Source organism: Streptomyces sp. NPDC059679 (genome assembly GCF_042734105.1).
In the GTDB taxonomy this organism is placed as follows: domain Bacteria; phylum Actinomycetota; class Actinomycetes; order Streptomycetales; family Streptomycetaceae; genus Streptomyces.
In genome coordinates, this window is sequence record NZ_JBHWES010000043.1 from 1 (window position 1) to 103,419 (window position 103,419).

At 71.4% G+C, this 103,419-nt stretch carries 97 protein-coding genes, 5 tRNA genes and 1 riboswitch; of the genes, 26 read left to right on the forward strand and 76 right to left on the reverse strand.

Annotation, left to right across the window (positions count from 1 at the left end; all coding sequences use genetic code 11):
- Positions 1-324 precede the first annotated feature (324 nt).
- The 3 genes from ACFV2X_RS34515 (at position 325) to ACFV2X_RS34525 (ending at position 3,560) form a co-directional block, all read left to right on the forward strand.
- Complete coding sequence (locus ACFV2X_RS34515; RefSeq protein ID WP_385624292.1) at positions 325-1,053, forward strand: ABC transporter ATP-binding protein; 729 nt, start codon at positions 325-327, stop codon at positions 1,051-1,053.
- Positions 1,035-2,303, forward strand: a complete 1,269-nt coding sequence (locus ACFV2X_RS34520; RefSeq protein ID WP_385624294.1) for a hypothetical protein — start codon at positions 1,035-1,037, stop codon at positions 2,301-2,303. Before ACFV2X_RS34515 ends, ACFV2X_RS34520 begins: the two co-directional genes overlap by 19 nt.
- A gap of 78 nt (positions 2,304-2,381) precedes the next feature.
- Complete coding sequence (locus tag ACFV2X_RS34525; protein WP_385624297.1) at positions 2,382-3,560, forward strand: LOG family protein; 1,179 nt, start codon at positions 2,382-2,384, stop codon at positions 3,558-3,560.
- Here the strand turns inward: ACFV2X_RS34525 and ACFV2X_RS34530 are convergent.
- The gene (locus tag ACFV2X_RS34530) at positions 3,493-4,680 is read right to left on the reverse strand and encodes a glycosyltransferase family 4 protein (protein WP_385624449.1); all 1,188 of its coding nucleotides are present in this window, start codon (positions 4,678-4,680) and stop codon (positions 3,493-3,495) included. The two genes, ACFV2X_RS34525 and ACFV2X_RS34530, sit on opposite strands and share 68 nt — an antisense overlap.
- Positions 4,681-4,792: 112 nt before the next feature.
- Between ACFV2X_RS34530 and ACFV2X_RS34535 the strand changes: the two genes are divergently transcribed.
- Complete coding sequence (locus ACFV2X_RS34535) at positions 4,793-5,083, forward strand: hypothetical protein (RefSeq protein ID WP_385624299.1); 291 nt, start codon at positions 4,793-4,795, stop codon at positions 5,081-5,083.
- A 134-nt stretch (positions 5,084-5,217) separates the two neighbouring features.
- Here the strand turns inward: ACFV2X_RS34535 and ACFV2X_RS34540 are convergent, their stop codons facing one another.
- From ACFV2X_RS34540 to rpsB, 9 genes are all read right to left on the reverse strand, one after another.
- On the reverse strand, positions 5,218-6,249 hold the full coding sequence (locus ACFV2X_RS34540) for an ABC transporter ATP-binding protein (RefSeq protein ID WP_385624302.1): 1,032 nt from the start codon (positions 6,247-6,249) through the stop codon (positions 5,218-5,220).
- Positions 6,249-8,042 (reverse strand): ABC transporter permease, encoded by a 1,794-nt coding sequence (locus ACFV2X_RS34545; protein ID WP_385624452.1) that lies wholly within the window; start codon positions 8,040-8,042, stop codon positions 6,249-6,251. The genes ACFV2X_RS34540 and ACFV2X_RS34545 overlap by 1 nt, the downstream gene beginning before the upstream one ends.
- 98 nt (positions 8,043-8,140) lie before the next feature.
- The gene (locus ACFV2X_RS34550; RefSeq protein ID WP_385624304.1) at positions 8,141-9,220 is read right to left on the reverse strand and encodes a thiamine ABC transporter substrate binding subunit; all 1,080 of its coding nucleotides are present in this window, start codon (positions 9,218-9,220) and stop codon (positions 8,141-8,143) included.
- Positions 9,215-9,319: riboswitch (TPP riboswitch) on the reverse strand. Its footprint overlaps the gene before it by 6 nt.
- Positions 9,320-9,381: 62 nt before the next feature.
- Positions 9,382-10,488 (reverse strand): 23S rRNA (adenine(2503)-C(2))-methyltransferase RlmN, encoded by a 1,107-nt coding sequence (gene rlmN, locus ACFV2X_RS34555; protein WP_385624307.1) that lies wholly within the window; start codon positions 10,486-10,488, stop codon positions 9,382-9,384.
- Positions 10,489-10,569: 81 nt separating this feature from the next.
- Positions 10,570-11,784, reverse strand: a complete 1,215-nt coding sequence (locus tag ACFV2X_RS34560) for a phosphatidate cytidylyltransferase (RefSeq protein WP_385624309.1) — start codon at positions 11,782-11,784, stop codon at positions 10,570-10,572.
- On the reverse strand, positions 11,784-12,341 hold the full coding sequence (gene frr / locus ACFV2X_RS34565) for a ribosome recycling factor (RefSeq protein WP_089510938.1): 558 nt from the start codon (positions 12,339-12,341) through the stop codon (positions 11,784-11,786). The genes ACFV2X_RS34560 and frr overlap by 1 nt, the downstream gene beginning before the upstream one ends.
- Before the next feature lie 104 nt (positions 12,342-12,445).
- Positions 12,446-13,228: a UMP kinase gene (gene pyrH / locus ACFV2X_RS34570; RefSeq protein ID WP_014176047.1), complete on the reverse strand. Its 783-nt coding sequence runs from the start codon at positions 13,226-13,228 to the stop codon at positions 12,446-12,448.
- Between the two features lie 183 nt (positions 13,229-13,411).
- Complete coding sequence (gene tsf / locus ACFV2X_RS34575) at positions 13,412-14,248, reverse strand: translation elongation factor Ts (RefSeq protein WP_014176048.1); 837 nt, start codon at positions 14,246-14,248, stop codon at positions 13,412-13,414.
- 98 nt (positions 14,249-14,346) lie between these two features.
- Positions 14,347-15,225 carry a 30S ribosomal protein S2 gene (gene rpsB, locus ACFV2X_RS34580; RefSeq protein ID WP_385624312.1) on the reverse strand — a complete coding sequence of 293 codons (879 nt, stop codon included), beginning with the start codon at positions 15,223-15,225 and terminating at the stop codon, positions 14,347-14,349.
- A gap of 342 nt (positions 15,226-15,567) precedes the next feature.
- Here rpsB and ACFV2X_RS34585 point away from each other — a divergent pair, with 342 nt between their 5' ends.
- The gene (locus ACFV2X_RS34585; RefSeq protein ID WP_385624313.1) at positions 15,568-16,572 is read left to right on the forward strand and encodes a murein hydrolase activator EnvC family protein; all 1,005 of its coding nucleotides are present in this window, start codon (positions 15,568-15,570) and stop codon (positions 16,570-16,572) included.
- Here ACFV2X_RS34585 and ACFV2X_RS34590 read toward each other — a convergent pair.
- From ACFV2X_RS34590 to proS, 18 genes are all read right to left on the reverse strand, one after another.
- A complete protein-coding gene (locus ACFV2X_RS34590; protein ID WP_385624455.1) occupies positions 16,541-17,095 on the reverse strand; it encodes a TetR/AcrR family transcriptional regulator in 555 nt (184 codons plus the stop codon). The two genes, ACFV2X_RS34585 and ACFV2X_RS34590, sit on opposite strands and share 32 nt — an antisense overlap.
- Before the next feature lie 75 nt (positions 17,096-17,170).
- Complete coding sequence (whiG, locus tag ACFV2X_RS34595) at positions 17,171-18,004, reverse strand: RNA polymerase sigma factor WhiG (protein ID WP_089510932.1); 834 nt, start codon at positions 18,002-18,004, stop codon at positions 17,171-17,173.
- Between the two features lie 129 nt (positions 18,005-18,133).
- Positions 18,134-19,372, reverse strand: coding sequence for a DNA-processing protein DprA (gene dprA, locus ACFV2X_RS34600; RefSeq protein WP_385624317.1), 1,239 nt, complete (start codon positions 19,370-19,372; stop codon positions 18,134-18,136).
- 56 nt (positions 19,373-19,428) lie between these two features.
- Positions 19,429-21,054: a YifB family Mg chelatase-like AAA ATPase gene (locus tag ACFV2X_RS34605; RefSeq protein WP_385624320.1), complete on the reverse strand. Its 1,626-nt coding sequence runs from the start codon at positions 21,052-21,054 to the stop codon at positions 19,429-19,431.
- Entirely contained in the window at positions 21,054-21,413 is a 360-nt protein-coding gene (locus ACFV2X_RS34610) for a YraN family protein (RefSeq protein WP_385624322.1), read from the reverse strand. Before ACFV2X_RS34610 ends, ACFV2X_RS34605 begins: the two co-directional genes overlap by 1 nt.
- A gap of 83 nt (positions 21,414-21,496) precedes the next feature.
- The gene (locus ACFV2X_RS34615; protein WP_004944840.1) at positions 21,497-21,805 is read right to left on the reverse strand and encodes a DUF2469 domain-containing protein; all 309 of its coding nucleotides are present in this window, start codon (positions 21,803-21,805) and stop codon (positions 21,497-21,499) included.
- A gap of 39 nt (positions 21,806-21,844) precedes the next feature.
- Positions 21,845-22,360 carry an NUDIX hydrolase gene (locus ACFV2X_RS34620; RefSeq protein ID WP_385624324.1) on the reverse strand — a complete coding sequence of 172 codons (516 nt, stop codon included), beginning with the start codon at positions 22,358-22,360 and terminating at the stop codon, positions 21,845-21,847.
- On the reverse strand, positions 22,353-23,120 hold the full coding sequence (gene lepB / locus ACFV2X_RS34625) for a signal peptidase I (RefSeq protein ID WP_385624326.1): 768 nt from the start codon (positions 23,118-23,120) through the stop codon (positions 22,353-22,355). The genes ACFV2X_RS34620 and lepB (ACFV2X_RS34625) overlap by 8 nt, the downstream gene beginning before the upstream one ends.
- Before the next feature lie 81 nt (positions 23,121-23,201).
- Positions 23,202-23,951: a signal peptidase I gene (gene lepB, locus ACFV2X_RS34630; RefSeq protein WP_358643773.1), complete on the reverse strand. Its 750-nt coding sequence runs from the start codon at positions 23,949-23,951 to the stop codon at positions 23,202-23,204.
- A gap of 217 nt (positions 23,952-24,168) precedes the next feature.
- Positions 24,169-25,428 carry a signal peptidase I gene (lepB, locus tag ACFV2X_RS34635; RefSeq protein WP_385624328.1) on the reverse strand — a complete coding sequence of 420 codons (1,260 nt, stop codon included), beginning with the start codon at positions 25,426-25,428 and terminating at the stop codon, positions 24,169-24,171.
- Positions 25,421-26,206: a signal peptidase I gene (lepB, locus tag ACFV2X_RS34640; protein ID WP_385624330.1), complete on the reverse strand. Its 786-nt coding sequence runs from the start codon at positions 26,204-26,206 to the stop codon at positions 25,421-25,423. Before lepB (ACFV2X_RS34640) ends, lepB (ACFV2X_RS34635) begins: the two co-directional genes overlap by 8 nt.
- 62 nt (positions 26,207-26,268) lie before the next feature.
- Positions 26,269-26,619, reverse strand: a complete 351-nt coding sequence (gene rplS, locus ACFV2X_RS34645; protein ID WP_014176061.1) for a 50S ribosomal protein L19 — start codon at positions 26,617-26,619, stop codon at positions 26,269-26,271.
- A gap of 129 nt (positions 26,620-26,748) precedes the next feature.
- Complete coding sequence (trmD, locus tag ACFV2X_RS34650; protein WP_385624458.1) at positions 26,749-27,627, reverse strand: tRNA (guanosine(37)-N1)-methyltransferase TrmD; 879 nt, start codon at positions 27,625-27,627, stop codon at positions 26,749-26,751.
- Positions 27,627-28,187, reverse strand: a complete 561-nt coding sequence (gene rimM / locus ACFV2X_RS34655) for a ribosome maturation factor RimM (protein ID WP_385624332.1) — start codon at positions 28,185-28,187, stop codon at positions 27,627-27,629. The genes trmD and rimM overlap by 1 nt, the downstream gene beginning before the upstream one ends.
- Before the next feature lie 83 nt (positions 28,188-28,270).
- Positions 28,271-28,510 carry an RNA-binding protein gene (locus ACFV2X_RS34660; RefSeq protein ID WP_014176063.1) on the reverse strand — a complete coding sequence of 80 codons (240 nt, stop codon included), beginning with the start codon at positions 28,508-28,510 and terminating at the stop codon, positions 28,271-28,273.
- Between the two features lie 2 nt (positions 28,511-28,512).
- A complete protein-coding gene (gene rpsP, locus ACFV2X_RS34665) occupies positions 28,513-28,953 on the reverse strand; it encodes a 30S ribosomal protein S16 (RefSeq protein WP_385624337.1) in 441 nt (146 codons plus the stop codon).
- Between the two features lie 155 nt (positions 28,954-29,108).
- Entirely contained in the window at positions 29,109-29,702 is a 594-nt protein-coding gene (locus ACFV2X_RS34670) for a hypothetical protein (protein WP_014176065.1), read from the reverse strand.
- A 237-nt stretch (positions 29,703-29,939) separates the two neighbouring features.
- Entirely contained in the window at positions 29,940-31,355 is a 1,416-nt protein-coding gene (proS, locus tag ACFV2X_RS34675; protein WP_385624340.1) for a proline--tRNA ligase, read from the reverse strand.
- Positions 31,356-31,626: 271 nt separating this feature from the next.
- Between proS and ACFV2X_RS34680 the strand changes: the two genes are divergently transcribed.
- Positions 31,627-32,571, forward strand: a complete 945-nt coding sequence (locus tag ACFV2X_RS34680) for an SAM-dependent methyltransferase (RefSeq protein WP_385624342.1) — start codon at positions 31,627-31,629, stop codon at positions 32,569-32,571.
- Positions 32,572-32,665: 94 nt separating this feature from the next.
- On the opposite strand, the gene ffh is transcribed toward ACFV2X_RS34680, so the two are convergent.
- The 5 genes from ffh to ACFV2X_RS34705 form a co-directional block, all read right to left on the reverse strand.
- Positions 32,666-34,216: a signal recognition particle protein gene (gene ffh, locus ACFV2X_RS34685; protein ID WP_385624345.1), complete on the reverse strand. Its 1,551-nt coding sequence runs from the start codon at positions 34,214-34,216 to the stop codon at positions 32,666-32,668.
- A 122-nt stretch (positions 34,217-34,338) separates the two neighbouring features.
- Positions 34,339-37,017: a [protein-PII] uridylyltransferase gene (locus tag ACFV2X_RS34690; RefSeq protein WP_385624347.1), complete on the reverse strand. Its 2,679-nt coding sequence runs from the start codon at positions 37,015-37,017 to the stop codon at positions 34,339-34,341.
- Between the two features lie 65 nt (positions 37,018-37,082).
- Positions 37,083-37,421 (reverse strand): P-II family nitrogen regulator, encoded by a 339-nt coding sequence (locus ACFV2X_RS34695; RefSeq protein ID WP_089510916.1) that lies wholly within the window; start codon positions 37,419-37,421, stop codon positions 37,083-37,085.
- Positions 37,418-38,710, reverse strand: a complete 1,293-nt coding sequence (locus ACFV2X_RS34700; RefSeq protein ID WP_385624349.1) for an ammonium transporter — start codon at positions 38,708-38,710, stop codon at positions 37,418-37,420. The genes ACFV2X_RS34695 and ACFV2X_RS34700 overlap by 4 nt, the downstream gene beginning before the upstream one ends.
- Before the next feature lie 205 nt (positions 38,711-38,915).
- Complete coding sequence (locus ACFV2X_RS34705; protein WP_385624459.1) at positions 38,916-40,415, reverse strand: hypothetical protein; 1,500 nt, start codon at positions 40,413-40,415, stop codon at positions 38,916-38,918.
- Between the two features lie 428 nt (positions 40,416-40,843).
- Here ACFV2X_RS34705 and ACFV2X_RS34710 point away from each other — a divergent pair, with 428 nt between their 5' ends.
- A complete protein-coding gene (locus ACFV2X_RS34710) occupies positions 40,844-41,515 on the forward strand; it encodes a bifunctional DNA primase/polymerase (RefSeq protein WP_385624352.1) in 672 nt (223 codons plus the stop codon).
- Between the two features lie 128 nt (positions 41,516-41,643).
- On the opposite strand, the gene ftsY is transcribed toward ACFV2X_RS34710, so the two are convergent.
- From ftsY to ACFV2X_RS34730, 4 genes are all read right to left on the reverse strand, one after another.
- The gene (ftsY, locus tag ACFV2X_RS34715; protein ID WP_089510913.1) at positions 41,644-42,861 is read right to left on the reverse strand and encodes a signal recognition particle-docking protein FtsY; all 1,218 of its coding nucleotides are present in this window, start codon (positions 42,859-42,861) and stop codon (positions 41,644-41,646) included.
- Between the two features lie 35 nt (positions 42,862-42,896).
- Complete coding sequence (locus ACFV2X_RS34720) at positions 42,897-43,565, reverse strand: response regulator (protein WP_385624355.1); 669 nt, start codon at positions 43,563-43,565, stop codon at positions 42,897-42,899.
- The gene (locus ACFV2X_RS34725) at positions 43,562-45,703 is read right to left on the reverse strand and encodes a histidine kinase (protein ID WP_385624358.1); all 2,142 of its coding nucleotides are present in this window, start codon (positions 45,701-45,703) and stop codon (positions 43,562-43,564) included. The genes ACFV2X_RS34720 and ACFV2X_RS34725 overlap by 4 nt, the downstream gene beginning before the upstream one ends.
- 552 nt (positions 45,704-46,255) lie before the next feature.
- Positions 46,256-46,654, reverse strand: a complete 399-nt coding sequence (locus tag ACFV2X_RS34730) for a hypothetical protein (protein WP_385624361.1) — start codon at positions 46,652-46,654, stop codon at positions 46,256-46,258.
- A 290-nt stretch (positions 46,655-46,944) separates the two neighbouring features.
- Between ACFV2X_RS34730 and ACFV2X_RS34735 the strand changes: the two genes are divergently transcribed.
- Entirely contained in the window at positions 46,945-47,934 is a 990-nt protein-coding gene (locus tag ACFV2X_RS34735; RefSeq protein WP_385624363.1) for an LLM class flavin-dependent oxidoreductase, read from the forward strand.
- 45 nt (positions 47,935-47,979) lie between these two features.
- On the opposite strand, the gene ACFV2X_RS34740 is transcribed toward ACFV2X_RS34735, so the two are convergent.
- From ACFV2X_RS34740 to ACFV2X_RS34755, 4 genes are all read right to left on the reverse strand, one after another.
- Positions 47,980-49,398: a sugar porter family MFS transporter gene (locus tag ACFV2X_RS34740; protein WP_385624365.1), complete on the reverse strand. Its 1,419-nt coding sequence runs from the start codon at positions 49,396-49,398 to the stop codon at positions 47,980-47,982.
- Positions 49,399-49,616: 218 nt separating this feature from the next.
- Positions 49,617-53,483, reverse strand: a complete 3,867-nt coding sequence (locus tag ACFV2X_RS34745) for an AAA family ATPase (protein ID WP_385624367.1) — start codon at positions 53,481-53,483, stop codon at positions 49,617-49,619.
- A 293-nt stretch (positions 53,484-53,776) separates the two neighbouring features.
- A complete protein-coding gene (locus ACFV2X_RS34750; RefSeq protein WP_014176082.1) occupies positions 53,777-53,983 on the reverse strand; it encodes a hypothetical protein in 207 nt (68 codons plus the stop codon).
- Positions 53,984-54,360: 377 nt separating this feature from the next.
- On the reverse strand, positions 54,361-54,642 hold the full coding sequence (locus ACFV2X_RS34755; RefSeq protein WP_089510905.1) for an acylphosphatase: 282 nt from the start codon (positions 54,640-54,642) through the stop codon (positions 54,361-54,363).
- 246 nt (positions 54,643-54,888) lie between these two features.
- On the opposite strand from ACFV2X_RS34755, the gene ACFV2X_RS34760 reads away from it, so the two are divergent.
- Positions 54,889-55,740, forward strand: a complete 852-nt coding sequence (locus tag ACFV2X_RS34760) for a CAP domain-containing protein (protein ID WP_385624370.1) — start codon at positions 54,889-54,891, stop codon at positions 55,738-55,740.
- 96 nt (positions 55,741-55,836) lie between these two features.
- Here the strand turns inward: ACFV2X_RS34760 and ACFV2X_RS34765 are convergent, their stop codons facing one another.
- A complete protein-coding gene (locus ACFV2X_RS34765; RefSeq protein WP_385624373.1) occupies positions 55,837-56,427 on the reverse strand; it encodes a flavodoxin family protein in 591 nt (196 codons plus the stop codon).
- Positions 56,428-56,562: 135 nt separating this feature from the next.
- Here ACFV2X_RS34765 and ACFV2X_RS34770 point away from each other — a divergent pair, with 135 nt between their 5' ends.
- Complete coding sequence (locus tag ACFV2X_RS34770) at positions 56,563-57,030, forward strand: winged helix-turn-helix transcriptional regulator (RefSeq protein ID WP_385624375.1); 468 nt, start codon at positions 56,563-56,565, stop codon at positions 57,028-57,030.
- Here ACFV2X_RS34770 and mutM read toward each other — a convergent pair.
- The 9 genes from mutM to ACFV2X_RS34815 form a co-directional block, all read right to left on the reverse strand.
- Positions 56,952-57,872, reverse strand: a complete 921-nt coding sequence (gene mutM, locus ACFV2X_RS34775; RefSeq protein ID WP_385624378.1) for a bifunctional DNA-formamidopyrimidine glycosylase/DNA-(apurinic or apyrimidinic site) lyase — start codon at positions 57,870-57,872, stop codon at positions 56,952-56,954. The genes ACFV2X_RS34770 and mutM overlap by 79 nt on opposite strands.
- A gap of 75 nt (positions 57,873-57,947) precedes the next feature.
- On the reverse strand, positions 57,948-58,787 hold the full coding sequence (gene rnc / locus ACFV2X_RS34780; RefSeq protein ID WP_385624381.1) for a ribonuclease III: 840 nt from the start codon (positions 58,785-58,787) through the stop codon (positions 57,948-57,950).
- 19 nt (positions 58,788-58,806) lie between these two features.
- On the reverse strand, positions 58,807-58,980 hold the full coding sequence (gene rpmF / locus ACFV2X_RS34785) for a 50S ribosomal protein L32 (protein ID WP_065965136.1): 174 nt from the start codon (positions 58,978-58,980) through the stop codon (positions 58,807-58,809).
- 2 nt (positions 58,981-58,982) lie between these two features.
- The gene (locus ACFV2X_RS34790; RefSeq protein WP_385624383.1) at positions 58,983-59,573 is read right to left on the reverse strand and encodes a YceD family protein; all 591 of its coding nucleotides are present in this window, start codon (positions 59,571-59,573) and stop codon (positions 58,983-58,985) included.
- A gap of 193 nt (positions 59,574-59,766) precedes the next feature.
- The gene (locus tag ACFV2X_RS34795) at positions 59,767-60,879 is read right to left on the reverse strand and encodes a cell division initiation protein (RefSeq protein ID WP_385624385.1); all 1,113 of its coding nucleotides are present in this window, start codon (positions 60,877-60,879) and stop codon (positions 59,767-59,769) included.
- A 144-nt stretch (positions 60,880-61,023) separates the two neighbouring features.
- A complete protein-coding gene (gene coaD, locus ACFV2X_RS34800; RefSeq protein ID WP_385624388.1) occupies positions 61,024-61,533 on the reverse strand; it encodes a pantetheine-phosphate adenylyltransferase in 510 nt (169 codons plus the stop codon).
- Entirely contained in the window at positions 61,530-62,117 is a 588-nt protein-coding gene (gene rsmD, locus ACFV2X_RS34805; protein WP_385624392.1) for a 16S rRNA (guanine(966)-N(2))-methyltransferase RsmD, read from the reverse strand. The genes coaD and rsmD overlap by 4 nt, the downstream gene beginning before the upstream one ends.
- Positions 62,118-62,244: 127 nt before the next feature.
- The gene (gene recG / locus ACFV2X_RS34810; RefSeq protein ID WP_385624394.1) at positions 62,245-64,509 is read right to left on the reverse strand and encodes an ATP-dependent DNA helicase RecG; all 2,265 of its coding nucleotides are present in this window, start codon (positions 64,507-64,509) and stop codon (positions 62,245-62,247) included.
- Between the two features lie 108 nt (positions 64,510-64,617).
- On the reverse strand, positions 64,618-66,405 hold the full coding sequence (locus ACFV2X_RS34815) for a DAK2 domain-containing protein (protein WP_385624396.1): 1,788 nt from the start codon (positions 66,403-66,405) through the stop codon (positions 64,618-64,620).
- Between the two features lie 248 nt (positions 66,406-66,653).
- Between ACFV2X_RS34815 and rpmB the strand changes: the two genes are divergently transcribed.
- Positions 66,654-66,839, forward strand: coding sequence for a 50S ribosomal protein L28 (gene rpmB, locus ACFV2X_RS34820; RefSeq protein ID WP_009714771.1), 186 nt, complete (start codon positions 66,654-66,656; stop codon positions 66,837-66,839).
- A 113-nt stretch (positions 66,840-66,952) separates the two neighbouring features.
- On the opposite strand, the gene thiD is transcribed toward rpmB, so the two are convergent.
- Positions 66,953-67,774: a bifunctional hydroxymethylpyrimidine kinase/phosphomethylpyrimidine kinase gene (gene thiD / locus ACFV2X_RS34825; RefSeq protein WP_385624400.1), complete on the reverse strand. Its 822-nt coding sequence runs from the start codon at positions 67,772-67,774 to the stop codon at positions 66,953-66,955.
- Between the two features lie 84 nt (positions 67,775-67,858).
- Positions 67,859-68,827 (reverse strand): thiamine-phosphate kinase, encoded by a 969-nt coding sequence (locus ACFV2X_RS34830; protein WP_014176095.1) that lies wholly within the window; start codon positions 68,825-68,827, stop codon positions 67,859-67,861.
- 137 nt (positions 68,828-68,964) lie between these two features.
- Between ACFV2X_RS34830 and ACFV2X_RS34835 the strand changes: the two genes are divergently transcribed.
- Positions 68,965-69,198: an Lrp/AsnC family transcriptional regulator gene (locus ACFV2X_RS34835; RefSeq protein ID WP_014176096.1), complete on the forward strand. Its 234-nt coding sequence runs from the start codon at positions 68,965-68,967 to the stop codon at positions 69,196-69,198.
- 19 nt (positions 69,199-69,217) lie between these two features.
- Positions 69,218-69,736: a DUF3515 domain-containing protein gene (locus tag ACFV2X_RS34840; RefSeq protein ID WP_385624404.1), complete on the forward strand. Its 519-nt coding sequence runs from the start codon at positions 69,218-69,220 to the stop codon at positions 69,734-69,736.
- A 51-nt stretch (positions 69,737-69,787) separates the two neighbouring features.
- On the opposite strand, the gene ACFV2X_RS34845 is transcribed toward ACFV2X_RS34840, so the two are convergent.
- From ACFV2X_RS34845 to ACFV2X_RS34855, 3 genes are read right to left on the reverse strand one after another with little or no spacing between them, the layout of a single operon-like run.
- Complete coding sequence (locus ACFV2X_RS34845; RefSeq protein WP_089510892.1) at positions 69,788-70,960, reverse strand: D-alanine--D-alanine ligase family protein; 1,173 nt, start codon at positions 70,958-70,960, stop codon at positions 69,788-69,790.
- Between the two features lie 34 nt (positions 70,961-70,994).
- Complete coding sequence (locus ACFV2X_RS34850) at positions 70,995-71,996, reverse strand: NAD(P)H-dependent glycerol-3-phosphate dehydrogenase (protein WP_385624407.1); 1,002 nt, start codon at positions 71,994-71,996, stop codon at positions 70,995-70,997.
- Positions 71,993-72,745, reverse strand: coding sequence for a lysophospholipid acyltransferase family protein (locus ACFV2X_RS34855; protein WP_385624408.1), 753 nt, complete (start codon positions 72,743-72,745; stop codon positions 71,993-71,995). Before ACFV2X_RS34855 ends, ACFV2X_RS34850 begins: the two co-directional genes overlap by 4 nt.
- Positions 72,746-72,916: 171 nt before the next feature.
- Between ACFV2X_RS34855 and cofC the strand changes: the two genes are divergently transcribed.
- Positions 72,917-73,573 carry a 2-phospho-L-lactate guanylyltransferase gene (gene cofC, locus ACFV2X_RS34860; protein ID WP_385624411.1) on the forward strand — a complete coding sequence of 219 codons (657 nt, stop codon included), beginning with the start codon at positions 72,917-72,919 and terminating at the stop codon, positions 73,571-73,573.
- 30 nt (positions 73,574-73,603) lie between these two features.
- The gene (locus tag ACFV2X_RS34865) at positions 73,604-73,816 is read left to right on the forward strand and encodes a hypothetical protein (protein WP_014176102.1); all 213 of its coding nucleotides are present in this window, start codon (positions 73,604-73,606) and stop codon (positions 73,814-73,816) included.
- Between the two features lie 92 nt (positions 73,817-73,908).
- Here ACFV2X_RS34865 and ACFV2X_RS34870 read toward each other — a convergent pair whose 3' ends face one another.
- From ACFV2X_RS34870 to leuC, 4 genes are all read right to left on the reverse strand, one after another.
- The gene (locus ACFV2X_RS34870) at positions 73,909-74,475 is read right to left on the reverse strand and encodes an HU family DNA-binding protein (RefSeq protein WP_385624413.1); all 567 of its coding nucleotides are present in this window, start codon (positions 74,473-74,475) and stop codon (positions 73,909-73,911) included.
- A gap of 125 nt (positions 74,476-74,600) precedes the next feature.
- Positions 74,601-74,846, reverse strand: coding sequence for a hypothetical protein (locus tag ACFV2X_RS34875; RefSeq protein ID WP_014176104.1), 246 nt, complete (start codon positions 74,844-74,846; stop codon positions 74,601-74,603).
- Between the two features lie 126 nt (positions 74,847-74,972).
- Positions 74,973-75,566 (reverse strand): 3-isopropylmalate dehydratase small subunit, encoded by a 594-nt coding sequence (gene leuD / locus ACFV2X_RS34880; RefSeq protein ID WP_385624416.1) that lies wholly within the window; start codon positions 75,564-75,566, stop codon positions 74,973-74,975.
- A 6-nt stretch (positions 75,567-75,572) separates the two neighbouring features.
- On the reverse strand, positions 75,573-77,003 hold the full coding sequence (gene leuC, locus ACFV2X_RS34885; protein WP_385624419.1) for a 3-isopropylmalate dehydratase large subunit: 1,431 nt from the start codon (positions 77,001-77,003) through the stop codon (positions 75,573-75,575).
- A gap of 141 nt (positions 77,004-77,144) precedes the next feature.
- On the opposite strand from leuC, the gene ndgR reads away from it, so the two are divergent.
- A complete protein-coding gene (ndgR, locus tag ACFV2X_RS34890; protein WP_089510951.1) occupies positions 77,145-77,861 on the forward strand; it encodes an IclR family transcriptional regulator NdgR in 717 nt (238 codons plus the stop codon).
- Positions 77,862-77,931: 70 nt separating this feature from the next.
- Here the strand turns inward: ndgR and ACFV2X_RS34895 are convergent, their stop codons facing one another.
- Positions 77,932-78,423, reverse strand: coding sequence for a DUF4188 domain-containing protein (locus tag ACFV2X_RS34895; protein ID WP_385624461.1), 492 nt, complete (start codon positions 78,421-78,423; stop codon positions 77,932-77,934).
- Positions 78,424-78,517: 94 nt separating this feature from the next.
- Here ACFV2X_RS34895 and ACFV2X_RS34900 point away from each other — a divergent pair, with 94 nt between their 5' ends.
- A complete protein-coding gene (locus ACFV2X_RS34900; protein ID WP_089510949.1) occupies positions 78,518-79,162 on the forward strand; it encodes a MerR family transcriptional regulator in 645 nt (214 codons plus the stop codon).
- Between the two features lie 52 nt (positions 79,163-79,214).
- On the opposite strand, the gene ACFV2X_RS34905 is transcribed toward ACFV2X_RS34900, so the two are convergent.
- The 8 genes from ACFV2X_RS34905 to ACFV2X_RS34940 all read right to left on the reverse strand — a co-directional run bounded on the left by ACFV2X_RS34905 (position 79,215) and on the right by ACFV2X_RS34940 (position 82,480).
- Positions 79,215-79,287: transfer RNA gene (locus tag ACFV2X_RS34905), tRNA-Glu, on the reverse strand.
- Positions 79,288-79,299: 12 nt separating this feature from the next.
- Positions 79,300-79,371: transfer RNA gene (locus ACFV2X_RS34910), tRNA-Gln, on the reverse strand.
- A 13-nt stretch (positions 79,372-79,384) separates the two neighbouring features.
- Positions 79,385-79,457, reverse strand: a tRNA-Glu gene (locus ACFV2X_RS34915).
- A 39-nt stretch (positions 79,458-79,496) separates the two neighbouring features.
- Positions 79,497-79,569 (reverse strand) — tRNA-Glu (locus ACFV2X_RS34920).
- Between the two features lie 49 nt (positions 79,570-79,618).
- Positions 79,619-79,690: transfer RNA gene (locus tag ACFV2X_RS34925), tRNA-Gln, on the reverse strand.
- Between the two features lie 199 nt (positions 79,691-79,889).
- Positions 79,890-81,377: a glutamate--tRNA ligase gene (gltX, locus tag ACFV2X_RS34930; RefSeq protein WP_385624421.1), complete on the reverse strand. Its 1,488-nt coding sequence runs from the start codon at positions 81,375-81,377 to the stop codon at positions 79,890-79,892.
- Positions 81,370-82,164, reverse strand: a complete 795-nt coding sequence (locus tag ACFV2X_RS34935; protein ID WP_089510948.1) for a fumarylacetoacetate hydrolase family protein — start codon at positions 82,162-82,164, stop codon at positions 81,370-81,372. Before ACFV2X_RS34935 ends, gltX begins: the two co-directional genes overlap by 8 nt.
- A gap of 136 nt (positions 82,165-82,300) precedes the next feature.
- Positions 82,301-82,480, reverse strand: coding sequence for a hypothetical protein (locus ACFV2X_RS34940; RefSeq protein ID WP_385624464.1), 180 nt, complete (start codon positions 82,478-82,480; stop codon positions 82,301-82,303).
- A 571-nt stretch (positions 82,481-83,051) separates the two neighbouring features.
- Here ACFV2X_RS34940 and ACFV2X_RS34945 point away from each other — a divergent pair.
- From ACFV2X_RS34945 to ACFV2X_RS34980, 8 genes are all read left to right on the forward strand, one after another.
- Positions 83,052-87,038, forward strand: coding sequence for a nitrate- and nitrite sensing domain-containing protein (locus ACFV2X_RS34945; RefSeq protein WP_385624423.1), 3,987 nt, complete (start codon positions 83,052-83,054; stop codon positions 87,036-87,038).
- Between the two features lie 9 nt (positions 87,039-87,047).
- The gene (locus ACFV2X_RS34950) at positions 87,048-87,461 is read left to right on the forward strand and encodes a roadblock/LC7 domain-containing protein (protein WP_305257046.1); all 414 of its coding nucleotides are present in this window, start codon (positions 87,048-87,050) and stop codon (positions 87,459-87,461) included.
- A 102-nt stretch (positions 87,462-87,563) separates the two neighbouring features.
- A complete protein-coding gene (locus ACFV2X_RS34955) occupies positions 87,564-87,974 on the forward strand; it encodes a DUF742 domain-containing protein (RefSeq protein WP_043486671.1) in 411 nt (136 codons plus the stop codon).
- Complete coding sequence (locus ACFV2X_RS34960; protein WP_358643641.1) at positions 87,955-88,542, forward strand: ATP/GTP-binding protein; 588 nt, start codon at positions 87,955-87,957, stop codon at positions 88,540-88,542. The genes ACFV2X_RS34955 and ACFV2X_RS34960 overlap by 20 nt, the downstream gene beginning before the upstream one ends.
- A 349-nt stretch (positions 88,543-88,891) precedes the next feature.
- The gene (locus ACFV2X_RS34965) at positions 88,892-91,972 is read left to right on the forward strand and encodes a nitrate- and nitrite sensing domain-containing protein (RefSeq protein WP_385624427.1); all 3,081 of its coding nucleotides are present in this window, start codon (positions 88,892-88,894) and stop codon (positions 91,970-91,972) included.
- A 10-nt stretch (positions 91,973-91,982) separates the two neighbouring features.
- Positions 91,983-92,396 (forward strand): roadblock/LC7 domain-containing protein, encoded by a 414-nt coding sequence (locus ACFV2X_RS34970; RefSeq protein ID WP_179285426.1) that lies wholly within the window; start codon positions 91,983-91,985, stop codon positions 92,394-92,396.
- 83 nt (positions 92,397-92,479) lie between these two features.
- A complete protein-coding gene (locus tag ACFV2X_RS34975) occupies positions 92,480-93,166 on the forward strand; it encodes a DUF742 domain-containing protein (RefSeq protein WP_385624429.1) in 687 nt (228 codons plus the stop codon).
- Complete coding sequence (locus ACFV2X_RS34980) at positions 93,147-93,725, forward strand: ATP/GTP-binding protein (protein ID WP_078610434.1); 579 nt, start codon at positions 93,147-93,149, stop codon at positions 93,723-93,725. The genes ACFV2X_RS34975 and ACFV2X_RS34980 overlap by 20 nt, the downstream gene beginning before the upstream one ends.
- Before the next feature lie 128 nt (positions 93,726-93,853).
- Here the strand turns inward: ACFV2X_RS34980 and ACFV2X_RS34985 are convergent, their stop codons facing one another.
- From ACFV2X_RS34985 to ACFV2X_RS35010, 6 genes are all read right to left on the reverse strand, one after another.
- Positions 93,854-94,108 carry an acyl-CoA carboxylase subunit epsilon gene (locus ACFV2X_RS34985; RefSeq protein WP_385624431.1) on the reverse strand — a complete coding sequence of 85 codons (255 nt, stop codon included), beginning with the start codon at positions 94,106-94,108 and terminating at the stop codon, positions 93,854-93,856.
- Between the two features lie 37 nt (positions 94,109-94,145).
- Positions 94,146-95,729 (reverse strand): acyl-CoA carboxylase subunit beta, encoded by a 1,584-nt coding sequence (locus tag ACFV2X_RS34990; protein WP_385624434.1) that lies wholly within the window; start codon positions 95,727-95,729, stop codon positions 94,146-94,148.
- Positions 95,730-95,945: 216 nt separating this feature from the next.
- Positions 95,946-96,467 carry a hypothetical protein gene (locus ACFV2X_RS34995; protein ID WP_385624436.1) on the reverse strand — a complete coding sequence of 174 codons (522 nt, stop codon included), beginning with the start codon at positions 96,465-96,467 and terminating at the stop codon, positions 95,946-95,948.
- A 286-nt stretch (positions 96,468-96,753) separates the two neighbouring features.
- Positions 96,754-98,352 (reverse strand): citramalate synthase, encoded by a 1,599-nt coding sequence (gene cimA, locus ACFV2X_RS35000; protein WP_385624438.1) that lies wholly within the window; start codon positions 98,350-98,352, stop codon positions 96,754-96,756.
- 371 nt (positions 98,353-98,723) lie between these two features.
- Positions 98,724-99,809, reverse strand: coding sequence for a branched-chain amino acid aminotransferase (locus ACFV2X_RS35005; RefSeq protein ID WP_385624441.1), 1,086 nt, complete (start codon positions 99,807-99,809; stop codon positions 98,724-98,726).
- Positions 99,810-100,015: 206 nt separating this feature from the next.
- The gene (locus tag ACFV2X_RS35010) at positions 100,016-101,059 is read right to left on the reverse strand and encodes a 3-isopropylmalate dehydrogenase (RefSeq protein WP_385624443.1); all 1,044 of its coding nucleotides are present in this window, start codon (positions 101,057-101,059) and stop codon (positions 100,016-100,018) included.
- A 129-nt stretch (positions 101,060-101,188) separates the two neighbouring features.
- Here ACFV2X_RS35010 and ACFV2X_RS35015 point away from each other — a divergent pair, with 129 nt between their 5' ends.
- On the forward strand, positions 101,189-102,832 hold the full coding sequence (locus ACFV2X_RS35015) for a fibronectin type III domain-containing protein (RefSeq protein WP_385624446.1): 1,644 nt from the start codon (positions 101,189-101,191) through the stop codon (positions 102,830-102,832).
- Between the two features lie 36 nt (positions 102,833-102,868).
- On the opposite strand, the gene ACFV2X_RS35020 is transcribed toward ACFV2X_RS35015, so the two are convergent.
- Entirely contained in the window at positions 102,869-102,991 is a 123-nt protein-coding gene (locus ACFV2X_RS35020) for a hypothetical protein (RefSeq protein WP_319693819.1), read from the reverse strand.
- Positions 102,992-103,419 lie beyond the last annotated feature (428 nt).

The following is a 103,419-nucleotide window of genomic DNA, read 5'->3' on the forward strand; positions in this document are numbered from 1 at the left end:
TCGATGTAGTTGCGCAGACGACGCAGTTCGGTGGTCACGTGCCACCCCTCCCTGTCAGGTGTCCGATGGGTGAGACACCCACAGTAGTCCGCTGGTCCAGGACCCACCGAGGGCTACGGCCGCCTCCGTGTTCCGCTGTGCTGCCCGCCCCGCCGGTACCGGCCGTACAGAGGGCTGATCGGAGGAAATGACAGCGTGCCCGCGCCGAGCCTGGGCTCGGGCGGCAGGCGGAGTCCTTACCGTGCCAGTGACCCATTGGCCCTGCGCTCGTTCACCCAACTGGGGGAACGCACGGACGACCGCAGCTGAGGCGAGGTGCTTCGTATGGTGGCTCCGCCGGACAACGACGTGCTCTGGGCACGCACCCTGACGTACGCCTACGGCGGGTCGCCCGCCCTCGCCGGTGTCTCCATCGGCGCCCGCGACGGCGAGATCCTGGCCGTGACCGGCCCGCGCGGCTGTGGGAAGACCACCCTGCTCAAGTGCCTGTCGGGCCTGCTCGTCCCGGACCGCGGGGAGGTGTGGTTCAACAGCGCCCCCGTACACACCCTCTCCCCGCTCGGCCGCGAACAGCTGCGCCGCGACCGCTTCGCCTGGATCGACACCGAGCCCCAGCTCATCCCCGAGCTCACCGCCTGGGAGAACGCCGCGCTGCCGCTGATGCTGCGCGGCATCGGACGGCGCGAGGCCAAGAGCGCCGCACACGAGTGGCTGGACCGGCTCGACGTCGGCGACTGCGCCCGACGCCGGCCCGCCGCGCTGCTCCAGGCGCAGCGCCAGCGCATCGCGATCGCCCGCGCGCTGGCCTCCGCCCCCGCCGTGCTGTTCGCGGACGAGCCCACCGCCCCGCTGCACCGCGCCGACCGCGCCCAGGTGCTGCGCACCCTGACCACGGCGGCCCGCTCGCACGGCATCACGGTGCTCCTCGCCACCCATGACGAAGAGGTGGCCACCCTCGCGGACCGCGCCGTCGCGCTGCTGGACGGCCGCCGGGTGGGCGCGGTCAACTCCCCCGAGGCCGAGGGCAGGTCCGCGTGCTCAGTCTCCGCCTAGCCCGCGGCGCCCGGCCCCTGGCGCTGCTGCGGCGGTCGCTGGTCGCCACCGCGGCGGCGGGCACGGGCTTTCTGCTGCTGTGCGCCATGGGGTACGCGACCGGGCACCCCGACCAGACCGACGGAGCGGTCGTACGGCTGCTGTGGTGCGCGGTGCCGCTGGCCGCCACGGCCCAGCTCGCGATCGCGGTGGCGCGCGCCGACCCGAGCGTCCCGTTCGGCGCGGGCTTCGCGGCGGCCGGCGGCGGCCCGGCCAGGTCGGCCCTGCTCGCGGGCGCCTCGGCCGCCCTGTCGTGCGCGCTGGGCTGTGCGCTGGCGCTGCTCGTCTTCCTGCAGCTGCGGGGCGACCTGAGCGGCTCGTGGCTGCGGTGGGCCGATGCGCCGGGCGCGGCGGCGGGCGGACCGCTCGGCGCCGGGCATCCGCTGCCCGCGGCCGCCACGGTCACGCTGCTCGCCGTCGTACCGGCGGTGGCGGCCGCCGCCTGCGCCGCCCGCCTGTGGCCCCGGGGCGCCCAGCGGGCGCGGGGGGCGCGGACCGGCGGCGCGCTGACCGGCGGCCGGACGCGGCCGCGGAGCACCGAGCGGGTGCCGCGCGGCGCCGAACCGCCGGAGCTCGCGGCCCGGGGGCTGCCCTGGGGGATCGCGCTGACGGCGGCGGGGATCGCGATGGGGGCATACACCAGCAACACGGACAGCGGCCCGCCCCCTCCGTCCGACGCACTGCTGCCGCTGCCCGGCGGGCTCGGGGGCAGCCCGCCCGGCGTGGTGGGCGGCTGGGCGCTGACGGCGGTCGGCCTGGTGCTGGCCGGGCCCGGCCTCACCCATCTGTGCGGCAGATTGCTGGCCGCCGGGCGCCCTGGCGCGCTGCGGCTGCTGGCCGGGCGGGTGTTGCAGCAGGAGGCGGGGCGCCTGGGGCATTCGGTCGGTGTGCTGTGCGCCGTCGCCACCGGCGCGTACGCCGCGGTCGAGCTGTACGGCACCGGCTCCGGCCCGTCCGGGCACCGCCCCTTCGGCCCGCTCACCGGCCTGGGCGCGGCCCTGATCGTGATGTGTGCCACTGCCTCGGTGCTCACGGCGGCGCTCGAAGCGAAGAGCGCGCGGGGCGGGACGACGGACGCCCTGCTGCGGCTGGGCACGCCCCCGCGCCTGCTGCGCGGCGCCGCGGCCCTGCGCGGGCTGGCGCTGCTGGTCCTGCTGACGCCGCTGACCTGGGCGGTCGCGGAGCTGAGCACACTTCCGTTCCACCGCTGACCGGCGCGGCCGTACGGAACACGGGACTGGGGCCGTACGGGACGAGACCGCGCGCGGCGCCGCCAGTAGCATGTCGCCGTGCTGACCGACGACGCTTCCACCGCCGCCCAAGACCCGTGCCCCGACCGGGAGATCGAGTCCCTGCGGGAGTTCGACGAGGTCGTGGCGCGCGGCACCCTGGCCGGCTACCGCGTCCAGTCCGTCGACCTGACGGGCCGTACCCGGGCGCTGCTCGACACGGACACCGCCGAGGCGGTCTTCCTCGGCTGCCCGATGGAGCCGGAGGCCGCCGCCAAGGTACGGGCCGGCGGCGCGCTGGTCTTCCCGCCGGTGCCCGGTCTGCCGTTCGACCCGTATCGCGGCACCCTCTACTCGCCGCAGGAGCTGTTCGAGGGGCTGGCGGGGCAGGGCTACGCGGGGACGCCTGACGCACTGGCGTACGCCTGGTTCCAGCGCACCAAGGCCGACGGCGACATCTTCTCCTCGATGCTGCGCTCCATCCACGACGACGCCGTCTCCGACGCCCTCGACGAACTCCTCGCCGGGGCCCGGGTCGTGGGCGTGATGGGCGGCCACGCCCTGGAGCGCGGCTCCGAGGGTTACGCGGGCGCGGCCCGGCTCGGGCGGGCCCTGGCTCGGGCCGGGCTCACCGTTGCGACCGGCGGCGGGCCTGGTGCGATGGAGGCGGCCAACCTGGGCGCGTACTCGGCCCCGTTCGCCGACGGCATGCTCGACGAGTCCCTTGAACTGCTCGCCAAGGCCCCCTCCTTCCGGCCGTCCGTGGGCGAGTGGGCCGAGGTTGCCTTCGCGGTGCGCGAGCGGTGGCCGGACGGCGGCGCGTCGGTCGGCATCCCCACCTGGTTCTACGGGCATGAGCCGCCCAGCGCGTTCGCCTCGCACATAGCGAAGTACTTCGCCAACGCCACGCGCGAGGACGGCCTGCTGGCGCGGTCGAACGCGGGGGTGGTGTTCCTGCCGGGCGCCGCCGGGACCGTACAGGAGATCTTCGACAACGCGACGCCGAACTACTACGAGTCGCGCGGCGAGCCGACGCCGATGGTGCTCGTGGACCGCGACCACTGGACGCGGCGCCTGCCGACCTGGCCGCTGCTGGAGGCGCTTGCCGAGGGCAGGCCCATGAAGGCCCGGATCGCGCTGGTGGACTCGGTGGACGAGGCTCCGGGCGCGCTCATTTCGCTGGGGGCGTCGCTGGGAGCGTCCCGGGCGGCGTCCCCGGCCGCGTCTTCGGCGGGCTGAGCAGCCGGGCCAGCGTCCGGTACGAGGCGTCCCAGCTCCACTCCTGGCGCACCCAGGCCCGCCCCTTCCCGCCCATGGCCCGGGCGGCGGGCCGGTCCTGGAGCAGCGCGATCAGCCGGTCGGCGACGGCGCGCGTGGCACGGCCGTCGACGACATGCCCGGTATCGCCGTCCCGGACGGCGTCCGGCGCGCCGCCGGAGTCCCCGGCGAGCACCGGCAGCCCGGCGGCGGCCGCCTCCAGGAAGACGATGCCCAGGCCCTCGACCTCCAGGCCGCCCTTGCGGGTGCGGCACGGCATCGCGAAGACGTCGGCGGCGGCGTAATAGGACGGCATCGCGCGGTGCCGCACCCCGCCCGCGAAGACCACGGCGTCCCTGACGCCGTGCGCGTCGGCGAGCCGGCGCAGCCCGTACGCGTACGAGCCGTCGCCGACCAGCAGCAGAACGGCCCCGGGCACGGCCCGGCGCACCAGCGGCAGGGCCCGGATCAGCGCGTCCTGGCCCTTGCGCCGGACGAGCCGGGCGGCGCACAGGATCACCTGTCGGCCGGCGAGCCGGTGGCGCTCGCGTACGATCCGCGCGTCGAGCCCGGGGCGGAAGACGGAGGTGTCGACTCCGGGGACGAGCCGGGTCATCCGGGCCGCGGCGGCGGACCCCAGGGCGGCGGCGACGGGCGCGCGGGTGGCGGCTCCCAGGTAGGTCACGGTGTCCGCCCCGGCCCCGATGCGGCGCAGCAGCGCGCGGGTTCCCGGGGTGCGGGCCCACCACACCTCGTGGCCGTGCGTGGTGGCGACGATCCGGCGCACCCCCGCCTCACGGCGCAGCCGCCCGGCCATCAGCCCCAGGGGCGCGGCGGCGCCGAACCACACGCTGTCGCAGCGGTGGCGACGGGCCAGCTCCACCGCGCGGCTGGTGGCGCGCCGGGTGGGCAGCAGTGTGCGCGCCCCGTCGCGGACGACGGGGTGGGGCAGGCCGGCGTCGTACGGGGCCCCGCCCGGCTCGGACGAGGTGTAGACGACGACAGCCTCCGGTGGGAAGCGGCTGGTCATGGCCTGGACGAAGGTCTCGATGCCACCCTGGCGCGGCGGAAAGTCATTGGTGATCACGAGGGTGCGCGGCATCCCGCGTGGCTGCTCGGTCATACGGCCCGAGGCTACGAACGACCCTGCCCCGCCGCGTCACACGCAGGAGGTAACTCCGGCATCACGCCGTGGTGTGACAAGGGGTCACGCCGTGGACGGAAGACGGGGCCCGAGTATCAACCCGTACGGTGACGCGGCCCGCCACCGCGGTACGAAGAACGGCGCCATGCGCGCCTTCCACGGACGGCGGACGCGCGCCTGGGCCGACGCCCCCGCCCACCCCTGGGCCACCGGAGCGGTGCTGATCCGCTGTGCGGCCGCGGAGCTTGCGCTGGTCCCGTGGCACTCACGGGTGATCGCCGTGAGTGTGCTGATGACCGCCACGCCGCTGATGTGGCGGCGTCAGCCCCCGTTGGTCAGCGCCTCCTGCACGATGCGGTAGGCCGACAGCTCCCAGGACGCGGGGCGCGCGACCCGCTCACCGCTGATCCGCAGCTCCGCCGCCCCGCGACGCCGCTCCACGCGAGAACACCGCCCCGCGTGGGTGACGCCACGCGTGGGTGACGCCCCGCGTGGTTACGAGCCCGCGCCCAGCACCACCACGTCGTCCGCGTCGAAAGCGACGCCGACCCGCTCCCCCTCCTTCGGCGCGTCCCGCAGCGCGCACGTCGCCTCCAGGCGCGGCGCGCCCGCCGGTTGGAGGACGAGGGCCACGCGGTCGCCGCGGAAGGTGCGCGCCGCCACCGTGCAGGGCAGGCCCTTCTCGGGAGCGGTGAGCCGCACCCCGGCCGGGCGGACCAGCAGCCGGCACGGCCCGGGCGGGGTGCCGTCGGGCACGGGCAGCTTGCCCCAGCGGGTGTCGGCGCTCTCGCCGTGCACGGTGGCGTCAACCAGGTTGTCGAAGCCGAGGAAGCGGGCGACGAACTCGGTGGCGGGCCGCTGCCAAACCTCCAGCGGGGTGCCGGTCTGCGCGATGCGCCCGCCGTCCATCACCAGCACCCGGTCCGCGAGCGCGAACGCCTCTCCCTGGTCGTGGGTGACCGCGAGGACCGTGGTGCCCAGTTCGCCGAAAAGTTGGCGCAGTTCGACCACCAGCCGCTCCCGCAGCCCACGGTCGAGCTGGCCCAGTGGTTCGTCCAGCATCAGCAGCTCGGGCCGCGGGGCCAGGGCACGGGCCAGCGCGACCCGCTGCTGCTCGCCGCCGGACAGCGAGGCGATCGCGCGGCGCTGCGCGCCCGGCAGGCCGACCAGTTCCAGCAGTTCGGCGACCCGGCGCTCCGCCTCGGCGCGCGCCACCTTGCGCATGCGCAGCCCGATGGCGACGTTGCCGCCCACGTCACGCTGCGGGAAGAGCTGGTGGTCCTGGAACATCAGGCCCACGCCGCGCCGGTGGGCGGGCACCCCCGTCTGGTCCCGCCCGGCCAGCCACACCCGGCCGGTGTGGGCCCGTTCCAGGCCCGCCACCACGCGCAGCAGCGTGGACTTGCCGCCGCCGCTGGGCCCCAGCACCGACACCGTCTCGTGCTCGGCGACCTGGAGGTCCACGGCGTCCAGCGCCGCCCGCTCGCCGTAGCGGACCGTCACCTCGTCCAGTCGCAGCAGCGTCATCAGAACTCCCCCGAACGGTCGGTGCGGATCCGCTCCAGTACCAGCAGGGAGCCCGCGCACACCAGCATCAGAATCGTGCTCAGGGCCATGGCCTGGCCGTAGTTGAGCTGCCCGGCCCGGCCGAGGAAGCGGGCGACAGCGACCGGGAGGGTCGGGTGGTCGGGCCTGGCGATGAACACCGTCGCCCCGAACTCGCCGAGCGAGACGGCGAAGGCGAAGCCCGCCGCGACCCCGAGGGCCCGCGCGACCAGTGGCAGGTCCACCTCCCGCCAGGCCCGCAGCGGGGACGCGCCGAGCACGGCCGCCGCCTCACGCAGCCGGTGGTCCACCGCGCGCAGCACGGGCAGCATGGTCCGTACGACGAAGGGCACGCCCACCAGGGCCTGCGCGAGCGGTACGAGGATCCATGAGGCGCGCAGGTCCAGCGGCGGCTCGTCCAGAGCGATGAGAAAGCCGAAGCCGACGGTGACGGCGGAGGTGCCGAGCGGCAGCATCAGCAGCGCGTCGAAGCCCCGTACCAGTCTGCCCGCCTTCCTGATGACCCTCGGTTCGCCTCCGGGCGCTCGGGTCCGGTGTCGACGCTCCTCGACACTGCGCTCGCGCGCGCGGCGCCAGCCGCATATCGATACGAGCCCTCGCTCCCTTGGTCTCGTCGCTTTCACGGCGTCATTCAGCGCCTGCGGCGCGGGCGGCGCGCCCTTTGGCTCACTCGGGATGGTCAGGGCGGCCGCCGCCAAGCCGCCCACGACGACCGCGAAGACGGTCGCGACGGCGGCGTAGCGCAGGGAGTTCCAAACGGCGTCCATAGGGGCGACGAAAAACGTCCCGCCGCTGTCCGCCACCGACTGGAGGGCACGGTAGTAGTCGAGTCCGTAGCCGCCGGGGGCGTCCAGGGACCGTTCGACCAGGACCGCGAGCGGCAGCAGGATCAGCAGCGCCACGACGGCGAGCACACCCCACAGCAGCGCCCATTGGGCCGCGCCCTGGGGGCGGCGCGCGGTCTGTTCGGGGGCGACCAGCTTCAGGGCGCCCTCGCGGCGCCGTACGGTCCACGCGTGCAGGGCCAGGACCGCGGCCACGGCCGCGAACTGGACCAGCGTCAGCACGGCGGCGGTCGGCAGGTCGAGCAGCTGGGCGGTCTCCCGGTAGATCGCGACCTCCAGGGTGGCGTACCGGGGGCCGCCGAGGATCTGGATGACGCCGAAGGAGGTGAAGGTGAACAGGAAGACCATCAACGCCGCGGCCGCCACGGCGGGCGCCAGCGCCGGCAGCGTCACCCGCCGCCACGCGGCCAGGCGGCTCGCGCCGAGCACCCGCGCGGCCTCCTCCTGCCGCGGGTCGAGCTGCGCCCACAGCCCGCCGACGGTCCGTACCACCACCGCGTAGTTGAAGAAGACGTGCGCGAGGAGGATCGCCCATACGGAGGTGTCGAGCCGCACCCCCCACAGGCTGTCCAGCAGCCCGCCGTGGCCGAGCAGGGCCAGGAACGCCGAGCCCGCGACGACGGTCGGCAGGACGAAGGGGACGGTCACCACGGCTCGCAGCAGCCGCTTGCCGGGGAAGGTGAAGCGGGCGAAGACATACGCGCCGGGCAGCGCGACCGCCAGCGTCAGGGCGGTGGAGGCGGCGGCCTGCCAGCCGGTGAACCACAGGATGTCCAGGACGGCCGGGTCGGTGAGCACGTCGCCGATGCGGCCCAGCCGCCACTGGCCGTCGACGCGCAGCCCGCGGGTGACGATGGCGGCCACCGGATAGAGGAAGAACAGCGCGAAGAAGGCGGCGGGCACGGCCATCAGGGCCAGCCGCAGCGCCGCCCCGCGCAGCCGCGCGCGCCGCCGCCCGGTGCGCTCCTTCGCCTCCTCCGGCGCGGCGGCGGGGCGCTCACGTCGCTTTACAGGACGAGCGAGGACCATGCCTTGACCCACTGGTCACGGTTCTTGGCGATCTTCCGGGGGGCCAGGGTGGCCGAGTCGGCGATCTTCACGCCGTACTTCGTGAACAGCTCGGGCAGCTTCGCGTCCTCGCGGGCCGGGTTGACGTACATGTTGAGCGGCACGTCCTCCTGGAAACGCTTGGTCAGCAGAAAGTCCAGCAGCGCCTTGCCGCCCTTGGTGTTCGAAGCACCCTTCAACAGTCCGGCGAATTCCACCTGCCGGAAGCAGGTTCCCGTCGCGACCCCCGTAGGGGCCTGCGCGGGCCGCGGCTTGGCGTCGACGACCTCGGCGGGCGGGCTGGAGGCGTACGAGACGACCAGCGGCCGGTCGCCCTTGGCGCCGCCCGCCGAACCGGAGAAGCGGTCGTAGTACGCCTGCTCCCAGCCGTCGACGACCTCGACGCCGTTGGCCCTGAGCTTCTTCCAGTAGCCCTGCCAGCCGTCGTCGCCGTACCGGGCGGCCGTGCCCAGCAGAAACGCGAGGCCGGGCGAGGAGGTGGCCGCGTTCTCGGTGACCAGAAGGTTCTTGTAGGCGGGCTTGGTCAGGTCGTCGAGGGTCTTCGGCGGGGCCAGCTTCTTGTCGGCGAAGTACTTGCGGTCGTAGTTGACGCAGATGTCGCCGAAGTCGACCGGGGTGACACGGTGCTCGGCCGCGTCGAGCTGGAGGGCCGCCGGGACCTTGTCCAGGCCCTTGGCCTGATAGGGGGCGAACAGGTCGTTGTCGAGCGCGCGGGAGAGCAGGGTGTTGTCGACCCCGAAGAAAACGTCGCCCTGGGGATGTGATTTGGAGAGTATCGCCTGGTTGACGGCCGCCCCGGCGTCGCCGCCCGGCAGGATCTGCACCTTGTAGCCGGTCTGCCGGGTGAACTCCTTCAGCACGGCCTTGGACGCGGCGAACGAGTCGTGCGAGACCAGCTTCACGGTCTTGGAGCCGGAGCCTTTGGCGGAGCCGGAGTCCTCGCCGCAGGCGACGAGCGTGGTGAGGCCGAGCGAGCCGAAGAGGGCGGCGGCGACGGCATGCCGAAGACGGCTGTTCATATGAGGCTGACTCCCTACGCCGGTATGACCCGGATCAGGTCCGAGGGTCTGCGGCCGAGCCGCACTCTCAGCGCTGTTCGCGCTCCCCTGTCGGAATGTTCACTTGTACGAGATGTGGATGTACGCACGAGGTGGTGCCAGGGCACCGTATCAGCCGGCCCTCAACGCTCCGCCGCCGCCAGCTGCCCGCACGCCCCGTCGATCTCCTGCCCCCGGGTGTCCCGGACGGTCACGGGCACGCCGTGCGCCTCCAGGGCGGCCACGAACGCCTTCTCGTCCTCGGGCCTGGACGCGGTCCACTTGGAGCCGGGCGTCGGGTTGAGCGGGATCAGATTGACGTGCACCCGGCGGCCCTTGAGCAGCCGACCCAGCAGGTCGGCCCGCCATGCCTGGTCGTTGATGTCCCTGATCAGGGCGTACTCGATGGAGACGCGACGACCCGACTTCTCCGCGTACTCCCACGCGGCGTCCAGAACCTCGCGGACCTTCCAGCGGGTGTTGACCGGGACGAGGGTGTCGCGCAGCTCGTCGTCGGGCGCGTGCAGCGACACCGCGAGACGGCATTTGAAGCCCTCGTCGGCGAACCGCAGCATCGCCGGCACCAGCCCGACGGTCGAGACGGTGATGCCGCGCTGGGACAGGCCGAGGCCGTCCGGCTCCGGGTCGGTCAGCCTGCGGATGGCGCCGACGACACGGTTGTAGTTGGCAAGCGGCTCGCCCATGCCCATGAAGACGATGTTGGACAGCCGCGCCGGACCACCGGGGATCTCACCGTCGCGCAGCGCCCGCATCCCGTCGACGATCTGGTGGACGATCTCGGCGGTGGACAGATTGCGGTCCAGGCCCGCCTGGCCGGTGGCGCAGAACGGGCAGTTCATGCCGCAGCCCGCCTGGGAGCTGATGCACATGGTGACCCGGTCCGGGTAGCGCATCAGCACGGACTCCACGAGCGTGCCGTCGAACAGCCGCCACAGGGTCTTACGGGTGGTGTCGTCGTCGCAGCTGATGTGGCGCACCACGCTCATCAGGTCCGGCAGCAGCCCGGCCGCCAGCTTCTCGCGCGCGGCGGCCGGGATGTCGGTCCACTGGGCCGGGTCGTGGCTGTAGTGGGCGAAGTAGTGGCGCGACACCTGGCCGGCCCGGAAGGGCTTCTCGCCGAGGGCGGCGACGGCCTCGCGGCGCTCGGCGGGCGAGAGGTCGGCGAGATGCCGCGGGGGCTTCTTGGCTCCGCGCGGCGCGACGAATGTGAGTTCTCCGGGCTTGGGCATGGTTCAACCAGTGTCGCAGACGTGCGTACGGCCTCGTACCACGCGTGGCACGAGGCCGTAACGGCCGGGGCGTGGGGCCGGTCAGCCGCCGCCCACGAAGACCACCATCAGCAGCCAGACCACGGGCGCGGTGGGCAGCAGGGAGTCCAGCCGGTCCATGATCCCGCCGTGGCCGGGCAGCAGCTTGCCCATGTCCTTGATGCCCAGGTCACGCTTGATCATGGACTCGCCGAGGTCGCCGAGGGTCGCGCTGACCGCGACGGCGAGCCCGAGGAGCAGCCCCTGCCACCATGCGCCGTCCTTGATCAGGTACTGCATGGACAGCGCGCCCGCGACCATCGCGAAGGCGATCGCGCCCAGCAGCCCCTCGCGGGTCTTGCCGGGGCTGATGCGCGGCGCGAGCTTGTGGCGGCCGAAGCGCCAGCCGACCGCGTACGCACCGGTGTCGCTGACCACGGTCAGCAGCATGAAGACGAGCACCCGCCGCGGCCCGTCGTCGGCCGCGGTCATGAGTGCGACAAAGCTGGCCAGGAACGGCACATAGAAGGCCGCGAAGACGCCGGCCGTGACATCCCTGAGGTAGTTCTCGGGCGGCTCGGTCATCCGCCAGACGAGCACCGCCAGGGCGGTCAGCGCGACGGCCACCCACGCGCCCTCCGCACCGCGCACATAACCGGCGACCACCATGGCGACGCCGCCCACGGCGAGCGGCACCAGCGGGACGTGGATGTCCTTGCGCTCGGCCAGCCGCGAGGTCAGCTCCCACAGGCCGACGACCACCGCGACCGCTATGACGCCGATGAACACCGGCTTGTAGATGAAGAGCGAGGCGACGACCAGCGCGCCGAGGCCGACGCCCACCCCTATCGCGGCGGGCAGATTGCGGCCCGCGCTCTTCTTCTTCGCATCGCTCGTCACGTCTGCGCTCCCCGTCCGGTCGGCGCCGCCCGCATCGCCGGGCTGAGCGGCGCTGCCGGAGGGCATGGCGTCGGGGCGGTCCGGGGGCGTCGGCCGGTGTGCCGCGGGCCGGCGCGGCCCGCGCTCCGGCTCCCGGTCGTCGCGGAACAGGGGGCCGCTCGGCCGAGCGGCCCCCCGGTCACGGTCGGCGGCATCCCAAGGGTCTCCGCCTGCGTGGGGCACGGTGGGCATGGGCCGAGTCTGCGCCGCCTCGCCCACGTCGTGCGCGGGACCCGCCGAGGGCGAGGGCACCTTGCCGCGAAGCGAGGGAGAAGGTCCCTGCTGGGCCGGTCCCCGGAGGCGGGCGCTCGGCGGAGCCCCCCAGGATGAGTCGTTCATCAGACCTCGAGGAGCTCGGCTTCCTTGTGCTTGAGCAGCTCATCCACCTGCGCGACATACTTCGCGGTGGTGTCGTCGAGCTCCTTCTCCGCACGGCGGCCCTCGTCCTCCCCGACCTCGCCGTCCTTGATGAGCTTGTCGATGGACTCCTTGGCCTTGCGGCGGACGCTGCGGATCGAGATCTTCGCGTCCTCGCCCTTGCCCTTGGCGACCTTGATGAATTCCTTGCGGCGCTGTTCCGTGAGCTCCGGGAACACCACCCGGATGATGCTGCCGTCATTGCTCGGGTTGACGCCCAGATCGGAGTCGCGGATGGCCTGCTCGATATTGCGCAGCGCGCTCTTGTCGAACGGGGTCACCACGGCCATCCGCGGTTCGGGCACCGAGAACGACGCCAGCTGGTTGATCGGCGTCATCGCTCCGTAGTAGTCGGCCACGATCTTGTTGAACATCGCCGGGTGCGCACGCCCGGTGCGGATCGCGGCGAAGTCCTCCTTGGCGACCACAACGGCCTTCTCCATCTTCTCCTCGGCCTCGAGGAGGATCTCTTCGATCACCACTTGCTCCTGGTGTTATCAGTAAGCAGAGCCTCGCCCCTGCGTGCGTCTTCTCCTGCACGGTGTCCGACCGGCAGGCCGTTGTCCATCCCCCGTATGAGCCGTCAGGCCCGGGAGCCCTGGTCGCTCACGAGCGTGCCGATCTTCTCACCCTTCACCGCACGCGCGATGTTTCCTTCGGCGAGAAGCTCGAAGACGAGGATCGGCAGTTTGTTGTCGCGGCAGAGCGTGACGGCGGTGGCATCGGCGACCTTGAGGTCGCGGGTGATCACCTCGCCGTACTCCAGGGCGTCGAACTTCACCGCGTCCGGGTTCCGCGCGGGGTCGGAGTCGTACACCCCGTCCACCCCGTTCTTACCCATGAGCAGGGCCTCGGCATGGATCTCCAGGGCCCGCTGGGCCGCGGTGGTGTCCGTCGAGAAGTACGGCATGCCCATGCCCGCGCCGAAGATGACCACGCGCCCCTTCTCCAGATGGCGCACCGCGCGCAGCGGAATGTACGGCTCCGCGACCTGGCCCATGGTGATGGCGGTCTGGACGCGGGAGTCGATGCCCTCCTTCTCCAGGAAGTCCTGGAGGGCGAGACAGTTCATGACCGTGCCCAGCATGCCCATGTAGTCCGAGCGGGCCCGGTCCATGCCGCGCTGCTGCAGCTCGGCGCCGCGGAAGAAGTTGCCGCCACCGATGACGATGGCGATCTCTGCGCCGTCCCGGACGACCGCGGCGACCTCACGGGCGATGGCGTGCACGACATCCGGGTCGACCCCGAGCCCTCCGCCTCCGGCGAATGCCTCACCGGAGAGCTTGAGCAGGAACCGACGGCGTTTGACCCTGCCCTGAGCGTTCTTCTCGTCGGCGGCCTGTCCGGCGCCCGCGCCCTGATTCATTGGAGATCTCCTCGTGCACATACGAAGAAGGCCATTGCCGGACGGGTCCTTGTTCGACCTCTGCGGCAATGGCCTCCTCGTCACATCTGCGGCCGACCGGTTGACGGTTGGCTGCCTACGACCCTATCGGGGTCGCCGGTCATTCGCTGCCCGGCTCGTACGCCGACGCTCAGACGCCTACGCTCAGACGCCGACGCGGAAGCGCGCGAAGCCCTTGAGCGTGACACCGGCCTCGTCCAGGATCTTCTGGACGGTCTTCTTGTTGTCCTTGGCGAACGGCTGGTCCACCAGGACGTTCTCCTTGAAGAAGCCGGTGACCCGACCCTCGACGATCTTCGGCAGGGCGGCCTCGGGCTTGCCCTCCTCGCGGGCGGTGGCCTCGGCCACGCGGCGCTCGTTCTCGACGGTCTCGGCCGAGATCTCGTCACGGCTCAGGAACTTCGGCGCGAACGCGGCGATGTGCTGCGCGATGTCCTTGGCGACCGTCGCGTCTTCCTTGTCCAGCTCGACCAGCACACCGACCTGCGGCGGCAGGTCCGGCATGGTGCGGTGCATGTACGCGGCGACGTAACCGCCGGAGAGCTGCGCGAAGCGGTCCAGGACGATCTTCTCGCCGAGCGTCGCGTTGGCCTCGTCGACGTACGCCTGGACGGTCTTGCCGGGCTCGATCTCGGAGGCGAGCAGGGCCTCCAGGTCGGCCGGGGAGGTCTTGGCGACGTGGGCGGCGATGGCGTTGGCGGCGGCGATGAACTTGTCACCCTTGGCGACGAAGTCGGTCTCGCACTTCAGCTCGACCAGCACACCGGAGGAGTTGTCGTCCGCGATGAGGGAGACGACGGCGCCGTTCTCGGCACTGCGGCCCTCGCGCTTGGCCACGCCCTTCTGGCCCTTGACGCGCAGGACCTCGACGGCCTTGTCGACGCTGCCATCGGCCTCGTCCAGCGCCTTCTTGCAGTCCATCATGCCGGCGCCGGTGAGCTCACGGAGCTTCTTGACGTCAGCGGCGGTGAAGTTCGCCATGATCTGTGAATCTCTTCTCGAAAGTCGAAAGCTCTACGGGGGAACGGCGGGGGTGGTGCCAAGGCACCGTCCCCCGCCGTCACACGTGGTCCGAGTGGTCAGGCCTGCTCGGCGTCCGCGGCCGGGGCCTCGGCGGCGGCCGGCTGCTCAGCCGGCTGCTCGGCCTCGGCGGGCTTGGCCGCCTCGGGCTCGTCGGCCTTCTTCTCACCCTCCAGCAGGTCGCGCTCCCACTCGGCGAGCGGCTCACCGGCGGCCTTGTCGGCCTTCTCGTCACCGGTGGCGACACCGGAGCGGGCGATAAGGCCCTCGGCGACCGCGTCGGCGATCACACGGGTGAGAAGGGTGACCGAGCGGATCGCGTCATCGTTGCCCGGGATCTTGTAGTCGACCTCGTCCGGGTCGCAGTTGGTGTCGAGGATCGCGACGACCGGGATGCGGAGCTTGCGCGCCTCACCGACGGCGATGTGCTCCTTCTTGGTGTCGACGATCCAGACGGCGCTCGGCACCTTCTGCATCTCGCGGATACCGCCGAGGGTCTTCTCCAGCTTGGCCTTCTCGCGCGAGAGGACCAGCAGCTCCTTCTTGGTGAGGCCGGAGGCGGCCACGTCCTCGAAGTCGATCTGCTCGAGCTCCTTGAGGCGCTGCAGACGCTTGTAGACGGTCGAGAAGTTGGTGAGCATGCCGCCCAGCCAGCGCTGGTTGACATACGGCATGCCGACGCGGGTCGCCTGCTCGGCGATCGCCTCCTGCGCCTGCTTCTTCGTGCCGACGAACATGATGGAACCGCCGTGGGCGACGGTCTCCTTGACGAACTCGTAGGCGCGGTCGATGTACGACAGCGACTGGAGCAGGTCGATGATGTAGATGCCGTTGCGCTCGGTGAAGATGAAACGCTTCATCTTCGGGTTCCAGCGGCGGGTCTGGTGCCCGAAGTGGACGCCGCTCTCCAGCAGCTCCCGCATCGTGACGACGGCCATGGCCGTACTCCTTGAAGTGCTCGGTTCCGCGGCGGCCGGGCGGCTGCCGCGCCTGACGCCCCGGCGCGTCTGCCACGGGCTGGGCCCTTGCCTTGCGGAGGGCTCGTCCGAGGACCGAGGGACGCGGCCGCCGTACTCTTCGAGCGGTATCGATGGATGGATCGAGGCCGATCGGGGTGCCGGTGGCGGGGCGTGCGAAGTCGACCCGGTGACCCGGATCGCCACAAGAAGTGTACGGGACCCGTGCGGTGCCGGGTGACGGCGATATCCACAACCCGTGAGTAGTCCCCAGATCGCGGCCATGATCCACGCGAATCGGGCGAGTCGCGTCACCGTGTCTCCATGCGACCGCACACCGCTGCCCCGACCGCCGGCCGGGCCCCCGGCCGGGCCCCCGACCGGACCCCGGACCGGCCTCCGCCGACCTTGCCGACGTTGCTGCTGACCCTGCTGACCCTGCTGACCCTGCTGACCTTGCTGACCTTGCCGTTCATGGTCTTACTCGGCGCGATCCCGCCGCTGTCGGCCTGGCCGGCCGCCGCGTCGGAGTCGACCATGGCGCCGGAGTCGGTCACGGCGCCGGAGTCGACCAAGGCCGCGGGGGCCTCGGCCCGTGACGGGCGGGCCTGGCCGGTGGGGCCGGAGGCGGGCGCGGGCAGACCGACGGTGCTGCGGGGCTGGGAGCCGCCGCCCACCCCTTGGGCGGCGGGCCACCGCGGGGTGGATCTGGCGGCCCGCGCCGGCCGGCCCGTGCGGGCGGCGGCTGCGGGCCGGGTGTCCTTCACGGGCCAGGTCGCGGGCCGCGGAGTGCTCACCATCGAGCTGTCGGGCACCGGCCGCCCTCCGCTGCGCACGACATACGAGCCGGTACGGGCTGTGGTGACCAAGGGCGAGCGGGTGCGGGCCGGCCAGGTGGTGGGCGTCCTGGGCGCGGGCCCCTTCCACTGCCCGTCCGGCTGTCTGCACTGGGGCCTGCGCCGCGGGGACCGCTATCTGGACCCGCTGTCGCTGCTCACGCCGTCGCTGCTGCGCCACGGCCCCTCCCGGCTGCTGCCGGTCTTCGGCGTCCCGGAGGGGCCGGACGTCCCGGAGGAAGCCGACGCCCAGCAGCGAACGGGTGCCGCGCCGGGAGCGAGCACCCGGGGCACGTCGTATACGGCCAAGCGCCGTACGCCGCCCTACACCCTCGCCTCGCGCACCGCGGGCACCTCCGGCCCCGTGAGCCTGGCCTCGGCCGCCGTGCTGGCGGGCGCGGCGGCCTGGGCCGGGGGGCGTCTGCGCCGGGCGCGTGGGATGGGCACCGGGCAGGGGATCGTCAGGGGCGCACGCCGTGCAGGGCCATGGTGACGGCCGCTTGCGTGACGCCCGCGGGGTCCTCGGCGCCGAGCTCGATCCGGCGGACCGCGGCGTCCACGACGCCCTGCAGCAGCACCGCCGTCAGCCGCGGCTGCTCATGGCCGAGCTCGCCGAGGGCCTGGACGACCATGGCGATCAGCCCGCCGTGCGCGGCCCGGATCTTCTCGCGGGCGCCCGCGTCCAGCTCCCCGGCCGAGATCGCCACAACGGCGCGGTGGCGGCGGTCGCCGACCAGCGCCAGCTGCTGGCGCACATAGGCCTCGATCTTCGCCTCGGGCGAGTCGACCCGCTCCATGGCCGCCTCGACCTCGGCGGCCCAGACCGGGAAGTCCACCGCGCACAGCTCCTCGACCACGGCCGCGCGGGACCGGAAGTACTCATAGACGGAGGACCGCGCAAGGCCCGTGCGCTCGGCGAGGGCGGGGAAGGTCAATGCCTCCGTACCACCCTCGGACAGCAGGGAGCGGGCGGCGTCCAGCAGGGCGTCGCGCTGCATGGTCCGGTGCTCGGCCACTGAGGCCGCTCGAATCCTGGGCACGCCACCACTTTACGAAAGGCCCCGTGGTGGGAGCGATACTGCCGGGACGATTCAGCGTCCGACATCGGCCAGCTTGGCCCGCAGCTGCAGCACGGATTTGGTGTGGATCTGGCTGACCCTGCTCTCCGTGACCCCGAGCACCTGGCCGATCTCGGACAGCGTCAGCCCCTCGTAGTAGTAGAGGGTGACCACCGTCTTCTCCCGCTCGGGGAGCGTGTTGATCGCGCGGGCGAGCAGCCTGCGCAGCTCGCGGTCCTCGGCCACCTCCACGGGGTTGTCGGCGGCGGTGTCCTCCAGGGTGTCCATGAGGCTCAGCCGGTCTCCGCCCTCCCCGCCGGCGTGCAGCAGGTCTTCGAGGGCGACCACATTGGCCAGCGACAACTGGCTGAAAACCCCGTGCAGTTCATCGAGGCCGATGTCCATCTCGGCGGCCACCTCGGCCTCCGAAGGGGTGCGGCGCAGAGCCGCCTCCAGCGTGGCGTAGGCCCGCTCGACCGCCCTGGCCTTCTGGCGGACCGAGCGCGGGATCCAGTCCAGCGCCCGCAGTTCGTCGATCATCGCGCCACGGATCCGGGTGATCGCGTAGGTCTCGAACTTGATGGCCCGCTCGGGGTCGAACTTCTCGATGGCGTCGATGAGTCCGAAGACGCCCGAGGAGACGAAGTCGGCCTGCTCGACATTGGACGGCAGCCCGACGCTGACCCGCCCCGCCACATACTTCACCAGCGGCGAGTAGTGGAGGATCAGCTGCTCCCGGAGCCGACCGTCGCCCGTGGACTTGTAGGACCGCCACAGCTCGTCGAGCGATGACGGGGCGGCGGGACGCACCGCGCCGCGGGCAGGGGTCGGCGCCGCGCGGTCAGACCCGGAGATGTGCTGGGGCATTCGTCGCCTTGTGCCGTTCTGCCATGACGTGGGTGAGGAGGTGCGCTTCCGCCGGAAACCTAGTGAGCGTAGCGTGACTGAGCCATCGCGGTATGCGAAGGGAGTCGGCTCGGCGGTGTGCGGATACGGTCATCGCCTCAACCCTTTCACCCGATTGCCCCAAATCTGGGGATCGCCTCGCCGTGTGCTGTCGTTCCGGCGAACCGTCGGAGCCAACTCCCAACGGTCGCCATGTCGTTCGACAAAACCCAGGGCGAGCAGCTCATACAGCCGGCTCAACGCTTCCTCGCAGCTCGTCCCCGAGTCCCGGGCGACCTCGCGTCCATCGCTGCCGCCCTGTGCCGACAACGCTTCCAGGACGCGTGCCGTCACGGGATCGAGCAGGTCCCGCTCCACCAGTGGCCCCTGCCGCGCGGGCGCGAGCTCCCCGATGCCGCCCACCAGCTCGGCCACTTCAGCCGCGTCGGTGACCAGAACGGCCTCCCCGCGCAGCAGTTCATGGACCCCCGAGGAGAGCCCGCTGGTGACCGGGCCCGGCACGCCCATGGTGTGCCGCCCGAGCTTGAGCGCCCGGCGCGCGGTGACCAGGGACCCGCTGCGGTACTGGGCCTCGACGACGACCGTGCCGCGGGTGAGCGCGGCGATGACCCGGTTGCGCAGCACAAAACGGCTGCGGGTCGGATGCGCGCCGGGCGGTAACTCCGCCAGCACCAGGCCCTGTTCCGCGATCCGCTCGATCAACTCGGCGTGGCCCCGGGGGTAGGGGATGTCGACGCCGGAGGCGAGTACGGCGATGGTCGCCCCGTCCGCCGCCAGCGCGCCGCGGTGCGCGGCGCCGTCCACGCCGTGGGCCGCACCGGAGACCACCACCCAGCCCCGCTCGGCGAGCCCGGCCCCGAGCGTCGCCGCGACATGCGCGCCGTAGTCGCTACAGGCCCGGGCGCCCACCACGGCGACGGAGCGCAGCGCCCACATCCGCAGCGAGGGTCGACCGCGCACCCACAGCCCGACCGGACGGGCGTCGCCCAGGTCGTCGAGTTGACCGGGCCACTCCAGGTCGCCGGGGCATACGAACCGTCCGCCGCGGGCGGCGGCGACGGCCAGGTCCCCGGCGGGGTCCAGGCTCTCGGCCCGCAGCCGGCACCCGGCGATGCGCTCCGCGCTCGCCCCGGGCGGCGGCTCGCCGGCCCCGCACAGCGCCCGCCGCAGCGCCACCGGCCCCATCTCGCGCAGCCAGCGCCCCACCGTCTCGTCCCCCGGCTCCACCAGCCGAGTGAGCGCGGCCCGTGCCAAGCGCTCCTCCTCCGCCACGCCCGCGGCCTCGGCCTCGCTCCCGCCCCTGGCCGTCTCACCTCCAGCCCCAGTCACAGCCACGCTCCGATCAGGGCTCGACACCGGCCCCCGGCACTCCCGCGGGCCGGCCATCAGAACCCCACCGCCCCGACCGGAACTCCACGGCTGATCCCGGTGCGCAGCTGCAGCGCCTGCGCCACGTCCTCGGCCTCCGGCCGGTCGTGGCCCGCCAGGTCCGCGACGGTCCAGGCGACCCGCAGCACGCGGTCGAGGCCGCGGGCGGTGAGCAGCCCGCGCTCCATGTCGCGCTCGGCCTCGCGCAGCGCCCCGGGACCGGCGTACCAGCGGGTGCGCAGCTCATGGCCCGGCACCTCGCTATTGGTGCGCCAGGGGGTGTCGGCGTAGCGCGCGGCGGCGCGCTCCCGCGCCTCGCGCACCCTGGCCGCGACGACCGCCGTGCTCTCCCCGACGCCCGGGGCCCCGGTGAGCTCGGCCCGGCTGACCGCCTCGACCCGGACCCGCAGGTCCACCCGGTCCAGCAGCGGCCCGGAGAGCCGCGCCTGATAGCGGCGGACCATCGCGGGCGAGCAGTCGCAGCCGTCGCCGATGTACGAGTGGCGCCCGCAGGGGCATGGGTTGGCGGCCAGCAGAAGCAGAAAGCGCGCGGGCATGCGCACCATGCCGGCCGAGCGGGCCACCACCACATGGCCGGACTCCAGGGGCTGGCGCAGCGCGTCGAGCACCTGGGCGCTGAATTCGGGCGCCTCGTCCAAAAAGAGCACGCCTCGGTGTGCGAGCGAGACCGCGCCCGGCCTCGGCAGCCCGTTTCCCCCGCCGACCAGGGAGGCCATGGTGGCCGAGTGGTGCGGTGCGCAGTACGGCGGCGCGGCCACCAGCGGCTGGCCGGGCGGGAGGATCCCGGCCACCGAGTGGACGGCGGTCACCTCCAGGGACTCCCGCCGGGTGAGCGGGGGCAGCAGACCGGGCAGCCGCTCGGCGAGCATGGTCTTGCCCGCGCCGGGCGGGCCGGCCAGGAAGAGATGGTGGCTTCCGGCCGCGGCGACCTCCAGGGCCTTGCGCGCGGCCCGCTGACCGGCGACCTCGGCCAGGTCGGGGCGGCGGTCGGCGGCCGTCCCCGCGTGGGCCGCCACGCCTACCCCCATACCGGCGCCCGCCAAGCTCAGCCCGGCGAGCATCGGGTCGGGGCGGCCCTCCTCGGGCAACTCCTCTTCGTCGGGCACCGGTGCGTCCGTCAACACCGCGATCAGCTGACGCAGGGTCCGCACGCCGAGCACCGAGACATCCGGCACCAGGGACGCCTCGGCCGCCGTCCGCTCCGGGACGACCACCTGCCGGTATCCGGCCTCGGCGGCAGCGAGCACCGCGGGCAGCACCCCGCGCACCGGGCGGACCCGGCCGTCCAGTCCGAGCTCGCCGATCATCATCAGGTCGGCGATGGCCCGTGGGTCGATGAGCTCGGCGGCCCCGAGCACCGCGCAGGCCACGGCCAGGTCGAAGCCGCTGCCGCCCTTGGGGACGGACGCCGGGCTGAGCCCCACCGTGAGCTTTTTCTGCGGCCAGTCGGCGCCGGAGTTCACGACGGCCGCGCGGACCCGGTCACGGCTCTCGACCAGGCTCTTGTCGGGCAGGCCGACCAGTGTGAAGGTGGCGACGCCCGGCTCCAGATCGGCCTGGACCTCCACCACCACGCCCTCGACCCCGACCAGGGCGACCGAGCAGGTGCGGGCGAACCCCATCAGGCCACCCCCCGCACATGCTCGACCACCGGCGCGCCGCGCTCGGGCAGCACCACGCCGATCAGATCGATCCGCACCCCGCCCGGTGGCGGGCCGCCATGCCGCTCCAGCCAGCGCTCGGCCAGCCGCCGCAGCCGGTCGGCCTTGCCGGGGGTGACGGCCGCCATCGGGTGTTCATAGCCGCCGAGGCGGCGCGTCTTGACCTCGCACACCACCAGCGCCCCGGCGTCCAGGGCGACGATGTCGATCTCTCCGTCCCGGCACCGCCAGTTCCGCTCCACGACGGTCATCCCGGCCGCGGACAGCCGACGCACCGCCAGATCCTCGCCGTAGCGTCCGAGCGCTCCTCGGGCGTTCATTCGGCACCACCTCCGTCACCGACTGTGACGGTTCGGCGCCGGATTATTGGATCTTTGTGGACAACCGACTGGTTGTGGACAACTCAGCCACTCGGAAGGTCGAGATCGCTCTTGTTCAGCTCCTCGATGTTCACGTCCTTGAATGTCAGGACGCGCACCTGCTTTACGAAGCGGGCCGGTCGATACATGTCCCAGACCCAGGCGTCGGCCATGGAGACCTCAAAAAACACCTCACCCTGCACCGAGTGCACCTGCATCTCGTAGTCATTGGTGAGATAGAAACGCCGTTCAGTCTCGATCACATATTTGAACAGACCGACGACATCGCGGTACTCCCGGTAGAGCTTCAGCTCCATCTCGGTCTCGTACTTCTCGAGGTCCTCGGCGCTCATGGCATGTTCCCCTTCAGCCGTGCGTCCCCCCATTGTGCGTCAGACGCGCTCAGTCTCCAGGATCACCGGCACAGTCGGGGGTCCCTCGTCGAGCAGCCTACGCAACAGCCCCACGAGCTGTGACGGGTACACCGGCTCTCGTACCGCCGCCAGCTCCTCGACCGTCCACCACCGCAGCCCCGTGACGCTGCGCCGCTCCAGCTCGGTCTGGCCGCCGGTCCACGTCGCGGTCTGCTCCGTACGGGCCAGGTAGTACCACTCGTCCTGATGCCAGCGGCGGCCGTCGAACGGGAAGGAGCACACCCGCCGCCACACCACGGGCCCCAGCTCCACCTGTGTGATGCCGGTCTCCTCCGTCAGCTCCCGACGCGCCGCCTGCTCGCGGCTCTCATCGCCCTCCAGCCCGCCGCCGGGGGTGAACCACCAGGTCGTCGACGGGTCCTCGGGTTCGAAGCCGTGTATCAGCAGAATCCTGTCGTGCGGGTCGAGCAGGACCACCCGGGCGACCTTCCGCAGGTCCTCGCCCGGGCCCTCCGCGCCTGTCCTCTCAGACACCGGTCGCCGCCTTCGTCATCTTCCCGCGCCGCTCCTCGCCCCGCTTGCCGCCGCGCCCGATCCGGCGCGCCAGTGGCCCGTACGCCGCGCCGCCCAGGATGAGCACCGCGCCGACCACGGCGGAGATCAGGATGAGCCGCAGCGGCCCCGGCTGTGAGACGCCGCCAGACCGCGCTTCGAAGGCTTTCGGCCGGTCCAGCATCCCCAGGTCCGGCGGCCAGGCCGTGGCGTCCACCCGGCCGCTCACCGCGCTGCGCGGGACGGCTCCGTCCGCGCCGTCGGACAGATGCACACGGGAGTCCAGGGAGTCGTTGCGGTGGTCGCCCAGCAGGAACAGCTTCCCCTTGGGCACCGTCGCCGAGAAGACGGTGGGCGAAGCCGGCCCCTTGGTGTGCAGATACGGTTCGTCGAGGGGCTTGCCGTTCAGCGTCAGCCGGCCCTGCTTGTCACAGCACGCGACCGTGTCCCCGCCGACGCCGACGACCCGCTTCACCATCGGCAGATCGCCCCAGACCGAGTCCTTGAAGACGACCACGTCGCCACGGCGCACCTCGTCGCCGTCTATTCGCTCCGCCAGCACGCGGTCGCCCCGGCCGATGGTCGGCGACATCGAATCGGTCGGGACGGTGTACGGCTTGTAGAGCACCGCGCCCCAGACGAACGACCCCAGGAAGAGCACACAGCCGACGGCGACCGCCACTCCGGACAGGACGCTCCCAAGCCCCCTGCCGCCCCCTCCGACCTGCCGGGCTCCGCTCATTCCAGTGCTCCTGCCTCACGTAGCAGAGGTCGATCCCCATCGCACCCCAGGTCGTCAGCACCCTACCCGGCGGTACGGACCTCAGGCAGCCGTCCCGCGCGCCTTGCGGACGAGCCTGCGGCGGCGCCACAGAACGATCGGGACCGCGCCCGCGAACCCGAGCGCCGAGGGGGCCATGGAGGCCGCCGCGCTCAGCCCCGGCTGGTCGAAGGTGCCGGGGACGGAGAGGGTCGACCAGCGGTCGATCGGCCACGCGACCACGATGGCCCGCCCGACGACCTTGTCCACCGAGACCGTGCCATTGTCCAGATTCTGGTGGTAGCGCGAGTCCAGCGAGTCCTGGCGGTGGTCGCCCATCACCCAGATCCGGCCCTTGGGCACCTTGATCGGGCCGAACGGCTTGTCGTCGCAGGGCGTGTTTCCGGGGAAGATGTAGTTCTTCTCGTCCAGCGCCTTGCCGTTGACCTTGACCGGTCCGCCCTTCTGGCACTCGACCGTGTCACCGCCGACCGCGATGACCCGCTTGATCAGGTCCTTCTCCTCCGCGGACGGCATCAGACCGATAAAGCTGAGCACCCGCTGAACGCCCTTGGCGAGCGGGCCCGAGTCGGACTGCTGGGTCTCGCCCAGCCAGCCGCCCGGGTCGTGGAAGACGACGACTTCGCCGCGCTCCGGCTCGGCGCCGAACCACGGGGTCAGCTTGTCCACCAGCACCCGGTCGCCGCGCTGCAGCGTGTTCTGCATGGAGTCGGAGGGGATGGAGAACGCCTGCACCAGGAACGTCTTGATCAGCAGGGCGAGCAGCAGCGCGATGCCGACGAGGATCGGCAGCTCTCTCCAGAACGAGCGCGTCTTCTTGGCGCCGTCCTCGTCCTCGGCGCTGTTCTCCCCGTCCTTGTCCTCGCCGTCCTTGTCCTCGCCGGGCCCGTCACCCGCCCGGCCAGCGGCACCAGGAGGGTCCGAGGGATCCGGGGAACCCGAGGAGCCGCCGGAGGCCGAGGAGCCCGGCTTGCCGAGGGAGACGGGAGACTCAGCGGAGCCCGGAACGTCAGCGGAGCCGGGAGCGGCCGGTGAACCGCCCTGGGGGGCAGCCGCGGCGTCCGTCGCACCGGAGCCCCCCGGCGCCTCGAACGTCTCGGGGGCCCCGCCCGTAGGCGCATCGGCCGCGCGCGCCCCGTTCACCGGTGGCTCTTCGCTCCCCCCCGGTTGCCTCTCTGGCTCTTCGTGACCGGATCGAGCGCCGACCGCCAAATCCCCCACATTCACTCCTCACGCCGCGCTGCCGCCCACGCCACGAACGGCGCAGGCCCACCACTCCCATAACGAGCGGGAGTTCCGCAGGGGTCGGGAGCTGGACCAACCCTTGCTGGTCCGAGGACAGCCTATGCGGCGAGCCGCGTGCCTGCGTCGCCCCGCTCGGCGCGTCCTTCACTGAGGCATATGTCTCAGGTTCTTCCAGGCTCTGCCAGTGGCCGAAGGGCCACGCGATCACAATGGCCCGGCCGACGACCAGATCCTCCGAGACGGTTCCCTGGTCAGGCTCGTCCAGATGGACCCGCGAGTCCGCCGAATTGGCCCGGTGATCGCCCATCACAAAGATCCGCCCCTGAGGGACAGTCACCTTGAACCGGCGCTCCGAGGGCACATTACCCGGGTGCAGATACGGCTCGTTCAGTGGCGTGCCGTTGACCGTCACCCGGCCGTCCTTGTCACAGCAGGCGACCGTGTCGCCGCCGACCCCGACCACCCGCTTGATCAGATCCTGCTCGTTCGACGACGGAAGCAGTCCGATCCAGGTCAGGAACTCCTTGGCCTGCTTGATGACGACCGGATCTCCCTTGGACGGCTTCCGCTCCTCCTCGAGCCAGTTTCCGGGGTCCTTGAACACCACCACATCCCCGCGCGACGGCTTCGAGCCGAACCACGGTGTGAGTTTGTCCACCAGCACCCGGTCGCCGATCCTGATCGTCTGCTCCATCGAGCCCGACGGGATCACAAACGCCTGGACCAGAAAGGTCTTGAGCACCAGGGCGATCACCAGCGCCACGCCGATCAGGATCGGGATCTCCTTCATGGCCGAACGGCGCCGCCGGCGCTTGATACGGCGCTGGACCTTGCGCCGCTCCGCGCGCCCGCCCAGACGCGGTCCCGTACGCGGCGCGTCCGCGCTGTGCACGGGGCCCGAGCCGGGGATGTAGCCGGGAGTGCCGGGGCCCGAGCCCTGGTGGCCCGAGCCCAGACGGCCGGAGCCCAGGCGCCCGGGGCCGGGGCGACGGGTCCCGTGCCGGGACCGCCCGCGGTTACCCATGTGCGCCGCCCGGGGCCGGGTCCGGTACGCGTCCGAAGGACGCCGGGCGGTGCACTCCGCTCCAGCGGCCGACCGGCCAGCCGATCCAGTCGGCGCGTCCGATCACCTTGTCGACCGGGACGGTGCCTCCGCCCGGCTCGCCGAGGTGGTCCCGCGAGTCCCTGGAATCACTGCGGTGGTCCCCCATGACCCACAGCCTTCCCTCGGGCACCACGATGTCGAACGGGACCTGTGACGGGGCATCCCCCGGAAACAGGTAGTCCTCGTCCACCGGCTTCCCGTTCACCTCGATCCTCCCCCGCTTGTCGCAGCACCTGACCCGGTCACCACCCACACCCACGACACGCTTGATGTAGTCGGTCTCGGCCGGTTCGGCCAGCCCGACCGCCGCGGCCGCGCCACGCAGCAGCTCCGCCACCGGATTCTGGGACGGCTCCTTCTGGACGAAGGACCCGGTTCCGTCGAACACGATGACGTCACCGCGGCGCGGCGTATCACCGAAACGGTACGCCAGCTTGTTCACCAGGACCCGGTCTCCGGGCCGAAACGTGTTCTCCATCGATCCGCTGGGGATCAGAAAGGGCTGTACGACGAAGGCGCTCAGCAGAAGGACGAAGACGGCGCAGACCGCCGCGAGCACACCGACCCGGCGCCAGGGCCCGCCCCCGATCAGCCGGCCGAGCCCCCGCCGCGTACGCGAAGAGCGCGATCGCTCCTCCTGTCCCTCGTGGGAACGGGAGGAGCGATCGCGCTCTGAGAGCTGGGCGTCGGTCTCCATCGGGCCAGAGCCTATCCGGCCCGCCTGTGCCGTCCGGCAGTAGCTCAGTTGTCGCGCAAAACTCAGTTGTCGCGCTTTTCCTTGATCTTCGCGGCCTTGCCGCGGAGATCGCGCAGGTAGTACAGCTTGGCGCGGCGGACGTCACCGCGGGTGACGACCTCGATCTTCTCGACGATCGGGGTGTGCACCGGGAAGGTGCGCTCGACGCCGACGCTGAAGCTCACCTTGCGGACGGTGAAGCTCTCGCGCACACCAGAGCCCTGGCGGCGGATGACGACGCCCTTGAACTGCTGGACACGGGAGCGGTTGCCCTCGATGACGCGGACGTGGACGTTGACCGTGTCGCCGGGGCGGAAGGTCGGGATGTCGCTGCGCAGCGACGCGGCGTCGACAGTGTCGAGCACGTGAGACATGATCGTCTGCTTTCCTCGCTGATGCCACAGGTCATCAGCGGCATATCGGTGATGATGGGGAGTGCCGTCTGGTCGGGCGGGCGTCGATCCCCCTGTGGCAGGGGCGCACACCGGACGTACAGCAGCGGCCTATTCTTCCACGACCGGACCGGACCGCCCAAATCGGGGCCCTTGATCGTGTTCGCTCGCCTCCGGAAGCTCCTCCCAGCCCAGTTCCGTCAGGAGCTTCCGGTCGTACTTGTCCAGCGCCGCCGGGTCGCAGCGCTCTATGAGGTCCGGCCGGTTGCGGCTGGTACGGCGGAACGCCTCGTCCCTGCGCCAGCGCGCGATCCTGCCGTGGTGGCCGCTGAGCAGCACCTCCGGGATGCCCCGGTCGCGCCACTGCGGCGGCTTGGTGTAGACGGGCCCCTCCAGCAGATCGGCCATCGCGCCCGGGGCGAAGGAGTCGTCGCGGTGCGACTCCGCGTTGCCCAGCACGCCGGGCAGCAGCCGGGCCACGGCCTCGGTGATCACCAGGACCGCGGCCTCCCCGCCGGCCAGCACATAGTCGCCGATGGAGATCTCGTACACATCCAGGCGCTCGGTGTACTCGTCGATCACCCGGCGGTCGATGCCCTCGTAGCGGGCGGGGGCGAAGACCAGCCAGGGGCGCTCTGCCAGTTCGACGGCGAGGGCCTGGGTGAACGGGCGGCCGCTCGGGGTGGGCACGACCAGCGCGGGCAGCGGCGGCGCCCCGTCCCCGCCGGCCCCCGACACACCGGGCTCCGTACCACCGGTCCCCGACGCGATGATCTCGTCCAGCGCCTCACCCCACGGCTCGGGCTTCATGACCATGCCGGGCCCGCCGCCGTACGGGGTGTCGTCGACGGTGTTGTGCCGGTCGTGCGTCCAGGTCCGCAGATCGTGGACGCGTACGTCCAGCCGGCCGCGGGCGCGCGCCTTGCCGACCAGCGAGACGTTCAGCGGCTCCAGATACTCCGGAAAGATCGTGACGACGTCCAGCCGCATCATGCGCCCCCGCGCTCGGCGCCGCCCTCGCCGCGAGCGACCTCGGCCTCGGTCTCGTCGAGCAGACCGGGCGGCGGGTCGATGACGGCGCGCTGCGCCTCGAGGTCGATCTCCGGCACCACCTCGGAGACGAAGGGGACCATCACCTCGCTGCCGTCGGACCGCCGGACGATCAGCAGGTCCTGGTACGGCAGATGGGAGATCTCCGAGATCCGGCCGACCTCGGTGCCGTCGACGGTGACCACGTCCAGGTCGATCAGCTGATGGTCGTAGTACTCATCGGGGTCCTCCGGGGTGTCCTCGGGGTCGACCTCCGCGATGAGCAGGGTGCCGCGCAGCGACTCGGCGGCCGTACGGTCCGCGAACCCCGCGAAGCGCAGCAGCAGCCGGCCGCTGTGCACCCGGCCGGTCTCGATGGTCAGCGGCCCGGCCGAGGCGGGCTCGGTGGCCAGGACGGCACCCGGGGCGAGCCGCAGTTCCGGCTCGTCGGTGCGCACCTCGACGGTGACTTCGCCCTTGATGCCGTGGGCGCGGCCGATCCGCGCCACAACCAACTGCACTGTTCCCTGTTCCCTTCACGCACACGGGCCGGGGACGGCCCAAAGCCCTCCCCGGCCCGTGCCGGTGCTCTTCTTGACGCTGCTCAGCGAACCTGGTCCACGTCGACGAGGTCGACGCGGACGCCACGGCCGCCGATGGCGCCCACGACGGTGCGCAGGGCGCGGGCGGTGCGGCCGTTGCGACCGATCACCTTGCCGAGGTCGTCGGGGTGCACCCGCACTTCGAGCACGCGCCCGCGCCGCAGGTTGCGCGAGGCGACCTGCACGTCGTCGGGGTTGTCGACGATGCCCTTCACCAGGTGCTCGAGGGCCTCCTCGAGCATCCTCAGGCCTCGGTCGACTCGGCCGCCGCGTCAGCGGCCGCCTCGTCCGACTTCTTCTCGGACTTCTTCGCCTTCGGGGTGATGGCCTCACCCTTCGCCTCGCCACCGGTGTCCTTGGCGGCGGCCTCGAACAGGGCGCGCTTGTCGGCCTTCGGCTCGGCGACGAGCATCGGGGCCGGGGCGGGCAGGCCCTTGAACTTCTGCCAGTCGCCGGTGACCTTCAGGATGGCGAGCACCGGCTCGGTCGGCTGCGCGCCGACACCCAGCCAGTACTGCGCACGCTCCGAGTCCACCTCAATGCGCGAGGGGTTCTGCACCGGGTGGTACAGACCGATCTCCTCGATGGCCCGGCCGTCACGGCGGGTACGGGAGTCGGCGACGACGATGCGGTAGTGAGGCGAACGGATCTTGCCCAGACGCTTCAGCTTGATCTTGACTGCCACGGGAGTGGTGTCTCCTGGTCTTGACGTGATTGAGCACTGCGAAGTGCCGCGTGGGGTTGCGGTACCCGAGTGCCCGATGGACGCGTCAGCCGGAGGAGAGAGGGGTCCCGGTCGGCTGTCGAGTACAGCTGACCATTGTGCCACACCGTGACAGGTCAGCCGACCGCGGCCACCGGCTCCGGGATACGGAACGGCTTCCCGCATCCCCCGCACATGATCGGCGCCTGTGCCAGCACCGACGGGACGACGCGGACATTGCGCCCGCAGTCGCACACCGCCTTCACCCGGACCCCGCCACCCGACGAACCGTGCCGGGCGGCGGGTCCGCGGAAGGTGCGGGCGGTGTCGGCGGCGGTCGCGACGGTGTGCGCCTTGAGGGCACGCTGGAGTCGGTCGATGGTGGTGCGATAGCGCCTTCTCGCCTCGGGGCTGAGCGTGACCAGCGAGAAGCCGCTGCTGGGGTGCGGCTCATCGGGGTGGTCCAGGCCCAACTCCTCGGCGATGGCCAGGAAGCGGCGGTTGTGGTAGCGGCCGGCGCGCGAGGTGTCACGGACACCGCGCGCCGCGGCGATGCCGTGGACTGCCTCGTGCAGCAGCCGTTCGAAGGAGAGCTCGGCGCCACATGCGGACGACGACTCTCCGATCAGCGATTCTGGCGCGGCGAGATCCGGCAGCTCGGGGTGGTGCCGTTGAATATCGGCCCACGCCTGCGCCAGCTCTGCGGCGAGTACAGGTGGTGTCGTGCTCACGTCGTGATAACGAGCGGGGAGTGCCCGGTGTTCCGATTCCGGGGCATCACAAATAATTTGCACGTACCAGTCAGTTCGGCGCTGATGCGCCCCGAGGAGGGCGGGTACGCCAATGTATGGATGAGCCGCCCACCGCGCACCAAGGCGGTACGTAACGCCCGCCCCGCACCGCCCCCGGACTTCCGCTCAGCGGAAGCGCGCTTCCCCGCTCAGCGGGGGCGCGCTTCAGCCTCTGCCTCAGTAAGCGCGCGCGACAAAGGCGACGTTACCGGGCGCGTCATCGGCGTCCGGCACCGACCCGTCCTCGGCCACCAGACAGCGCACGGACACGGCCTGCTCGGCGAGCGCCGCCTCGCCCTCCGGGCCGAGGTCCGCCCAGGGAATCCGCGCCCAGCCGCCGGCCGCCGCGGCCTCGGCGGCCTCCTCGACGGTCCGCACATCCGTGGTACGGGCCTCGCGCCGCTCCCGCGCCTGGCGCAGCAGCAGCGCCTGGTCCTCCTCCAGGACCTTCGGCAGCAGATCGGGAAGCGCGTCCAGCCGCACCGGCTCCTTGCCGCCCGGGATCCGCCGCGCCACCATCGCGGTGCCGCCCTCCAGGTCGCGCGGGCCGACCTCGATCCGCACCGGAACGCCCTTGAGCTCCCAGTCCACCGCGCGACGGCCGAAGGGGGTGTCGGTCCGGTCGTCGACCTGGACCCGCACCCCGGCCGCCGCCAGCCGGTCGCCGATCTCGCGGACCTTGGCCAGCACCGCCTCGTCGCCCTTGATGGCCAGCACAACGGCCTGCACGGGAGCCAGCCGCGGCGGAATGCGCAGCCCGCTGTCGTCGCCGTGCATCATCACGAGCGCGCCCACCATGCGGGTGGTGCTGCCCCAGGAGGTCTGCCAGACCAGCTCCTGCTTGCCCTCCTTGGACAGGAACTGGGTGTTGAACGCGCGGGCGAAGTTCTGGCCCAGTTCATGGCTGGTGCCCAGCTGCAGCGCCTTGCCGTCGCCCATCATCCCCTCCAGCGTGAGGGTGTTGATGGCGCCCGCGAACCGCTCCTTGGCGGTCTTGCGGCCCAGGACGACGTCCATGGCCAGCACGTTCTCCATGAAGTCGGCGTAGACGTGCCGGTGGATACGGGAGGCGAAGTCGCGGGCGTCCTCGTACGTGGCGTGGGCGGTGTGGCCCTCCTGCCACAGGAACTCGGACGTGCGCAGGAACAGCCGCGGCCGCAGCTCCCAACGCACCACATTCGCCCACTGGTTGATCAGCAGCGGCAGATCGCGGTAGCTCTGCACCCACTTCGCGAAGTACTCGTTGATGATCGTCTCGGATGTGGGCCGGACGACCACGGGCTCCTCGAGCTTCTTGCCGCCGCCGTGCGTGACGATGGCGAGCTCGGGGGCGAACCCCTCGACGTGCTCCGCCTCCTTCGTCAGATACGACTGCGGGATGAAGAGCGGGAAGTACGCGTTCTGGACGCCCTCTGCCTTGATGCGGGCGTCCATGTCCTGCTGCATCCGCTCCCAGAGCCCGTAGCCATACGGTCGGATGACCATGGTGCCGCGCACCGGACCGTTGTCGGCCAGTTCGGCCTTGTTGATCAGATCCTGGTACCAGCGCGGAAAATCCTCCGCCTGGGGGGTGAGAACGGGAGCCTTCGCCATGGCGCCGATCGTACGGCGACGGCCCGCCGAACCGTGAATTCATTTGGCCAGGGCAACAAGAGGGCAACGGGGCGGCAGCCGGACCGAGCCCCCCGGACGCAGTCGGGAACAGGGGGCGCACAACGGGGGCATACAAGCATGGCCGCGAAAGCTCTGGACGCGCGGACGGATGCGCAGTTCCCTGGCCTACGGGGGTGGAACGCGCGGCGCACAACGGTGGCAACAGGCTCTCGGCTCACGGCACTGCTCTCGTCGGATTGGGGCGCATTCCATGACATCTACGCTCATACGGCGGCACCTTTCCCCGTACCCCTCCTCCCCCTCCGCACCGGGCGCCGCGATATCCCGCGCCCGTGCCCGCGACTGGGCGGAAATCCAGGAACGGATGATGGTGCCGCTGTACGAGGCCGTGTACGAGCGCCTGGAGGTCGGCGCCGGGACCCGGCTGCTGGGCCTGGGCTGCGGCTCGGGCCTGGCCCTTCTCATGGCGATGGCGCGCGGCGCCACCGTGTGCGGGGTGGACCCGGACGAGGAGCGCCTGGGGCTCGCCTGTGAGCGGCTGCTCGCGGGCCCCGGCGCGCGGCCGGGCGGCGCGCGCCCAGGCGCGCCAGGGGGCGTCGCACGCCTCGCCCGCCTGGCGGACGGCGGCCTGGGGAGCGCCCTGACGGCGACGGGGGCCGGGGCGGGGACAGCGGCGCGGGCCGGGTCCGGCTTCACCGTGGTCACGGCCTTCGATCCGCTGTCGGCGCCCGGGTCCGGAAGCGCTCTGCCGGAGCGGCTCGCCTCGGCTGCCGCCCTCGCCGAGCCCGGCAGCCCGGTCGTCCTGGCCGGATGGGGCCCGCCCGAGCGGTGCGCCACCTCCACGGTGCTGCGCGTGGGCGCACGCCTGGCCGACCGGACACTCCCCCAGCTACCGCTGGGAGGTGCCCCCTCCCCGCGCTGGCAGCCGTGCGGCAGGGACGACCTGGAGGACCTGGCCCAGCGGGCCGGGCTGCGGCTCGACGGCTCGGGCCGGGTGGCCTGCCCCTTCGGGTACGCGGACATGGACAGCGCGGTGCGCGGGCTGCTGTCGACCGGGCTGTTCGACGCGGCGGAACGCACCACCGACGCCACACAGGTGCGCAAGGAGATCACGGAAGCCCTCCATCCGTACCGGCGCCAGGACGGCACGGTGTGGATGGAGAACGTGATGCGCTATCTGATCGCGCGGACGTAAAGGCGCCCAGGCGTCAAGGCACCCCGGCGTAAAGGCTTACGGGTGTGAGGGCCCGAGGGCGCCTCGGCCCGCCCGGCCCTCGCGCCTCGCCCGCTCAGCCCATGAACTTCTTGAACTCGTCGGGCAGTTCGAAGTCCTGCCCGCCCTGGCCGGCGGGCAGACCGAACGCGCCGCCCGGCTGCCCCGCCTGCTCACGGCGGGCCGCGGCGGCCTGCTCCTCGGCCTTGCGCTTCATCGGGTTGCCGCTGCGCTGCTTCCCCTTGGCCTTCTTCTGCGGCTTGCCCTTGCGCTTGGCGGCGCCGCCGCCCATGCCCGGGATGCCCGGCATGCCGGGCATCCCGCCCTGCGCCATCTTCGACATCATCTTGCGCGCGTCGAAGAACCGCTCCACCAGGTTCTTGACCGCGCTGACCTCGACACCCGAGCCGCGCGCGATACGGGCGCGGCGCGAGCCGTTGATGATGGTCGGGTCCTGGCGCTCGCCGGGCGTCATCGACTTGATGATCGCGGCGGTGCGGTCCACGTCCCGCTCGTCGAGGTTGTTGATCTGGTCCTTGATCTGGCCCATGCCCGGCAGCATGCCGAGCAGCTTGGAGATGGAGCCCATCTTGCGGACCTGCTCCATCTGCGCCAGGAAGTCGTCGAGCGTGAACTCCTTGGGGCCCTTCGCCAGCTTGGCCGCCATCTTCTCGGCCTCTTGCTGGCTGAAGGTCTGCTCGGCCTTCTCGATCAGGCTGAGCATGTCGCCCATGCCCAGGATGCGGGACGCCATGCGGTCCGGGTGGAACGCGTCGAAGTCGTCCAGCTTCTCGCCGTTCGAGGCGAACATGATCTGGCGGCCGGTGACATGCGCGATGGACAGCGCGGCACCGCCGCGCGCGTCGCCGTCGAGCTTGGAGAGCACCACGCCGTCGAAGCCGACGCCGTCGCGGAACGCCTCGGCGGTGTTCACCGCGTCCTGGCCGATCATCGAGTCGACGACGAAAAGGACCTCGTCCGGGCGGACCGCGTCGCGGATGTCCGCGGCCTGCTGCATCAGCTCCTGGTCGATGCCGAGGCGGCCGGCGGTGTCGACGATCACCACGTCGTGCTGCTTGGTCTTGGCGAACTCGATCGAGTCCTGGGCCACCTTCACCGGGTCGCCCACGCCGTTGCCCGGCTCCGGGGCGAAGACCGCGACACCGGCCCGCTCGGCGACCACCGAGAGCTGGTTGACGGCGTTGGGGCGCTGCAGGTCACACGCGACCAGCAGCGGCGCGTGGCCCTGCCCCTTCAGCCAGCGGCCGAGCTTTCCGGCGAGCGTCGTCTTACCGGCACCCTGCAGACCCGCGAGCATGATCACGGTCGGTGGCTGCTTGGCGAAGCGGAGGCGGCGGGTCTCGCCGCCGAGGATGCCGATCAGCTCCTCGTTGACGATCTTGATGACCTGCTGGGCGGGGTTCAGCGCCTGGGAGACCTCGGCCCCCGTCGCCCGCTCCTTGATCTGCTTGATGAAGGCCCGGACGACGGGAAGCGCGACGTCCGCTTCGAGCAGGGCGATACGGATTTCACGCGCCGTGGCGTCGATGTCCGCCTCAGAGAGGCGGCCCTTGCCCCGGAGGTTCTTGAAAGTCGCTGCGAGGCGGTCGGAGAGGGTATCGAACACGGTGGTCGCGAATCCTTCGGTCGGATGTCGGGTCGGCGGTCGGCCTCCAAGGGTATCCGCCCGCCGCCCGAACGGTCTGCCCCCTGGTGCCGCGCCCCGGTCGAGCCGCACCCGCCGGGGCGCTACGCGCTCAGCGTCCGCTCGACCTCCTTGGCCACCTCCGCCGCGCGCATGGGCTGCAGCGGGGCGCCTGAGGCGTCCGTGACGTAGAAGGCGTCCACCGCGTTGGCGCCGAGCGTGCTGACGTGGGCGCTGCGCACCGTGACCCCCGCGTCCTCCAGCGCGCGGCCGATGCGGTGCAGCAGCCCGGGGGCGTCCTGGGCGCGCACCTCGATCACCGTGGCGAGCTGGGAGCTGCCGGGCGCGACGGTGACCCGAGGGGGCGGGGCGTGCACGCCGCGGCGGCGGGGGTATTTGCGGTACGCGGCCTCGCGCTCCGTGAGCCTGGCCACTATGTCGAGCGACCCGTCCAGGGCCCGCAGCAGATCCTTGCGCAGCCGCGCGGCCTGCGGCAGCGAACCGTACTCGGCGGCCACCCGCCAGCTCAGCAGCAGTACGCCGGGCCCCGGCTCGGAGACCGGCCGACCGGCCTCCGGCCTACCCGCCGCCAACAGCCCACCGTCCAGTTCGCCGGACAGCTCCCCGGACAGTTCTCCGGTCAGCTCTCCAGTCAGCTCTCCGGGCAGCTCGACAGCGCGCAGGTCCGCCGCCCGTACGGTCAGCCGGTGCAGCGCCAGCACACCGGCCGCCGCCGGCAGCACGCCGGGCTGCTCGGGGACGGCGATCAGCAGCTCCACGCCGATGGGCTCCGCACTGGACTCGGCGCCCGGCCCCGCGCCCGCGGCGGCGTCCGGAGCACCGGCGGCCGCGCCGCCCGCTCGGATCCCCGCCGCCTCGCCCGGCGGCAGCGCCTCCGAGCGCGCGCGCAGGGCGAGCACGGGGCCGCCGGTGCGCCAGGCCTCGATGGCCAGCCGCTCCTGTTCGGCGGTGGTCTGCTGGGGCGCGGAGGAGTCCGCCGCCGGCTCGCCGGCCAGGACCGCCGAGACCCGCTTGACCAGGTCGGTCACGAGCGAGCCGCGCCAGGCGCTCCAGGCGGCGGGGCCGGTGGCGAGGGCGTCGGCCTCGGTGAGGGCGTGCAACAGCTCCAGGGTGGCCGTGGAGCCGACGGCCTCGGCGACCGAGCGCACGGTGGCGGGGTCGTCCAGGTCGCGGCGGGTGGCGGTCTCGACGAGCAGCAGGTGGTGGCGGACCAGCGTGGCCAGGACGTCGACGTCGGCGCGGTCGAAGCCGATCCGGGACGCCACGTCCCGGGCGATGGTCTCGCCCGCCACCGAGTGGTCGCCGGGCCAGCCCTTGCCGATGTCGTGCAGCAGCGCGGCGACCAGCAGCAGGTCGGGGCGGCCGACGCGGCGGCTGAGCGCGCTGGCCCGCACGGCGGTCTCGACGAGGTGGCGGTCGACGGTCCAGCGGTGCACGGCGTTGCGCTGGGGGCGGCAGCGCACCCGCTCCCAGTCCGGCAGCAGCCGGGTGATCAGCCCCTCGGCCTCCAGGGCCTCCCAGACCGCAACGGTGGACTCGCCCGCGCCGAGCAGCGTGACCAGCTGCTCCCTGGCCTCGGGCGGCCACGGTACGGGCAGGGGCTGTGCGGCGGCGGCCAGGCGCCGTACGGCATGCAGCGACAGCGGCAGACCGGCCTGGGCGGCGGCCGCCGCGGCCCGCAGCGGCAGGACCGGGTCGCGCTCGGGGCGCGCGGTGCGTGCCAGCACCGCCTCGCCGTCCTGCTCGACTACGCCCTCGGCGAGCGGGCTGCGCTCCCCCATCGCATCCGCGCCGCCGCCCCCGGAGCCGCGTCCGCGGCCGCCGAGGAGGCCACGCAGCCGCGGCCGGGTCGACCGGGCGCGCAGCACCCGCTCGACCTCGCGCCAGGTCACATCGCTCGCGTACGAAATGGTCCGGGCCGACTCGTACACCTGGCGCAGCAGGGTGTCGGCGTCCAGCAGGCCGAGCTCGGCCGCGACCTGGTCCTGCTCCTGGAGGGCGAGCCGGTCGGTGGCCCGGCCGGTGGTCAGGTGCAGCGCGTCCCGTACGTCCAGCAGCAGCCGGCGCGCCTCGGCAAGGCCCTCGCGCGGCGCGTCGGCGAGCCAGGAGGCGGCGATGGCCCGCAGCGCCGTCGCGTCGCGCAGCCCGCCCCGCGCCTCCTTGAGGTCCGGTTCCAGCAGGAACTGCAGCTCGCCGTGGCGCCCGGCGCGCTCCTGGCCCAGTTCACGCAGCTCGGGCAGGCGCTTGGGGGCGCGGGCCCGCCAGTCGGCGAGCACCGCCGTGCGCAGCCCCGCGCTGAGCGCGGCGTCGCCCGCGATATGGCGCGCGTCCAGCAGACCGAGGTGGGCTTTCAGGTCCTCGCCGGCGGTCTTACGGGCCTGGTCGGGGGTGCGTACGGAGTGGTCAAGGGCCAGCCCCATGTCCCACACCGGGTACCAGACGTGGTCGGCGAGGGTGGCGATGGCGGAGGCGTCCGCCGAGCCGTCGTGGAGCAGCAGCACGTCCAGGTCGCTGCGCGGGGACAGTTCGCCGCGTCCGTATCCGCCGACCGCCACGAGGGCGACGCCCTGGGTGATACCGGCCTTCTCCGCCCCGCCGGCCAGCAGCGCGGCCAGCCACTGGTCGGTGAGCTCGGCGAGGGCGGTACGGCGCGGCGGCCCGGACCGCGAATCCTCTTGCAGGAGTCGCAGCCGGGCCGCCGCGTAGCCACCGGGCACCGAGTCGGCCGTCTTCTCTGTCTTCGCCTCGACGCTGTCCGTCAACTCGGCTCCTTGATCACAGGGAAGGACGTCCGGGCGGTGGGGTTCCACAACACGTCGGAGATACGTCAGAGCGCGTCCGGGCCGCGCTCGCCGGTCCGTACCCGCACCGCGGTGTCGACGGGGACGCTCCACACCTTGCCGTCCCCGATCTTGCCGGTGCGGGCCGACTTGACCACGACCTCGATGAGGTCGTCGGCGTCGTCGTCCTCGACCAGCACCTCGATACGGACCTTGGGCACCAGGTCGACGGTGTACTCGGCGCCCCGGTAGACCTCGGTGTGGCCGCGCTGGCGGCCGTAGCCGCTGGCCTCGGTGACGGTCAGGCCGTGCACCCCGAATGCCTGCAGGGCTTCCTTGATCTCGTCCAGCCGGTGGGGCTTGACGACCGCGGTGATGAGCTTCACGCGTCCACCTTCTTGTTCTGCGGCGCGCCCGCGCCGGCCTGGTCCTGAATGGAGGCCACCGTATGACGCCCCACGTGCGCGGTTCCGACGGCGCTGAAGTCGTAGGCCGTCTCGGCGTGGTAGGCCTGGTCGAGGCCGCCGACCTCTTCGTCCTCACTGGCCCGCAGGCCGATGGTGACGTCGATCGCCTTGGCGAGGATCCAGGAGACGACGAACGAGTAGATCAGGACCGTGAAGGCGCCGAGCGCCTGCTTGCCCAGCTGGTCCAGGCCGCCGACGCCATCGGTGGCGAGGAGGCCGACCAGAAGGGTGCCCAGGATGCCGCCGACCAGGTGCACGCCGACCACGTCGAGCGAGTCGTCGTAGCCCAGCTTGTACTTCAGACTGACCGCCCAGGAACAGACGACGCCCGCGACGAGGCCGATGATCATCGCGCCCCAGGCGTTGACGGCCGCACCGGAGGGGGTGATGGCGACGAGGCCCGCGACGGCGCCGGAGGCCGCGCCCAGCGTGGTGAACGCGCCGTGCCGGATGCGCTCGTAGGCGAGCCAGCCGAGCATCGCGACGCCGGTGGCGATCTGGGTGTTGAACGCCATGTTGGCGGCGGTGCCGTTGGCGGCGAGCGCGGAACCGGCGTTGAAACCGAACCAGCCGAACCACAGCAGACCGGAGCCCAGCATCACCAGGGGGAGGTTGTGCGGCCGCATCGGGTCCTTCTTGAAGCCGATGCGCTTGCCGAGGACCAGGGCCACGGCGAGACCGGCCGCGCCCGCGTTGATGTGGACCGCCGTGCCGCCCGCGAAGTCGATGACTTCCTTCTTGAACAGCCAGCCGTCGGCCTGCCACACCCAGTGGGCGACCGGGAAGTAGACGACGGTGACCCACAGGGTGATGAAGAGCGTCCAGGCGCCGAACTTGACCCGGTCGGCGACCGCGCCGCTGATCAGCGCGGGGGTGATGACCGCGAACATCAGTTGGAAGAAGGCGAAGGCGAGTACCGGGATCGCGTCGGGCTTGGTGCCCCACAGCGACTCGGGGTTGATGCCCTTGAAGCCGATGTGGTCCAGATTGCCCAGCAGCCCGCCGCCGATGTCGTCACCGAAGGTGAGGGAGTAGCCGAACAGCACCCACAGGAGGCTGACGACGCCCAGGGCGATGAAGGACATCATCAGCATGTTCAGGGCGCTCTTCACCCGGACCATGCCGCCGTAGAAGAAGGCCAGGCCGGGGGTCATCAGCATCACGAGCGCGGCGCTGATCAATACGAATGCGGTATTTGCGCCATTCAATGTGGACGTCTCCTCGGGATGACGGCCCGTGCGGGCAGAACTCTGTGGGCCGGTTTTCGCCACGAGGTTGACGCAGCGCCGTTTCAGTCGATGCCGCTCGATGTTTCACGGCAGTGACGAAGGGCGTGGAAGTGTTACGCGCTGATGAACTGGGACTGGACGGCCGGAGGGCCTGGTTACCGTGTCGCACCCGCGGCCGGGCGGCTCAGACGGCGCGGACGGACTCCGCCGCATCCGATGAGTCGGGCAGGTGGTCGGCAAGCCGCTCGCCGAGCTGGACCACCTCAGGGACGCTCCCGAAGTCGCGGATCGCGGTGTCCACGGTCTTGCGCAGCCGGTTGCTGACCCGCTCGGAGCGCACCCGCCGGGCGAGCGGCAGGGCCTTCTCGGCGACCGCCGCGCACTGCTCGGGCTCCTTCTGGAGGAGGTGGACGGTGGCCAGCCCGATCAGGTTGAGCGCATACGAACGCTGGTGCCCGCCCTCCTCGGCCGTCTCCTGGCCGAAGAGGTCGACCGCGCGGCGCATCACTGGGTCGGCCAGCTTGGCGTAGGTGGGGCTGCGGCCCGCGACATAGGCGAGGTCGCGGTACGAGTGCGCGTTCTCCGCGTTGAGCTCGGCTTCGGAGAAGAAGCCGATCCAGTCCGGGTCCCCGTCGCCCCCGGCGGATTCGGCGAAGGTGTCCTCGGCCATCTTCACGGCGCGGTGGCACTTGCTGGGCTGGCCCATATTGGCGTACGCCCGGGCCTCCATCGCATACAGCATGGCCTGGGTCCGCGGCGTCGCGCTCTCCCGGCTGCCGTACTGGGCGAGGTGGATCAGCTCCAGCGCGTCCTCGGGCCGCCCTACATGGATCATCTGGCGACTCATGCTGGAGAGGATGTACGAGCCGAGCGGCCGGTCCCCGGACTCCTTGGCCGCGTGCAGGGCGAGGACGAAGTACTTCTGCGCGGTCGGCTGGAGCCCGATGTCATAGCTCATCCACCCGGCGAGCTCGGCCAGCTCGCCCGCGACCTTGAACAGCCGCTTGGAGACGGGCTCGGGGTGCGGCTCCTGCAGCAGGTCCGTCACCTCGTGGAGCTGGCCGACCACCGCCTTGCGGCGCAGCCCGCCGCCGCACTGGGCGTCCCACTTCCGGAACATCACGATGGTCGACTCGAGCAGTTCGAGCTCGGGCTCGGAGAGCCGGGAGATCCGCCGGGAGCGGCCCGCGTCCGGCTGGGTCCGGCCGTCGGACCGGGCCGAGGGCGAGGGGACCAGCCAGCGCTGCATCGGCTCGATGAGGGCCGGGCCGGCCGAGAGGGCGAGGGAGGTGCCGAGGAAGCCCCGGCGGGCGAGCATCAGGTCGCTGCGGGAGAATTCGCCGATCAGCGCGACCGTCTCAGGACCGGCCCAGGGCAGGTCCACCCCGGATACGGACGGTGACCGGTGGGCGGTGCGCAGCCCCAGGTCCTCGATGCCGACCACACAGCCGAAGCGGTCGGAGAACAGCTCGGAGAGAATCTGCGGAATCGGCTCGCGCGGCTGCTCGCCGTCGAGCCAGCGGCGCACCCGCGAGGTGTCGGTGCTGATGTGGTGGGCGCCCAACTGGCGTGCTCTGCGGTTGACTTGACGCGCGAGCTCGCCCTTGGACCAGCCGCTGCGCACAAACCACGAACCCAACTGCGCGTTGGGACGCTTGTCAGCACTGCCGCCGTTGTCGCCCACTGGAACGCCCCCATCCCACGATTCCGCTCGCACCGCGACCAGAATGCCGTCTGTCACGGTCAGTTGTCCCCGCGATCCGCCGCATCAATCGCGGGAGAAGGGGGGTCGTGTACTGAAAGTAATCTTACGATCACGCCTCCGGCGAGGAAGTTCGCTAAAACGCCACCATTCGCCACCCCTTCGAATGAACGCCACTGGCGATTCACACGATTCACTTGACACCGAACGACCAGAAACAGCGAAAACAGGTGGAGGGGTGCGCACGAGGGCGCGCGCTCAGTGTCTCACCACCCCTTTCACCACGCTGCACCACTCGGCATCACCGCACCGACGGCCGTCGCACCACATCCGGCTACGGAGCGCGAGCGAGCGGCATCACTGCGTCATTCGGCTCGTAACCATCGGCAGGGCGACCCGTTGGAGGGGGCATGGGCTTCACGATCGGCGGCATCCGGGACATGCGGCCAGGCTCGCGGCGGCGCGGCCGTACATCCGAGTGCACGACGGTGGCGGAGTACACCGGCCTATGGGGGTGGGACGTGGTGCCGGGCGCCCGGGCCACCCGTGGCGCGGGTGGCAGCAGAAACGAATGTTCATGTGGCGAGGCCGACTGCGCCGCCCCCGGCGCCCACCCCCTCGCCTTCGCCTCCGCCGTCCCCGCGGGCGCCACCCTCGACGATGCGGCGGCGGCCTGGGAGCAGGTCCCGGGGGCCGCGGTGCTGCTGCCCGTGGGCAAGTCGTTCGACGTCCTGGAGGTCGCCGAGCAGGCGGGCCGGCTCGCCCTGGTCCGGCTGGAACGCATGGGGCTGCCGCTCGGCCCGGCGACCGCCACACCACACGGGCGCGCCCAGTTCTTCGTCGCCCCGGGCGCCGCCGAGCAGCTGCCGCAGCTGCTCTACCGCATGGGCTGGGACGACGCCGACCTGGACCTGCGCTGCCTGGGGCCCGGCGACCACATCACCGCCCCGCCCAGCGACCTCGGCGGGCTCGGCCCGGTCCGCTGGCTGCGCCCGCCCGCGCTCGACACCGCGGGCAACCCGCCCCATGCGCGGCTGCTGCTGGGCACGCTGGCGTACGCGGCCCACCGCGCGGGCGGCTGAACCGGGAACCGCATACCGGAAACCGGATACACGCCCCGGATACCCGCCCCGGAGAAACGCTTCGGGCGCCCGAGAGGTCCCGGGCGCCCGGAGGGGAGAGGGCGGAGTGGATCAAGGGAATCGGCCAGTCAGTCGCCGATCAGCGCGTCGACGAAGGCCTCCGGCTCGAACGGCGCGAGATCGTCCGCGCCCTCGCCCAGGCCCACCAGCTTGACCGGTACGCCCAGCTCGCGCTGGACCGCGATCACGATGCCGCCCTTGGCGGTGCCATCCAGCTTGGTGAGCACGATGCCGGTGATGTCCACGACCTCCGCGAAGACCCGCGCCTGCACCAGGCCGTTCTGCCCGGTGGTGGCATCCAGCACCAGCAGCACCTCGTCCACCGCGCCGTGCTTCTCCACGACCCGCTTGACCTTGCCCAGCTCGTCCATCAGGCCGGTCTTGGTGTGCAGCCGTCCCGCGGTGTCGACCAGTACGACGTCCGCGCCCTCGGTGATGCCCTCCTTGACCGCGTCGAAAGCGACCGACGCCGGGTCGCCGCCCTCGGGGCCCCGGACGGTGCGGGCGCCGACCCGCTCGCCCCAGGTCTGCAGCTGCTCAGCGGCCGCCGCGCGGAAGGTGTCGGCCGCGCCGAGTACCACGGACTTGCCGTCGGCGACCAGCACCCGCGCGAGCTTGCCGGTGGTGGTGGTCTTACCGGTGCCGTTGACCCCGACGACCATGACGACGCCCGGCTTCTCCTCGCCGTTCGTGCCAATGCCGCTCTCGGTGTGCACGGCGCGGTCGGCCTCGGTGCCGATCAGCTGGAGCAGTTCCGCGCGCAGCAGGCCGCGCAGCTCCTCGGGGGTACGGGTGCCCAGCACCCTGACCCGCTCGCGCAGCCGCTCCACCAGCTCCTGCGTCGGCGCGACGCCGACGTCGGCGGTCAGCAGGGTGTCCTCGATCTCCTCCCAGGTCTCGTCGTCGAGGTGTTCCCGCGACAGCAGGGTGAGCAGCCCCTTGCCCAGTGTGGTCTGGGAGCGGGAGAGCCGGGCCCGCAGCCGCACCAGCCGGCCGGCGGTCGGCTCGGGCACCTCGATCGCGGGCGCCTCCGGCTGCGCGGGCACGGCGGGCGCGGGGGGCGCCTCGGTGACCGACAGGTCCACCTCTTCGATGGTTCTGCGCGGTTCCTCGAGCGTGGTTTCCGCCTCCTCGCCGACCTGCGGCTCGGCGGGCGGCGCGGTGACGGACGGACTGCTCGGCGGGGCCGGGGGCAGCCGCTTCTTCTTGCGGCTGCCGATCACGAGCCCGCTGACCGCGGCGAGCGCGATCAGAGCGATGACTACAGCAAGGATGACTTGTTCCATAACGCACCCAGTATCAGCCAACGGGCCGCGGGGAGTCATTCACCTCCCAGCCCGGCCTCACGGGCCCGGACGATCGCCTGGGCGCGATCGCGGACCTGCAGCTTGGCGAAAATGGAGCCCACATGGTTACGCACGGTCTTGTCCGTGACCACCAGCCGCTGGGCGATCTGGCGATAGCCGAGCCCGCCGGCCAGCAGCTCCAGGACCTCGCGCTCACGCGCGGTGAGGGTGGGGAACGCCTCTTTGGCCGAGGCGGTGCCGAAGGAGCCGAGCAGGGTGCCGAGACGCTCGGCCATGCGCGGGCTGAAGACCGCGCCGCCGCGCGCCACGGTGTGCAGGGCGCGCAGGATCTCGTCCCGGCCCGCGCCCTTGAGCAGGTAGCCGCGGGCGCCGGCGCGCATGGCCGCCAGCAGGCTGTCGTCGTCCTCGGACATGGTCATGACCACCACTCGGGCGTCGGGGTGGGCGCACAGGATCCGCCGAATGGCCTCCGTACCGGATCTGCCGGGCAGCCCGAGGTCCATGACCACCAGATCGGGCTCGGTGCGGTCGGCCTCGGTGACCGCCTCCTCGGCGGACGCTGCCTGCCCGACCACGGTGAACGCGTCGTCCAGGTTGACCGCGGCCGCCAGTCCCTCACGGAAGAGCGGATGGTCGTCCACGAGCAGTACGCGCCACTGCGGTGCTCCCGCCGCCGCTGTCACCGGCCCGCCCCCTCTTCCCCACACTCTCCGCCGTGCTGCCGACCGTGCTCCCGGCCTCCTTCGCGGCGCTGCTCTTCCGGTGCGAGGGATACCGCCGCCTCGTGCACGGCGTTCTCCTCGGACGGCTCGGCCTCCCCCGGCCCGGCGAGCGGCAGGATCGCGTGCACCACCGTGCCCGTCGCGGATCCCGTCACCGAGCAGGAGCCGCCGATCTCCTCGGCGCGCTCCGCCACGGAAGCCAGCCCGACGCCGGGCACGGCGCCCCGCCGCAGCCCGCTCCCGTCGTCGATGACCTTGACCTCGAGCGTGTCCGGGCCCGCGGTGAGCTCGATCCGGACCTGCCGGGCCCGTGCGTGCCGCACCGCGTTGGTCAGCGACTCGGCGGAGATCCGGTACGCGGCCGTCTCCACGCCCGGCGACAGCGGCGGCAGCGCGGTGGGGCGGGTGGCCACGGTCACCCGGGGCCCGGCGCCGCCCAGCCGCCGCCCCAGGTCCCGTACCGCCTTGGCCAGCCCGCGCTCGGCCAGGGCGGCGGGGGCAAGCCCCGAGGTGATCCGCCGCACCTCGACCAGCGCCTCGGCGAGGGTTTCGGCGGCCTCGCGCAGCTGGTGGCGGGCCGGATGCCCGGGCGGGCAGGTGGTCTGCGCGATGTCCAGGCGCAGCCGTACGGCGGCGAGCTGCGGGCCGAGACCGTCGTGGATCTCGCGCCGCAGCCGGCGGCGCTCCTGCTCGCGGGCGAGCACCAGCCGCTCCCGGGCCGCCTGGGCATCCTCGGCCAGGCGCAGGGCGGCGAGCGCCGGGGCCGCCTGGTCGGCGAGCAGGGAGAGCAGTCCGCTGTCCCGTTCGGCGGGGGTGCCGAAGCCGTCCCGGGCGACTTCGAGGCGGCCGACCGTACGGCCGTGATGGCGCAGCACGAACGCCTGGACCGGGCCGGTGAGCGGCGCCCCGGCCGCAGCCAGCCGCCGGGGTCCGGACCGGGTGTCGACGCTGACGGCGGCGCCCGAGACGCCGAGGTCCTCGACGGCGCTGCGGCAGATCTGCTGGGGCACCTCGCCTGGGTGGGGCGCCTGCTGGAGGCGTACGGCCAGGGCGCTGGCCGCCTCGTGGGGGCGGGCGCGCGGCCCGTAGAAGGCGCGCTCGACGCGCAGGGTCAGCCAGCGGGCGGTCGGCCGCAGGGCCCAGCCGAGCAGCAGGGAGCAGCCGACGGCGGTGCTGATCGCCCCGCCGCGCAGGGAGGGCAGTCCGGCCTGGACGGCGACGACCGCGCAGACCACGACGGCGGCGAGGGAGGTGAGGACGAAGGCGCGGGCGAGGCGGTGGCTGGTGACGCGGTCCAGGCGCCATATGCCGGTGCGGGCGACGCCCAGGCAGATCGCGGCCGCCCATACGGCGCTGCCGACGGTGCGCGCGACGATGGTGGGCATGCCCTCGGCCCATTCGGACAGCAGCAGGAAGACGCAGGCCGGGTAGGCGGCGGCGAGCAGGGCCCAGTTGCGCCGCTCGGCGCTGCGGGCGACGGCGGCGCGGCAGCACAGCGAGCCCGTCACCACGGCGGCCACGGCGCGCAGCACCCACTCCTCCGCCTTCGCGTAGTGCTCGAGGTGGCCGAAGGCCCACTGGCCGAAGTCGGTGGCGAAGAAGGGGTTGGTCGCCGAGCCGACCATCGGCTCGCTGACCAGCCAGAGGGCGGCGTAGCCCAGCCAGTACGCGGAGGCGCCGACGCTCATCGCCCACCACTGCCACCGCCGCTGCGAACCGCGCGGGAACAGCCACAGCGGCAGCAGCAGGACGGTCAGCGGGCGGCAGGCGATCTCCGCGGCCGAGATCAGCAACTGGACCACCGCGCCCGCTGACCCCAGGTCGGCCAGTCTCAGCAGGTCGGTGGCGGCCGAGGGCAGCAGCCACAGCGCGCTGGCGACCAGCAGCACACTGCCGTAGCGACGGGCGGCGCGCTCGGCCAGCAGGAGCACCCCGACGCCGAGGACCGGAATGCCCACGGCCACTCGGGTCAAGACGGCGATGCCGCGCGGGTGCGGGTAGGACAGGGTCAGCCATTGGTCGCTCACCCGCGGCAGGCCGACGAGCCAGCCCACGAGGATCACCACGAACAGGGCCGATACCCCGCCGGCGGCCTGCACGGCACGGTCCTTGGGCTGGCCCGCGCGCCCCATCCCTTCCCGGGCCCCCGGGCCAGTGCAGGGCTCGCGGCTGGGGTAGAGGCCGGTCCGGCCTCTACCCCAGCCCTTGACCCACGCGTGATCTAGCTGTCGCCGTGGCACGGCCGGAACTCCACTTGTGGGCGTCCACCGTCCCTGAGCAGTGATCAAGAGCGAACTCATGATCACCGGCACGCCCCGGACGGTCTTGGGCGCGCTGGTCCCCCGCTTTCACAGCCCGGACAGCGACACGTCTCCTGGACATGGTCCGTTCCGGGAGGGCGGGCTCCCTCACGACCTGGCCATATGGGTCCGGCCAGAGGCGACGGGGAGGCCCCAGACCATCTCACCGGTGGAAAGGGGGCCCCGCACGCTGACACCGCACCCGGCGTCCCAGGTCGCATAAAGCACGTTAGCCGCAATCCAGCGCAAGACCCCGACGATCCTCACGATGACCACTCAATCGTGTGCAAATTCGGCAAATCCAGTTGCGAGCCAGGCGGTTGAGAACCCACGTTCCGCGACACCCACTCGTCACCACACCAGCAGCAGGATGGCGACGGCGATGGCCTCGGCCTCGATATAGGGGACGCCGAACCGCATCAGGGTGAGCGTGATCGGCTTGGCCGACCAGATCTCGAGGGTTTCCAGGAAGTAGCCGAGCCGGTGGGCGTAGCGGCGGACCATGGCGGTCTCGCGCGGCCCGAGCCGGACGAGCAGCTTGGCCAACAGGTCGCCGCCGTGGTGCAGGGCGACGGTCAGCAGCCGCTGCCGGATGAGCTGTGCGTCGGCCGGGGCGGCGCCCGCCGTGCCGAAGAGCGCCGTCTTGGCCGCTTCGAGCTCCGTGGTGTCGCCGGCGGCGTGCCGCACCCGGATGACCAGGTCGTCGATGTCGGGTCCGGTGATGGCCGGTTCCCCCGTCGTGATCGTCACGCGCCCCTCCTTTTTATGTCCGCTTTTTATGTCCGCACGGCGGCTTTGTGTCGGCACGGCGGCGGGATGTCGAGGCCCGGGGCACCGGGCCTGCCCCTACCGTCAGCCGCCCTGTGTCCCAGGCGCATGAGTCATCCGCCCCGCCCCTGCCCGGAGCGTCGCTACGCGGCTCCCCTCTCTGTTTATTTGACGACCCGTCAGATAACGTGCCCCTCTCGCCCGCCCACCGCCCAGGGGGCCGGAACCGCCACCCCTGCGGGACAGAAGAGGACAGAAGGGGGACCTCCGCCATGCCCGTCACGGTCGTACGGCTCAACCTGGTCGATCCCGACGCCACACCCGAATCCCTGTCCCGGCGCTACCGGACGGCCGTCGAGATGGCCGCCTTCGCCGATGAGCAGGGCATCGACACCATTCAGACCGAGGAGCACCACGGCGCCGCGAACGGCTGGCTGCCCTCCCCGCTGACCTTCGCGGGCGCCGTGCTCGGCGCCACCCGGCGGATCGCGGTCACCGTCTCGGCACTGATCGTCCCGCTCTACGACCCGCTGCGGCTGGCCGAAGACATCGCCGTACTCGACCTGGTGAGCGGCGGGCGCCTGGTCGCGGTGGCGGGCATCGGCTACCGGCCCGAGGAGTACGCAGGGCTCGGCAGGGAGTGGAAGCGGCGCGGCGCGCTCCAGGACGAGGCGCTGGAGACCCTGCTCGCGGCCTGGACCGGCGAGCCTTTCGAGTACCGGGGCCGTACGGTGCGGGTCACCCCGCGCCCGTACACCCGGCCGCATCCGACGCTGCTGGTCGGCGGCAGCTCCAAGGCCGCCGCGCGCCGGGCCGCGCGGCTGGGGCTGCCGTTCTTCCCCAGCGCCCATCTGCCGGAGCTGGAGGCGTACTACCACGCCCGGCGGGCGGAGTACGGGACGGAGGGCTGGTGCGTGATGCCCGCCGCGCGGACGTCGCTGCTGCATGTGGCCGAGGATCCGGAGCGGGCCTGGGCGGAGTTCGGCCCGCATCTGCTGCACGAGGCGCGGATGTACGACTCCTGGCAGTCGGACGGGGGTGTGCACTCGGCCGTCCGCTCCCACGCCGAGGACGTGGCGGCGCTGCGCGGCGAGGGCGTGTACCGCATCGTCACGCCCGAGGAGTGCGTGGCGCTGGCCAAGGAAGGCGGCGAGGCGGCGAACCTGGTGCTGCATCCGCTGTGCGGCGGGATGCCCGTGGAGGAGGGCTGGCGCTCGCTGCGGCTGTTCGCGGAACGCGTTCTGCCCCGCCTCAAGGAGTGAGGCGGGGCAGAACCCTTGAAAGGTGAGGAGGGGGCCGGCGGGGGGTTAGCCCATCTCCTCCAACGCCTTGCCCTTGGTCTCCGGCACCCACTTGAGGATGAAGGGGATCGAGAGCGCGGCGAAGACGGTGTACATGATGTACGTCGCCGACAGGTTCCAGTCGGACAGGCTCGGGAAGCTGGCGGTGATGGCCCAGTTGGCGATCCACTGCGCGGAGGCGGCGACGCCCAGCGCGGCGGCGCGGATCTTGTTCGGGAACATCTCGCCGAGCAGCACCCAGACCACCACACCCCAGGAGAGGGCGAAGAAGAGGACGAAGGCGTGGGCCGCGATCAGGGCCAGGACGCCCTGGGCGTGCGGAAGCTTGCCGTCGACCAGGTGCGCCGAGAAGGCCCAGGCCACCAGGCCGAGCGAGACCGCCATACCGGCCGAGCCGATCAGCGCGAGCGGCTTGCGGCCGATCTTGTCGACGAAGACCATCGCGATGACGGTGCCGATGATGTTGATGATCGACGTGGTGAACGAGTAGAAGAACGAACCGCTCGGGTCCACGCCGACGGACTGCCACAGCGTCGAGGAGTAGTAGAACGCCACGTTGATGCCGACGAGCTGCTGGAAGACCGAGAGACCGATACCGATCCAGACCACCGGCAGCAGCCCGAACCGGCCGCCGAGCAGGTCCTTGAAGGTGGACTTGTGCTCACTGCGCATGGCCTGCTCGATCTCGGCGACGCGCGCGTCGAGGTGGCTGCCGTCACCCTCGACCTGGGCCAGGACCTCCTTGGCGCGGTCGGTCTTGCCGACGGAGATCAGGAAGCGGGGCGACTCGGGGATGGCGAAGGACAGCAGTCCGTACACCACGGCCGGGACGACCATCACGCCGAGCATCCACTGCCAGGCCTCGATGCCGCCGATCTTGCCGCGCTGGTCGCCGTCGGCGAGGTGGAGGATGCCCCAGTTGACGAGCTGGGACAGGGCGATGCCGACGACGATCGCGGCCTGCTGGAAGGAGGCCAGACGGCCCCGGTACGCGGGCGGGGCGACCTCGGCTATGTAGGCCGGGCCGATCACGGAGGCCATGCCGATGCCGATACCGCCGAGCACCCGCCACACGGCCAGGTCCCACAGGGCGAAGGGCAGGGCCGAGCCGATGGCGCTGATGGTGAAGAGCACGGCGGCGATCTGCATGACGCGGATCCGGCCGATGCGGTCGGCGACCCGGCCGGCGATGGCGGCGCCGATGGCCGAGCCGATCAGGGCGATGGCCACGACCTGGGCGAGCGCCGCGGAGCCGATGTCGTAGCGGCCGCGGATGGCCTCGACCGCTCCGTTGATCACCGAGCTGTCGTAGCCGAAGAGAAAGCCGCCCATCGCGGCGGCGGCGGTGATGAAGATGACACGGCCAAGGGGGGCCGGCCGGGCCTGGCGGCCCGCGGACCCCGGTGCCTGCACGGTGGTGGTCAACGTGAACTCCTGTGGCCATCCGGCAGCGCTGCCGGACGTGGGGGGCCTTCCAGAGGAGGCTCGGCCGAGTAGGTCGGCCACCACTTGAAGGTAAAAGCGACGTTGCAGAGACTATGCCTTCAAGTTTCGAAGTCAATGGGATGTGACGAAGCAGTCATCACAGGTGGATTGAGGGCTCACGGACGCACTTGATCGAATGAGTTCAAGTGTTGAAGCGCTTACCGCAGCCTCTGGCTGATGACCTTCGAGACCCCGTCGCCCTGCATGGAGACCCCGTACAGCGCGTCGGCGACCTCCATGGTCCGCTTCTGGTGGGTGATCACGATCAGCTGGGAGCTCTCCTGCAGCTCCTCCATGATCCGGATCAGCCGCTGCAGATTGGTGTCGTCCAGCGCCGCCTCGACCTCGTCCATGACGTAGAACGGGCTCGGCCGCGCCTTGAAGATCGACACCAGCAGCGCCACGGCGGTCAGCGACCGCTCCCCGCCGGACAGCAGCGACAGCCGCTTGACCTTCTTGCCCGGCGGTCTGGCCTCCACGTCCACGCCCGTGGTCAGCATGTTCTCCGGGTCGGTGAGCAGCAACCGGCCCTCGCCGCCCGGGAACAGCCGTGAGAAGACGCCCTCGAACTCGCGCGCCGTGTCCCGGTATGCCTCCGTGAACACCTGCTCGACGCGCTCGTCCACCTCCTTGACCACCTGCAGCAGATCCGCCCGCGTCTTCTTCAGGTCCTCCAGCTGCTCACTCAGGAACTGATGCCGCTCCTCCAGCGCCGCGAACTCCTCCAGCGCCAGCGGGTTGACCTTGCCCAGCTGCTGGTACGCGCGCTCGGCGGCCCGAAGCCGCTTCTCCTGCTGCGCCCTGACGTAACGCACCGGCTGGTTGCGCGGATGCTCTGGATCTTCCGGCAGCACCTCACCCTCGGCGGGCGGGGACGGCGGCACCAGCTGGTCCGGGCCGTACTCGGCGATCAGCCCGGCCGGCTCGACGCCCAGCTCCTCCAGCGCCTTCGTCTCCAGCTGCTCGATCCGCAGCCGCTTCTCGGCACCCAGCACCTCGCCCCGGTGCACCGAGTCGGTCAGCTTGTCCAGCTCGCCCTTGAGCTCACGCCCGTGGTTGCGCTCGGCGACCAGCTCGCGCTCCCGCTCCGCCTTCGCCCGCTCGGCCGCGTCCCGCTCCTGCTCCGCCCGCACCAGCGAGACCTCGACATGCGCCAGCAGCTGCCGGGCGCCCGAGGCCACCGCCGAGGCCACGGTCGCCTCATGCCGCAGCCGCGCCCGGCGCTGCTCCGCACGCGCCCGCGCCTCGCGCTCGGCGCGCGCGCCCCGATCGAGCGCGTCCGCCCGCCCCGCGAGCCCCTTGACCCGCTCCTCATGCGTACGGACCTGGAGCCGCGCCTCCATCTCGGTCTGCCGGGCGTTCGCCCCGTCGGCCGCCAGCCGATCCCGTACGGAGGTGTCCGGCTCTTCCTCGCCAGGCTCCTCCTCGGCGACGATCAGCCGCTCGGCCAGTTCCTCGGCCTCCTCCGTGGCCCTGGTCAGCGCCTCCTCCGCCTTGGCCGCGGCCGCGGTCATCCGCTCGGCCTCGCCCGCCGCGGCCCGCGCCTGCCCGCCCAGCCGCCCCAGCGACTGGGCGACCTGCGACTTCTCGCGATCGGCCGCGCTACGCCGGGCCGCCAGCTCCTCGACCCGCGCCGCGCACTCGGCCCGCCGCTCCGCCGCCGCCCGCTGCCCGTCGGTCAGCTCCTCGCACCGTACGGCGAGCTCCTTCAGCTCCGCCGCCGCCTCGTCGACCGAGGCCTGCACCTCCAGCAGACTGGGCGCCCCGGCGGAGCCGCCCTGGGCGAAGTGCGCCCCGAGCAGATCGCCCTCGGCGGTCACCGCCGTCAACTCCGGCCGCCGCTCGACCAGTTCCTCGGCGTCCTCCAGCGTCCCGACCACCACGACGTCCCGCAGCAGCCACCGCACGGCCGACAACAACCCCCCGGGCCCACTCACGAGCTCCGCAGCGCGCGGTGCCCCGATGTCTGTGTCCGGCCCGGCTGTATCGGTCGCCGACGCCGCCCGGCCCTCGTCGGGCCCGTACGCCGTCCCGTCCCCGGGCTCCCCGGGTCTGGCGCCCGGAACCGTGATGCCCGCGTCCGCGCGCGCCCCCTGGCCGTCCGCGCCGCCTTCGGCGGGGTGCGGCAGGCGTACGGAGCCGAGCTGACCGACCGTCGGACCGCCCAGCGCGCCGGCTCCGGCGGCCGCGCCGTCCGTCGGGTGCTCGCCGGGGCCGTCGTGGCCCGTTCCCGAGCCGTTCGTCTCGGCCGGTCCGCCGGCCGCCGGCACCGCAACCCGGGCGTGCCCGGCCGGTGCGGCCGCCGCCGGGGCGCCGAGGAGGAGCGCCGCGCGGCCCGCGTCCTGTTTACGGAGGAGGCGGATGGCCTCCGCCGCGGTCCGGGGGTCCTCGACGGCGATCGCGTCGGCCGCGGCGCCGAGGGCCGCGGCCACGGGGACCTCGAAGCCGGGGGCGACCGTGAGGAGTTCGGCGGCCGGGCCGAGGAGGCCGGTCAGCCGGTCGGCGGAGCCGAGCAGGGCGCCCGTACCGTCCTTTCGGCGCAGCCCCAGGGCCAGCGCGTCATGGCGGGCGGCGGTCGCGGCGCGTTCGCGTTCGGCCGCGGTCAGGGCCTCGCGGGCCGCCCGGTGCGCGGTCTCCGCCTCGGACAGCTCCCGTTTGGCGGCTTCATGGCGCTCCGCCAGTTCCGCGTCGCCCGCGTCCAGTCCGTCCACTTCGGCCTGGAGCTGTTCGTACTCCTCCTGCGCGGCGGCCGCCCGCTGCCGCGCCTCGTCGCGGGCGACGGCCAGCCGGTCGATCTCGGCCCGGGCCGAACCCGCCCGGCCCCGGGCGGCGTTCACCTGGCCCTGTAGCCGGGCCAGCCCCTCGCGGCGGTCGGCGATGGCGCGGGCCGCGTCCTTCAGACTGCGCTCCTCGAGGGCCAGCTCGCGCTCCAGCTCGGCCCGGTGTGTGACCGTATCGTCCAGCGCCCGGCTCGCCGCCTCCAGCGCGGCCTCCAGCTCCGCCTCCTGCTCGCGGATCCGGGCCGCCTCGCGCTCCATGTCCTCCGGGTCGCGGCCGCGCCGCTCCTCGTCGGGGGCGGAGGTGGCGCTCTTGATCCGGGCGTCGGCCAGGCTGATCGTGCCGCGCACCCGCTCGGCGAGCTGCGAGAGCTCGTACCAGGTCTGCTGGGCGTCCCGCAGCCGCGGCGCCAGCTGCCGGACCTGCTCCTCCAGCGCCGCCTCCCGCTGCTGCGCGGTGCGCAGCTCGGCCTCGGCGGTCTCCTTGCGCTGCTTGAGCGCGGCCTCGTCGGCGATCTCGGTGCGCAGCGCCTCGCGCATGGTCACCAGGTCGTCGGCGAGCAGCCGCAGCCGGGCGTCGCGCAGATCAGCCTGGATGACGGCGGCCCGCCGGGCGACCGCGGCCTGCCGCCCGAGCGGTTTCAGCTGGCGCCGAAGCTCGTCGGTGAGGTCCTGGACCCGGGCGAGGTTGGCCTGCATGGCGTCGAGCTTCCGCAGCGCCTTCTCCTTGCGCTTGCGGTGCTTGAGTACGCCCGCGGCCTCTTCGATGAAGGCGCGGCGCCCGGTCGGATCGGCGTGCAGGACGGAGTCGAGTTGGCCCTGGCCGACGATGACGTGCATCTCGCGGCCGATGCCGGAGTCGGAGAGCAGCTCCTGGATGTCCAGGAGGCGGCAGGTGTCCCCGTTGATCTGGTATTCGCTGCCGCCGTTGCGGAACATGATCCGCGTAATGGTGACTTCGGCGTATTCGATGGGCAGGGCGCCGTCGGAGTTGTCGATGGTGAGCGAGACCTCGGCGCGGCCGAGCGGGGGGCGGCCGGTCGTCCCGGCGAAGATGACGTCTTCCATCTTTCCGCCGCGCAGCGACTTGGCGCCCTGTTCCCCCATGACCCAGGAAAGCGCGTCCACGACATTGGACTTGCCCGAACCGTTGGGGCCGACGACGCAGGTGATACCCGGCTCGAAGCGGAGCGTCGTGGCGGAGGCGAAGGATTTGAAGCCTCGGAGGGTCAGGCTCTTGAGATGCACGCCTTTGGACTCTACCTCCCGTGTCTCACCCGGCACCGTCCATCGGCCGTGGCGCCACGAGGTCGCCGTTGGCTTCTCTCGGCTTCTCTGAGCTTCTCTCGGTGTTTCTCAGTGTTTCTCGGTTCTTCGCGTTCTCGCGGTTTCTTCTCGGTTTCGCCGCTCAGGGGGTGGGGCACATCAGACGGTAAGGGAAGCGCGGCCGGCCGCCGCGGAAACGACGAAGGGACGCCGTCGGCGTCCCTTGCAGATTCTCAAGCGGCTGACGGTGCAGCCCGACCGGCCCGGAAGCCGGGTCAGGCGAGCGCAGGCTCCGCCTGGGGTACGTCGATGCTTTCGAGCAGCGAGTCGCCGTGGTGAGCGGCGGCGGACAGAGCGTCGTTCTCGGCCTGGATCCGAATGAGCTCGGATTCAAGGTCCTGGACGCGCTGCTGAAGCCGTCGCATCTCGGCGAGGACTCGGGGGTCGGAGCCGCCGACGTAACCGAGAAGCGCCTTTGCCATGATGGATGGTCCTCCACACTGAGTGACCGCGACCGAAGCGGTGGTGGGTCGTGAGGGATTTCGCACCCGCGATGCCTGCCGTTACTACCGTGCTGAGTGGCAAACAGTTAAGGTGCGCGGGGCTTCCAGCGTCTCACCAAATGGTTTGAGGGTCAACACGATCACAGGCCGACGGGACCCCTGCGGCCGGGGGCATATCGAGCGGCGAGAAGCGCCGAGCCCACATCGATCAGGCCGTCGAAGCGAAGGGATCATCCCTTACGCGGCAGCCTTCCACGGACCGGCCGCATTGGCAACCATCAGCCTCTTTCCGCTCACGCGCGGTGTAAAAAGCCCGCCCGGCGCGGGGTCGCGGCGGGCGGGTGCGGCGGGGTGGCTCAGCGGATCTCGAAGGTCTCGTAGCCGCCCTTGGGTGTGTCCCAGATCTCGGTCACGCCGTCGACGCGGCCGGGCGTGTCGTCGCTCCGCAGCCAATCGAGCAGCTGTTCGCAGTTCATGCGTTCGCCTTCGGCGACGATCTGGACCCGTCCGTCGGACAGATTGGAGGCGAACCCGGCCAGCCCTCCGATGCGCAAGGCGTTTGCCCTGGTGAACCAGCGAAAACCGACCCCCTGGACCCGACCGCGGACCCACGCGGTGAGGCGCACTCTCTCGTTCATGGCTGGCACGCTAGCGGAGCAATTTGCTCCCCGGACACCTCAGCCACCCCCGCGATGGCGTACAGTCCCGGCTCAACGCAGTACTCACTCGTACGAGTGACGCATGTGACCCCGATCTTGCAAGGAAGGCAGGAGATGGGCCGCCATCGACGATCTGCCCTCGGATCCGCGCCGACACCCCCCGCTCCCGGCGCAGGGCGCCACCGAGGAGCCCGCCGAAGCCATCTGGCACCGGTGCGGACCGGATTGCTGAGTGTTTCCGCCGCCGTCGCGGTAGGCGCGGTTGCCATGGCCGCCGGGCTGCTGCCGGGAGGGCCGACCCTTAGCGGAAGCAACGACCCGGCCGGAGGCGTGCGCGCCGACGCCCCGCCGGGCTCCGCCCTGGAGACGCAGGGCTCCCCCTCGACATCGCCGGTGGACCGCGGTACGACCCCCGCGGACCGTGGCAACGACCGACCGCAAGCGCCGTCCACGTCCCCCTCGAAGACCCCGGGCAAGCCCTCCGCCACGCCCTCCACCCCTTCGAAGCAGCCGGGCTCCTCGGACTCCGGCCAGGCGAACGGGAACGGAAAGGGCAACGGGAACGGAAACGGGAAGGCGAACGGCCACGGGAACGGCAAGGGGAACGGAGGTTCGGGCGGCAAGGGCTCCTCCTCGTCCCAGAAGCCCACCACGCCCCCCGGCCAGAGCGAGGACCCCAACACGCCGGGGAACTCCGAGAAGACCGCCGCACAGGAGGTCCTGGCGCTGGTCAACCAGGAGCGGTCGAAGGTCGGCTGCGAGCCGGTGACCGCGGACCGGAAACTGTCCCAGCTGGCCCAGGACTTCACCGACGACATGGCCCTGCGGGGCTTCTTCGACCACCTCGACCCGGACGGCGACACCCCCTGGGAGCGAGCGGAGCAGGTCGGCATCCTGAACCTGGGCGGGGAGAACATCGCCCGCGGCCAGCAGGACGCGCAGGCCGTGATGGATTCCTGGATGAACAGCGCCGGCCACCGCGCCAACATCCTCAACTGCACCTACAAGACCCTGGGCGTCGGTGTGAACTTCGGGGACGGGGACGGCCCCTGGTGGACGCAGGACTTCGGCTACTGAGCCGGTCCTGAGCCGCCGGGCCGCGCCGAGCCGCCGGGCCGCGCCGACACACCGGCCCGCGCCGGCCCCGCCTCGCCCACCCCCTCGCCCGCCGGGTCAGGCGGCGAGGGCGGCGCGCCCCGCGACGGCGATCTTCGCGCTCTCGGCGATCCGGCGGCCGAGGTGCTCGGCGGTGGCCACGTCGGCCTTGTGCACCGCCTCCGGGCCCTCGTCCACGTTCGTCTGGGCGGCGGCACCCAGGAAGACCCCGAGGCGGTTGAGGTCGTTCTCGGAGGCGGCCGAGCTGTTCCAGCCCGGGTGCAGACCGAGGTTCACCCAGTTCATCCCGTGCTGGGCGGCGAGCACGGTGAAGAACTGCAGGGTGTGCACCTTGTCGCCGCTCTTGGACCCCGAGTTGGTGAAGCCGGCCGCGAGCTTGTCCTTCCACGCCTGGGTGAACCAGCGCTGGGAGGACTGCTCGGCGAAGGCGTGGAAGGCGCCGGACGCGGTGCCCATGTAGGTGGGCGAGCCGAAGACGATCGCGTCCGCGGCGTCGAGCAGGCCCCACTGCTCCTCGGTGATCTCATCGACCTTGATCAGGTGAACGGTGGCGCCCGCGGCGTCCGCTCCGGCGCGGACGGCCTCGGCGAGGACGGCGGTGTGCCCGTGGCCGGAGTGGTAGGCGACGGCGATGACGGGGGTGGTCACGGTATGAGCTCCTGAGGTCGGGCGTACGTGCACGGTGGAATGTTGCGTGCACGGTGGAATGTCCGGACCAGAAAAGCACTAACTTTTGGAAAGCGCAACCCGCCGGTGAGCGCTGCGCTCAAGTATGCTCATGACATGGAGAGCGACTGCGCCACGCCGACGAGCACCGAAACGGCGAGCGACGACCTGGCCTTCAACGTGTTCGCCCGCGCCTGCCCCTCCCGCGGCACGCTGGAGCACATCACCGGCAAGTGGGGCGGCCTGACCCTGGGGGCGCTCAAGGAGGGCAGCTTCCGGTTCAACGAGCTGCGCCGCCGGGTCGACGGCGTCAGCGAGAAGATGCTGTCCCAGACGCTGCACGCGCTGGAGCGCGACGGCCTGGTGCACCGCGAGGCGCAGCCGACCAACCCCCCGCGCGTGGACTACGAGCTGACCCCGCTGGGCCACGCCGTCGCCGAGCGGCTGCTGGCGCTGATCGGCCTCGTCGAGGAGCGTATGCCAGAGGTGCTGACTGCCCAGGTGCGCTACGACGAGGAGCGCGGCACCGCGGTACGGGGCGCCACGGCCGGAAGCGCCGGGGCCGCCGGGCGCGGCGGACGCTGACAGCGCGGGCAGAAGTAGCTGGAGCGGTTCATCCACGGGCGGCGGCGCATCGGCGTGGCACAGCGGCGGCACGGCTCGTTCTCCCGGCCGTACGCGTCCAGGGAGCGCTCGAAGTAGCCCGACTCGCCGTTCACATTGACGTAGAGGGAGTCGAAGCTGGTGCCGCCGACCGCCAGCGCGGCGTTCATGACATCGCGCACATGGTCGAGGAGTTCGACGCTGCGCGGGCGGGTGAGGGTGGCCGTCGGCCGGTCGTAGTGCAGCCGGGCGCGCCACAGCGCCTCGTCGGCGTAGATGTTGCCCACCCCGCTGATCAACGACTGGTCGAGCAGCGCCCGCTTGAGGGTGGTGCGGCGACGGCGCAGCGCGGTGTGGAAGGCGGCCTCGTCGAACGCCGGGTCCAGCGGGTCGCGGGCGATATGCGCGATCGCGGCCGGCAGCCCGTCCACGGCGCCCTCGACCGTCTCGTGCAGTGAGAGGCCGCCGAAGGTGCGCTGGTCGACGAAGCGCAGCTCGGTGCCTATGGAGTCGTTGAAGCGCACCCGGATGCGCAGATGCTTCTCGTCCGCGGCGCCGTGCGGCTGGACGAGCAGCTGGCCGCTCATGCCGAGGTGCGCCAGCACCGACTCGTCGGCGTCCTCCAGCGGCAGCCATAGATACTTGCCGCGGCGGCGGGCCACCCCGGCGCGGCGGCCCTTCAGCCGGGCGGCGAAGTCCTCCCCGCCCCCGAGGTGACGGCGCACCGCGCGCGGGTGCAGCACCTGCACTTCGGCGACCGTACGGCCGCTGACCCAGCGCTCCAGACCACGGCGGACCACCTCGACCTCAGGCAGCTCGGGCAACGGGGGCCTCCTTGGCCGACGCCCTCGCCCTCCCCGCGACCGGAGCCCGGTCGCGGGGAGGGCGAGGAGGGTTGATCAGTGTGCCGTCGGGGCCGCCGTATCGGCGGCCTCGCCGTCCGAGGCCGCGGCGGTGCCCTCGGCCGTGGCCGCTTCGGCCTTGGCCTTGGCCTCGTCCGCAGCGGCGCGGATCGCGCGCCAGGCGGCCTCCGCCGCCTGCTGCTCGGCTTCCTTCTTGCTGCGGCCGGTGCCGGTGCCGTACGCGACACCACCGACGCGGGCGGCAGCCGTGAAGGTCTTCTCGTGGTCGGGTCCGGTCTCGGAGACCAGATACTCCGGCACTCCAAGGCCCTCGGTGGCGGTCAGCTCCTGGAGGCTGGTCTTCCAGTCCAGGCCCGCGCCCAGGTTCGAGGACCTGTCGATCAGCGGGTCGAAGAGCCGGTGGACCAGCTCCGCGGCGGCGTCAAGCCCCTGGTCGAGGTAGACGGCGCCGATCACCGCTTCGAGGGTGTCGGCGAGGATGGATGCCTTGTCCCGTCCCCCGGTGCCCTCTTCGCCCCGGCCGAGCCGGATGAAGGCGCCGAGGTCGAGGCCGCGCCCCACCTCGGCCAGCGCACGCGAGTTGACCACGGCGGCCCGCAACTTGGCCAGCTGGCCTTCGGGCAGGTCGGGGTGGATGCGGTACAGCGTGTCGGTGACCACCAGGCCGAGCACGGAGTCGCCCAGGAACTCCAGGCGCTCGTTGGTGGGCAGCCCGCCGTTCTCGTACGCGAAGGAGCGGTGGGTCAGCGCACGCACCAGAAGGGCGGACTCGAGCTGATACCCGAGCCGCCCTTCCAGAATCGTGTGGGACGAGGCCGTGTCCGCCTGGGCCGTTTCTCCCGCTCGCTTACGGGGAGTCGTGTTGGCGTCCGACATAGAGCCTGTCACCCGCCGATCAGACCTCGAGGACCTGGCGGCGGTTGTAGGTGCCGCAGCTCGGGCACGCGATGTGCTGCAGCTTCGGCTCGTGGCAGCGCTCGCACGCCACCAGGGTGGGGACCGCAGCCTTCCACTGCGACCGGCGGTGGCGCGTGTTGCTGCGCGACATCTTCCGCTTCGGAACAGCCACGGCTACTTCTCCTGTGAGTCATCCCCGCGCGAGCGGGGTGCGTTGTCCTTCTCGCCGTCCGAGGTGGCCTCGGCGAGTCCCTGCAGTGCCGCCCAACGGATGTCGACGGCGTCGTGATGGTGGTCGGGGTCGTCCTCGAGCCGCGCTCCGCATTCGGCGCACAGCCCGGGGCAGTCCTCCCGGCACACCGGCTGCAGCGGCAGTGCCAGCACCACCGCGTCCCGCAGCACGGGTTCGAGGTCGAACAGATCGCCCTCGAGGAAGAATGTGTCCTCCTCCTCGGCGTCGTCGCCGGTGTCCGCGGGGCGGCTCCGGTCGTCGGCGTCGGGGTAGGAGTACATCTCCTGGAAGTCCGCTTCGAGCTCCCGCTCCAGCGGCTCCAGACACCTTACGCACTCCCCTGTCAGCGGTGCACGGGCGGTGCCTGTGACAAGCACACCCTCCATGACCGATTCCAGGCGGAGGTCGAGCTCCACGGTCGCGCCCTCCCGTACCCCGATGACCTCGATACCGAGGTCCTTGGGGGCCGGGACCGAACGGGAGAGCCTTTTGAGCGCACCTGGCCGACGGCCCAGCTCGCGTGTGTCGAACACGAGAGGGGCACGGTGGTCGAGGCGGGCGTTCAGGGCTTCCTGCTTTCTACGGCTGCGGCAGGCCACCCGACGCTGGTACGACGAAACGGGCAGCCGAGATCGCGGACGTACGCGCGACCGAACAGCCAGGATACTGGACCAGCCGCCATAGACCCAATCCGCCCCCGGGGCTGTGGATAAGGTCCGGCCGGGCTCAGCGGCCCTGCTCGTACTGACGCAGCTGGTCCAGGTCGATCATGCTGGTGTCGAACAGGCTGGTCTCGTCGAGGGCCGCGGCCGGCAGCTGGGCCTGCTGCTGAGGCTGGTGCGGCTGGTGCTCGAGCTGCTGCTGAGGCTGGAGCGGGGACTGCTGTTCGGGGGCGTAGCCGCTCGGGTCGTAGCCCTGGGGCTGCTGCTGCCAGCCGTACGCGTCCTGCTGCTGATAGCCGCCCTGGGCCGCCGCGTACGGGTCCTGCTGCTGGACGTAACCCTGCTGCTGGTAGCCGTACGCGTCCTGCTGCTGATAGCCGGCCGTCGCCGCGTAGTACGAGGCGTCCGGCGCCGCTTCGGGCCGCGCCGTGGACAGCTGCGCCTGGGACTGGGCGAGATCCGCGAGGTAGTCGTCGTCGCTGGCCTGGTGGCCCAGCGGGGTGGCGGCGTCCTGGGCGGCCAGATGGGCGCCCAGCTCGTCGATCGCCCGGGCCCCGAGCAGCTTCTGCCGGCCCCGGCCGACCGCCTCCAGCGTCTTGCTGAGCACCGCCGAGACCGCGCCGAGCTTGGTGTCCACGTAGTCGTCGGCGCGCTGCTGCAGCATTTGAGGGTCGGCGCTGCGCTCCGGGCCGTCCTCCAGCTGCCCCGCCGCCCCGTCCTGCTCCCCGCCCACGGCGCGGCCCAGCATCTTCTCGCGGCCGCGGTCGACGGAGCCGATGGTCTTGGTCAGCACGACCTCGAAGTTGGCGAGTTTGGAGTCGACGTAGTCGTCGGCCTCGGCACGGATCTCCTCGGCCTCCCGGCGGGCCTCCTCCAGGATCCGGTCGGCCTCCTCCTGGGACTTCCTGGCGACTTCGGTGTCCGAGACCAGCGAACCCCGGTGGGCGTGCGCGGACTGGATGATCCGCTCGGCCTCCTGGCGGGCCTCCTCGACCATCCGCTCACGGCCGCCGATCACGTCCTGAGCCTGGGCGAGGGAGTCGGGGAGAGCGGCGCGCACCTCTTCGAGCATGGCGAGCAGCTCGGCGCGGTTGATCACGCACGAGGCCGACATGGGCATGGACCGGGCGTTGCCGACGGTGTCGACGATCTCGTCGAGCTTCTTCTGCACGTCCACCTTGGGTGCTCGCCACTCTCTCTTGACGGACTTGACGGAACTGGAGGGAACTTGACGCAACGAACAGGGCGGCCTGGAACGGCCGGGCACGACTGTACGGCCAGCGGGCCCCGCCCGACACCCGTCGGCCCGGCCGTCAGCGGGTCAGCGCCGGCCGAGCCGCTCGGTCAGGGCATCGAGCACCACCGGGGGCACCAGATGGGAGACGTCCCCGCCCCAGGTCGCGACCTCCTTGACCAGGCTGGAGGAGAGGAAGCTGTAGGTGGGGTTGGTGGGCACGAACAGCGTCTCCACCCCCGAGAGGCCGTTGTTCATCTGGGCCATCTGCAACTCGTAGTCGAAGTCGCTGACCGCCCGCAGCCCCTTGACGATGGCTGGGATCTCGCGCTCCTTGCAGAAGTCCACGAGAAGGCCGTGGAAGGCCTCCACCTGAACGTTCCCGTACTCGGCGGTGACCTGGCGGAGCAGGTCCATCCGCTCGTCCACGGTGAACATGCCTTGTTTGGACTTGTTGATCATCACGGCGACGTAGACGACGTCGTACAGCTTGGACGCACGGGCGATGATGTCGAGGTGCCCATTGGTGACGGGGTCGAAGGACCCCGGACAGACTGCGCGGCGCACTGGTGGTTCCTCGCTCTCGGGTCCGGTCATGACGCGTTGTCGCACGTCGAGGCGGCGCGACCGTACCAAAGCGTGCCCTCGCCGTAGCGACGGGCCCGCAAGCCCTCGAAACCGGCAGGCCACCCGAAATCTCCGCCTCGCGTGCTCCGCTCCACCGTGGCCAGAGCGTCGGGCGCGAGCCACCGGTTACCGGCGAGTGTGAGCAGTATCTCCCGCAGTTCCTCGTCGGCGACCGCGTACGGCGGGTCCAGGAACACCACGTCGTACGGGCCGCTCGCGGGGGCCGGTCCGGCGATGGCCTGCTCGGCCCGGCCCGTGCGCAACTCGGCGCCGGGGAGGCCGAGCGCCCGGATGTTCGCCCGGATGGTGCGGGCGGCACGCGCGTCGGACTCCACCAGCAGCACATGCTCCGCGCCGCGCGAGAGCGCTTCCAGGCCGACCGCGCCCGAGCCGCCGTAGAGGTCGAGCACCCTGGCCCCGCTCAGCGAGCCCAGCAGCGACTCCCAGGTGGAGAAAAGACCTTCGCGCGCCCGGTCCGAGGTCGGTCGGGTGCCGTTTCCCGGCGGCACTGCCAGGCGGCGGCCGCCGGCGGCTCCGGCGATCACGCGGGTCATCGGTGACGCAGTCCTTCGCGGTGGGAGGGGCAGCGGCGGGCCGTACGAGGCCGCTGTCCCTCCACAATATGGCGTCCCGGCCCGTGCTTCCGGCCTCAGATCCCGGCCGGCTCATGCCGATCGCCCCTCAGCCCTTATCCAGGTACTCCTCGCGCTCCTCGTCCAGGAACGCGTCCAGCGCCGTACGCAGCTCCGGGTATCCGGCCAGTTCGGGGTCGGCCGCGACGACCGCCGCCGCCTCCTCCCGGGCCGCCGCGATGACCTCCTCGTCGTCGATGACCGCGAGCACCCGCAGCGAGGAGCGGGCCCCGGACTGGGCCTGCCCCAGCACATCGCCCTCGCGCCGCTGCTCCAGGTCGATCCGGGAAAGTTCGAAGCCGTCCAGCGTGGCCGCGACCGCGCCCAGCCGGGCGCGGGCCGGGCTGCCCTCCGGCATCTCGCTCACCAACAGGCACAGCCCGGCGGCCGAGCCACGGCCGACGCGGCCGCGCAGCTGGTGCAGCTGCGAGACGCCGAAGCGGTCGGCATCCATGATCACCATGGCGGTGGCATTGGGGACGTTGACGCCGACCTCGATGACCGTCGTGGCGACCAGGACGTCCACCTCGGCCGCGGCGAAGCGGCGCATCACTTCGTCCTTGGCCTCCGGCTGCATCCGGCCGTGCAACACCTCCACGCGCAGATCCCGCAGCGGGCCCTTGGCCAGCTGCTCGGCGATGTCGAGGACCGCGAGCGGCGGCCGCTTCTCGGCCTCGTCCTCGGGGGACTTGGCCGGAGACTTGCCTGGCGGCTTGGCCGACTTGCGCGCCGCGCCCTTGGGTTCGGCCCCCTCGTCCCCGTTGTCCTCGCCCATCTCGTCGCCGATCCGCGGGCACACCACATACGCCTGGTGGCCGGCCGCCACCTCCTCGCGCACCCGCTCCCACGCCCGCGCCAGGAAGTGCGGCTTGTCCTTCGCGGGCACCACATGGGAGGCGATCGGGGAGCGTCCGGCCGGCAGCTGGTCCAGCACGGAGGTCTCCAGATCGCCGAATACGGTCATGGCGACGGTCCGCGGGATGGGCGTGGCCGTCATCACCAGCAGATGCGGCGGCTGCTTGCCCTTGGAGCGCAGGGCGTCGCGCTGCTCCACGCCGAAGCGGTGCTGCTCGTCGACCACGACCAGGCCCAGATCGTTGAACTGGACCTTGTCCTCGATCAGCGCATGGGTCCCGACCACGATCCCGGCCTCGCCGGTGACCAGGTCCAGCAGCGCCTGGCGCCGGGCCGCGGCACCCATGGAACCGGTCAACAGCACGACCTTGGTGCCCTGTTCCGAGCCGCCCAGCATGCCGCCCTCGGCCAGATCGCCCATCATCTCGGTGATCGAGCGGTGGTGCTGCTGGGCCAGCACCTCGGTGGGCGCGAGCATCGCGGCCTGTCCCCCGCTGTCCACGACGCCCAGCATCGCGCGCAGCGCGACCATGGTCTTTCCGGAGCCGACTTCCCCCTGCAGCAGCCGGTGCATGGGGTGGTCGGTGGCGAGGTCGGCGAAGATCTCCCGGCTGACGCTCTGCTGGCCGTCGGTGAGGGTGAACGGCAGCCGCTCGTCGAAGGCGTCCAGCAGGCCGCCCTCGGCCGGGGCGCGTGGCACGGCGGGCAGTTGGGCGTCGGCGTGGCGCCGCCGGGCGAGGGCCACCTGGAGCACGAAGGCCTCGTCCCACTTGAGGCGGTCCCGGGCCACCGCGATATCCGTCTTGGTGCGCGGCCGGTGGATCTTCAGCAGCGCCTCGGGGAGCTCGGCCAGCCCGCGGCCGAGCCGCAGGCTCTCGGGCAGCGCGTCGACCAGGCCGTCCCAGCCGGTGGCCTCCAGGCTGTCGAGCAGCGTCCCGACGGCCTTCTCGATCTTCCAGGACTCCAGCTGGGCGCAGGCGGGGTACAGCGGCCGCAGTTGGTTGGCCCACGCCTCCACGGCCGCCGCGCCGTCGTCCTTGCCGAGCATTTCGTACGCGGGGTGGGCCAGCTGGCGCACATTGCGGAAGACGCCGACCTTGCCCGCGAACATGCCCCGGCGGCCGGGCAGCAGCTCCTTCTGCGCCGCGAAGACCCCGCGGCCGAAGAAGACCAGCTGGAGGCGGCCGCTGCCGTCGGTGAGGGTGACCTCCAGGCGCTGTTTGGTGCCGCGGTCGAATTTGTGCACGCGGGCGTCGGCGACCTGCGCGACGACCGTCACATGCTCGTCGAGGGGCAGGTCGGACAGCCGGGTCAGCTCGCCGCGCTCGGCGTACCGCCTCGGGTAGTGGTGCAGCAGATCGCCGACCGTGTGCAGGTCGAGGTGGTCGGCCATCACCTTCGCGGTGTTGCCGCCGAGCACTTTCTTCAGAGGTTCATCCAGCGCGGGCACGCTGTCCATTGCACACCACCGCACTGACAAGCGGGGTCACCCCACCCCAGGATGTGCGGGCCGCGCTGACTTTTCGATCTGTTCGCTGCCTACTGTTCGCTGCCCACTGTTCGCTGCCTATTCGATGCCTATGATCAGCGGCACGCCCGGCTGGCCGCCGTGGTAGATCACCGTGTCGACCGCGAAGTGCCCGTCCCGTACGTGGCGCTCCAGGTGCTCGGCGACGCCGTCGGGGACGTCCGCGCCGACCACCAGCGTGACCAGTTCGCCGCCCGCGGCCAGCATCCGGTCCAGCACGGTCTCGGCCGTGCCCGCGATACCGTCGCCGATCACCGCCACATCGCCGTCGATCAGCCCGAGCACGTCTCCCGCCTGGCACACCCCGGCCATGGTCCAGGACTGTCGCTCGGCGACGGCCAGTTCGGCGTAGCGGGTGGCGCCCGCGGCGGAGGTCATGGCCACGACGTCCTCGTCGAAGCTGCGGCCCGGCTCGTGCACGGCGAGCGCGGCGAGGCCCTGGACCGGGGAGCGGGTGGGGATGACCGCCACCCGTACGCCCTCGGCACGGGCCTGGGCGGCGGCGGCAGCGGCCGTGTGGCGCAGTTCGGCGTCGTTGGGCAGCAGGACGACCTCCCGGGCGCGGGCCCGGCGTACGGCCTGGGCCAGCTCGCCCGCGGCCAGGCGCTCCCCGGGGCGTGCGGCGACCGTGGTCGCGCCGGCCTCGGCGCACAGCGTGGCCAGGCCCTCGCCGGGGACCACCGCGACCACGGCGCGCGCCGCGCGGTCCGCACGGGCGCCAGGGGGCTCCTGGGCGCCCGGCCGGTCCGGCAGCTGCCCGGTGTCTTCCGTGCGGGGGCGGGGGTAGGGCTCGTCGGCGTGGGCCCGGCGGGCGGCGGCCGTGCCGAAGTGGGTGATGCGGACGCGGTGCGGACGGCCCGCCTCGATGCCCGCCTCCACGGCCGCGCCCGCGTCGTCCACATGGACGTGCACATTCCACAGTCCGTCGCCGCCGACGACCACCAGGGAGTCGCCGAGCGCGTCCAGCCGGTCACGGAGCCGGGCGACGGCCGTCTCGTCCGCCTCCAGCAGATAGGTCACCTCGAAGGCGGGTCCGCCACCCGGCCCTTCGCCCACGGAGCCCACGGAGCCGTCGGTTCCGGCCGCGTGCCCGGCGGCCGGGCAGCCGTCGGGGGCCGCGACGGGCCCGGCGGCGGGGGGTCGGCCCGCGGCGGCCGGCGGTCGGCCCGATACGGCCTCGGCGAGCGCGCCGAGGACGACCACCAGGCCGTAGCCGCCCGCGTCGACGACGCCCGCGCGGGCGAGCACCCCGAGCTGGGCGGGGGTGGCCTCCAGGGCGGCGCGGGCGCCCTCGTACGCGGCGCGGGCCACCGCGGCCGGCCCGCCTTCGGTGCGGGCGGCGGCGTCGGCCGCGGCCCGCGCGACGGTCAGTACGGTGCCCTCGACCGGGTGGGCCACGCCCCCGTAGGCCAGTTCGGCCGCGCGTCGCAGGGCCCGGCGCAGGCCGTCCGCCTCGCCATCAGGGCCTTCGGCCCGGCCAACCCCGCCATCGCCGTCCGCGAGGACGTCCGCCATGCCGCGCAGCAGCTGCGCCAGGATCGTGCCGGAGTTGCCGCGTGCGCCGATCAGGGCGCCGTGGGCCATGGCGCGCACCGCCTCGGGCAGGCTCGGACCGGCGGCGGGCCCCGGGGCGGCGGCGTGGCCGTCGAAGGCGGCGGTCACGGCCTGGGTGGCGGACTCGACGGTCAGGTAGAGGTTGGTGCCGGTGTCCGCGTCCGCGACCGGGTAGACGTTGATCGCGTCGATCTCCTCGCGGGCGCGGCCGAGCGCGTCCAGCGCCAGACCGCACCAGGTGCGTACCGCATCGGCGTCGAGCGTGTGCGGCACGTACGTCCTCCTCGGGAGGGCAGGGGGCGGGGCCGTCATCGCAGGGTAGTCGCCACCCGCGCCACTGACCCGGGGGCCATGGTAATTTCGAGGTAGCGGATCGGCCGTTGTATGCTGCTCCGGTTGCCCGATGCGAATCGGGCCGTTCCCCCGGCACCGCCGATCGTTCACGATCCCGGCGAGCCGGGGCTCACCGTAAGTGTCTGTCTCCTCGCGCCAGCGGGGTTGACCCGTCTTTGGAGTAACCCGTGGCTGCCAACTGCGACGTCTGCGGCAAGGGGCCGGGCTTCGGCAACAACATCTCGCACTCGCACCGCCGCACCCGCCGTCGTTGGAACCCCAACATCCAGACGGTGCGCGCTGTGGTCGGTCGGACCCCGAAGCGGCTCAACGTCTGCACCTCGTGCATCAAGGCCGGCAAGGTTTCGCGCTGACTTCCCGCGCGTTCGGGGGCGACCCCGAGCGTGTGTCGAGTGCGACCTTTCCGGTTGCCGAGCCGGTCCACCTTTGAGGTGGGCCGGCTTTTCGCATGCCCTGAGTTCCGGGATCAGTGCCACCGCCAGCCGTGATCCACCGGGCCGATCCCCCGCCCCAGCGGGAACCCGGCCGCGATCGCGCCCGTGACGTACTCCTTGGCCGCCGTAACGGCCCGCGGCACGTCCGCCCCCAGTGCCAGGTACGAGGCGATGGCGCTGGCGAGGGTGCAGCCCGTGCCGTGCGTATGGCGGTTGTCGTGCCGGGTGGCGCGCAGCCGGTGTTCCTCGGTGCCGTCGGTGAGCAGATCGACCGCGTCACCGTCCAAGTGGCCGCCCTTGATCAGCGCCCACCGCGGGCCGAATTCCAGGATCGCGTCGGCGGCCCGCCGCAGATCCCGCTCCGCCGCCACTTCCACGCCCGTCAGCTGGGCGACCTCGTCCAGGTTGGGCGTGGCCACCGTCGCGACCGGCAGCAGCCGCGTACGGACCGTGTCGAGGGCTTCGGTGGCCAGCAGGGCGTCGCCGTGCTTGGAGACCCCGACCGGGTCGACCACGACGGGGGCGGAGATATCCGCGAGCAGCCCGGCGACGGTTTCGACGAGCTCGGCGGACGCCAGCATCCCGGTTTTGACCGCCTGTACCCCGATGTCGTCGACGACGCTGCGGAACTGGGCCCGTACGGCCTCGGCGGGCAGCTCCCACGCGCCGCTCACGCCCAGCGAGTTCTGCGCCGTCACGGCCGTGATCACGCTCATGCCGTGTACTCCGAGGGCCAGCATCGCCTTCAGGTCGGCCTGGATACCGGCACCGCCGCCGGAGTCGGATCCGGCGACGGTGAGCACGCGTGGCGGGGCCACGGGTGGGTGCGGCGGGGATGCGGGGAGAGTCGCCATGTCGCCGAATCTACTCGGCGATCCACATGGGGCTGACAGGCACTTCCAGGCAACGCTTCCAGTCCGCGCTTCCAGTCGGCGCTTCTAGTCGGCGTTCTTGTCCTTGCCGAAGTGGTCCCAGCCCGCGTGCGGCCAGGGCGCGCCGTCCACGGTCACCTGCGGCAGCGCCGAGGGGTTGAGCACTTCGCCGATCACCTTCCAGCGCGCGGGCAGCTTCACATCGGGCGGGAAGGTCGCCACGATGGCGTGGTCCTCACCCCCGTTGAGCACCCACTGCAGCGGATCGACGCCCACCGCCTGCCCGATGTCGGACATCTGGGACGGAATGTCGATGTCCCCCGAGCGCAGATCGATACGGACCTTGCTGGCCTCCGCGATATGCCCGAGGTCGGCGACCAGTCCGTCGCTGACGTCGGTCATGGCGGTCGCGCCGAGCCCGGCGGCCGCAGGCCCGGCGTGGTAGGGCGGCTCCGGCCTGCGGTGTGCCTCGACGAAGGCGCGCGGCGAGCGGAAGCCGCGGGAGAGCACCGCGTGTCCGGCCGCCGACCAGCCGAGCCAGCCCGTGACCGCGACCACGTCGCCCGGCTGGGCGCCGGACCGGGTGACCGGTTCGTTGTTGCGCAGATCGCCCAGGGCGGTGATCGCCACGGTGATGGTCTCGCCGCGCACCACATCGCCGCCCACCACGGCCGCGCCCGCCACCTGGCACTCGTCGCGGATGCCGTCCATCAGCTCGGCGGGCCAGGTCACCGGGAGTTCGGCGGGCACCACCAGGCCCAGCAGCAGCGCGGTCGGCACCGCGCCCATCGCCGCGATGTCCGCGAGGTTCTGGGCGGCGGCCTTGCGGCCGACGTCATAGGCGGTGGACCAGTCGCGGCGGAAGTGCCGTCCCTCCAGCAGTACGTCCGTACTGGCCACGACCCGCCGGTCCGGCGCGGCCACGACCGCCGCGTCATCGCCGGGCCCCAGCCGCACGGCCGGGGTGGTGGTGAGCCGGGAAGTGAGCTCTCTGATGAGCCCGAACTCCCCCAACTCGCCCACGGTGCCCTTCATCCCATTGCCCCTTCGCACTTGTCGCTCGCTGCCCGCCGCGCCGCGCACGCCGCGCGGGTCTCCCCGCGCCGCTCGGCGACGCGGTACCGTGGCGTCCCTTCTCCCCACATGATCCTCGTAGCCGCCCTGGAGGTTCCGTGGTACAGGCGTACATCCTGATCCAAACCGAGGTCGGCAAGGCGTCGACCGTCGCCGACGTCATCGCCAAGATCCCTGGAGTGATACAGGCAGAGGACGTCACCGGCCCATACGACGTCATCGTGCGCGCTCAGGCCGAGACGGTCGATGAACTCGGCCGCATGGTGGTCGCGAAAGTCCAGCAAGTGGACGGCATCACGCGGACCCTGACCTGCCCCGTCGTCCATCTGTGACTCCCCGTATGCTCAACCCGTGAATTCCGCACACCGTAGCCCCACCCGAAGGATCGTCTCCACGTCCGCCGCCGCGGCGCTGCTCGTGCTGTCGGCGGCCGGGTGCTCCTTCATCGGAGGTTCGGACGGCTCACTCTCGCTCACGGTTCCCAAGCCGCCCGCGGAGACGGCCACGCTGTGCCGGGCGCTGCACAAGGAACTTCCCAAGACCGTGGAGGGGCTGAAGCAGCGCACCCCCAAGCCCGCCTCGGAGCTGACCGCCGCCTGGGGCGACCCCGCCATAAAGCTGCGCTGCGGGGTCGCCAAGCCCGCCGTCCTCACGCCCGGTGCCGAGCACTACAACCCCTACGCGCCCTCGGCCGACATCAATGGCGTGCGGTGGCTTCCCGAGCAGCAGGACGACGGCTATCGCTTCACGACCGTGCTGCGCAAGGCGTACGTCGAGGTGACGGTGCCCGGAAAGTACGCGCCGGAGGTCAACCCGCTTGTCGATCTGGCGAGCGCCGTCAAGAAGACCGTGCCGGAAGGCGTGGTCTGAGCCCGCTCGCCCCGGGCACACCGCCCGGGGCCATGGCACCGTCGGCCGGCTCTAGCGCAGCCCCGTCGGACGGCGCAGGGCGGCCTGGATGAGCCGGTCCACCAGTTCGGGGTAGCTGACCCCGCTCTCCTGCCACATCCGCGGGTACATCGAGATGGGCGTGAAGCCGGGCATGGTGTTGATCTCGTTGATCACGAATTCGCCGCTGTCCAGCAGGAAGAAGTCCGCGCGGACCAGGCCCTCGCAGGACGCCGCCTCGAACGCCCGCACCGCCAGCTCCCGCACCCGCTCGGTCTGCTCCTCGGTGAGCGGCGCGGGCACCACACCGTCCGCCGAGTCGATGTACTTCGCCTCGAAGTCGTAGAAGTCGTGGGTGGAGACCGGCGGGATCTCGGCCGGCACGCTGGCCCGCGGACCGTCCTCGAACTCCAGCACCCCGCATTCGATCTCGCGGCCGCGCAGCAGCGCCTCGACGACGATCTTCGGGTCGTGGCGCCGCGCCTCCTCGATCGCCTCCTCCAGGCCGGAGATGTCGTCGACCTTGGAGATGCCGATGGACGAGCCCGCGCGCGCGGGCTTCACGAAGACCGGCCAGCCGTGCTCGCCGGCGAAATCGACGATCTTCTTCCGGGCGGCGGCCGGGTCCTTGTCCCATTCGCGGGGGCGGATCACCTCGTACGGGCCGACCGGCAGCCCGAAGGAGACGAACACCCGCTTCATGTACTCCTTGTCCATGCCGACGGCGGAGGCGAGTACGCCCGCGCCCACATAGGGCACGCCGGACAGTTCGAGCAGCCCCTGAAGGGTGCCGTCCTCGCCATAGGGGCCGTGCAGCATGGGGAAGACCACGTCGACCTCGCCGAGCGCCTTGGGCACCGCGCCCGGCTCGGCGTAGACGACCTCGCGGTTGCCCTGGTCGACCGGGAGCAGGACCGAGCCCTCATCGGACTCGGCGAGGCCCTCGACGCTGGGCAGCTGCCGGCCCTCGATGGCCATCCGGTCGGGCTCGTCGGCGGTCAGCGCCCAACGCCCGTCCCCTGTGATCCCGATCGGCAGCACGTCGTACTTCTCGCGGTCGATGGCGCGCAGCACCGCGCCTGCGGTGACCACCGAGATGGTGTGCTCGGAGCTGCGTCCGCCGAAGACGACGGCGACGCGCAGCTTCCGCGGCTCCCCTTCGGAGGGGGGCGGGACAGGGCTGGGGGCGGGGCTCTGGCTGCTCATAACGCGTTGAGGTTACCTTGCGGTCCGGCGCCCGTCAGTGCCGCTCGGGCTTGGCGCTGCGCGACATCAGCTCTTTCAGCGCCACCAGGGGCGGTTTGCCGTCGTGGACGATGCTCACCACCGTCTCGGTGATCGGCATGTCGACGTCGTGCCGCCGGGCGAGATCGAGCACGGACTCACACGACTTGACGCCCTCCGCGGTCTGCTTGGTGGCCGCGATGGTCTCTTCCAGGGTCATGCCCCGGCCGAGGTTGGTGCCGAAGGTGTGGTTGCGGGACAGCGGCGAGGAGCAGGTGGCGACCAGGTCGCCCATGCCCGCCAGGCCCGCGAAGGTGTGCGCGTCGGCGCCCATGGCCAGCCCCAGCCGGGTCGTTTCGGCCAGGCCCCGGGTGATCAGCGACGCCTTGGTGTTGTCGCCGAGCCCCATGCCGTCGGCGATGCCCACGGCGAGCGCGATGACGTTCTTGACCGCGCCGCCGAGTTCGCAGCCGACCACGTCGGTGTTGGTGTACGGGCGGAAGTACGGGGTGTGGCAGGCGGCCTGGAGGCGGCGCGCCACGTCCTCGTCGCGGCAGGCGACGACCGAGGCGGCGGGCTGGCGGGCGGCGATCTCCTTGGCCAGGTTGGGCCCGGTGAGCACGGCGACCCGCTCCGGGGACGCCTTGGCGACCTCCTCGATCACCTCGCTCATCCGCTTGGCGGTGCCCAGTTCCACGCCCTTCATCAGGGAGACGAGCACGGTATCGGCGGGCAGCAGCGGCGCCCACTCGGCGAGGTTGCCGCGCAGCGTCTGGGAGGGCACGGCGAGCACGGTGAACTCGGCGCCGCGGGCCGCCTCGGCCGGGTCGGTGGTGGCCCGCACCGACCGCGGGAGCTCGGTCCCCGGCAGATAGTCGGGGTTGGTGCGGGTGGTGTTGATGGCCTCCACGGGGCCGGTCCTGCGACCCCACAGCGTCACCTCGCAGCCCGCGTCGGCGAGCACCATCGCGTAGGCGGTGCCCCAGGAGCCGGTGCCGTAGACGGCGCAGCGCGTCACTTGCTCTCCTCATCGGCCGCGGGGGGTTCCCCGGCGGCGCGGGACGTGCCGGGCCGGTACTCGTAGCGCTCGGTGGGCGCGGGCTCCCCGCGCACCTCGGAGAGGAGTTCGGCGACCGCGGCCATGATGTCGTCGGTGGCCGCCCGCAGCACCTCGGCGGTGGGCTCCTTGCCGTAGTACGCGGACAGGTCCACGGGCGGGCCCGCGTGCACCGTGAGCGTCTTGCGCGGGAAGAACCGGGGCTTCTTGGTGTACGGCGGCAGCGCCTCGTTGGCGCCCCACTGCGCTACGGGGATCACCGGCGCCTTGGTGAGCAGCGCGACGCGCGCCGCGCCGGTCTTGCCGCGCATGGGCCACAGCGCGGGGTCTCGGGTGAGGGTGCCCTCGGGGTAGAAGGCCACGCATTCGCCCCTGTTGACCGCGTCCACGGCGGCCCGGAAGGCGTTGGCCGCGTTGGTGGACTCCCGGTAGACCGGGATCTGGGAGGTCCCGCGCAGGAAGGCGCCGACGAAGCCGCCCTTGAAGACGCCGGCCTTGATGAGGAAGCGCGGCATACGCCCGGTGTTGTACTGGAAGTGGGCGTACGAGAAGGGATCGAGATGTGAGTTGTGGTTGATGGCGGTGATAAATCCGCCCTGGGCGGGAATGTGCTCCATTCCGCGCCAGTCCCGCTTGAAGAGGACCACGAGCGGCGGTTTCACCAGGACCGCCGCCATGCGGTACCAGAAGCCGATTCTGCGGCCTGACACTCGGAACATCCTCCTCTTGGACCCGCTGACCTGCTGGCTTTGCTGCCGTCCGGGCAGCCGCACAAGTGTCGCCCCAGGTACCCGGTCTGTCGAGGACACCGTAACCCCGCACCTGCCCGGCGCCTTAGGCAGCAGGCGAGAATGAGGCCCGTGGGAAGCGATGGAGCCCGTGTGGCGTGGACGCTGGTGGTGCCGCTGAAGCCCCTGTCGCGGGCCAAGAGCAGGCTCGCCGACGCCGCGGGGGACGATCTGCGGCCGGGGCTCGCCCTGGCGTTCGCGCAGGACACGGTGGGTGCGGCGCTGGCGTGCCGGGCCGTGCGGGGCGTGACGGTCGTCACGGACGACCCCCTCGCGGCGCGGGAGCTGTCGGCCCTCGGCGCCCGGATCCTCCCGGACCCGCCGGGCGGCGGTCTGAACGCGGCGCTCGCGCAGGGCGCCCTGGCCGTGCGGCAGCAGCTCCCTACGGCCGCTGTGGCGGCTCTGAACGCCGATCTCCCGGCCCTGCGGCCGACGGAGCTCGAGCAGGTGCTCGAGGCCGCCTCGGCCTCTCCACGGGCGTTTCTGGCGGATGCAGCGGGGGTGGGCACGACGCTGCTGGCCGCCGCGCCCGGTGTGGAGCTGTCCCCCGCGTTCGGCGGGCCCTCCCGGGCCCGGCACCGGGCGTCGGGGGCGCGGGAGATACGGCTGCGGGGCGTCGATTCGGTACGGCGCGACGTGGACACGGGCGAGGACCTGCGCGCCGCGCTCGCCTTGGGTGTGGGCCCTCACACGCTCCGCCACCCGTTCCCGGGCCTGCCCCAGCCGCCCGTGCCGTCGCCCCAGAACTGAGCGCCGCGCACAGCCGCCTAGGCTGGCCCCATGCAGGCGACCGCGTACACGTACGACCCCGAGACCCGCGCCGGCAGCGTGCTGCTGGACGACGGGACCCCGTTGCCCTTCGACGCGGCGGCGTTCGACGCCGGGGGGCTGCGGCTGCTGCGGCCCGGGCAGCGGGTGCGGATCGAGGTGGAAGGTCTCGAAGGGACTCCCGAGGGGCGCCGCATCGTGCTGGTGACCCTGCAGACCTTCTGAACGCACCGCGGGTGAACGCACCGCGGGCCGGGCCCGTCCAGGGAGCCCGGCCCGACGCGTGACACCGCCGCTGTAAGCCGCTGACCATCTGGTCAGCGCTTGCGGGCGGTGGTCTTCTTGGCGGTGGTCTTGCGCGCCGGGGCCTTCTTCGCCGGAGCCTTCTTCGCCGCCGCCTTCTTCGCCGTCACCTTCTTGGCCGCGGCCTTCGCGGGCGCCTTCTTCGCTGCCGCCGCCTTCGCGGGAGCCTTCTTGGCCGCCGCCTTCTTCGCGGCGGGGGCCGCCTTCTTCGCCGCGGCCTTCTTGGCCGCCGCCTTCTTCGCCGCCACCTGGAGGCTGCCCTTGGGGGCCTTCTTCACGGCCACCTCGCCGCCCCGGGGGAGCTTCTTCGACCCGCTCACCAGGTCCTTGAACCCCTGACCCGCGCGGAAACGGGGCACCGAGGTCTTCTTGACCCGGACCCGCTCCCCGGTCTGCGGGTTGCGGGCGTAGCGGGCCGGACGCTCGACCTTCTCGAACGAGCCGAATCCGGTGACCGAAACTCGCTCCCCGGCGACGACCGCACGGACCATCGCGTCCAGTACCGCGTCGACCGCTTCGGCGGCCTGCTGACGGCCGCCGAGCTTGTCGGCAATCGCTTCTACGAGCTGCGCCTTGTTCACGTCTTCCCCTTCGGAGACATTGCCAGAACGAATGTGTTCAAGCTTTTTCGCACGTTAGGCAGATATATACCGCAAATCAAACACGAAACGGGCTTATCACCCTTGTGCCGCAACGCACTCGGATGTCATGGACTTCCGTCGGAGTCGGGATCTTGGGGGAAACGTCCCTCGTCGAGGTCGTTCATCAACCGCTCCAGACGCCTTGCCGCGTCCGCGAGATCGTGTTTCGCCGCAGCCGTGATGACCAGCAGCTTCCGGGACAGCGCCATCCGTACGCCCTCCGGGACTTGCAGTGAGCGCACCCTTGTGTGCGCTTCCTTGAGCCGGTCCGCGACAAGCCCGTAGAGCTCGAGTTGGCCGTCGCGTTCCATGCACTGATTGTGCCATCTGAGGCGAGTTGTCGCTTCAGGGGGCCTCAACATGCCGATGCGCCGCCGGCCCGAGGACCGGCGACGCATCGTGTCAAACATGCTCTGTACAGGGAAGACCCGGGGGGCTCAGACCTCAACCGTGCTCGGCTTGAAGGTCGGCCGCAGCGCCTCGTACGCGGCGATGTCGGCCTCCTGCCGGAGGGTGAGACTGATGTCGTCCAGCCCCTCCAGAAGCCTCCATCGGGCGTTCTCGTCAAGCTCAAAATCAGCCGTGATGCCCTCGGCCCGAACCTGGCGCTCGACCAGGTCCACGGTGACCTCGGCCGACGAGTCGGCCTCGATCAGCTTCCACAGCCGGTCCACGGTCTCCTGCGGCAGCACCACCGTCAGCAGCCCGTTCTTGAGGGAGTTGCCGCGGAAGATATCGGCGAAACGCGAGGAGATCACGGCCTTGAAGCCGTAGTTCTGCAGCGCCCACACCGCGTGCTCCCGCGAGGAGCCGGTGCCGAAGTCGGGCCCGGCGACCAGCACGGTCGCGCCCTTGTGCTCGGGCCGGTTGAGCACGAAGTCCGCGTCCTTGCGCCAGGCCTCGAACAGCCCGTCCTCGAAGCCGTCGCGGGTGACCTTCTTGAGCCAGTGCGCGGGGATGATCTGGTCGGTGTCCACGTTGCTGCGGCGCAGCGGAACGGCCCGGCCGGTGTGCGTGGTGAATGCTTCCATGTCTGCTCAGGCCCCCACGGGAACGGTTGCGTCGGCGTCGGACAGATCGGCGGGCGAGGCCAGATGGCCGAGGACCGCGGTGGCGGCGGCCACCTGCGGGGAGACCAGGTGGGTGCGGCCGCCCTTGCCCTGCCGGCCCTCGAAGTTGCGGTTGGAGGTGGACGCCGACCGCTCACCGGGCGCCAGCTGGTCCGGGTTCATGCCCAGACACATCGAACAGCCCGCGTGCCGCCACTCGGCGCCGGCCGCGGTGAACACCTTGTCAAGCCCCTCCTCCACGGCCTGCAGGGCGACCCGTACGGAGCCGGGGACGACCAGCATCCGCACCCCGTCGGCCACCGAACGACCCGACAGGATCGAGGCGGCGGAGCGCAGGTCCTCGATGCGGCCGTTGGTGCAGGAGCCGACGAAAACGGTGTCGACCTTGATGTCCCGCAGCGCCTGACCGGCCGTCAGACCCATGTATTCCAGGGCCTTCTCGGCGGCGAACTTCTCGCTGGCGTCCTCGAAGGCGGCGGGGTCGGGGACGGCGGCCGACAGCGGCGCGCCCTGGCCCGGGTTGGTGCCCCAGGTGACGAACGGCGCGAGCTCCGCGGCGTCGATGACCACCTCGCGGTCGAAGACCGCGTCGTCGTCGGTGCGCAGCGTGCGCCAGTACTCCACGGCGGCGTCCCAGTCGGCGCCCTGGGGGGCGTGGGCGCGGCCCTTCAGGTACGCGAAGGTGGTCTCGTCCGGGGCGATCATGCCCGCCCGGGCGCCGGCCTCGATGGACATGTTGCAGACGGTCATCCGGGCTTCCATCGACAGCTTCTCGACGGCGGAGCCCCGGTACTCGATCACATAGCCCTGGCCGCCACCGGTGCCGATCTTCGCGATGATCGCCAGGATCAGGTCCTTGGCCGTGACGTCCTCGGGCAGCTCGCCCTCGACCGTGATCGCCATGGTCTTGAAGGGCGCGAGCGGCAGCGTCTGGGTGGCCAGCACATGCTCGACCTGGCTGGTGCCGATGCCGAACGCGAGCGCGCCGAAGGCTCCGTGGGTGGAGGTGTGGCTGTCACCGCAGACGACGGTGGTGCCGGGCTGGGTCAGTCCCAGCTGGGGGCCCACCACGTGGACGACGCCCTGCTCGACATCGCCGAGCGGGTGCAGCCGCACGCCGAACTCCGCGCAGTTCTTGCGCAGCGTCTCCAACTGGGCCCGGGAGACGGGGTCGGCGATCGGCTTGTCGATGTCCAGGGTGGGGGTGTTGTGGTCCTCGGTCGCGATGGTGAGGTCGGTGCGACGGACCCGGCGGCCGGCCTTGCGGAGGCCGTCGAAGGCCTGCGGGCTGGTCACCTCGTGCAGCAGGTGCAGATCGATGAAGAGGAGGTCGGGCTCGCCTTCGGCGCGCCGGACGACGTGGTCGTCCCAGACCTTCTCCGCGAGTGTCCGTCCCATCGCTTTCCCTCCGGCCGGCAACGTCGCCGGCCCTGCTCGTGTGTACTGCGTGCCCTGGTATGTGGGCCCGCCATTACAGAGTGGCGCGTCGCCTCGTAAAATGAACTTGCGTTTCACAGTGTGAGACGCGAATATCGTTTCATGGACAACTCTAGTGGCGTCGGCGTTCTCGACAAGGCGGCTCTGGTATTGAGCGCTCTGGAGTCCGGTCCGGCCACCCTCGCCGGGCTGGTCGGGGCGACCGGTCTCGCGCGCCCCACGGCGCACCGGCTCGCGGTAGCACTCGAACACCACCGGATGGTGGCCCGTGACATGCAGGGACGCTTCATTCTCGGCCCGCGCCTGGCCGAGCTGGCCGCCTCGGCGGGCGAGGACCGCCTGCTCGCCACCGCGGGCCCGGTGCTCACGCATCTGCGGGACGTGACCGGGGAGAGCGCGCAGCTCTACCGGCGCCAGGGCGATATGCGCATCTGCGTCGCCGCGGCGGAACGGCTGTCCGGACTGCGGGACACCGTGCCCGTGGGCTCGACCCTGCCCATGAAGGCCGGCTCCGCGGCCCAGATCCTGATGGCCTGGGAGGAGCCGGAGCGGCTGCACCGCGGGCTCCAGGGGGCCCGCTTCACGGCGACCGCACTGTCGGGCGTACGGCGGCGTGGCTGGGCCCAGTCGATCGGCGAGCGGGAGCCCGGCGTGGCCTCGGTCTCCGCGCCCGTACGTGGCCCCTCCAACCGCGTCGTCGCGGCGGTCTCGGTGTCCGGCCCGATCGAGCGGCTGACCCGGCACCCGGGGCGGATGCACGCCCAGGCGGTCATCGACGCGGCCGCCCGCCTGACGGACGCACTGCGCCGCGGCGCCTGAGGCCCGGCCGGGGGCACCTCCCAGCGGTAGCCGGGGGAGAACCGAGCTGCCCCAAAAGGGGCATGCACGGTCACGCGCCCTTCAGGTTCAGCCGGTCGGCCGCCCGGTCGCCGCGGCGGCCGACCGGGATGACACCGAGCGCCTTGGCCAGGCCGAACTCCGGCATGTTGATGTAGACGGACTCGTGCGCACCGGCCGGGACGACGAAGGTCTCGTGCCAGAAGCCGACCTTGCCCCGACCCTCCCGCAGCCGCCGGTTGAACGCGGCCCAGGCCGGCCGGTGCTGCTTGTCCTGGTCCACGGCGTACGCCAGCAGCTTCTCGTGCGACTCCCAGTACTGGACCAGGTAGATCACCCGGGGCGGGCCGAACAGCAGGTGGTAGCCCATCATGCCGCTCTCCTTGTCCCGCGACAGCTCGCGCAGCATCCGCGGCATCGCCCGGAACACCGGCCACCAGCTGCGCAGCGCCCGGAGGCGGTTGATCCGCATGCCGATCATGAACACGGTCACCCCGCCCTCGGCTTCGGCGGTCATGCGCCCGGCCATCGGCTTGGCACCCATGGTGATCCCCTCATCCCTCATCAGGCGATAATCTTGGATAGTGGCGCTACCCAATGGTTGGATAGTGCCACTCTCCAACCAGGAAGGCAAGTGGATGCGTCTCAAGGAGTTGAGCGAGCGCAGCGGGGTGTCCACCGCGACGATCAAGTACTACCTGCGCGAGCGGCTGCTGCCGCCGGGCGAGCGCGTCAGCGCCACCCAGGCCGAGTACGGCGAGGAGCATCTGCGCAGACTGCGGCTGGTGCGGGCGCTGATCCAGGTGGGCCGGGTACCGGTGGCCACGGCCCGCGAGGTGCTGGAGACCGCCGAGGACGAGTCACTGTCCCAGAACACCCGGATGGGGGCCGCGGTCTGGGCGCTGCCACACGGCCCCGAGCCCGCCGAGGACGACCCCGAGACCGAGGAGGCCCGCCGCCAGGTCGACGCCCTGCTGGAGCGGCTGGGCTGGACGTACGGCCAGGAGCTCGGCGACACCTCCCCCGCGTACGGGATGCTGGTGGCGGCCATCGCCTCACTGGCCCGGCTCGGCTATCCGCACGAGACCGACCATCTGCTGCTGCACGCCCGCCTGGCCGCCGAACTGGCCGTCGCGGACCTGGATCTGGTCGAGAAGTACGGCGGCTCCCCCACGGAGCGGATCGAGGCGGTCGTCGCGCTGACGGTGCTGTACGAGCCGGTGCTGCTGGCCCTGCGGCGGCTCGCCGAGACCGAGGAGTCCGGCCGCCGCTTCGAGAGCTGATTCCGGGCACGAGAAAGCCCCCCGTGAAAAACACGGAGGGCTTTCAGAAATGTACCCCCGACCGGATTCGAACCGGCGCTACCGCCTTGAGAGGGCGGCGTGCTAGGCCGCTACACAACGGGGGCTTGAGTACTGCGCTGGGCTACCAGGACTCGAACCTAGACTAAATGAACCAGAATCACTCGTGCTGCCAATTACACCATAGCCCATGGTATAGACCAGTACCCCCGACCGGATTCGAACCGGCGCTACCGCCTTGAGAGGGCGGCGTGCTAGGCCGCTACACAACGGGGGCCCTAGCGATCTCCGTCTTCGGAAAGACGAAAGAGATCCGTACCCCCGACCGGATTCGAACCGGCGCTACTGCCTTGAGAGGGCAGCGTGCTAGGCCGCTACACAACGGGGGCTTGATCCTGCTGACCAAGGGATTTCCGGGAGAAACCGAAGAATCCCTTGCTGGGGTACCAGGACTCGAACCTAGACTAAGTGAACCAGAATCACTCGTGCTGCCAATTACACCATACCCCACCAAAACGCCACCCTTTTGGGGGTTTTGTCTGGCTTGCGCCCCGGTCCGGCCTGTCGGCCCGCCCGAGCGGCGCAGGAAGAACATTACCCGATGGTGGACGGGCCACCAAAACGAGTATCGCCGTGCCACAGACGGCAGAGGCGGCCACCGGGACCCGGTGACCGCCCCCGTACGCGCATGAAGAGCGCGAGGAGTCGGCTACGCCGTCAGCTTCGCCAGCGCCGCGTCGACGCGGGCCAGCGTGCGCTCGCGGCCCAGCACCTCCAGGGACTCGAACAGCGGCAGACCGACCGTGCGGCCGGTGACGGCGACGCGCACCGGCGCCTGCGCCTTGCCCAGCTTGAGACCGTGCTCCTCACCGGCCGCCAGGACCGCGGCCTTCAGGGTCTCGGCGTCCCACTCGGCCTCGGCGAGCCGGGTACGGACCGAGGCGAGCAGGGCGTCCGCGCCCGGCTTCATCGCCTTCGCCCAGGACGCCTCGTCCTCCACCGGCTCGGCGAGGAAGAGGAAGTCCACGTTCGCGGTGATGTCGGACAGGACCGTCAGCCGGGTCTGGGCCAGCGGGGCCAGCGCCTCGAAGGCGTCCGGGTCGAAGGCGTCCGGGGCCCAGGGCGCGTGCGGTGCCTTGAGCCAGGGCCCGCACGCCTCGATGAACGTCTTCACATCCAACTGCCGGATGTGGTCGGCGTTGATCGCCTCGGCCTTCTTGAGGTCGAAGCGGGCCGGGTTGGCGTTCACCTGGGCGATGTCGAACGCGGCGACCAGCTCGTCCATCGAGAAGACGTCCCGGTCGGGCGCCAGCGACCAGCCCAGCAGGGAGAGGTAGTTGAGCAGGCCCTCGGGGAGGAAGCCGCGCTCGCGGTAGAGGTTGAGCGAGGCCTGCGGGTCGCGCTTGGAGAGCTTCTTGTTGCCCTCCCCCATCACATACGGCAGATGACCGAAGGCGGGCACGGTGCCGCCTCCCACGCCGATCTCGGCGAGGGCGCGGTAGAGCGCGATCTGGCGCGGGGTGGAGGACAGCAGGTCCTCGCCGCGCAGCACATGGGTGATCTCCATCAGCGCGTCGTCAACCGGGTTGACGAGCGTATACAGAGGGGCGCCGTTGGCCCGCACGATCCCGTAGTCCGTCACGTTCTCCGGCGTGAAGGTGAGCTCGCCGCGCACCAGGTCGGTGAAGGTGATCGGCTCGTCGGGCATCCGGAAGCGCACGATGGACGAGCGGCCCTCGGCCTCGTACGCGGCGCGCTGTTCGGCGGTCAGGGTGCGGCACTTGCCGTCGTAGCCGGAGGGCCGGCCGGCCTTGCGGGCCTCCTCGCGGCGCTCCTCCAGTTCCTCGGCGGTGCAGTAGCAGCGGTACGCGTGGCCGCTCTCCTGCAGCCGCTCCGCGACGTCGCGGTAGAGGTCCATGCGCTGCGACTGGCGGTACGGGGCGTGCGGGCCGCCGACCTCGGGGCCCTCGTCCCAGTCGAGGCCCAGCCAGCGCATCGCGTCCAGGAGCTGCTGGTACGACTCCTCGGAGTCGCGCGCGGCGTCGGTGTCCTCGATACGGAAGACCAGGGTGCCGCCGTGGTGCCGGGCGAAGGCCCAGTTGAACAGGGCGGTGCGGACCAGGCCGACATGGGGGTTGCCGGTCGGCGAGGGACAGAAACGTACCCGCACGGGAGCGGAGGGGGTTGCGCTAGCCACGCTTGATCACCTTGTTGGTGAGAGTGCCGATGCCTTCGATGGTGACGGCGACCTCGTCGCCGACGCTGAGCGGTCCGACGCCCGCCGGGGTGCCGGTGAGGACGACGTCGCCGGGGAGCAGCGTCATCGCCTCGGTGATGTGCACGATCAGGTCCTCGATCGGGCGCACCATCTCACTCGTGCGGCCCAGCTGGCGCTGTTGGCCGTTGACGGTGCAGCCGATGCCCAGGCCCGCGCTGATGTCGGCGGGGTCGATGCCGGTCTCCACCCAGGGTCCGAGCGGGCAGGAGGTGTCGAAGCCCTTGGCCCGGGCCCACTGCTTCTCGCGTTTCTGGACATCGCGCGCGGTGATGTCGTTGGCGCAGGTGTAGCCGAGGATCACGTCCTTGACGCGCTCCCTGGGCACCTCCTTGCACATCCGGCCGATGACCACGGCCAGCTCGGCCTCGTGGTGCACCTCCTGGGAGAAGGAGGGGTAGACGATCGGGTCGCCGGGGCCGACCACGGAGGTGGACGGCTTGAAGAAGGCGACCGGGACGTCGGGGACCTCATTGCCCAGTTCGGCGGCGTGCTCGGCGTAATTGCGGCCGATTGCGACGATCTTGTTGGGCAGGACGGGCGGCAGCAGCCGGACCTCGCTCAGCGGGACCGTCCGGCCCGAACGCTCGAATTCGGCGAAGGGGTGGCCTTTGATGATGTCGATCACAGGGCCGTCCTGGGCGGACGGTCCGTCCTCGACCACGCCGAAGGCGACGTTGCCGTCGATGGAGAACCTGGCAATGCGCACGGGAAGCTGCTGCCTCTTCACTGGACTCGCTGGAGACTGACGCTCCAGGCTATCGCTCCGCGACCCGCGCGCTCCTGCCCATTTTGTCCGGCCGTCCGCGAGCGGTTCTCCGGCTGCCCGCGTGTGGCCCCCCGGCTCAGCTGTTGGGCGCCTTGGTCAGGATGGTGCGCTTGGGGTTGGCGGTCTGCGTCGGGAGTTCGACGGGGTGCTCCGGGCGCTCCTCGGCCGCGGTCTGCAGCTCCTCGGCGTCCTTCAGATGCGCCAGAGTGGTGCGCCGCGGGTTGGCTATGGTGCGGAACATCATCGTCGTCTTCACGTGAGTCATGCCTCGTGTTGTTGTCGTTTTGACCGGCTGTGTAAAGCGTCAGGCTAGAGGCCCCTTTGCCCACCGTTCCGGGAAAGAAGTCGCGATCGGCTTGTGAGTTTCCTCACGACTCCTCGGGCAAATGCCGCATTAAAGGCACTCACCCCAAGCTCTCGAAACGGATATTTCCGCCCCGAAGCTGACGTTCCGATCTTGATCATCGCCACCCGGACACGCGCTTTTTGCGGGCAACTCGCAGGAAAAAGTCCGTTATCGCCGAGATGGCTTTCTACGTCCGGTAATAAATCCCGTACTGAGCGTCACACCCATCACAGCATTTTCACTTGCCCTTGTTGCAGCATCCGGCACTGTGCTGGAATTCCCGGGACCGCCGCAGACACAGCCGGCGCGCAGGGGGTGCCAGGAGAAGGAGACGCCGAGCGGCGGTGGCTCCTCTTCTCGACTACGGAAAGGATGCGCGCCGGTCACTCACGACCGCCAGGGGGGCCTGACCGTCCCCCATGACTCGACACCGCTTCACCGCACATCCGGTGAAGCGCCTGGTCCAGAGGTTGCGACACTAGTGCAGGGACGTTTCAAGAGGGAAGGTAAGGGGTCTCCCCAGGCCCTCCAGGGCCGAGGGGATGCCTCGGCGGACCCGGGGCCGCGCGGTGAGACCGACCGCGGCTCCTCACCCCCGCGCGCCCAAGTCACGGGACGGGCCCCGGCCGACCACCAGGGTCCGGAGTCCGCTACACAGACCGGCGGTGCCGCACCGGCCGCCCAGCCCAAGTCGAAGAGCCCCAGCGGACCTGGTAACAGGCTCGCCCTGCGCAACTGGCGCATCAGCACCCGGCTGGTCTCGCTGCTGGCCCTCCCCGTGGTCGCCGCGACCACCCTGGGCGCGCTGCGGATCAACAGCTCGCTGGACAACATCGAGCAGCTCGACCGCATGAAGCTGCTGACCGAGATGACCCAGCAGGCCACCCAGCTGGCGAACGCCCTCCAGGAGGAGCGCGACAAGTCGGCGGCGCCACTGGCGGGCAAGGCCAACGCCAAGGACGACCGCGTCGTCGCGACCCGCGAGAAGACCGACCGCGAGGTGGCGGCGTTCAACCGGGCCACCCAGGACCTCGATCCCGGGGACAAGGCGCTGGCGGGCGTGCAGTCCACGCTCGTGGACATCAGCAAGCAGCTCGGCAATATCAGCCAGATCCGCGACTCCGCCTATCAGGACGATCAGTACTACTCGCTGACCGCCCAGGACTACAACGAACTGATCGACTCACTGTTGCTGCTGTCCCAGGACATGGCCCAGGCCACCAGCAACAGCGACATGATCAACAATACCCGTGCGCTGGCCACCTTCTCCTCCGCCAAGGAGTACGCCTCGATCCAGCGCGCGCTCATCAGCGCCGCGCTCGCCGACCCCAAGGGCCCCGAGTTCTCCGCCAACGACCGCCGCTTCGCCAGGACCGCGGTCGACAAGGAAGAAGAGGCGCTGCGGCGGTTCAACCAGATCCGCGAAGGCGACTCCGAGGATCTGCTGGAGCCGCTGGACAGCCGCGCGGACATCAAGTCGGCGACCCTGTACGCCGACCGCGCCGTACGCGACCCCCGAGGGCTCCAGGCCGAGAAGCGCTCCGCCATCGACTGGTACGACCAGGACTCCATCAAGATCGATGAGATGGCCCGGATCGAGCAGACGCTGCTGGGCGAGATGAAGCAGAAGGCGCGCGATCTACGCGCGGAAGCCCAGCAGGACGCGATCCTCAACGGCGCCCTGATCCTGCTCGTCCTCGGCGTCACGCTGGTCGGCGCGTTCGTCGTCGCCCGGTCCATGGTCCGCTCGCTGCGCCGGCTGCAGGACACCGCCCAGGAAGTCGCCCAGAAGCGGCTGCCGGAGCTGGTCAAGCAGCTGTCCGAGTCCGACCCGCAGGACGTGGACATCTCCGTCGAGTCCGTCGGCGTGCACAGCCGGGACGAGATCGGCAAGGTGGCCACGGCCTTCGACGACGTGCACCGCGAGGCGGTCCGGCTGGCCGCCGAGCAGGCGCTGCTGCGGGGCAACGTCAACGCGATGTTCACCAACCTCTCGCGCCGCAGCCAGGGCCTCATCCAGCGCCAGCTCTCGCTGATCTCCGAGCTGGAGAGCCGCGAGGCCGACCCGGACCAGCTGTCCTCGCTCTTCAAGCTGGACCACCTCGCGACCCGTATGCGCCGTAACGGCGAGAACCTGCTGGTCCTCGCGGGCGAGGAGCCCGGCCGCCGGTGGACCCGACCGGTCCCGCTGGTCGACGTGTTGCGCGCGGCGGCGTCCGAGGTGGAGCAGTACGAGCGCATCGAGCTCAGCTCCGTGCCCACCAACGAGGTGGCCGGACGGGTCGTCAACGACCTGGTGCACCTGCTCGCCGAGCTGCTGGAGAACGCCACCTCGTTCTCCTCCCCGCAGACCAAGGTCAAGGTCACCGGTCACGCGCTGCCCGACGGCCGGGTGCTGGTCGAGATCCACGACACCGGCATCGGGCTCTCCCCCGAGGACCTGGCGGCGATCAACGAGCGGCTGGCCAGCCCGCCCACGGTCGATGTGTCGGTCTCCCGGCGCATGGGCCTGTTCGTGGTCGGCCGGCTGTCGCTGCGCCACGGAATCCGCATCCAGCTGCGGCCGTCCGACTCGGGCGGCACCACGGCGCTGGTCATGCTGCCGGTGGACGTCGCCCAGGGCGGCCGCAAGCCGGGCGCTCCGACGCCGGGCAACGCGGGCCAGGGTGGTCCGGGCGGCCCCGGTGGCCCCGGCGGTCCCGGCGCCCCCAGTGGCGGCTCGGCCGGAATGCTGGGCTCCCTGCCGTCGCGGCGGCAGGTCCCCGGCTCCGGTTCGCGGGCCGCGCTGCCCGGCAGCGGGCTGCCCACCCGCCCCGTCGGCGCGGGCGCGGGCGCTTCGGGCGCCGCTCCCGCCGGCCCCAACTTGTTCGAGGGCGGCAACAACCGGCCGTCCGGCCAGAAGAACGCCCCGGCGGGCCCGCCCGGAGACTTCGCCGGGCGTCCCCCGCTCCCCTCGCGCGGCGATGTACGCGGCGACGGCCCGACCGTGGCCCCGCCGACCGGTGCTCCGATACGCGCGGACTCCGGCGGCGACCAGGGTGGCCGTCCGCAGCTGCCGTCGCGCGGCGCGGCGCCCGAGCTCCCCGGCCCCCAAGAGCCGGGCACCAGCTGGGGCGCGCGCCGGTCGGGCGAGGACGACTGGCCGACCACGCGCGAGGCGATGGACGCGCCCCGCGGGCACGAGGAGAACGACACCACCGGCCCGTTCGCCCGGCCCCAGCTGGGCCAGTCGCCGAGCGTGTTCGAGCCACGGCGCGGCCCCGGTGACACGGGCGAGTTCGCGCTGCCGGGCCAGGGCAACGGCGGCCGCGACCCGCTGGCGAGCCGCGGCCCGGGTGACACCGGCCAGTTCGCCCGGCCCGAGCTGGGCCAGGGTCCCGGCGACACCGGCGAGTTCCCGCGGCCCCAGTTCGGCCGCGGTCCCGGCGACACCGGCGAGTTCCCCCAGCCTCAGCTGGGCCGGCGCCCCGGCGACACCGGCGAGTTCCCGCAGCCCCAGTTCGGCCAGGGTCCCGGCGACACCGGCCAGTTCGCCCGGCCTCAGTTCGACCGGCGTCCCGGCGACACCGGCGAGTTCCCCCAGCCTCGGTTCGGCGACCCCGCCGGGCAGGGGGGCCGTGGACCCGGTGACACCTCCGAGTTCGCCCGGCCCGACTTCAACGCCCCGCGGCCGGAGGCCGACACCGGCTCCTACCGCCAGGGCGGCCCGGGCGTCGGGCGCGACCAGAACTCCGGCACCGGGGAGTTCCCGCTGCCGCAGGGCCCGGGTGGCGGCAACACCCCGGGGCCCGGCTCGCTCCCGCCCGCAGGGCCCGGCGACGGCCGGACGCCGATCTTCGACACCATCGAGTCGAACTGGTTCCGCCCGCAGGACGGCGGAAGCCTGGGCGGCGGCCAGCGGCTGACCACTGAGCCGCCGGGATCCGGCCGCCCGGCGTCCGCCGTGCCCCCCACCCCGCCCCGCGACCCGCAACCGACCTCCCGGGGCACCGGCGAGGCCGCCGGAGTCGGCGCCGGACCCGGCGCCAACGGCTCCGGTACGAACGGCTCGGGTACGAACAGCTCCGGTACGAACGGATCCGGCCTCGGAACCAACGCCTTCGGGGCGTCGGGGACGAACGGCTTCGGCCCCGGGGCGAACGGCACCGGCCCGGCGTCCAACTGGCGTACCTCGCCGAACGACGACAGCTGGCGCCGCGCCGGGCAGCTTCGCGAGGAGGGGCCCGCGGCGGGCGGTGTGACGTCTTCCGGGTTGCCACGCCGCGTACCGCGCGCGAATCTCGTCGAAGGCGCCGCACAGCAGCAGCAGTCCCGTCCGACCGGACCGCAGGTTTCGCGCGCGCCCGATGACGTGCGCGGGAGGCTGACCAACCTCCGCCGGGGGATCCAGCAGGGCCGCCGGGCCGGAACCGGCCCGAGCGGCAATCACGATCGCGGCGTAGGCCCGACTTACCAGCAGGAGCGTTAGTTGAGCCCGATGAGCCAGGCGGCGCAGAATCTGAACTGGTTGATCACGAACTTCGTGGACAACACCCCCGGGGTGTCGCACACGGTGGTGGTCTCCGCCGACGGACTCCTTCTGGCGATGTCCGAAGGGTTTCCCCGTGACCGAGCCGACCAGCTGGCGGCCGTCGCCTCCGGTCTGACCTCGCTCACCGCCGGAGCCTCCCGCATCTTCGAAGGCGGCGCGGTCAACCAGACCGTCGTCGAGATGGAACGAGGCTTCCTGTTCATCATGTCCATCTCCGACGGCTCCTCCCTCGCCGTACTCGCCCACCCGGACTGCGACATCGGCCTCGTCGGCTACGAGATGGCCCTGCTCGTCGACCGCGCGGGCAGTGTCCTCACCCCGGACCTGCGCGCCGAACTGCAAGGCAGCCTGCTGAACTGACCGACCACCCGCCGCCCACCGCTCGGCTGACAGGCCGAACGCCCCCCAAACGGCACCGACCGACGGCAACACCGTCACCTTCCTGTCCCGACCGGAGGACCCATGACCCCGCCCCCTGCCTCGCCCGGCCCGTACGGCGGCCATCATCATTCGCCGTACGGGAGTGAAGGCGACCAGCCGTTGGTGCGCCCGTACGCGATGACCGGTGGCCGGACCCGGCCTCGCTACCAGCTCGCCATCGAGGCGCTGGTCTCCACCACGGCGGACCCCGCGCACCTGCAGGGGCTGCTCCCCGAGCACCAGCGGATCTGTCATCTGTGCCGGGAGGTCAAGTCGGTCGCCGAGGTGTCCGCACTGCTCAACATGCCGCTGGGGGTGGCCCGGATCCTGGTCGCCGACCTGGCCGAGGCGGGGATGGTGGCGATCCATCAGCCCGGCGGCAACTCGGACGCGGGCGGGACCCCGGATGTGACACTGCTCGAAAGGGTGCTCAGTGGACTTCGCAAGCTCTAGCGGCGGTGCCCCGCCGGCCCGTGCGACCACTTCGGCCAAGATCGTGGTGGCGGGCGGCTTCGGCGTGGGCAAGACCACGTTCGTCGGCGCGGTCTCGGAGATCAACCCGCTGCGCACCGAAGCCGTGATGACCTCCGCCTCGGCCGGGATCGACGATCTGAGCCATGTGCAGGACAAGACCACGACCACCGTGGCGATGGACTTCGGCCGCATCACGCTGGACGACGACCTGATCCTGTATCTGTTCGGCACGCCCGGCCAGGACCGGTTCTGGTTCATGTGGGACGACCTGGTCCGCGGCGCCATCGGTGCCGTCGTCCTCGTGGACACCCGCCGTCTCTCCGACTGCTTCCCGGCGGTCGACTACTTCGAGAACTCGGGGCTCCCCTTCGTCATCGCCCTCAACGGCTTCGACGGGCACCAGCCCTACACTCCCGAAGAGGTGCGGGAAGCACTGCAGATCGGCCCGGACACCCCGATCATCATCACCGACGCCCGCCACCGCAGCGAGGCGAAGAGCGCGCTTATCACACTCGTGGAGCACGCCCTGATGGCTCGGCTGAAGTAGGCGTAAAGTCCCGGAAGTTGTCCGAAATCCGTTGACCGGAGCGGGCTGTGTCCTCTGACACGGCCCGCTCGGGCGTTCATAACGTTTCGACAGAGAAATACATGGGATTCGATACGGAGCGCGTTCGGACAGCTCCGTTGCGCGCTCAATTAGTTAGCTGTTTGACATGTCTCACCCGTAACGCCCCTTTTATCTCTGGTCCAGACAACTGGTCGGATGGTTGGCCGACTGTTTGGAAAGCACCGACACAGCATGCTGGAATTCGCTGAACTGGGCGGTACGGGCTCAGCTGGGAACGGCACGACACAGGTGCCGACGCCGAGAGGTTGTTGGTCGAGTGAGGCGAAGCATGCCGGACTCCGCGAAACAGGTGCGGGGGAACTTCACCCCGCCGCCGCGCACAGCGGTGCCACCCGCCGGTGCGACGGAGCCCCCTGTCGCGACCGGCGGGCGCCTGTCGCCGCGGAACTGGCGGGTGCCGGCCCGCCTGAACGCGATCATGCTCATCCCCGTCCTGGTCGCCCTGCTCTTCGGCGGCTTCCGCGTCCAGTCCTCCGTTTCCACCTGGAACGCGGCCGAGGACGCCGAGCGCACCGCCCGGCTGGTCCGCGCGGCCGCGTCCTACAGCCACGCTCTGGTGGACGAGCGCGACCGCACCGCGGTTCCGCTACTCACCGGTTCCGCCGAGGACGAGGTCAAGAAGGCGCGGGCGGCGACCGACGCCGCGAAGGCCGAGTTCGACAAGTACGCCGCGGACATGCCGAACACCGCGAGCCTCAAGCGTCGCCTCAAGGCTTTTCAGGCCGTGGAGCCGCAGCTGGCCAATCTGCGCCGGTACGCCTACACGGACCGGCTGAACGGGGTGAAGACCGAAGAGGGCTATGTCGCGGTCGAGCACTCACTGTTGGAGTTCGCAAACGAACTGGGCCTGGGCACCGGCAACATCACCTCCTATGGCCGCACCGTCTACGCGGTCTCGCTGGCCAAGGGAGCTGAATCGCTCCAACGCTCCATTGGCAGCCATCTGCTGGTCAAACCCGGCCCCTCGGCCGTCGACCGCAAGACCCAGCTCACCGCCTTCGGCTCGTACGTCTACCTGGAGAACATCGCCCTCACCGAGTTCCAGTCGGCCGGCCTCCCCGAGGACGTGGCCCGGCTGAAGCAGGCCATGGCGGAGGGGAAGAAGAAGAGCGAGGCGCAGGTCAAGGAGGCCCGGCGGAAGGCCGCCGCCGAGGACCGGCAGTTCGTGGTGCCGCCCTCGATGGAGCAGATGATCGAGGCCATCGGCAGCGGCGAAAAGCCGGCGAACCTCAAGGAGCGCGGCATCACCCCGGATTCGTGGTTCGCCGCTTCCACGGCCAAGTTCGACGCCTATCGCCAGATCGAGAAGGACCTCGTCGACAAGGCGGTGAACGAGGCCTCGCAAATCTCTGCGAACGCAAAGCGCGACGCGTTTGTGAACTCCGCCATCGTGCTGCTCGCCCTTCTGCTGGCCTTCGTCGTGGCGGGCCGGATGGCCCGCTCCATGAGCCGCAGCATGCGACAGCTGCGCAACACCGCCTTCGACGTCGCCGAGCAGCGGCTGCCCATGCTGGTCGACCAGCTCTCCAAGGCCGATCCGGGCCGGATCGACACCCGGGTGACCCCGATCCCGATCACCACACGGGACGAGATCGGCGAGGTGGCCCGGGCCTTCGACCAGGTGCACCGCGAGGCGATCCGGCTCGCCGCCGAGCAGGCGATGCTGCGCGGCAACGTCAACGCGATCTTCACCAACCTTTCCAGCCGCAACCAGGGCCTCATCGAGCGCCAGCTCTCGCTGATCTCCGAGCTGGAGAACCGCGAGGCCGACCCGGACCAGCTCGAGCACCTTTTCCGGCTGGACCACCTGGCGACCCGTATGCGGCGCAACGGCGAGAACCTGCTGATCCTCGCGGGCGAGGAGCCGGGCCGCCGCTGGAACCAGCCGGTGCCGCTGATCGACGTGTTGCGCGCCGCCTCCTCCGAGGTGGAGTCGTACGAGCGGATCGAGCTGGCCGGCGTCCCGGAGACCGAGATCCACGGCAACGCCGTGACCGACCTGGTGCACCTGCTCGCCGAGCTGCTGGAGAACGCCACCACGTTCTCCTCGCCGCACACCAAGGTGCGGGTGACCGCGACCCGGCTGCCCGACGGCCGCGTCATGATCGAGATCCATGACAAGGGCATCGGCCTGACCGCCGAGGACTTCGCGGACATCAACCACAAGCTGGCCAATCCGCCCACCGTCGACGCCGCCGTCTCGCAGCGCATGGGCCTGTACGTGGTCGGCCGCCTCGCCGACCGGCACCACATCCGGTGTCAGCTGCGCCCCTCGGGCGAGCAGGCGGGCACCACCTCGCTGGTGATGCTTCCGGACGCGATCACGCACGGCGGAGGCGGCGAGGAGCTGCCCGGGAACCAGGACTTCACGGTCTCCCCCCGGATCGGCCAGGAACAGGCCCAGCAGGCCCCGCAGGCGCCCCAGGCCCCGCAGCCGCCGCAGGCCGTTCCTACGGCCCCTCAGGCCGTCCACCAGGCGCCGCAGCCCCCTGTGGCGCCGCAGACCGTCCAGCCGCAGGCCGTCCAGGAGCCCGCCGCACCGCGCACCGCCGCCGACTACGGCTTCGACGACTCGGCATACGGCGGCGATCCGCTGTTCGGGCCGATGTCACAAACCGGGGCATCCGCCCCCGCGGCGCCGACCGGACCGGCCATGCCGTTCCCGTCTTCTGCGCCGTATTCCGAACCGGAATCGGAATACAGAACTCCGACGGAATCCGCACCGCCGCCGTACGCCGACTTCACTTCCGCTTCCCACCAGGGAAATTGGAGCGACACCGGTTCGTTTGAGTCGCCCTTTGGATCAAACTACCCAGTACAAACGGAATCTGCGCCAAGCGCTCCCGAAGTTGCCTCGGAAAGCGTAGAGTTCCACCGTCCGGGACCCTCCCCGAGCACCACCGGCTCCCTGACCGACGCCGGTCTCCCCCGCCGCGAGAAGCAGTGGCAGCCGTCGGAGGACTCAGGGACCCAGCAGCCGACCGCGGAAGCGGCGGCGCCCGCGGCGCCGGAGCTGCCCGGTCAGGACTCGGGGGAGCACACTTTCTCGGACACCTTCACGTGGCACCCGGAGAACGACCAGCGCTGGCACCGAGCCGAACAGCTGCGTGAGCCGAAGGCCGGCGGGATCACCTCTTCCGGTCTGCCCCGGCGAGTGCCCAAGGCCAACCTGGTCGAGGGCACCGCGGAGTCGACCGGCGCGGGCGGCCCCCAGGTCTCCCGCGCGCCGGAGGACATCCGCGGCAGGTTGAGCAACCTGCGCCGCGGCGTCCAGAAGGGGCGCCAACAGCGTGACCAGCATGACCAACAGGGCTACGGCCCCGGCAGCAGCTACGATCAGGAGCGTTAGTGTGAGCCCGATGAGCCAGGCGGCGCAGAACCTGAACTGGTTGATCACCAACTTCGTGGACAACACCCCCGGGGTGTCGCACACGGTGGTGGTCTCCGCCGACGGACTCCTTCTGGCGATGTCCGAAGGGTTTCCCCGTGACCGAGCCGACCAGCTGGCGGCCGTCGCCTCCGGTCTGACCTCGCTCACCGCCGGAGCCTCCCGCATCTTCGAAGGCGGCGCGGTCAACCAGACCGTCGTCGAGATGGAACGAGGCTTCCTGTTCATCATGTCCATCTCCGACGGCTCCTCCCTCGCCGTACTCGCCCACCCCGAGTGCGACATCGGCCTCGTCGGCTACGAGATGGCCCTGCTCGTCGACCGCGCGGGCGGCGTCCTCACCCCGGACCTGCGCGCCGAACTGCAAGGCAGTCTTCTCAACTAGCAAACACAAAGATGCGTTTCGCGCCACCGCGCCGTTAGGGTGCGGTGGCGCGACCGGCAGACAGGCGAGTTGGAGGAGGAAACGTGGCAACGCCCCCCAGTGGATATCCGTACGGCCATGGGCAGCAGGCCGAGCCGCACGGAGATGCCCCGTTGAAGCGCTTCAACTTCCCCTCCGCGCCAAGTCGTCAGGTCCGCTCGGCCCAGCAGCCCCCCGCGGCGCCTCAGGAGCCCGTTCAGCAGCCTCATGAGGCCCCGACCCCGCCCCTGCACACGCAGCCCCTCCAGCAGCCGTACACGCCGTCCTACGCGCCACAGGGCGGCCCGGCAGGGCTGTCGCCCGAGTCGCCGTCGCATCAGCCGCCCCCCAGCCGGCCCGCGCCGCCGCCCGTGCGGCACACCCCGGAGCCGTCCTCCCCGGCCTCCGGACACAACCCGCTGGTGCGGCCGTACGCCATGACCGGAGGCCGGACCCGGCCTCGCTACCAGCTCGCCATCGAGGCGCTGGTGTCCACCACGGCGGACCCCGCTCAGCTCCAGGGCCAGCTGCCCGAGCACCAGCGGATCTGCCACCTGTGCCGTGAGATCAAGTCGGTCGCCGAGATCTCCGCACTCCTGACCATTCCCCTCGGCGTCTCCCGGATCCTCGTAGCCGACCTGGCCGAGGCCGGGCTCGTCGCCATTCATCAGCCCGGCGGCGACGAGTCCGCCGGCGGCCAGCCTGACGTGACATTGCTCGAAAGGGTGCTCAGTGGACTTCGCAAGCTCTAGCGGTGCAGCCCGCTCCACCACCTCCGCGAAAATCGTGGTGGCGGGCGGCTTCGGCGTGGGCAAGACCACGTTCGTCGGCGCGGTCTCGGAGATCAACCCGCTGCGCACCGAAGCCGTGATGACCTCCGCCTCGGCCGGGATCGACGATCTCACCCACGCGCCGGACAAGACCACCACCACGGTGGCCATGGACTTCGGCCGCATCACGCTCGACCAGGACCTGATCCTGTACCTGTTCGGCACGCCCGGCCAGGACCGGTTCTGGTTCATGTGGGACGACCTGGTCCGCGGCGCCATCGGCGCCGTCGTCCTCGTCGACACCCGCCGCCTCGCCGACTGCTTCCCCGCCGTCGACTACTTCGAGAACTCCGGACTGCCCTTCGTCATCGCCCTCAACGGCTTCGACGGACACCAGCCCTACACCCCCGAAGAAGTCCGCGAGGCGCTGCAGATCGGCCCGGACGCGCCCATCATCATCACCGACGCCCGCCACCGCAGCGAGGCGAAGAGCGCGCTCATCACGCTCGTCGAGCACGCTCTGATGGCGCGTTTGCGATAGCGACGGACAGCGTCGGCGGCGCCCGCCGCCGAACGCACAAATCCCCCGCTCTCCGGGAGAGCGGGGGATTTGTGCGCTTCAGACGGCGTTTCGCTGTTCGGGCCGCGTTTCGCTGTTCGCCGGGGCCTTCAGCCCTGCCAGCTGTGCGGGGCGCGGAAGCCCCGCTGGCGCTCCAGCCGGCGCCAGCCCGCCGCGCTGCGGCCGGTGCGCCCCGAGGGGCGCCGGTGGCCTGCGTTGGCGGCCGCGCGGGCGAGGAGGACCGCGGTGACCGCGGCGAGCTCCTCGGCGTCGGCGTGGCCCTTCTCGACGCGGACGAGAGTGGCGGCGCCGACGGCGGCCGCGGTATCGGCGGGGTTGTCGGCGGTGTCCTGTGCGGTGCTCACGATGGCTTCGTCTCCAATACTCGCGTCAATGCTCGCGTTACTGCGGCGGGTTGCCGTGCTTGCGGGACGGCAGGTCGGCGTGCTTGTTGCGCAGCATCGCCAGGGACCGGATCAGGACCTCGCGGGTCTCCACGGGGTCGATGACGTCGTCGACCAGGCCGCGCTCGGCGGCGTAGTACGGGTGCATCAGCTCGGACTTGTACTCCTTGACCATGCGGGCGCGCATGGCCTCGGGGTCGTCGGCCCCGGCGATCTGCCGACGGAAGATCACGTTGGCCGCGCCCTCGGCGCCCATCACCGCGATCTCGTTCGTCGGCCAGGCGTAGGTCAGGTCGGCGCCGATGGACTGGGAGTCCATGACGATGTAGGCGCCGCCGTACGCCTTGCGCAGGATGATCGAGATCCGCGGCACGGTGGCGTTGCAGTACGCGTACAGCATCTTGGCGCCGTGCCGGATGATCCCGCCGTGCTCCTGGTCCACGCCGGGCAGGAAGCCGGGCACGTCCAGCAGCGTGATCAGGGGGATGTTGAAGGCGTCGCACATCTGGATGAAGCGGGCGGACTTCTCCGACGCCTCGATGTCCAGCACCCCGGCCAGCGACTGCGGCTGGTTGGCGATGATGCCCACCACCTGGCCGTCCAACCGGCTCAGGGCGCAGATGATGTTGGTCGCCCAGCGCTCGTGGACCTCCAGGTAGTCGCCGTCGTCGACGATCTCCTCGATGACCTTGCGCATGTCGTACGGGCGGTTGCCGTCGGCCGGGACGAGGTCGAGCAGCGCCTCGCCGCGCCGCTCGGCCGGGTCGTCGGACTCGACGGTCGGCGGGTTCTCGCGGTTGTTCTGCGGGAGCAGCGACAGGAGGTAGCGCACCTCCTCCAGGCAGCTCTCCTCGTCGTCGTACGCGAAGTGGCACACGCCCGAGGTCTCGGCGTGCACATCCGCGCCGCCCAGTCCGTTCTGGGTGACCTTCTCGCCCGTCACCGCCTGGACCACGTCCGGTCCGGTGATGAACATCTGCGAGGTCTCGCGGACCATGAAGACGAAGTCGGTGAGCGCCGGGGAGTAGGCGGCGCCGCCGGCGCACGGGCCGAGCATCACGCTGATCTGCGGGATGACGCCGGACGCCTTGGTGTTGCGCTGGAAGATGCCGCCGTAGCCGGCGAGCGCCGAGACGCCCTCCTGGATACGGGCGCCGGCACCGTCGTTGAGCGACACCAGCGGCGCTCCGGCCGAGATGGCCATGTCCATGATCTTGTGGATCTTCGTGGCGTGGGCTTCCCCGAGCGCCCCGCCGAAGATCCGGAAGTCGTGTGCGTACACGAACACGGTCCGCCCGTGTACGGTCCCCCAGCCGGTGACGACACCGTCGGTGTAGGGCCGCTTCGCCTCGAGCCCGAACCCGCTCGCGCGGTGCCGCCGCAGCGGCTCGACCTCGTTGAAGGACCCCTCGTCCAGGAGCAGATCGATCCGTTCGCGGGCCGTCAGCTTCCCCTTGGCCTTCTGGGCCTCGGTCGCCCGCTCGCTCGGCCCGCGCCGAGCCTGCTCGCGGATCGCGTGCAGCTCGGCGACACGCCCGCGGACGTCGCTCGCCTCAGCGGGCGCACCTTCGAGATTGGTCATGCAATGACGGTACGTTCCCGGACCCCCCGGGACGCATGTCAATTCCATACAACGTCGGGCGCGTTTTGGTGGGTAGGCAGAACAGAACTGGACAGCGGATTTCCTGCCACCGTATGGGCCACTGGGCGAGGGGCGCTGTCGGCACCCCACAAACCCCGACGTGGCGCGCCCATGACCGGCGGACATGACCACCCGTATGGGCGCGCCCGGCCGGGGTCAGCAGCCGCCGCAGTTGTAGTAGACGACGTCCCAGTGGTTGCCCTCGAGGGCATAGATGTTGCCGGAGTTGGCCTTGTACTGCTTGGCGCCGTCACTGCGCAGGCCGATGTAGGCGAAGTGGCCGGTGATGTAGTTGCTGACGCAAGTGTTGAGGCCGTAGTCGAGCTTGTAGCCGTTCCAGTGGCTGTAGGTGCCGCCGGCGTGCCCGGTCTCGGTGCCGCCGGTGATGTTCAGGGCGCAGCCGCTGGCGCTCTTGAGGGTCTGGGCGCCCTGTGCGGTGGCCAGGTTGAGCTGTTCGAACGAGGTGCAGGTGGCGTTGTTCCGGTCGGAACAGCCGCCGGAGGAGGACCAGGTGATGCCGCTGGTCCGGAACATCGAGGTGGCCTGGGAGTGGCTGATCTTGGTGACCGCGAACGCCTCACCGGCGCTGCTGATCACCCCGACTCCGGGGGCGAAGAGCACACCGAGGACGAGGACGAGGGCCGTGACGGCGGCGCTGCCGACGGAGCGGAGCTTCATGGGACCTCCTGCTGTGGACCGTGGGACCGTGCTGGGAACCGTGCGGCGGTGCAGGTGGGGGGCGACAGCAGGATGATGGCGAACTTCTACGCGCGTCGGCCACCGTATTTGGTGAACGCTTGGGGCGATTATCCGGAGATTTTGTGTACGCGGGGAATGGAGTTAGGCTAGGTGACGTTGAAGATTCAACGGAACTTCGACAGGCCGGCCCCGGCGGAGCTACACCCCCCTAGGCTCCGCCGGGGCCGTGGCCACCAACCGCACCCACGGCCCTGAGCGTCCCGGCCTACTCCTGCGGCTCCACGCCGGCCCGCAGCAGCCCGTAGACGTACGCGTCGTCCAGCGCCTGCCACGAGGCCGCGATCACATTCCCCCCGACGCCCACCGTCGACCACTCGCCCTTGCCGTCCGCCGTCGAGACCAGCACCCGCGTCGTGGACTCCGTACCGTGCTTGCCCTCCAGGATGCGCACCTTGTAGTCCACCAACTCCATCGCGGCCAGCTGCGGGTAGATCCGCTCCAGGCCCAGCCGCAGCGCCCGGTCCAGGGCGTTGACCGGGCCGTTGCCCTCCGCCGTGGAGACGATGCGCTCGCCCTTGGCCCAGAGCTTGACCGTGGCCTCGTTGGCGTGGGTGCCGTCGGGGCGGTCCTCGACGATGGCCCGCCAGGACTCGACCTGGAAGTAGCGGCGGGGCCGCCCCTCGATCTCCTCGCGCAGCAGCAGTTCGAAGGACGCGTCGGCGGCCTCGTAGGTGTAGCCCGCGAGCTCGCGCTCCTTGACCCGCTCGACGACGCGGCCGACCAGCTCCCGGTCGCCGCCGAGGTCGACGCCCAGCTCCTTGCCCTTGAGCTCGATCGAGGCCCGGCCCGCCATGTCGGACACCAGCATGCGCATGGTGTTGCCGACCAGCTCGGGGTCGATGTGCTGGTAGAGGTCGGGGTCCACCTTGATCGCGGAGGCGTGCAGCCCGGCCTTGTGAGCGAAGGCCGAGAGGCCGACGTAGGGCTGGTGGGTCGAGGGTGTGAGGTTGACCACCTCGGCGATGGCGTGCGAGATGCGGGTCATCTCGGCGAGCGCGCCGTTGGGCAGGACCTTACGGCCGTACTTGAGCTCCAGGGCGGCGGCGACCGGGAAGAGGTTGGCGTTGCCGACCCGCTCGCCGTAGCCGTTGGCGGTGCACTGGACATGGGTGGCGCCCGCGTCCACGGCGGCCAGGGTGTTGGCGACGGCGCAGCCGGTGTCGTCCTGGGCGTGGATGCCAAGACGGGCCCCGGTGTCGGCGAGGACGGTGCGCACCACCGCGTCGATCTGGGCCGGGAGCATGCCGCCGTTGGTGTCGCACAGCACGACGACATCCGCGCCCGCCTCGTGGGCGGCGCTGACGACCTGCTTGGCGTAGCCGGGGTTGGCGCGGTAGCCGTCGAAGAAGTGCTCGCAGTCGACGAAGACCCGGCGGCCCTGGGCGCGCAGATGGGAGACGGTGTCCCTGACCATCTCCAGGTTCTCGTCCAGCGTGGTGCGCAGGGCGAGTTCCACATGGCGGTCGTGGGACTTGGCCACCAGCGTGATCACCGGGGCGCCGGAGTCGAGGAGCGCCTGGACCTGGGGGTCGGCCGATGCCTGTACGCCCGCCTTGCGGGTGGCGCCGAACGCGACCAGTTGGGCGTGGGTGAAGTCGATCTCGGCGCGGGCCCGGGCGAAGAACTCCGTGTCGCGCGGGTTGGCGCCGGGCCAGCCGCCCTCGATGAAGCCCACGCCGAAGTCGTCGAGGTGACGGGCGATGGTCAGCTTGTCCGCGACGGTGAGGTTGATGCCCTCGCGCTGCGCGCCGTCGCGCAGCGTGGTGTCGAAGACGTGGAAGCTGTCGTCGGGTAGGTCCTTCATGGTGGTCTGGCTCCTGTGGGATCGATCTCGGTCTACCGGAATAACCGGTTCCGCGCCCTCCTATGATCCCTCGCGCTCCGCATCCGGCGGGGTGGTCCGGAAAACGAAAAGACCCCTCGCGGGTGCGAGAGGTCTGCGCGCGGGTCTGGGGCACGGTGGCCGCGCCGTACTCGGGTCGTACGGGGCGGTCACTGCGGACCGGCGCGCCTGCTGCCAATAATCATGGCGAACGAGAGCACGGAGGCAGTCAAGCACATCCCGCCTCCGCGCTCCCATCCGTCTCATGATGCGAACCGCCGCGCGGATCGATATCGCAGTCACGTTCGGAGGGGCGGCCGGCACCGGCCGGGTCGACCCCGGCCGTCCGTCCGTCAGCCCAGGCGGTGCATCCAGCCGTGGGTGTCCGGGGCGGCGCCCGTCTGGATGTCCAGCAGCGCCTTGCGCAGCTTCATCGTCACCTCGCCCGGCTGCCCGTCCGCCACGGTCCAGTCGGCCCGGGCGGACTTGACCGAGCCGACGGGGGTGATCACGGCGGCGGTGCCGCAGGCGAAGACCTCGGTGAGGCTGCCGTCCGCGTTCCCCTCGCGCCAGTCGTCGACGCTGATACGGCCCTCGGAGACCTCATGGCCCAGGTCGGCGGCGATCCGCAGCAGCGAGGCGCGGGTGATGCCCGGCAGCAGCGAGCCGGACAGCTCGGGGGTCACGATGCGGTTCCCGTACACGAAGTACAGGTTCATACCGCCCATCTCCTCGATCCAGCGGCGCTCGATCGCGTCCAGCCAGACCACCTGGTCGCAGCCCTGCTCGGCGGCCTGCGCCTGGGCGACCAGCGAAGCGGCGTAGTTGCCGCCCGTCTTGGCCGCGCCGGTGCCGCCGGGAGCGGCGCGCACATACTCCTCGGAGAGCCACACGGAGACCGGCTTGACCCCGCCGGGGAAGTAGGCGCCGGCCGGGGAGGCGATGATGATGAAGAGGTATTCGTTCGCGGGCCGCACGCCGAGGCCGACCTCGGTCGCGAACATGAAGGGCCGCAGATACAGGGACTCCTCACCGCTGCCCGGCACCCACGCCTTGTCCTGGGTGACCAGCGCGTCGCAGGCCGCGATGAAGGTCTCGACCGGCAGCTCCGGCATGCCCATGCGGCGCGCGGAGGCGCGGAAGCGCTCGGCGTTCTCCTCGGGGCGGAAGGTGGCCACGCCGCCGTCGGGCTGCCGGTACGCCTTGAGCCCTTCGAAGATCGTCTGGGCGTAGTGGAGGGTCATGTTCGCCGGGTCGAGCGAAAGGGGCGCGTACGGCACGAGCTGGGCGTCGTGCCAACCGCGGCCCTCGGTCCACTTGATGGTCACCATGTGGTCGGTGAAGTGGCGGCCGAAGCCGGGGTTGGCCAGGATCCGCTCCCGCTCCTCGTCGGAGAGGGGATGGGCGGAGGGCTTGAGCTCGATCGTGGGCGTCGTCATGAGTGGTAGTCCTTCACCGTTGGTTGTAGCGGACCGCGCCCGCGCCGTCCCCGCCCCGAGGGGTACTAGGACGTCCGAGCTTCCTCTCATACGACGGCCCCACGTCCGATTATCGCTCGGAGTGGGGCCGGGGTAGAGATGCGTGCGTGCGCTTGCGCGGCCCAGGTCGATGGTCGCACCCAGCCGCGCGTCGGCACAGGCTGGGGTCAGCCGGATACTCGCGCCGCGAGCGCGTCGCCGATCTCGTCGGTGGTGCGCGGCGTGTCGCCGCTGCGCTCCGCGAGGTCCTGGGCGACGGCGGCCTCGACACGGGCCGCCTCGGCCTCGTATCCCAGGTGCTGAAGCAGCAGGGCCACCGACAGCACGGTCGCGGTCGGGTCGGCCTTGCCGGTGCCCGCGATGTCCGGCGCGGAGCCGTGGACCGGCTCGAACATCGACGGGAAGGTGCCGGAGGGGTTGATGTTGCCGCTCGCGGCGAGCCCGATGCCACCGGTGACGGCGGCGGCCAGGTCCGTGAGGATGTCACCGAAGAGGTTGTCGGTGACGATGACGTCGAACCGCTCGGGCTGGGTGACGAAGAAGATCGTCGCGGCGTCGACATGCAGATAGTCGGTGGTGACCTCGGGGAACTCCGCGCCGACCCGGTCGAAGATGTTCTTCCACAGGTGGCCCGCGTGCGCCAGGACGTTGGTCTTGTGCACGAGGGTGAGCTTCTTGCGCGGCCGGGCGGCGGCCCGGGCGTACGCATCGCGCACCACGCGCTCGACGCCGTACGCGGTGTTCACGCTGACCTCGGTGGCCACCTCGGCCGGGGTGCCGGTGCGCAGCGATCCGCCGTTGCCCGTGTACGGGCCCTCGGTGCCCTCGCGGACGACGACGAAGTCGATGTCGGGGCGGGCGGCCAGCGGGGTGGCGGTGTTCGGGAACAGCTTCGACGGACGCAGGTTGACGTAGTGGTCGAAGACGAAGCGCAGCTTGAGCAGCAGCCCGCGCTCCAGCACACCCGAGGGCACGGACGGGTCGCCGATGGCGCCGAGCAGGATCGCGTCGTGGTTCTTCAGCGATTCGAGCTCCGCGTCCGGCAGGGTCTCGCCGGTCGCGTGCCAGCGCCGGGCGCCGAGGTCGTACTCCTGGGTCTCGAGCTTCACGTCCTGCGGAAGGACGGCCGAGAGGACCTTGAGACCCTGCGGCACGACTTCCTGGCCGATACCGTCACCGGGGATCACTGCGAGACGAATGCTGCGAGACATACCGGGACCCTACCCCTCGTCCCACTGAATGACATTCGCCGTCCGACATATGGACGGAGGCTCATCCGGATGGCTCACGTTCACCCGGAGTACCGCGTGAAGTCGCCTTCTGGGGGCAGATTCCGGCACATGGCTGACTTCTCCCGGGGCACGCCCCGCGGCTCCTCCGATGTCCCACGAGTCGGCATTCCCGAGCGCCTGGCGCGCCGGATGACCATGGCCGAGCAGCACGAGTATCTGCGGACGAAGCTCTCCCGGCGCGGGGTGCTGCGCGGCGGCGCCGCGGGGGTGGGGACGGTGGCGGGGGCCGGCCTGCTCACCGGTTCGGCGGGCGCCGTGGCGGCGAGCCCGTCCCCGGCGCTGTTCACCGGTCCGTCGCCGACGCTGCTCACCGGCCCGGCCTCGCGGAAGGTGAACGGCGCGCTGGTCGCGCCCTTCGGCCGCCATCTCGCCTTCGGCGCCGACCCCAGGACCCAGATGCGGATCTCCTGGCAGGTCCCCTTCGCCGTCAAGGCGCCGTACGTGCGGATCGGCCTCAAGCCCTGGGAGCTGAGCCGGAAGATCGAGGCCGAGGTCCGCCATCTGCACACGCCCGCGCTCAGCGACAAGCTCCCGGCCGTCGACCAGTACTACCTCCACGCCGCACTCGAGGGCCTGAGCCCAGGCGTCACCTATTACTACGGCGTCGGCCACGACGGCTTCGACCCGGCCGACCCGCGCCACTTCGCCGCCCTGGGCACGTTCCGTACGGCGCCCCACAAGGCCGAGTCCTTCGTCTTCACGGCCTTCGGCGACCAGGGCGTCAGCTACGACGCGCTCGCCAACGACCAGCTGCTGCTCGGCCAGCACCCCGCCTTCCATCTGCACGCCGGGGATCTGTGCTACGCCGACACCACCGGCCACGGCCAGAAGACGGATGTCTTCGACGCCCGGGTGTGGGACTCCTTCCTCGCCCAGACCGCCTCGGTCGCGGCGAGCGTGCCGTGGATGGTGACCACCGGCAACCACGACATGGAGGCCTGGTACTCCCCCGACGGCTACGGCGGTCAGCTGGCCCGCTGGTCCCTCCCCGGCAACGGCCCCGATCCGCGCAAGGCGCCCGGCGTCTACTCCTTCACCTACGCCAATGTGGCGGTCGTCGCGCTGGACGCCAACGACGTCAGCTACGAGATCACCGCCAACACCGGATACACCGGCGGGAAGCAGACGCGCTGGCTGGACCAGCGCCTCGGACAGTTGCGCGCCCAGCCCGGCATCGACTTCGTCGTGGTCTTCTTCCACCACTGCGCCTTCTCGACCACCAGCGCCCACGCCTCGGACGGCGGGGTGCGCGACGCCTGGGTGCCGCTGTTCGAGAAGCACCAGGTGGACCTGGTCATCAACGGCCACAACCACGTCTACGAGCGCACCGACGCCATCCGGGGCGGCCGGGTCGCCAAGCGGGTCCCGGTCGGCGGCAGCGCCGACGCGGTGCGCGACGGCATCGTCTACGCGACGGCGGGCGGGGCCGGGGCGCATCTGTACGAGTTCCCGGTGCCCGACAGCTACGAGGGCCATGTGAAGGACCTCGACGAGGTGAAGACCTTCCACTGGGCGAAGGACGGATCGAAGAACAAGGACACGGTGGAGTGGTCGCGGGTGCGCTACACCGGTTTCTCGTTCCTCGCGGTGGAGGTGCGGCCGGGCCCGAGCCCGAAGCTGACGGTCACGACGCTGGCCGAATCGGGCGAGCGCGTGGACCACTTCGAGGTGGTGCGCACGCCCGGGAAGTGACCGGCGCCGCTCTTCTTGCTCTCGTCGGCGACCGCGTCAGTGGCCGGTCGCGCCGCCGTTGTCGCGGCGGTCGAGGGCGCGCTGCAGCGCGGCGGCGGCGTTCTTGCGGTCGGTGTTGTCGGTCTTGCGGCGGGTCCTGCGGACAACCGTCTCAGCCATGATCGCGTCTCCCTGTGTCCCGAGAGGTGCTGCGGAAGATGCCGGAGGGGCGGGGGCCTCAAGTGCGGCAGGGGTCACCTGCGCATGCGCACCGGCCACAACCACCGTCGCTCGATCGAGCGAGACGTTCGGCTTCCACAAAAATAAGGCCTCGGAGCCGGACTGTCCGCACAATTACTCGGACGTCCTACTATCTGAGACGCAGAAACGCGCATGGGCTGGTCGAGGCCAACCCCCGTTCGGCCTCGACCAACCAGTATTCGCGCCGTTCAGAAGGTGCTTACTCGTTGGTTAGCTTCGTAAACTGCCGTGAATAACGACTACTTGGCTGTCAGACGCTAGCACCGCCGCGCCTCCGCCGTCCACGACTTTTCGGCTTGCCACACGCGCCCCGCATACGGCGACGGCCGCCGTACGCGCCTTGGCGC

Bases quoted from the DNA above. Each gene is read 5' to 3' on its own strand.
- leuC (WP_385624419.1), bottom strand. From the start codon at position 77,003: ATGGGACGGACACTCGCGGAGAAGGTCTGGGACGACCACGTCGTCCGG.
- ACFV2X_RS34995 (WP_385624436.1), bottom strand. From the start codon at position 96,467: ATGAAGCTCCGCTCCGTCGGCAGCGCCGCCGTCACGGCCCTCGTCCTC.
- lepB (WP_385624326.1), bottom strand. From the start codon at position 23,120: ATGAGCGGAGCCCGGCAGGTCGGAGGGGGCGGCAGGGGGCTTGGGAGC.
- ACFV2X_RS34660 (WP_014176063.1), bottom strand. From the start codon at position 28,510: ATGCTCGAGGAGGCCCTCGAGCACCTGGTGAAGGGCATCGTCGACAAC.
- trmD (WP_385624458.1), bottom strand. From the start codon at position 27,627: ATGCGGCTGGACGTCGTCACGATCTTTCCGGAGTATCTGGAGCCGCTG.
- tsf (WP_014176048.1), bottom strand. From the start codon at position 14,248: ATGGCGAACTTCACCGCCGCTGACGTCAAGAAGCTCCGTGAGCTCACC.
- rsmD (WP_385624392.1), bottom strand. From the start codon at position 62,117: ATGACCCGCGTGATCGCCGGAGCCGCCGGCGGCCGCCGCCTGGCAGTG.
- ACFV2X_RS35010 (WP_385624443.1), bottom strand. From the start codon at position 101,059: ATGTCTCGCAGCATTCGTCTCGCAGTGATCCCCGGTGACGGTATCGGC.
- ACFV2X_RS34750 (WP_014176082.1), bottom strand. From the start codon at position 53,983: ATGGCAAAGGCGCTTCTCGGTTACGTCGGCGGCTCCGACCCCCGAGTC.
- ACFV2X_RS34950 (WP_305257046.1), top strand. From the start codon at position 87,048: ATGAGCCAGGCGGCGCAGAATCTGAACTGGTTGATCACGAACTTCGTG.
- ACFV2X_RS34895 (WP_385624461.1), bottom strand. From the start codon at position 78,423: ATGGGTGCCAAGCCGATGGCCGGGCGCATGACCGCCGAAGCCGAGGGC.
- ACFV2X_RS35020 (WP_319693819.1), bottom strand. From the start codon at position 102,991: ATGGCTGAGACGGTTGTCCGCAGGACCCGCCGCAAGACCGACAACACC.
- lepB (WP_385624330.1), bottom strand. From the start codon at position 26,206: ATGGAGACCGACGCCCAGCTCTCAGAGCGCGATCGCTCCTCCCGTTCC.
- ACFV2X_RS34515 (WP_385624292.1), top strand. From the start codon at position 325: ATGGTGGCTCCGCCGGACAACGACGTGCTCTGGGCACGCACCCTGACG.
- ACFV2X_RS34830 (WP_014176095.1), bottom strand. From the start codon at position 68,827: ATGAAGGGCACCGTGGGCGAGTTGGGGGAGTTCGGGCTCATCAGAGAG.
- ACFV2X_RS34735 (WP_385624363.1), top strand. From the start codon at position 46,945: ATGCCCGTCACGGTCGTACGGCTCAACCTGGTCGATCCCGACGCCACA.
- ACFV2X_RS34845 (WP_089510892.1), bottom strand. From the start codon at position 70,960: ATGAGCAGCCAGAGCCCCGCCCCCAGCCCTGTCCCGCCCCCCTCCGAA.
- ACFV2X_RS34545 (WP_385624452.1), bottom strand. From the start codon at position 8,042: ATGGCCGTGCCCGCCGCCTTCTTCGCGCTGTTCTTCCTCTATCCGGTG.
- ACFV2X_RS34755 (WP_089510905.1), bottom strand. From the start codon at position 54,642: ATGAACGAGAGAGTGCGCCTCACCGCGTGGGTCCGCGGTCGGGTCCAG.
- ndgR (WP_089510951.1), top strand. From the start codon at position 77,145: ATGGACAACTCTAGTGGCGTCGGCGTTCTCGACAAGGCGGCTCTGGTA.
- ACFV2X_RS34900 (WP_089510949.1), top strand. From the start codon at position 78,518: ATGCGTCTCAAGGAGTTGAGCGAGCGCAGCGGGGTGTCCACCGCGACG.
- ACFV2X_RS34990 (WP_385624434.1), bottom strand. From the start codon at position 95,729: ATGACCAATCTCGAAGGTGCGCCCGCTGAGGCGAGCGACGTCCGCGGG.
- ACFV2X_RS34610 (WP_385624322.1), bottom strand. From the start codon at position 21,413: ATGAACGCCCGAGGAGCGCTCGGACGCTACGGCGAGGATCTGGCGGTG.
- whiG (WP_089510932.1), bottom strand. From the start codon at position 18,004: ATGCCCCAGCACATCTCCGGGTCTGACCGCGCGGCGCCGACCCCTGCC.
- coaD (WP_385624388.1), bottom strand. From the start codon at position 61,533: ATGACCGGACCCGAGAGCGAGGAACCACCAGTGCGCCGCGCAGTCTGT.
- rlmN (WP_385624307.1), bottom strand. From the start codon at position 10,488: ATGCCCAAGCCCGGAGAACTCACATTCGTCGCGCCGCGCGGAGCCAAG.
- ftsY (WP_089510913.1), bottom strand. From the start codon at position 42,861: ATGGAACAAGTCATCCTTGCTGTAGTCATCGCTCTGATCGCGCTCGCC.
- leuD (WP_385624416.1), bottom strand. From the start codon at position 75,566: ATGGAAGCATTCACCACGCACACCGGCCGGGCCGTTCCGCTGCGCCGC.
- ACFV2X_RS34540 (WP_385624302.1), bottom strand. From the start codon at position 6,249: ATGACGCTGCTGCGACTGGACGAGGTGACGGTCCGCTACGGCGAGCGG.
- ACFV2X_RS34550 (WP_385624304.1), bottom strand. From the start codon at position 9,220: ATGAACAGCCGTCTTCGGCATGCCGTCGCCGCCGCCCTCTTCGGCTCG.
- ACFV2X_RS34585 (WP_385624313.1), top strand. From the start codon at position 15,568: ATGCGACCGCACACCGCTGCCCCGACCGCCGGCCGGGCCCCCGGCCGG.
- ACFV2X_RS34560 (WP_385624309.1), bottom strand. From the start codon at position 11,784: ATGAACGACTCATCCTGGGGGGCTCCGCCGAGCGCCCGCCTCCGGGGA.
- ACFV2X_RS34865 (WP_014176102.1), top strand. From the start codon at position 73,604: ATGCAGGCGACCGCGTACACGTACGACCCCGAGACCCGCGCCGGCAGC.
- ACFV2X_RS34770 (WP_385624375.1), top strand. From the start codon at position 56,563: ATGGAGAGCGACTGCGCCACGCCGACGAGCACCGAAACGGCGAGCGAC.
- ACFV2X_RS34955 (WP_043486671.1), top strand. From the start codon at position 87,564: ATGACCCCGCCCCCTGCCTCGCCCGGCCCGTACGGCGGCCATCATCAT.
- ACFV2X_RS34605 (WP_385624320.1), bottom strand. From the start codon at position 21,054: ATGGGGTTCGCCCGCACCTGCTCGGTCGCCCTGGTCGGGGTCGAGGGC.
- rpsB (WP_385624312.1), bottom strand. From the start codon at position 15,225: ATGGCCGTCGTCACGATGCGGGAGCTGCTGGAGAGCGGCGTCCACTTC.
- rnc (WP_385624381.1), bottom strand. From the start codon at position 58,787: ATGTCGGACGCCAACACGACTCCCCGTAAGCGAGCGGGAGAAACGGCC.
- ACFV2X_RS34965 (WP_385624427.1), top strand. From the start codon at position 88,892: ATGCCGGACTCCGCGAAACAGGTGCGGGGGAACTTCACCCCGCCGCCG.
- pyrH (WP_014176047.1), bottom strand. From the start codon at position 13,228: ATGAATCAGGGCGCGGGCGCCGGACAGGCCGCCGACGAGAAGAACGCT.
- proS (WP_385624340.1), bottom strand. From the start codon at position 31,355: ATGGCGAAGGCTCCCGTTCTCACCCCCCAGGCGGAGGATTTTCCGCGC.
- ACFV2X_RS34615 (WP_004944840.1), bottom strand. From the start codon at position 21,805: ATGAGCGCCGAGGACCTCGAGAAGTACGAGACCGAGATGGAGCTGAAG.
- ACFV2X_RS35015 (WP_385624446.1), top strand. From the start codon at position 101,189: ATGGCTGACTTCTCCCGGGGCACGCCCCGCGGCTCCTCCGATGTCCCA.
- ACFV2X_RS34875 (WP_014176104.1), bottom strand. From the start codon at position 74,846: ATGGAACGCGACGGCCAACTCGAGCTCTACGGGCTTGTCGCGGACCGG.
- ACFV2X_RS34530 (WP_385624449.1), bottom strand. From the start codon at position 4,680: ATGCCGCGCACCCTCGTGATCACCAATGACTTTCCGCCGCGCCAGGGT.
- cimA (WP_385624438.1), bottom strand. From the start codon at position 98,352: ATGAAGGACCTACCCGACGACAGCTTCCACGTCTTCGACACCACGCTG.
- ACFV2X_RS34680 (WP_385624342.1), top strand. From the start codon at position 31,627: ATGACATCTACGCTCATACGGCGGCACCTTTCCCCGTACCCCTCCTCC.
- ACFV2X_RS34710 (WP_385624352.1), top strand. From the start codon at position 40,844: ATGGGCTTCACGATCGGCGGCATCCGGGACATGCGGCCAGGCTCGCGG.
- ACFV2X_RS35005 (WP_385624441.1), bottom strand. From the start codon at position 99,809: ATGACGACGCCCACGATCGAGCTCAAGCCCTCCGCCCATCCCCTCTCC.
- ACFV2X_RS34970 (WP_179285426.1), top strand. From the start codon at position 91,983: ATGAGCCAGGCGGCGCAGAACCTGAACTGGTTGATCACCAACTTCGTG.
- lepB (WP_385624328.1), bottom strand. From the start codon at position 25,428: ATGGGTAACCGCGGGCGGTCCCGGCACGGGACCCGTCGCCCCGGCCCC.
- rplS (WP_014176061.1), bottom strand. From the start codon at position 26,619: ATGTCTCACGTGCTCGACACTGTCGACGCCGCGTCGCTGCGCAGCGAC.
- recG (WP_385624394.1), bottom strand. From the start codon at position 64,509: ATGGACAGCGTGCCCGCGCTGGATGAACCTCTGAAGAAAGTGCTCGGC.
- thiD (WP_385624400.1), bottom strand. From the start codon at position 67,774: ATGGCGACTCTCCCCGCATCCCCGCCGCACCCACCCGTGGCCCCGCCA.